General features: G+C 39.6%; 86 protein-coding genes, 1 tRNA gene and 1 riboswitch. Of the genes, 75 read left to right on the top strand and 12 right to left on the bottom strand.

What is annotated here, in order from left to right:
* The first annotated feature begins 54 nt into the window (after window positions 1-54).
* The 28 genes from ychF (at window position 55) to G585_RS0107600 (ending at window position 32,449) form a co-directional block, all read left to right on the top strand.
* Window positions 55-1,152, top strand: a complete 1,098-nt coding sequence (gene ychF, locus G585_RS0107735; protein WP_022774144.1) for a redox-regulated ATPase YchF — start codon at window positions 55-57, stop codon at window positions 1,150-1,152.
* 15 nt (window positions 1,153-1,167) lie between these two features.
* Window positions 1,168-2,034, top strand: coding sequence for a prolipoprotein diacylglyceryl transferase (gene lgt / locus G585_RS0107730; RefSeq protein WP_022774143.1), 867 nt, complete (start codon window positions 1,168-1,170; stop codon window positions 2,032-2,034).
* A gap of 170 nt (window positions 2,035-2,204) precedes the next feature.
* Window positions 2,205-2,645 carry a division/cell wall cluster transcriptional repressor MraZ gene (gene mraZ / locus G585_RS0107725; RefSeq protein ID WP_022774142.1) on the top strand — a complete coding sequence of 147 codons (441 nt, stop codon included), beginning with the start codon at window positions 2,205-2,207 and terminating at the stop codon, window positions 2,643-2,645.
* Between the two features lie 58 nt (window positions 2,646-2,703).
* On the top strand, window positions 2,704-3,642 hold the full coding sequence (gene rsmH, locus G585_RS0107720) for a 16S rRNA (cytosine(1402)-N(4))-methyltransferase RsmH (RefSeq protein ID WP_022774140.1): 939 nt from the start codon (window positions 2,704-2,706) through the stop codon (window positions 3,640-3,642).
* 38 nt (window positions 3,643-3,680) lie between these two features.
* Window positions 3,681-4,118, top strand: coding sequence for a hypothetical protein (locus G585_RS0107715; RefSeq protein WP_022774139.1), 438 nt, complete (start codon window positions 3,681-3,683; stop codon window positions 4,116-4,118).
* 77 nt (window positions 4,119-4,195) lie between these two features.
* Window positions 4,196-6,436, top strand: a complete 2,241-nt coding sequence (locus G585_RS0107710) for a penicillin-binding transpeptidase domain-containing protein (protein ID WP_022774138.1) — start codon at window positions 4,196-4,198, stop codon at window positions 6,434-6,436.
* A gap of 17 nt (window positions 6,437-6,453) precedes the next feature.
* Window positions 6,454-7,422, top strand: a complete 969-nt coding sequence (gene mraY / locus G585_RS0107705) for a phospho-N-acetylmuramoyl-pentapeptide-transferase (protein WP_022774137.1) — start codon at window positions 6,454-6,456, stop codon at window positions 7,420-7,422.
* Window positions 7,423-7,447: 25 nt separating this feature from the next.
* Window positions 7,448-8,818 (top strand): UDP-N-acetylmuramoyl-L-alanine--D-glutamate ligase, encoded by a 1,371-nt coding sequence (gene murD / locus G585_RS0107700; protein WP_022774135.1) that lies wholly within the window; start codon window positions 7,448-7,450, stop codon window positions 8,816-8,818.
* A gap of 41 nt (window positions 8,819-8,859) precedes the next feature.
* Window positions 8,860-10,005, top strand: a complete 1,146-nt coding sequence (locus tag G585_RS0107695) for an FtsW/RodA/SpoVE family cell cycle protein (protein ID WP_022774134.1) — start codon at window positions 8,860-8,862, stop codon at window positions 10,003-10,005.
* A gap of 5 nt (window positions 10,006-10,010) precedes the next feature.
* Window positions 10,011-10,829: a cell division protein FtsQ/DivIB gene (locus tag G585_RS0107690; protein WP_022774129.1), complete on the top strand. Its 819-nt coding sequence runs from the start codon at window positions 10,011-10,013 to the stop codon at window positions 10,827-10,829.
* A gap of 108 nt (window positions 10,830-10,937) precedes the next feature.
* Entirely contained in the window at window positions 10,938-12,170 is a 1,233-nt protein-coding gene (ftsZ, locus tag G585_RS0107685; RefSeq protein ID WP_026663850.1) for a cell division protein FtsZ, read from the top strand.
* A 150-nt stretch (window positions 12,171-12,320) separates the two neighbouring features.
* Entirely contained in the window at window positions 12,321-12,833 is a 513-nt protein-coding gene (gene nrdR / locus G585_RS0107680; RefSeq protein ID WP_022774126.1) for a transcriptional regulator NrdR, read from the top strand.
* A 155-nt stretch (window positions 12,834-12,988) separates the two neighbouring features.
* Window positions 12,989-14,578 carry an ABC transporter substrate-binding protein gene (locus G585_RS0107675; protein ID WP_026663849.1) on the top strand — a complete coding sequence of 530 codons (1,590 nt, stop codon included), beginning with the start codon at window positions 12,989-12,991 and terminating at the stop codon, window positions 14,576-14,578.
* A 30-nt stretch (window positions 14,579-14,608) separates the two neighbouring features.
* Complete coding sequence (locus G585_RS0107670) at window positions 14,609-15,553, top strand: ABC transporter permease (RefSeq protein WP_022774124.1); 945 nt, start codon at window positions 14,609-14,611, stop codon at window positions 15,551-15,553.
* Window positions 15,553-16,365 carry an ABC transporter permease gene (locus G585_RS0107665; protein WP_022774123.1) on the top strand — a complete coding sequence of 271 codons (813 nt, stop codon included), beginning with the start codon at window positions 15,553-15,555 and terminating at the stop codon, window positions 16,363-16,365. The genes G585_RS0107670 and G585_RS0107665 overlap by 1 nt, the downstream gene beginning before the upstream one ends.
* On the top strand, window positions 16,356-17,156 hold the full coding sequence (locus G585_RS17555; protein ID WP_051142971.1) for an ABC transporter ATP-binding protein: 801 nt from the start codon (window positions 16,356-16,358) through the stop codon (window positions 17,154-17,156). Before G585_RS0107665 ends, G585_RS17555 begins: the two co-directional genes overlap by 10 nt.
* Window positions 17,157-17,169: 13 nt before the next feature.
* Entirely contained in the window at window positions 17,170-17,925 is a 756-nt protein-coding gene (locus G585_RS0107655) for an ABC transporter ATP-binding protein (RefSeq protein ID WP_026663848.1), read from the top strand.
* A gap of 172 nt (window positions 17,926-18,097) precedes the next feature.
* Window positions 18,098-18,514 (top strand): hypothetical protein, encoded by a 417-nt coding sequence (locus G585_RS0107650; protein ID WP_022774121.1) that lies wholly within the window; start codon window positions 18,098-18,100, stop codon window positions 18,512-18,514.
* Between the two features lie 122 nt (window positions 18,515-18,636).
* Window positions 18,637-20,046 (top strand): shikimate dehydrogenase, encoded by a 1,410-nt coding sequence (gene aroE, locus G585_RS19355; protein ID WP_022774120.1) that lies wholly within the window; start codon window positions 18,637-18,639, stop codon window positions 20,044-20,046.
* 3 nt (window positions 20,047-20,049) lie between these two features.
* Entirely contained in the window at window positions 20,050-20,739 is a 690-nt protein-coding gene (locus G585_RS0107640) for an epoxyqueuosine reductase QueH (protein WP_022774119.1), read from the top strand.
* Window positions 20,739-21,290, top strand: coding sequence for a hypothetical protein (locus G585_RS0107635; protein WP_022774117.1), 552 nt, complete (start codon window positions 20,739-20,741; stop codon window positions 21,288-21,290). The genes G585_RS0107640 and G585_RS0107635 overlap by 1 nt, the downstream gene beginning before the upstream one ends.
* Before the next feature lie 89 nt (window positions 21,291-21,379).
* Window positions 21,380-23,149, top strand: coding sequence for an arginine--tRNA ligase (gene argS, locus G585_RS0107630; protein ID WP_022774116.1), 1,770 nt, complete (start codon window positions 21,380-21,382; stop codon window positions 23,147-23,149).
* A gap of 35 nt (window positions 23,150-23,184) precedes the next feature.
* Window positions 23,185-24,525 (top strand): MATE family efflux transporter, encoded by a 1,341-nt coding sequence (locus tag G585_RS0107625; protein ID WP_022774115.1) that lies wholly within the window; start codon window positions 23,185-23,187, stop codon window positions 24,523-24,525.
* A gap of 109 nt (window positions 24,526-24,634) precedes the next feature.
* Entirely contained in the window at window positions 24,635-27,133 is a 2,499-nt protein-coding gene (locus G585_RS0107620; protein WP_022774114.1) for a bifunctional diguanylate cyclase/phosphodiesterase, read from the top strand.
* Between the two features lie 79 nt (window positions 27,134-27,212).
* Window positions 27,213-28,076 (top strand): DegV family protein, encoded by an 864-nt coding sequence (locus tag G585_RS0107615; protein WP_022774112.1) that lies wholly within the window; start codon window positions 27,213-27,215, stop codon window positions 28,074-28,076.
* Window positions 28,077-28,126: 50 nt separating this feature from the next.
* Entirely contained in the window at window positions 28,127-30,172 is a 2,046-nt protein-coding gene (locus G585_RS18890; protein WP_022774111.1) for a SpoIIE family protein phosphatase, read from the top strand.
* A 167-nt stretch (window positions 30,173-30,339) separates the two neighbouring features.
* On the top strand, window positions 30,340-30,819 hold the full coding sequence (locus tag G585_RS0107605; protein ID WP_022774110.1) for a hypothetical protein: 480 nt from the start codon (window positions 30,340-30,342) through the stop codon (window positions 30,817-30,819).
* An 89-nt stretch (window positions 30,820-30,908) separates the two neighbouring features.
* Window positions 30,909-30,983, top strand: a riboswitch (cyclic di-GMP riboswitch).
* Between the two features lie 77 nt (window positions 30,984-31,060).
* Complete coding sequence (locus G585_RS0107600; RefSeq protein WP_022774108.1) at window positions 31,061-32,449, top strand: hypothetical protein; 1,389 nt, start codon at window positions 31,061-31,063, stop codon at window positions 32,447-32,449.
* 197 nt (window positions 32,450-32,646) lie between these two features.
* On the opposite strand, the gene G585_RS0107590 is transcribed toward G585_RS0107600, so the two are convergent.
* From G585_RS0107590 to G585_RS0107575, 4 genes are all read right to left on the bottom strand, one after another.
* On the bottom strand, window positions 32,647-32,871 hold the full coding sequence (locus tag G585_RS0107590; protein WP_022774103.1) for a DUF6718 family protein: 225 nt from the start codon (window positions 32,869-32,871) through the stop codon (window positions 32,647-32,649).
* Entirely contained in the window at window positions 32,852-33,466 is a 615-nt protein-coding gene (locus tag G585_RS0107585) for a hypothetical protein (RefSeq protein ID WP_022774102.1), read from the bottom strand. The genes G585_RS0107590 and G585_RS0107585 overlap by 20 nt, the downstream gene beginning before the upstream one ends.
* Entirely contained in the window at window positions 33,453-33,764 is a 312-nt protein-coding gene (locus G585_RS0107580; protein WP_022774100.1) for a nucleotidyltransferase family protein, read from the bottom strand. The genes G585_RS0107585 and G585_RS0107580 overlap by 14 nt, the downstream gene beginning before the upstream one ends.
* Before the next feature lie 246 nt (window positions 33,765-34,010).
* Window positions 34,011-34,084 (bottom strand) — tRNA-Met (locus tag G585_RS0107575).
* Window positions 34,085-34,317: 233 nt separating this feature from the next.
* On the opposite strand from G585_RS0107575, the gene G585_RS0107570 reads away from it, so the two are divergent.
* The 7 genes from G585_RS0107570 (at window position 34,318) to G585_RS0107540 (ending at window position 42,611) form a co-directional block, all read left to right on the top strand.
* Complete coding sequence (locus tag G585_RS0107570; protein ID WP_022774099.1) at window positions 34,318-35,256, top strand: phosphatase PAP2 family protein; 939 nt, start codon at window positions 34,318-34,320, stop codon at window positions 35,254-35,256.
* Window positions 35,257-35,260: 4 nt separating this feature from the next.
* Complete coding sequence (locus G585_RS0107565) at window positions 35,261-36,565, top strand: alpha-amylase family glycosyl hydrolase (protein ID WP_022774098.1); 1,305 nt, start codon at window positions 35,261-35,263, stop codon at window positions 36,563-36,565.
* Between the two features lie 118 nt (window positions 36,566-36,683).
* Entirely contained in the window at window positions 36,684-38,969 is a 2,286-nt protein-coding gene (locus G585_RS17545) for a hypothetical protein (RefSeq protein WP_022774097.1), read from the top strand.
* A gap of 326 nt (window positions 38,970-39,295) precedes the next feature.
* The gene (locus G585_RS0107555; RefSeq protein ID WP_196802895.1) at window positions 39,296-40,912 is read left to right on the top strand and encodes an EAL domain-containing protein; all 1,617 of its coding nucleotides are present in this window, start codon (window positions 39,296-39,298) and stop codon (window positions 40,910-40,912) included.
* A gap of 2 nt (window positions 40,913-40,914) precedes the next feature.
* Window positions 40,915-41,352 carry a hypothetical protein gene (locus tag G585_RS0107550; RefSeq protein WP_022774094.1) on the top strand — a complete coding sequence of 146 codons (438 nt, stop codon included), beginning with the start codon at window positions 40,915-40,917 and terminating at the stop codon, window positions 41,350-41,352.
* A gap of 1 nt (window position 41,353) precedes the next feature.
* Window positions 41,354-41,896, top strand: coding sequence for a GNAT family N-acetyltransferase (locus G585_RS0107545; protein WP_022774093.1), 543 nt, complete (start codon window positions 41,354-41,356; stop codon window positions 41,894-41,896).
* A gap of 196 nt (window positions 41,897-42,092) precedes the next feature.
* The gene (locus G585_RS0107540; protein ID WP_022774091.1) at window positions 42,093-42,611 is read left to right on the top strand and encodes a CarD family transcriptional regulator; all 519 of its coding nucleotides are present in this window, start codon (window positions 42,093-42,095) and stop codon (window positions 42,609-42,611) included.
* A 46-nt stretch (window positions 42,612-42,657) separates the two neighbouring features.
* On the opposite strand, the gene G585_RS0107535 is transcribed toward G585_RS0107540, so the two are convergent.
* Entirely contained in the window at window positions 42,658-43,914 is a 1,257-nt protein-coding gene (locus tag G585_RS0107535) for a hypothetical protein (protein WP_022774090.1), read from the bottom strand.
* A gap of 141 nt (window positions 43,915-44,055) precedes the next feature.
* On the opposite strand from G585_RS0107535, the gene G585_RS0107530 reads away from it, so the two are divergent.
* The 12 genes from G585_RS0107530 to prfA all read left to right on the top strand — a co-directional run bounded on the left by G585_RS0107530 (window position 44,056) and on the right by prfA (window position 53,529).
* Entirely contained in the window at window positions 44,056-45,297 is a 1,242-nt protein-coding gene (locus G585_RS0107530; RefSeq protein ID WP_022774089.1) for a serine-tRNA(Ala) deacylase AlaX, read from the top strand.
* A gap of 7 nt (window positions 45,298-45,304) precedes the next feature.
* Window positions 45,305-46,021 carry an AzlC family ABC transporter permease gene (locus G585_RS0107525; RefSeq protein ID WP_022774087.1) on the top strand — a complete coding sequence of 239 codons (717 nt, stop codon included), beginning with the start codon at window positions 45,305-45,307 and terminating at the stop codon, window positions 46,019-46,021.
* A complete protein-coding gene (locus G585_RS0107520; RefSeq protein ID WP_022774086.1) occupies window positions 46,014-46,319 on the top strand; it encodes an AzlD domain-containing protein in 306 nt (101 codons plus the stop codon). The genes G585_RS0107525 and G585_RS0107520 overlap by 8 nt, the downstream gene beginning before the upstream one ends.
* Before the next feature lie 43 nt (window positions 46,320-46,362).
* Window positions 46,363-46,905 (top strand): 2-C-methyl-D-erythritol 2,4-cyclodiphosphate synthase, encoded by a 543-nt coding sequence (ispF, locus tag G585_RS0107515; RefSeq protein ID WP_022774085.1) that lies wholly within the window; start codon window positions 46,363-46,365, stop codon window positions 46,903-46,905.
* 21 nt (window positions 46,906-46,926) lie between these two features.
* Complete coding sequence (cysS, locus tag G585_RS0107510) at window positions 46,927-48,354, top strand: cysteine--tRNA ligase (RefSeq protein ID WP_022774084.1); 1,428 nt, start codon at window positions 46,927-46,929, stop codon at window positions 48,352-48,354.
* Window positions 48,339-48,779 carry a Mini-ribonuclease 3 gene (locus G585_RS0107505; protein WP_022774082.1) on the top strand — a complete coding sequence of 147 codons (441 nt, stop codon included), beginning with the start codon at window positions 48,339-48,341 and terminating at the stop codon, window positions 48,777-48,779. Before cysS ends, G585_RS0107505 begins: the two co-directional genes overlap by 16 nt.
* Window positions 48,780-48,790: 11 nt before the next feature.
* A complete protein-coding gene (gene rlmB, locus G585_RS0107500; protein WP_022774081.1) occupies window positions 48,791-49,540 on the top strand; it encodes a 23S rRNA (guanosine(2251)-2'-O)-methyltransferase RlmB in 750 nt (249 codons plus the stop codon).
* Window positions 49,541-50,155 (top strand): RNA polymerase sporulation sigma factor SigH, encoded by a 615-nt coding sequence (gene sigH / locus G585_RS0107495; protein ID WP_022774080.1) that lies wholly within the window; start codon window positions 49,541-49,543, stop codon window positions 50,153-50,155.
* Between the two features lie 89 nt (window positions 50,156-50,244).
* Entirely contained in the window at window positions 50,245-50,451 is a 207-nt protein-coding gene (gene rpmE, locus G585_RS0107490) for a 50S ribosomal protein L31 (RefSeq protein WP_022774079.1), read from the top strand.
* Between the two features lie 93 nt (window positions 50,452-50,544).
* Window positions 50,545-51,552, top strand: coding sequence for a DUF1385 domain-containing protein (locus tag G585_RS17540; protein WP_022774077.1), 1,008 nt, complete (start codon window positions 50,545-50,547; stop codon window positions 51,550-51,552).
* A gap of 22 nt (window positions 51,553-51,574) precedes the next feature.
* Complete coding sequence (gene prmC / locus G585_RS0107480) at window positions 51,575-52,417, top strand: peptide chain release factor N(5)-glutamine methyltransferase (RefSeq protein WP_026663844.1); 843 nt, start codon at window positions 51,575-51,577, stop codon at window positions 52,415-52,417.
* A gap of 47 nt (window positions 52,418-52,464) precedes the next feature.
* Window positions 52,465-53,529 carry a peptide chain release factor 1 gene (prfA, locus tag G585_RS0107475; RefSeq protein ID WP_022774076.1) on the top strand — a complete coding sequence of 355 codons (1,065 nt, stop codon included), beginning with the start codon at window positions 52,465-52,467 and terminating at the stop codon, window positions 53,527-53,529.
* Between the two features lie 188 nt (window positions 53,530-53,717).
* Here prfA and G585_RS17535 read toward each other — a convergent pair whose 3' ends face one another.
* The 6 genes from G585_RS17535 to G585_RS0107445 form a co-directional block, all read right to left on the bottom strand.
* Window positions 53,718-54,077: an Hpt domain-containing protein gene (locus G585_RS17535; protein ID WP_022774075.1), complete on the bottom strand. Its 360-nt coding sequence runs from the start codon at window positions 54,075-54,077 to the stop codon at window positions 53,718-53,720.
* Window positions 54,078-54,219: 142 nt separating this feature from the next.
* Window positions 54,220-54,717, bottom strand: coding sequence for a DUF5721 family protein (locus tag G585_RS0107465; RefSeq protein ID WP_022774073.1), 498 nt, complete (start codon window positions 54,715-54,717; stop codon window positions 54,220-54,222).
* 35 nt (window positions 54,718-54,752) lie between these two features.
* A complete protein-coding gene (locus G585_RS0107460; protein WP_022774072.1) occupies window positions 54,753-55,589 on the bottom strand; it encodes a DegV family protein in 837 nt (278 codons plus the stop codon).
* Window positions 55,590-55,688: 99 nt separating this feature from the next.
* The gene (locus G585_RS0107455) at window positions 55,689-56,426 is read right to left on the bottom strand and encodes a response regulator (RefSeq protein ID WP_022774071.1); all 738 of its coding nucleotides are present in this window, start codon (window positions 56,424-56,426) and stop codon (window positions 55,689-55,691) included.
* A gap of 28 nt (window positions 56,427-56,454) precedes the next feature.
* Window positions 56,455-56,748: a DUF1294 domain-containing protein gene (locus G585_RS0107450; protein WP_022774070.1), complete on the bottom strand. Its 294-nt coding sequence runs from the start codon at window positions 56,746-56,748 to the stop codon at window positions 56,455-56,457.
* A complete protein-coding gene (locus G585_RS0107445; protein ID WP_022774068.1) occupies window positions 56,745-57,974 on the bottom strand; it encodes an argininosuccinate synthase in 1,230 nt (409 codons plus the stop codon). The genes G585_RS0107450 and G585_RS0107445 overlap by 4 nt, the downstream gene beginning before the upstream one ends.
* Window positions 57,975-58,170: 196 nt before the next feature.
* Between G585_RS0107445 and argC the strand changes: the two genes are divergently transcribed.
* From argC to glyA, 17 genes are all read left to right on the top strand, one after another.
* Entirely contained in the window at window positions 58,171-59,223 is a 1,053-nt protein-coding gene (gene argC, locus G585_RS0107440; protein ID WP_022774067.1) for an N-acetyl-gamma-glutamyl-phosphate reductase, read from the top strand.
* A 27-nt stretch (window positions 59,224-59,250) separates the two neighbouring features.
* On the top strand, window positions 59,251-59,694 hold the full coding sequence (locus G585_RS0107435; RefSeq protein ID WP_022774066.1) for a GNAT family N-acetyltransferase: 444 nt from the start codon (window positions 59,251-59,253) through the stop codon (window positions 59,692-59,694).
* An 8-nt stretch (window positions 59,695-59,702) separates the two neighbouring features.
* Complete coding sequence (argJ, locus tag G585_RS0107430; protein WP_022774064.1) at window positions 59,703-60,926, top strand: bifunctional ornithine acetyltransferase/N-acetylglutamate synthase; 1,224 nt, start codon at window positions 59,703-59,705, stop codon at window positions 60,924-60,926.
* Window positions 60,927-60,938: 12 nt separating this feature from the next.
* Complete coding sequence (gene argB / locus G585_RS0107425) at window positions 60,939-61,811, top strand: acetylglutamate kinase (RefSeq protein ID WP_022774063.1); 873 nt, start codon at window positions 60,939-60,941, stop codon at window positions 61,809-61,811.
* A gap of 44 nt (window positions 61,812-61,855) precedes the next feature.
* Window positions 61,856-63,055 (top strand): aspartate aminotransferase family protein, encoded by a 1,200-nt coding sequence (locus G585_RS0107420; RefSeq protein WP_022774062.1) that lies wholly within the window; start codon window positions 61,856-61,858, stop codon window positions 63,053-63,055.
* On the top strand, window positions 63,052-64,542 hold the full coding sequence (locus G585_RS0107415; RefSeq protein WP_022774060.1) for a sugar ABC transporter substrate-binding protein: 1,491 nt from the start codon (window positions 63,052-63,054) through the stop codon (window positions 64,540-64,542). Before G585_RS0107420 ends, G585_RS0107415 begins: the two co-directional genes overlap by 4 nt.
* Before the next feature lie 78 nt (window positions 64,543-64,620).
* Window positions 64,621-65,238 (top strand): helix-hairpin-helix domain-containing protein, encoded by a 618-nt coding sequence (locus G585_RS17530; protein WP_022774059.1) that lies wholly within the window; start codon window positions 64,621-64,623, stop codon window positions 65,236-65,238.
* A 23-nt stretch (window positions 65,239-65,261) separates the two neighbouring features.
* Window positions 65,262-65,942, top strand: coding sequence for a response regulator transcription factor (locus G585_RS0107405; RefSeq protein ID WP_022774058.1), 681 nt, complete (start codon window positions 65,262-65,264; stop codon window positions 65,940-65,942).
* A gap of 15 nt (window positions 65,943-65,957) precedes the next feature.
* Window positions 65,958-67,472: a sensor histidine kinase gene (locus tag G585_RS0107400; RefSeq protein ID WP_022774057.1), complete on the top strand. Its 1,515-nt coding sequence runs from the start codon at window positions 65,958-65,960 to the stop codon at window positions 67,470-67,472.
* Window positions 67,469-68,416 carry a GerMN domain-containing protein gene (locus tag G585_RS0107395; protein WP_022774055.1) on the top strand — a complete coding sequence of 316 codons (948 nt, stop codon included), beginning with the start codon at window positions 67,469-67,471 and terminating at the stop codon, window positions 68,414-68,416. The genes G585_RS0107400 and G585_RS0107395 overlap by 4 nt, the downstream gene beginning before the upstream one ends.
* 13 nt (window positions 68,417-68,429) lie before the next feature.
* Window positions 68,430-70,712, top strand: coding sequence for a DNA internalization-related competence protein ComEC/Rec2 (locus G585_RS0107390; RefSeq protein ID WP_022774054.1), 2,283 nt, complete (start codon window positions 68,430-68,432; stop codon window positions 70,710-70,712).
* 56 nt (window positions 70,713-70,768) lie between these two features.
* Window positions 70,769-71,785 (top strand): DNA polymerase III subunit delta, encoded by a 1,017-nt coding sequence (gene holA / locus G585_RS0107385; RefSeq protein ID WP_022774053.1) that lies wholly within the window; start codon window positions 70,769-70,771, stop codon window positions 71,783-71,785.
* Between the two features lie 104 nt (window positions 71,786-71,889).
* Complete coding sequence (locus G585_RS0107380) at window positions 71,890-72,543, top strand: DUF1653 domain-containing protein (RefSeq protein ID WP_022774051.1); 654 nt, start codon at window positions 71,890-71,892, stop codon at window positions 72,541-72,543.
* A gap of 4 nt (window positions 72,544-72,547) precedes the next feature.
* Entirely contained in the window at window positions 72,548-73,573 is a 1,026-nt protein-coding gene (locus G585_RS0107375; RefSeq protein WP_022774050.1) for a glycosyltransferase family 2 protein, read from the top strand.
* A gap of 106 nt (window positions 73,574-73,679) precedes the next feature.
* Complete coding sequence (locus tag G585_RS0107370; RefSeq protein ID WP_022774049.1) at window positions 73,680-74,399, top strand: phosphoesterase; 720 nt, start codon at window positions 73,680-73,682, stop codon at window positions 74,397-74,399.
* 80 nt (window positions 74,400-74,479) lie between these two features.
* A complete protein-coding gene (locus G585_RS0107365) occupies window positions 74,480-76,468 on the top strand; it encodes a glycoside hydrolase family 31 protein (protein ID WP_022774047.1) in 1,989 nt (662 codons plus the stop codon).
* A 164-nt stretch (window positions 76,469-76,632) separates the two neighbouring features.
* On the top strand, window positions 76,633-77,871 hold the full coding sequence (gene glyA / locus G585_RS0107360; protein WP_022774046.1) for a serine hydroxymethyltransferase: 1,239 nt from the start codon (window positions 76,633-76,635) through the stop codon (window positions 77,869-77,871).
* Window positions 77,872-77,915: 44 nt separating this feature from the next.
* Here glyA and G585_RS0107355 read toward each other — a convergent pair whose 3' ends face one another.
* Window positions 77,916-78,872, bottom strand: coding sequence for a diacylglycerol/lipid kinase family protein (locus G585_RS0107355; protein ID WP_022774045.1), 957 nt, complete (start codon window positions 78,870-78,872; stop codon window positions 77,916-77,918).
* A gap of 887 nt (window positions 78,873-79,759) precedes the next feature.
* Between G585_RS0107355 and G585_RS17525 the strand changes: the two genes are divergently transcribed.
* From G585_RS17525 to G585_RS0107300, 11 genes are all read left to right on the top strand, one after another.
* Complete coding sequence (locus G585_RS17525) at window positions 79,760-81,052, top strand: glycoside hydrolase family 3 N-terminal domain-containing protein (RefSeq protein ID WP_022774043.1); 1,293 nt, start codon at window positions 79,760-79,762, stop codon at window positions 81,050-81,052.
* A 47-nt stretch (window positions 81,053-81,099) separates the two neighbouring features.
* On the top strand, window positions 81,100-83,205 hold the full coding sequence (locus G585_RS0107345; RefSeq protein ID WP_022774042.1) for an NAD-dependent epimerase/dehydratase family protein: 2,106 nt from the start codon (window positions 81,100-81,102) through the stop codon (window positions 83,203-83,205).
* Window positions 83,202-84,095, top strand: a complete 894-nt coding sequence (locus G585_RS0107340; RefSeq protein ID WP_022774041.1) for a hypothetical protein — start codon at window positions 83,202-83,204, stop codon at window positions 84,093-84,095. Before G585_RS0107345 ends, G585_RS0107340 begins: the two co-directional genes overlap by 4 nt.
* Window positions 84,092-85,915, top strand: coding sequence for a DUF2194 domain-containing protein (locus tag G585_RS0107335; RefSeq protein WP_022774039.1), 1,824 nt, complete (start codon window positions 84,092-84,094; stop codon window positions 85,913-85,915). The genes G585_RS0107340 and G585_RS0107335 overlap by 4 nt, the downstream gene beginning before the upstream one ends.
* A gap of 3 nt (window positions 85,916-85,918) precedes the next feature.
* Entirely contained in the window at window positions 85,919-87,334 is a 1,416-nt protein-coding gene (gene pelF / locus G585_RS0107330; protein WP_022774038.1) for a GT4 family glycosyltransferase PelF, read from the top strand.
* Window positions 87,335-88,786 (top strand): exopolysaccharide Pel transporter PelG, encoded by a 1,452-nt coding sequence (pelG, locus tag G585_RS0107325; protein ID WP_022774037.1) that lies wholly within the window; start codon window positions 87,335-87,337, stop codon window positions 88,784-88,786.
* A gap of 13 nt (window positions 88,787-88,799) precedes the next feature.
* Window positions 88,800-90,599, top strand: a complete 1,800-nt coding sequence (locus G585_RS0107320; protein WP_022774035.1) for a CotH kinase family protein — start codon at window positions 88,800-88,802, stop codon at window positions 90,597-90,599.
* 28 nt (window positions 90,600-90,627) lie between these two features.
* Complete coding sequence (locus G585_RS0107315) at window positions 90,628-91,356, top strand: polyphosphate polymerase domain-containing protein (protein ID WP_022774034.1); 729 nt, start codon at window positions 90,628-90,630, stop codon at window positions 91,354-91,356.
* Window positions 91,353-92,024, top strand: a complete 672-nt coding sequence (locus G585_RS0107310; protein ID WP_022774032.1) for a DUF4956 domain-containing protein — start codon at window positions 91,353-91,355, stop codon at window positions 92,022-92,024. The genes G585_RS0107315 and G585_RS0107310 overlap by 4 nt, the downstream gene beginning before the upstream one ends.
* The gene (locus G585_RS17520; RefSeq protein WP_051142970.1) at window positions 92,017-93,390 is read left to right on the top strand and encodes a DUF4832 domain-containing protein; all 1,374 of its coding nucleotides are present in this window, start codon (window positions 92,017-92,019) and stop codon (window positions 93,388-93,390) included. The genes G585_RS0107310 and G585_RS17520 overlap by 8 nt, the downstream gene beginning before the upstream one ends.
* Before the next feature lie 126 nt (window positions 93,391-93,516).
* Window positions 93,517-93,720 (top strand): hypothetical protein, encoded by a 204-nt coding sequence (locus tag G585_RS0107300; protein WP_022774030.1) that lies wholly within the window; start codon window positions 93,517-93,519, stop codon window positions 93,718-93,720.
* Window positions 93,721-94,627: the final 907 nt, after the last annotated feature.

The raw sequence follows: 94,627 nt of genomic DNA, 5'->3' as shown, positions 1-94,627 counted from the left end.
AGCTGAGATAACAAATGGCTTAAATAAAGCATTTTTAGAAGGAGATATATAAAAATGAAACTAGGCATAGTAGGTTTACCAAACGTAGGTAAGTCAACACTTTTTAATTCACTTACAAATGCAGGAGCGCTTGCAGCTAATTATCCTTTTGCAACAATTGATCCTAACGTTGGAGTTGTTGCAGTTCCTGACAAGAGACTTAAGCTTTTGGGGGATCTTTATCATTCCAAGAAGGTTACACCTGCAACAATCGAGTTTGTTGATATAGCAGGACTTGTAAAGGGTGCATCAAAGGGTGAAGGACTTGGAAACCAGTTCCTTGCAAATATTCGTGAGACAGATGCTATCGTGCACGTTGTAAGATGCTTTGAGGACCCTAATGTGGTTCATGTAGATGGATCAGTTGATCCTGCAAGAGATATAGAGACGATTAACCTTGAGCTTATTTTTGCAGATCTTGAGGTTCTTGAGAGAAGAATAGCAAAGGTTGCTAAGACTGCACGTATGGATAAGACTGCAGCAAAAGAGCTGGATCTTTTAAATAAGATAAAGGCAACTCTTGAAGAAAATAAGATGGCAAGAGAACTTGAGATTGATGATGAAGACGAACTTGCACTTATGAATGGCTATGATCTTCTCACATGGAAGCCTGTTATCTATGCTGCAAATGTTAAAGATGAGGATCTCGCCGATGATGGAGCTTCTAATAAATATGTTGCAGCTGTAAGAGAACTTGCTTCAAAGTCAGGTAGCGAGGTATTTGTTATCAGTGCTCAGATCGAAGCTGAAATTTCAGAACTTGAAGCTGATGAGAAGGCAGAGTTCCTTGAGAGCATGGGACTTACAGAGTCTGGACTTGATAAGCTTATTGCAGCAAGCTACAAGACACTTGGTCTTATGAGCTTCCTTACATCAGGTGAAGATGAGACAAGAGCATGGACAATCAAGATTGGAACAAAGGCTCCTCAGGCAGCAGGTAAGATCCATACAGATTTTGAGAGAGGATTTATCAAGGCTGAAGTTATCAACTACGAGGATCTTCTTAGAGAGGGTTCACTTGCAGCAGCAAGAGAAAAAGGTCTTGTCCGCATGGAAGGAAAAGAGTACGTGGTTCAGGATGGAGATGTTATCCTGTTTAGGTTTAACGTATAAAAAGTGGAGGATGTTATGCCGGATATAATGGGGAAGATGGATATTGCGTTTCCACACTTAAATATCTATTTGGAGAATGTCCCAAAGAGTTTTACTGTTTTTGGCTTTAGTATTGCTTTATATGGAGTGATCATAGGATTGGGCTTTTTTCTGGCACTTATTCTTATTTCAAAAGTTGCCGGGGCAACAGGCCAGAATCCTGATACATACTGGGATGTGGCAACTTTTATAATTGCTTTTTCAATTATTGGAGCCAGAATATATTATGTGTTTTTTGCCTGGGATTACTATAAAGATAATCCTATCAGTGTGTTTAACATCAGAAATGGCGGCCTTGCAATATATGGTGGCGTGATAGCGGGATTCCTTACGGCGTTTATTTATTGCAGGATCAAAAAAGTTAATTTCTTTTTGCTCACAGATACTATCATGCCCGGGCTTTTACTTGGTCAGGTAATGGGAAGATGGGGCAATTTTACTAACAGAGAAGCTTTTGGTGAATATACAGATAATCTTTTTGCCATGAGACTTCCTGTGGAAGCTGTAAGAAGCGGAGAGATAACTGAGCTTATGAAGGCTCACATGGTGGAAGGAACAAACTATATTCAGGTGAGTCCGACATTTCTTTATGAAAGTATGTGGAACCTGTGCCTTCTTATGATAGTGCTTTTGTATATCAAACATAAGAAGTTCGATGGTGAGATAGTTCTTTTATATCTTGGTGGCTATGGCCTTGGAAGATTCTGGATAGAAGGACTTAGAACTGACCAGCTCATAATGCATACCACAGGACTTCCGGTGTCACAGATGCTTGCCCTATGTCTTGTTGTATTTTCAGTGACGGCTATGATCATTAAACGTCTTAAAATGCGCGAAAAGTAATAAACAGAATATTTTTTTCAATGAAAAATGTCTTCTTGAATTTTTGATTCAGGAGGGCATTTTTTTTCATGGATTTTTAATAGACAGTAAGAAAAAAGTGTTCTATAATGTGTTTAGGTGGTAAAAAGTGGCAAAAAGTGGTTAAAAGTGGTAGAAAAGTGGTAAATTAAGTGGGAGCAGCATTTAAAGGCGAATATAGTCATTCCATAGATGCTAAGGGAAGACTCATAATACCTGCTAAATTCCGCGAGCTTTTGGGTGATCAATTTGTGGTTACCAAGGGCTTTGACGGATGCCTTTTTGTGTTCGCAGAAGAGGGATGGAATCAGTTTGAAGAAAAACTACAGTCCCTGCCCATGGATAAACCTGAAGCCAGAATGCTTGGCCGTTTCTTCATCGCAGGAGCAATTGATGCGGAAGTCGACAAGCAGGGAAGAATTCTTTTGCCAGCGAATCTCCTGCAGCATGCGGGAATAGAAAAAGAAGCTGTTATAGCAGGTGTAGGTAATCGAGCTGAAATCTGGAGTAAGGCAGAATGGGAGAAGGCAAGCACCTTCGATGACATCAATGGAATTGCAGCTAAGATGAGTGAGTACGGTTTAAGCATTTAAGCTGAACTTAGAAGCTTTTCGAGTATGGTGCATGGCTCAACAATAGTAAGGAAAAAGTATGGAATTCAAACATTATTCAGTACTCCTTGATGAGTGCCTGGACAATTTGAATATTAAGCCTGATGGAATTTATCTTGATGGAACTCTTGGTGGTGCAGGACATTCTTCACATATTGCTGAGAGACTGACAGATGGAGGACATCTGTACGGCACGGATCAGGATGAAGACGCTATCTGTGCAGCAACAAAGAGGCTTGAACCTTATGAATCCAGAGTCACTATCATCAGAGATAACTATGAAAATGCTGTGGAGAGGCTGAAGGCTCTTGGAGTTACCGGAGTTGACGGCATCCTGCTTGATCTTGGAGTGTCATCTTACCAGCTTGATAACGCTGAAAGAGGTTTTACCTATAAAGAAGATGTTCCTCTCGATATGAGAATGGACCAGAGACAGACACTGACAGCCAGAGATATTATCAATGACTATTCTGAGATGGAACTTTTCCACATCATAAGAGATTTTGGAGAAGATAAATTTGCCAAGAATATTGCAAAGCATATCTGTATAGAAAGAGCTAAATCTCCAATAGAAACAACGGGACAGCTCAATGACATCATTAAGGCGGCTATACCTGCCAAGATGAGAGAAAAGGGAGGCCATCCTTCCAAGAGAACTTATCAGGCTATTAGAATAGCCCTTAACAGAGAGTTGGATGTTTTGCAGAACTCTTTGGATGGATTTATTGATTTCCTTAATCCCGGAGGAAGGCTCTGCGTTATTACTTTCCATTCATTGGAAGACAGAATAACCAAGAATAACTTCAGAAGAAATGAGAATCCTTGCACATGCCCGCCTAATTTCCCGGTCTGTGTATGTGGCAAGACATCAAAAGGTAAGGTAATAACTAGAAAGCCTATTTTACCAAGTGAAAAAGAACTTGCTGAGAATAAACGTTCTCAGAGTGCGAAACTTAGAGTGTTTGAAAAGATCAAGTAAATTATTGAACTGCAATAGCAGTAAGAAGGGAGGCTAACATGGCAAATGAATATATTCGCGGAAATACCGTAAAAAAGATCAATGAACAACCAAATGAGAAAAAAGACCGCTTCCATGTGCAGGAGCCTCAAAAGAAAAATAGAAGGCGCCACCACATGAGTCTTGGATACCTTGTGTTTTTATCAATGGCAATGGTGCTTATGGTGGGAACGCTTGCGTGGTACATCAATCTGCAGTCACAGATCAAGAACAGCGTTAAACATGTAGCTCAGCTTGAAAGCCAGCTCAATGCATTAAAACAGGATAACGATGAGGCTTACAACAGAGCTAACGGCAATGTTGACCTTGATGAGGTAAAAAGAATAGCGATTCAGGAATACGGAATGACGTATGCCAGTGAGGGACAGATCATAACATATTCTGATGGCGGTGGAAATGACTATGTACGCCAGATTGCGCCTATCCCGCATGAATAACTTCTTAAAATAATTTGCCCCTGGTACAAAATATGACTATAATTGAAAGGGTGTAATTGGAAGGATTTTATGTTTAGATGAAAAGGCGTAAGGAAAAAAATAAGCAGAAGTTTACTATAGGAATGAGAAAAAAGCTGGTGGTGCTATTTGTATTGGTACTACTGGCTTTCGTTGGGTTAGGGGTCAGACTTATCCTTATAACCAAGAATAACGGTGAGGAGTATCAGAAACAGGTTCTTTCTCAGCAGCAATATGATTCGACGACTATTCCTTTTAGAAGAGGCGAGATCCTGGATGCCAACAATACTATTCTTGCCTACAGTGAGAAAGTATACAATGTTATCCTTGATGCAAAGATTCTTTTAAGGGATTCCAAATATCTTGATCCTACGATAAAAGCGCTTGTAAGATGCTTTGGGCTTGATGGAGGCGATATAAGAAATTACCTTTCAGAGCATCCATCATCTCAGTATTATATTTTGGCCAAAAAACTTACTTACTCAGAGATAAGTGAGTTCCAGGGACTTATTACTCCCGGCTCTGAAACCTACGATGAAAATATTCAGGGCATATGGTTCGAGGAAAGCTACATTCGTAAATATCCAAACGGTTCTCTTGCCAGTGACATAATAGGCTTTACTTCAAGTGACAACACCGGTATGTATGGACTTGAGGAGTATTACAACAATACTCTTAGTGGAACCCCGGGAAGAGAATACGGATATCTTGACGATGATTCCAATCTTGAGAGAACAACTATTTCAGCTACAGACGGTGATAGCATCGTCACAACTATTGATGGTAATCTTCAAACAATAGTTGAGAAACATTTATACGAGTTCAATGAGCAGTATAAAAACAACGCCAGAGAAGGCAACGGAGCCAATAACGTAGGGTGTATCATCATGGATATCCATACTGGTGAGATCCTTGCTATGGCAAGTTATCCAAACTTTGACCTGAACAACCCCAGAGATACAGCGGCCCTTATCGGAATGCCTGCGGTTGATGAAAAGGGAAACAAAGTAAAGGGCGAATCAGTCTATGACTCCGGTGTGTACATCACTGAGGAAATGCTTCAAAACTTTACTGATGAACAGCTCTATCAGAACTACAATGCTTTGTGGAAAAATTTCTGCATTGCAGATACATACGAGCCCGGATCTGTTGCCAAGCCATTCACTGTAGCTACAGGACTTGAGAGCGGTTCTATAACAGGTAACGAAGTCTATAACTGCCTTGGTAAGCTTGAAGTCGGCGGTTGGGAAATCAAGTGTCATAATACCTATGGTGACGGAGCTGTTTCAGTATCAAGAGGAATTGAGATTTCCTGTAACGTGGCTATGATGTATGTAGCACAGGCTATTGGAGTAAATACTTTTACCAAATTCCAAAAAGATTTCGGATTTGGACTTAAGACTAATATCGATCTTGCAGGAGAAGCCAGAACTGAGGGCCTTACCTACAGCGCTTCCAATATGACGTCTACTGACCTTGCTACAAACTCTTTTGGACAGGGCTTTAACGTAGATATGATCGAAATGATAACAGCCTTTAGCTCACTGATAAATGGTGGTTATTACTATGAACCTCATGTTGTTAAAAAAGTTGTGAGTAGCAGCGGAGCTACAATTAAGAATATTGAACCGAGAATTTTAAGACAGACAATATCACAGAGCACATCTGATAAGATAATTGAGTATTGTAATCAGGTTGTTGCTGGCGCAGAAGGTACAGGTAAAACTGCAAGGCCTGCAGGATACATGATCGGCGGCAAGACCGGAACAGCTCAGACCCTTCCCCGTGGAAACCATCAGTACGTAGTTTCATTTATGGGATATGCACCTGCATCTGACCCTGATATAGCAATCTATGTTGTTGTGGACAGACCAAACGTGCTTTATCAGGATGATGCCAAGTTTGCGACCAGAATAGTAAGAGCTATTCTTACAGAGGCTCTTCCTTATCTCAACTATCCTATGACAGAGGAACTTTCTGAAAAAGAAAAAGCGGAACTTGAGACTCTTCGTGAGCAACTTGTTACAACAGCAGTTGCGGAAGAAGAGCAGGAGGAAAATCCGGAGGAAGTTACAGAAGAGGCAGGTGAAACTGAGGAGGAAACTACTGAGGCACCTGAGGAAAAAGAAAGAACTTCAATCTGGGAGTCATTTGACAAAGATCCTACTACGGGCTATTATGTAGACCCAAGTAACGGAAATCTTATAGATCCGGACAGCGGAAGCGTAGTTGGCGGAGATGAGCTTCCTGATTTTGAGGGAGTACCGGAAGAGGCCGCTTCGGCAAGCAGTAGTAATTAAAATTTGAGGATGTAATTATGGAAAACTATTTAACCAGAACACTGATACCTGTTCTTGTATCATTTCTTGTAGCAGTTATTATCGGACCTTCAGTAATAGGTATGTTAAAAAAGCTTAAGGCAGGTCAGACAGAGCGTGAAGAGGGACTTGAGTCCCATCAGAAAAAGACCGGAACTCCAACAATGGGAGGAATCATATTCCTTATTCCTTTCTTTATTATAGGAGTTTTGTACGGCGCAGCGCATAAGGAAGTTATTCCGGTGCTTATTCTCACCTTTGGTTTTGGACTTATTGGTTTTATTGATGATTATATCAAAGTAGTAAAAAAGCATAATCTGGGGCTTCGTGCATGGCAGAAGATTGTGGGACAGCTCATTATTGTAGTTGTATTTGCCCTCTATGTAGAGAAATTTACTGATCTTTCCCTTGCAATGAAGGTTCCATTCACAAATATAATGCTTGATTTTGGATTCTGGAATATTCCAATCCTATTCTTTATTGCACTTGGAACAGCCAACGGAACAAACTTTACAGACGGAGTTGATGGCCTTTGCGCATCGGTAACAGCAGTTGTAGCAGGATTTTTTGCGGTAGCTGGAATGGTGACAGGAGCAACAGGGGCTGAGGTTATGTCTTCAGCTATGATGGGAGCTCTTTTAGGCTATCTTGTATATAACGTATATCCCGGAAAAGTAATGATGGGAGATACAGGATCCCTTGCCATAGGCGGATTTGTTACCGGAATAGCGTACGTTATGCATATGCCTATATTCATTGTGATAGTGGGCTTTATTTACGCGTTGGAAGTTGTTTCGGTTATTATGCAGGTTTCATATTTTAAGATAACACACGGCAAAAGAATTTTCAGAATGGCCCCTATTCATCATCATTTTGAAAAAGGTGGCTGGTCTGAGACTAAGGTTGTGAATGTGTTTACTACAGTGACAATACTCATGTGCCTTATTGCTTATGCCGGTTTGAGATAACTAATGATATACGAAGGAATGTAAAATGAAAGCAGCAGATATTATTGGAAAAAAAGTACTAGTAATTGGTTCAGGTCTCTCCGGAGTCGGATCAGTAAGACTCCTTCATCAGGTTGGTGCAGTGCCGATCGTATTGGAAGAGAATACAAAGGTAACTGAAGAAGATATCAGAAAAAAACTCCACGAAGAGGATAGGGATAATACACAGATCATCATTGGAAATATTGAAGATGAAATATTGGATGAACTCTCTCTGACTGTTCCAAGTCCTGCAGTACCTCTTGATGCACCTACAGTTATGAGAATTAAAGAGAAAAATATACCTATCTGGAGTGAGATTGAGCTGGCTTACAATTTTTCTAAAGGTAAGCTGGTTGCAATAACAGGAACAAATGGTAAGACTACCACTACAACTCTTGTGGGCGATATTATGAAGGCTCATTTTGCAGATACATACGTAGTTGGAAATATAGGCGTATCCTACGCTGAAAGCGCACTTAAGATGACTGAAGACTCTGTTACTACAGGTGAGATCAGTTCTTTTCAGCTTGAGGCTGTTGATAATTTCCATGCAAATGTATCAGCAATCCTTAATATTACACCGGATCATCTCAACAGACATCATACAATGGAATGCTATGCTTCCATGAAGGAAAATATCACAAACAGACAGACAAAGGATGATACCTGTGTCCTTAATTATGACAACGAATATACAAGAGATTTTGGAAATAGATGTCCATCTAAGGTGATCTTTTTCTCAACAAAAGAAAAGCTCTCTGACGGATTCTTCCTTGATGGCGATGAGATCTTTATGAGTACAGCAGGCAATGCAACCAGGATTATGAACATTCATGATATGAATCTGGTTGGACTTTGTAATGTTGAAAATGTTATGGCAGCCATAGCAATAGCTCTTTCTATGGGTGTTCCGCTTGCTACAATTCTTAACGTTGTTCGTAACTTCAAGGCAGTAGAGCATAGAATTGAGTTTGTTGCTACAAAGAATGGCGTTGACTATTACAATGATTCCAAGGGAACCAATCCTGACGCAGCTATTCAGGGCATAAGGGCCATGAGCAAGCCAACAATCCTTATCGGCGGGGGCTATGATAAGGGCAGTGAATATGACGAGTGGATTGAGAACTTTGGAGATAAGGTAAAACTTCTGGTCCTTATTGGCCAGACCAGAGAAAAGATTGCAGAGTGCGCTAAAAAGCATGGATTTACCAATTACTGTTTTAAAGACAGTTTTGAAGAGGCACTTAAGTTCTGTACAGAAAGTGCTGATGAGGGTGATGCGGTTCTTTTATCACCTGCATGCGCAAGCTGGGATATGTTCCCAAATTATGAGACCAGGGGAAAGAAATTCAAGGAATACGTAAATGCGCTGTAATGTGCTCTTTTACGGTATTTGTTATGTTATGAGGGATTAAAGTGGAGAGAGTCAAGACACTTAGAAAGCCAAAAGTTGAATCATATATAGACTATAGTCTGGTTTTCATAGTTCTGTTTTTGCTGGCTTTTGGACTGGTTATGCTTTATTCAACAAGTTCCTACGAAGCCAATCTGGACTATGGAGACTCAGCCTATTACTTTAAACATCAGCTCGGACCAACGATCATTGGACTTGGAGCTATGATTTTCATGTCCTATTTTCCATACGGGATCCTGAAGAAATTTGCTTTTCCAATCTATGCGCTCGCAGCCGGATTATTGTTTCTTCTTATCCCTTTTGGAAAAACCATCAACGGCGCAAAGAGATGGATATATATTGCAGGTATCTCGATTCAGCCAGCCGAGATTGCCAAATTTGCCGTAATTGTTTTTTCTGCGACACTTGTTATTTCTCTAAAAAAGAAACTGCTTGATCCAAAAGGCTTTGGGACAATGCTTGCGTTTCCGGCGTTTCTTTCGCTTTTGGTATATGGAATCACCAAAAACCTAAGTTCTGCGATCATTATCATGGGCATTGCTGTAGTAATGCTTTTTGTGTCTACACCCGGATATAAGAGGTATGTTATCGCAGCTCTTTCTGTGTTGGCTTTGGCCACTGTAATTGTTCTTATTGTTGCTAATTCAGCAGATTCAAGTGGAATGAACTACAGATTCAAAAGAATACTTGTATGGCTTGATCCCGCTGCTTACGCCAGCGGTAAGGGATTCCAGACTATTCAGGCTCTTTATGCTATTGGCTCAGGCGGGATATTTGGTAAAGGTCTTGGCGAGAGCATGCAAAAAATGGGCTTTATCCCAGAGGCTCAGAACGATATGATCTTTTCCATTATCTGCGAAGAACTGGGACTTTTTGGAGCAATCGCGGTAATGCTCATGTTCCTTCTTCTTATCTGGAGATTGATGGTAATAGCCAATAATGCCCCTGATATGTTTGGAGCACTGCTTGTTATCGGCGTTATGGGTCATATTGCTATTCAGGTTATCCTTAATATCGCGGTTGTAACCAATACCATACCTAATACCGGGATCACACTTCCATTTATTAGTTACGGTGGTTCCGCGGTTATCGTTCAGCTTGCAGAAATTGGCATGGCGCTTAATGTGGCCAGAAATATAGGAAGATGATATAGATGGCAAAGAAAAAGCGTAGAAAACCCAGACCAAGAAAAAAGAATAATATAGATATCAGAAGTTTTTTTGAAAAGATCACAGACTCCTTAAGATATAACAGGAGTCTTTATATTATCATCAGTATAGTCGTAATTGTTTTGATCGTAGGACTTCTGGCATTCACTTACATAAGGGATAATTACACCATTACAAACGTTTATGTAACAGGCAATACACATTACACAAACGAAGAAGTTATCGATATGGTAATGACAGATAAACTCTGTCACAATTCACTGTATCTTTCACTAAAATACAGGAACAAGTCAATAGAAGGTGTCCCTTTTGTAGAAAAAATGAGTGTTGAGATAGTATCCCCTGACACTGTAAGAATAAATGTATACGAAAAAGCGGTTGCAGGATATATTTCGTATTTGGGCCATTATATTTATTTTGACAGAGATGGAATAGTGGTTGAAAGCTCATTGGAGGCCAGTGATGACGTTCCTGAGGTTTTAGGACTTAGCTTTTCATATGTTGTACTATACGAAAAACTGCCAATAGATAACGAGGAGGTTTTTGAGGAAATCCTTGATATCACACAGCTTTTGTCCAAGTACAACTTAAAGGCAAACAAGATCTTTTTTGACAGCGAGTATAATCTTTACCTGTATTTTGAGGGAATTGAAGTAAGTATAGGCACAAAAGACTATATAGATGAAAAAATAATACAACTTCAGTACATTTTACCTAAACTTGAAGGTAAAACAGGTTTGCTCGAAATGAAAGATTATGACGAAGATACAAAAAACGTGACTTTTCAGGAAAAAAAGCAGTAATTTGTTGTACAAAAACAATAATTTAAAGGAAAAAAACAGGTTGATAATTGAACAAAAAAATCGTATCATAGCTATTAGGAGTCTATGGATTATGAAGGAGGAGTTGTTTTGCTGGAGATAAAGTCAAACGAAGCAGAAAATGCCTGCAAGATAATTGTCGTTGGGGTCGGCGGTGCAGGAAATAATGCTGTAAATAGAATGGTAGACGAAAACATTACCGGTGTTGAGTTCATCGGTATAAATACAGATAAACAGGCACTTCAGTTATGCAAAGCCCCTAAGCTTTTACAGATCGGAGAGAAGCTTACAAAGGGTCTTGGTGCCGGTGCAAAGCCTGAGATTGGCCAGAAAGCTGCTGAGGAGAGCGCAGAAGAGATTTCTGCTGCACTTAAGGGCGCTGATATGGTATTCGTTACTTGTGGTATGGGTGGCGGAACAGGAACAGGTGCTGCTCCAGTTGTTGCAAAACTTGCCAAAGAGATGGGTATTCTTACTGTTGGTGTGGTTACAAAACCTTTCAGTTTCGAGGCTCGTGTTCGTATGCAGAACGCTATGCTCGGAATATCTAATATCAGGACTAATGTAGATACACTTATTGTTATCCCTAACGATAAACTTCTTCAGATTGTTGACAGACGTACAACTATGCCTGATGCCCTTAAGAAAGCTGATGAAGTACTTCAGCAGGCAGTTCAGGGTGTTACTGATCTTATCAATGTACCTGCAGTTATCAACCTCGATTTCGCAGATGTACAGACTGTTATGAAGGATAAAGGTATTGCTCATATCGGTATTGGTACTGGTAAGGGTGATGATAAGGCAGCGGATGCTGTTAAGATGGCGGTTGAGAGTCCACTTCTTGAGACTAAGGTTAACGGAGCTACAGATGTTATCATCAATATCTCTGGTGATATCAGTCTTACAGATGCTCAGGAGGCTTCTGATTATGTTCGTGGACTTGCCGGCGATGATGTAAATGTTATCTTTGGTGCAATGTATGATGAGAATAAGACTGATACTTGCACAGTTACAGTTATCGCTACAGGAATTGATGATAAGCTTGTGGCAGCTAAGCCAGCTGCAGCTAGACCGGTTCAGCAGGCAACACCTGTAACACCAGTTTCAATTCCACAGCCTACAGTTAACGTAGCACATGCTACAACTGTTACACCATCTTCAGTAGTAACTCCTATCCAGCCTTCAGTAGAGACAATTGGTATTTCTCGAGAGAACAGTGCTGCAGCTCCTAAGCCAAATCTTGGTATCAACAGACCTACAGATATCAAGAGCACAGTAGAGCCAAAGTCACTTAAAATTCCTGATTTCTTACAGAGAAAGTAAAAATTAACGAAATAGTATTAAAAAGCCTTTTGCAAATTATGCAAAAGGCTTTTATTTTTGCCTGAACAATGCTACAATAGTTTGTGTAGTTGTTTGATTTTTTCACCAATATGTAGTGGACATGTCAAATCGGAAAATGGAGGAAAAGTTATGAAGTGCCCATTCTGTGGGAAAGATGATACCAGAGTAATTGATTCAAGACCGGCTGACGATAATACGTCAATTAGGAGAAGAAGGGTCTGTGATTCCTGTAGCAAGCGTTTTACTACATATGAAAAAGTTGAGACAATACCTCTTATTGTTATCAAGAAGGGCGATGTGAGAGAACCATATGACAGAGCCAAGATAGAGGCAGGAGTATTCAGAGCGTGTCATAAGAGGCCTGTAAGTGCTGAGCAGATCACTAAAATGGTTGATGCGGTAGAGACAGAGATCTTTAATATGGAGCAGAAGGAAATCCCCAGCAGATCCATAGGTGAGATTGTTATGGATAAGATGAAAAATCTTGATCCTGTAGCTTATGTCAGATTTGCATCTGTTTATAGAGAGTTTAAGGATGTGAACACATTTATGGATGAATTGAAGTCAGTCCTCAAGAAGGAAGCAGAGGGGACTATAACAGACAGCACAGACAAGAACACACCTCTTTTAAAGAAAGAATAAAAAGTAGAATAAAAAGTACAAGTAATAGCCTTGACAACTTATTGTCAAGGCTATATATTTACATACGTATTGCTGCGTTGCTTTATAACATGCGCATACGTGGCGAAAAAACAATTTCATAGGAGGAAGATTTTAGCATGATTAGAGGAGATGTTATGAGAAAGGGAGTATCATCACTTCTGATGATCGTGTTAACAACACTGACTGTTGCATTGAGTGGATGCTCAAGTGACAAGGCAGGGGAATCTGCTTCTTTGGACCAGAGCGCAGGGGCGAGCACTGAAACAGTGACTGGCACAGCTGATACAGCGTCTGAAGCGGTTGCAGATGATCTTTCTAAGCTTATCGTAGGTATACCTCAGGATATAAGCGATCTTGACCCTCATTACGCAACGGGGGCTGGAATCAAAGAGGTATTATTTAACGTCTTTGAAGGCCTTGTAAAGCCTGACGCTAGCGGTAATCTTATCCCAGCTGTAGCAAGTGAAGTTAACATTTCTGATGACAACAAGGTTTACACATTTACACTTCGCGATGGAATCAAGTTCCATGATGGAAGTCTGGTTACAGTGGAGGATATCAAGTATTCTATCGACCGCAACAGGGGCGCTGATGGAAGCGAGCCACTTGTTTCTTCATTTTCCAATATTGAAAGTGTAAATATTATTGATGACAGCCATGTAGAGATTGTTCTTACAACTCCAAACTCAGAGTTTTTACCACTTCTTACAGTGGCTATCATTCCAGAGAGCAATACAGATCCTGCTACTAATCCAATTGGTACAGGCCCTTACAAGTATGTTTCAAGCTCACCACAGGAGAACTTCATCGTTACAAGATTTGATGACTATTGGGGCGATAAGGCATACATTAAGGATGTAGTATTCAAAGTTGAGGCTAACTCAGATGCGATCGTACTTGATCTTGAAGGCGGATCACTTGATATGGTTGCCCGTCTTACAAGCGCTCAGGTAGCTCAGCTTTCAGATAAGTTTGATATTTACGAAGGCACAATGAACCTGGTTCAGGCTATGTACCTTAACAACGCAGTAAAGCCTTTTGATGATGTTAAGGTAAGACAGGCTCTGTGCTATGCAATAAGCCCTCAGGAGATTATGGATTTTGTTTCTGATGGCGCCGGAACAGAGATCGGTAGTGCTATGTATCCTTCATTTACAAAGTACTATGATCCAGCTCTTAATGATACTTATAATCAGGATGTAGAGAAAGCGAAAGCTCTTTTGGCTGAGGCTGGTTACCCTGATGGATTTACATTTACAATTACAGTTCCATCAAACTATGCGCAGCACGTTGATACTGCACAGGTTATTGCTGAGGAACTTAAGGCTATTGGTGTTACAGCCAATATTCAGGAAGTTGAATGGAATACATGGCTCAGTGATGTTTATTCTGACAAGAACTATGAGGCAACAGTTGTAGGCTTTGATGCTTCTACTCTTTCTGCTTCAGCTCTTCTTGCAAGATATTGCTCAGATTCAAGCAAGAACATGTTCAACTTCAAGAGCGATGCATATGATGCAGCTTATGCAAATGCAGTAGCAACTTCTGATGATGCTGAAAAGACCAAGTACTATAAAGAGTGCCTTAAGATTCTTTCAGAAGAAGCAGCTAATGTATATATTCAGGACCTTCCTGAGTTTGTTGCTCTTAATAAGAAATTCACAGGATATGAATTTTATCCTCTTTATGTACAGGATATAGCTAAAATCAGACCTGCACAGTAAAGAAAAGTAAGATATAGCGAGGAATGCGATATGAAATATATCATCAAAAAGTTTTTTTCAATGATTGTGACTTTGGTGGTGGTTTCGTTTTGCGTATTCCTCGCTTTTAACGTTATTCCGGGTGATCCGGCCCTTAGAAAACTGGGAACAGAAGCCTCACAGGAGCTTATTGAACAGACGAGACAACAGATGGGACTTAATGATCCACTTCTGGTCAGGTACGCCAGATGGTTTACCTCCTTTCTTCATGGAGATATGGGAACTTCCTATAACTACAATGTTCCGGTTGCGGGTATGATCATTGATAAGATCCCGATTACTCTGACAATGGCTATTATGTCATTTCTGCTTACGATTTTGGTTTCAATTCCTCTTGGAATCGCAACAGCTAAACATGAAAATGGTCTTTTGGACAAGACGATTACCATAACAAATCAGATAATTATGGCTATTCCACCTTTCTTTTCCGGAATCCTGATCACTTTCATATTTGGAATGATCTTTAAGCTGTTTACTCCGGGTGGATTCGTATCTTATACAGAAAATACGTCTAAATTTATCAGGTATCTGATTTTCCCTTCAGTTGCCATCGCACTTCCTAAGATCGCAATGACAGTTAAGATGCTGAGGTCGAGCCTTCTTGATGAGGCTGAAAAAGATTATACGAGAACGGCTTATAGCAGAGGAAATAATACAAGTGGTGTGCTTTACAGGCATGTACTTAAAAATGCCATGATACCGGTTATCACATTCTTTGGAATGCTTCTTGCAGACATGGTGGCAGGCAGTATCGTTATTGAACAGGTATTTAGCATTCCCGGAATCAGCAGGATTTTGCTGGCAAGTATCAGCAACAGGGATTATCCCGTTGTACAGGCGATCATTATGGGAATTTCAGCCATAGTTATCGTGATAAATCTTTTTGTAGATATAATTTACAGAATAATCGATCCAAGAATTGAGATAGCAGAGTGATGAAGGATTTCTTAAAAAAGCTGAAAAAAAATCCCTACATGATAGCGGGATTAATAATAACAGGGCTAATAGTACTCCTTGTAGTAGTGGGAATATTCTGGATGCCCTATGAACCTACCAAGATGAGTGCAACAGAAAAGCTTCAGGGTATTTCTTTTAAGCACCTTATGGGAACTGATAACATGGGACGTGATGTGTTCAGCAGAGTTATGTATGGAAGCAGGATCACGCTCCTTATAGCAATTGGAACCGTTTTGATAGGTGCAGGTGTGGGAACCATAATAGGCGCACTTACAGGATACTACGGAGGAGCCTTCGATGAAGTTATCATGAGGGTTATAGATGCTCTTTTTGCCTTCCCAAGTATTCTCCTTGCACTTGTTATTGTCAGTGTATTTGGAACCGGATGGTCACAGCTTCTTTTATCCCTTGGAATTGCCTTTGTACCTAGCTTTGCAAGGATAGTAAGAGGCGAGGTCTTAAGAGTAAAGAGCATGGACTACATAGAGAGTGCCAAGCTTCAGGGAGTGTCAGATATCAGAATGATATTTGTTCACATACTTCCTAATATTAAAAATGTTTTAGCTTCTTCAATCCTTATTGGATTTAACAATGCAGTTCTTGCCGAAGCAGGTCTTAGCTACCTTGGAGTAGGCTCACAGCCTCCTTTTGCAAGCCTTGGTAAAATGCTTTCAGATGCGCAGCAGTACATGTTTACAGTGCCCAGCATATGCTTATGCCCGGGAATTGTAATTGTACTTATGGTTTTAGGATTTTCCTTTTTGGGAGAAGGTATCAGAAGATGGAAATAATACTGGATGTAACAGATCTTCATATAGAATTTCATGATCATGAGCTTCCTGAAACAGTAGTAGAGGACTTTGATCTGATGCTTGGCAAAGGGGAAATTGTGGGCATTGTAGGTGAGTCAGGTTCGGGAAAAAGCATGAGTGCCCTGGCAATTGCAGGTCTTTTGAACAGGCATTCCATGGAAAAAACAGGAAAGATAATGTTTAACGGCGACAATCTTCTTACCTGTAACAGAAATAGGCTAAGGACCTATCAGGGCGATGAGATTTCAATCATTTTCCAGGAGCCGATGACTTCTCTCAATCCGGTTAAAAAAATTGGTTGGCAGGTGGAGGAACCTCTTTTTATCCATCATCCCAAGATAAGTAAGGCTGATAGGAAAAAGAGAGCTATTGCGATGCTTGAATCTGTTGGACTGGAAAATGCAAGCGAGGTTTACAATATGTATCCTCATGAGCTCTCAGGCGGAATGAGACAGAGAGTTATGATCGCAGCTGCAATGATAGGCAATCCGCAGATCCTGATTGCTGATGAGCCGACTACAGCGCTGGATGTCACTGTGCAGGCTCAGATTGTAGAGCTCCTCAAAAAGCTTAACAGAGAAATGGGAACATCGATTATTTTTATTTCTCATGATCTTAGTCTTGTCAGACAGCTTTGTCAGCGAGTTATTGTTATGCAGAAGGGCGTGATCGTGGAAACAGGAAATACAGAAAATGTATTTAGAAACCCCAGGGACCCATATACTAAAAAACTCATAGCTGCCATACCCAAAATTGATCTTGGAGATTGAAAGGTCTGCGAATATGGAAGAATCAAAGGTACTTAAGGTAGAAAACCTTAATGTATATTATAAAAACAGAAAAAGAAAGCCTTTTTCAGGGCAGAGGAAGATTCATACTCTCTATGATGTCAGTTTTGAGATGGAAGAGGGTGAGGTTCTTGCTATAGCAGGTGAGAGCGGTTGCGGAAAATCAACTCTTGCAAGGGCGATAGTAGGTATCAATAAGGATTATACCGGCACTTTGTGGCAGAAATATGATGGACCTCAGATGGTGTTTCAGGATCCATACAGCTCGCTTAATCCGGCCAAAAAGATAGGATGGCTTTTGGAAGAACCGTTAAAGGTAGATAAAAAGCGCAAGTGGACGAGTGAGGAGCGCAAAAAGAGAGTCGAAGAAATCATGGGGGAGATAGAGCTTCCTTTGGAGATGCTTGACAGGTACCCTTCTCAATTGTCAGGGGGACAAAGACAGAGAATATGTATCGGGATAGCGCTTATGAGATCGCCGAGGCTGTTGATTGCTGATGAGCCTGTATCGGCTCTTGATGTTACGATCCAGGCCCAGATAATGGAACTATTGCAGAACCTTCATAAGAGGCTCGGAATTTCCATTATATTCATTTCCCACGATCTTAGAGTCGTATATCAGATAAGTGATCATGTGATGATCATGAAATCAGGAAGAGTCGTGGAATATGGAAAGACCCGCGATGTTTATAAGAATCCTCAGGATGAATATACTGTCCAGCTTCTTAAAGCTGCAGGAATCCGTCAGTAAGTGGCAATTTATTTATAAAATATAAAAAGGATTAAATTAATCTTAAATAACGTTCTGACCGTCTAAAATGTTATTTTATTCCCATATAATGGTATTAAGAGATTCAGAAAAGTATCCGATATTCTTTTTGAAGTGATTGTGGGAATAATTACAGGAAAGGAGGCAGGACGTTATGGCATTAAATAGATTAGGAAATGGCCTTTCAGGTTACAATGCATATAATATCCCGCCAGCCAGCGACAGGAGCGCGCAGATTGCTCCGGTAAAAGAAGCACAGGATACCAGCGTAGATCTCGGCGAACCTAAACAGCAAGAGAAAAAGATGGATCTTACTGTTGAGGTACCTAAAAGAGATAATGCATCTATTGAAAATGTTGCTATTTCTTTAGGAGTGTATGATGGCATTTCAGTTGATCTCTTTGGCGGAGACGGAATTGCATCAAATGATATGAAACAGGCAATTTCAGGAATGAAAAAAGATCATATCCTTCATGAGTATCAGTATTTTGTAGGAAACAAGGATATGACCGGCAAGGCTGCCAATGTTATTTCAGGAACAGAGGATGGACTTGTTATTAAACTTAACTGATATATTGGGAATGTTGAAGCTACCGCTTGCGGTAGCTTTTTTTCGTTACTCTGATTCTCTTGCGTTACAGGTGAATTAAAGGTAAAATTTACTGAATAAGATAACCACGCGGGGTGAGAGTTATGAACTACACAGATGGATATACAAGAACATGCGGACTCATTGGTAATCCTGTAAAACATACAATGTCACCGCTGATACATAATTCACTTGCTTCTATGACAGGGATAAACATGGTCTATGTTCCCTTTGAGGTAAAGGAAAAAGAGCTTAAGAATGCCATAAAAGGAGCTGTGGCTCTTGATATTCAGGGCATGAATGTCACTATACCTTATAAGACGGATGTTATTCCATTTCTTGAAGATGTTGATCCGCTTGCAAAGGCCATTGGAGCAGTTAATACTCTTGTAAGGACGGAAAATGGCGGCTTTAAGGGATATAACACAGACATGACGGGTCTTTATCATGCAATGCAGGATGAAGGAATAGAGCTAAAGGATCAGACAGTGGTTATTCTTGGCGCCGGTGGTGTCGCCAGACCGACAGCTTTTTTATGTGCCAATAAAGGGGCAAAAAAGGTATATATACTAAACAGAACCTTTGAAAAGGCTGTAGATGTGGCAGATGAAGTAAACCTTGCACTTGAGCTTAATGATAGCGATGAGAAGGTAGTACCGATGCTTCTTGGAGATTATCGTAAGGTTTTGGAATCAGAAGATAGCTTTATTGCTATCCAGTGTACTTCAGTAGGTCTTTTCCCGGATGTTAACAGCGCTGTAATAGAGGATGAAGAGTTTTATAAGAAGGTATCTTCAGCAATGGATCTTGTGTATAGACCCCTTCAGACAAAGTTCTTGAAGCTTGCAAAAGAGGCGGGAGCCAGGACATTTTCGGGGCTTAAAATGCTTCTTTACCAGGGAATTGATGCTTATGAACTCTGGAATGAGGATAAGGGTATTAAGATAACAAAAGATCAGGCGGATGAGATCTACAGATCTATGATGCTTGAAGTTGTTGGAGCGTCCAATATTGTGCTTGAAGGCTTTATGGGAAGCGGAAAGAGCACTGTTTCCGAGCTTTTGTCTGAAGAACTGATGCTGGAGCTCATTGATACAGATGAAGTCATTGAAGACACTGAGGGAAGAACTATAAACGAGATCTTTGAGACAGAAGGTGAGGCTTCTTTTAGAGAAATGGAGACTGATCTTTTGGAGGCTATAGATTCTGATCACTGGAGAGAGTTTGTTATCTCCCTGGGAGGCGGAATGCCTGTAAAAGAGGAAAACAGAGAGCTTTTAAGGAAAATTGGAAAGGTTGTATACTTAAGGGCAAAGCCTGAAACAATTTTTGAGAGAGTAAAGGATGATGATAAAAGACCTCTTTTAAAAACCGAGGATCCTCTAGCAAAGATAAAAGATCTTTTAGAAGAGCGTGCAGCATTCTATGAAGATGTTGCTGATATGATAATTGATACAGATGGTAAGACTCCTTTAGAGATTACAAAAGAGATAATAGATAAACTGGGTTTATAAGGAATGAACAAAAGAAATTATTCAAAAGAGCTTGAGGGAAAGATAGAGTATTTTCAGAAAAACGGTGAATATCCAAAGCTCTTATTACACGCCTGCTGTGCTCCGTGTTCTTCATATTGCCTTGAGTATTTGAGGGAGTATTTTGACATAACTGTTTTTTTCTACAATCCCAATATTACTTCTGAGAATGAGTACTCGAAGCGCGTTATTGAGGAAAAGAGACTTATAGCCGAATACAACAGACAGGTTGAGGAAAAAGACTTTGATGGGATGAATTCTGATGAGAAAGCCCGAAAGATTAAGATTCTGGAAGGCTTTTACGACCCAAAAGAGTTTTATGAAGTTACAAAAGGTATGGAGCATTTAAAAGAGGGCGGAGAAAGGTGCAGAAAGTGCTTTGAACTGCGACTTGATGAAACAGCGAGAGTGGCAAAAGAAAAAGGCTTTGATTATTTTACTACTACACTTACGATCAGTCCTTTGAAAAATGCGGAAGTTTTGAATGAAGTGGGAGAAAATGCGGCGCAAAAGGCCGGAAGCAGATTTTTGCCATCGGATTTTAAAAAGAAAAACGGATACAAGCGTTCAATTGAGCTATCCCATAAATTTGATCTGTACAGACAGGATTTTTGTGGATGCAGTTATTCAAAGGCTCAAAGGGAGCAGGAAAAACGGGAAAGAGATGGGGAGTAATGGATACAGGTATAAATGAAAATGATTTACCGGATTCACTGGTGCTTCACGATCCGATAACTGGAGAACCTATTCAAAAACAATATGATGATAGTCAGATTGTACTTGACCCGCTAACGGAACAGCAGCTTGCCAATCAGGAGCGATTGTACCAAAACAGGCAAATGCAGAAATGGCAGCAGACTTATGGAAAGTACTATGATTATCCTGCTGCAAAGAACTCTGCTGATAATCATGAAGTACCTATGGAGTCAGGCTATAAAATACTGTGCTTTCTGTCTCTTTTGGGATTTATAATCTCCAGGTTTGGCGGCTTTGGCTTGCTGACGAGTCTGGGCTTTTTTGGTGTCCTGAATATTATCATGGTTCCATTGCTTCTATGGTTTGTAGGAGTTATTGGATTCATCTTGATGATAGTTGCAAGAGTCAAAAACAAAAAAAGCATATTTGGTAAGATCGTCATGTGGTTATACATCATTGACTTTGTTTTGAAGGGACTCTTTGTACTCCTTATGGTTTTGGATGCAGCGGGATTTTTTTGGCTTTTTTAACCATTGATAGAACAGCTTTATTCTGTTAAAATTCATTAGTCTGATTTTAAATTATGATTATTTTTTTATTATAGAAAGAAGGGTAAGTTTTGGAAAAAGTACTTGAACTCATATCAAAAGAAGTTTCTGATGCTTTTGAAGCAGCAGGATATGACAGGGAACTTGGAAAGGTAACTATTTCTAATAGACCTGATCTGTGCGAATACCAGTGTAATGGTGCAATGGCCGGTGCCAAAAAATATGGCAAGGCTCCTTTTGTGATCTCTGATGCTGTAGCCGAAAAGCTCCAGGGAAATGAAATGTTTGAAAAAGTAGAGTCTGTTAAACCGGGCTTTCTTAACATCACTGTAAGCGGAGATTTTGTAAGAGGCTACATTGTAAGAATGCTCCATGAGAAGCACATGGGAGTAACTCTTCCGGGACATGAGCCTACATTTATGCTTGATTACGGCGGACCAAACGTTGCAAAGCCTCTTCATGTAGGACACCTTCGCTCAGCAGTTATTGGTGAGAGTATTAAGAGAATTTTGAAATACAACGGTTACAAGGTAATAGGCGATATTCACCTTGGTGACTGGGGACTTCAGATGGGACTTGTTATCACAGGTCTCAAGGAGAGAAAACCTGATCTTTGCTATTTTGATCCTGATTATGAAGGTGCATATCCTAAGGAAGCTCCTTTCACTGTCAGTGAACTTGAAGAGATATATCCTGCAGCCAGCAAGAAGTCAAAAGAGGATGAGGCATTTAAGGCCGCAGCTATGGAGGCTACAAAGCTTTTACAGGATGGTTACAAGCCATACAGAGCTCTTTGGCACCATATTTTGAACGTATCTGTTGCCGATCTTAAACAGAACTATAAAAAACTTAATGTAAACTTTGATCTCTGGAGAGGTGAGTCTGACGTTCATGATGTTATTCCGGGAATGGTAGACTACATGAAGCAGCACGAGTATGCATACCTCAGCCAGGGAGCACTTGTTGTTGATGTTGCAAAAGAGACTGATACTAAAGAGGTTCCTCCATGCATGATCCTTAAGTCTGATGGAGCTTCTCTTTACAATACAACTGATCTTGCTACTATCAAGCAGCGTATGGAAGAGTTCCATCCACAGGGACTTATCTATGTGGTTGATAAAAGACAGGAGCTTTATTTTGAGCAGGTATTCCGCTGCGCAAGAAAGACAAAACTTGTTATGCCTGAGACAGAGCTTCATTTTGTAGGCTTTGGTACAATGAATGGAAGCGATGGCAAGCCATTTAAGACAAGAGATGGCGGAGTTATGCGTCTTGAAAATCTCATAGCTGAGATTGATGAGAAGATGTACACAAGGATCAAGGAAGGAAACCTGGATATTTCTGATGAAGAAGCTCGTGATACAGCTCACAAGGTTGCTCTTTCAGCGATCAAGTATGGCGATCTTTCTAACCAGCCATCCAAGGATTATATCTTCGATGTTGAGAAGTTTACTTCATTTGAGGGAGATACAGGCCCATATATCCTTTACACTATCGTCCGTATCAAGTCTATTCTTAAAAAGTACGAGGCAGAAGGAAAGAGTGCTAAGGAAGCTAAGCTTGATAAGCCTGACAGCGATGATATGAAGAACCTTATGCTTCAGCTTACAAGATTTGCAGATGCAGCAGAAAGTGCTGCAAGAGACCTTGCTCCAAATAGGATCTGTGCATATATTTATGACCTTTCAAATGCATTTAACAGTTTCTATCATGGAACAAAGATCCTTGCTGAAACAGATGAGAACAAGAAGGAAAGCTACATTGCACTCCTTGTCATCACTCTTAAGGTCCTCGAAACAGGTATCGATCTTTTAGGCTTCGACGCACCTGAGCGCATGTGAGCGATATAAGGATTGCGTTTTTTTAGAGGAATAACATGAATAATAACCATATGTTCAGCAACAGAAAGCTTCTTCTGTTGCTGATTCCTATTATAGCTGAACAATTCTTAAACTCCCTTATGGGAATGGCTGATTCCATGATGGTCAGTAACGTTGGAGCAGCAGCTCTTTCGGGAGTTTCACTTGTAGACTCCATCAATAACCTTGTGGTGCAGGCTTTTAATGCCATGGCTACAGGTGGCGTCATTATCTGCTCCACATATATTGGACAGAAGGACATAAAAAGAGCTTCAGAAGCTGCAAGGCAGGTTATCTTAGTATCTACATTTATTTCTGTTCTTTTGATGATCCTTGGTCTTATCTTCAGAATGCCATTGTTAAAGCTCATATTTGGAACTGTTGAGGCTGATGTAATGGAAGCGGCAGGTGTTTATTTCTTCCTTACAATTCTGTCTTACCCCGGAGTTGCGTTGGCAGCTGCTGGTAGTGCGATATTCAGGGCACAGGCCAATACAAGGCTTCCAATGAATGTAGCTATAGTATCCAACATCCTTAACGTAACAGGTAATGCACTTTTAATCTGGGGCTTTGGACTTGGCGTATATGGCGCAGCTCTTGCGACTATGTTGTCCAGAATTTTTTCAGCGGTAGTTCTTTTGATATTTCTAAGAAATAAAGACTTGGAGATCAGCATAAGAGATTATCTGTCGATCAGGCCTGATAAAGACAAGATTCACAGAGTTCTTGCCATGGGCATTCCTAATGGCATAGAGAATTCTATGTTCCAGTTTGGTAAGCTGGCAATACAGTCTTCCGTATCTATTTTGGGAACAACAGCTATTGCTGCTCAGTCTATGACCAATATATTTGAAAATGTAAATGGCGTTGCCGGAATAGGCGTAGGAATAGGACTTATGACGATAGTTGGTCAGTGCCTTGGTGCAGGCAGGAAGGATGAGGCTATTTACTATACCAAGAAGATGATCCTTTGGGGCTACATAGCTATTTTGAGCAGCTGTCTTTTTGCTTATGCGATCGCAAGACCAGTGACTTACCTTGCGGGAATGACTCCTGAAAGTGCAAGCCTATGTATATACATGCTTGGATGGATCACGATCGCCAAGCCTGTTTTGTGGTCACCATCCTTTGTTATCCCATATGCTTTAAGAGCTGCGGGAGATGTTAAGTTTTCGATGATAGTAGCAACACTTACCATGTGGCTTTGCAGAGTTACACTTGCTACATTCCTTATCAGGGTTGTGGGAGTTGGTGCTATTGGTGTATGGATTGGAATGTTTGCTGACTGGGCTATAAGAGGTGTTATTTTTACCATAAGATTCAGGCGTGGAAACTGGATACACAAGGTTGTTGCATGATCCGAGAATTATGTATTCAAGATTTTATACAATTTTAATTCTATTTGATAATGAATAGAAATATAATTAAGATAGTCACTTTTTCGATAGCAATTTTGGGTAAAATCGCATGAAGAGAAAGAACTATCTTTTTTATTTGAGGTATATATTAGCTGCAATGGGTGTGGTTTGCCTTATTGCAGCTTTTGGCATGCTTGGACAACATATGCAGCAAAATGCATTCAGGCGTCTGCCGCAGATTCCTTCAGAAGTAAAGCATAAGGTGTTAGTTCTTAGTTCTTACGAACCTACGTATTTTACATTTGAAGATCAGGAAATGGGCCTTAAAGAGGGATTATATCCCAACGGAATAGAATTTGACACGGTTTATATGAATACAAAGAAATTTGGTACCGAGCAAGACATTGAAACTTTTCATGATTACTTCAAGGATAGGTTCCTCAGGGATAAAACATATGAGGGTGTTCTTGTTGGTGATGATGATGCCCTTAAATTTGCGCTAAAGTATCAAACGGAACTCTTTAAAGGAATGCCCCTTGTATTTTATGGAATAAATGATCTGCAGTTTGCCGAGGAGGCAAGCCACAATCCTATGGCAGCTGGATTTTATGAAAAAGACTATCTGCAGGAGACTATGGAAACTGCAATGGAAAGCCTCCCTGACAGAAAAACTCTCGTTGCTCTTCATGATGAATCTGCGGCGGGAGTAGCAGATATGAATATTTTTTATTCATTAGCAGATAAGTATCCTGATTATACATTTATAGATATAGACAGTTCCGCCCTTTCTCAGGAGGAGCTCATACGAAGTCTCCAGAATCTGCCTAAAAACTCAATATTGTTTTATATGACTTGTTATAGTGACAAGTACGGAAACAATTATTCTATGCTCAACAGAACAAGAACTGTTGTCAACAATGTGACTGTTCCTATATTCAGAAATTATTCCGGCGGCAGAGATGCGGGAGTTTTGGGTGGAACCTTTATGGATTTTAGGGTTCAGACAAAAAATGCTGCGCAGATCATGTGTGATGTTTTAAATCATGATGTAGAGATTTCGGAGTATAGTTTGATCATGGATACTCCAAGCAGGACTGAATACAATTATCCTCTTGTTATGGAGTATGGAATCCATATAGATAATCTGCCAAAAGACACAATATATATAGACAGGCCTACGACTTTTTTTGATAACTATAGTGAAATACTTCCGGTAGCATTGCTGATGATCTCATCAATGGTACTATTTATCGCTGCAATGTATGCGGCTCTTAAAAATGAGAAAAAAGTAAATGAGGCGCTTAGAGATTCAAAAGAAGAAATAGAAAATTCTCATTACAAATTGCAATATCAGGCCCAGCACGACGAGTTCCTTGATGTATTTAACAGGCGAGCTATGGTTGAGTACCTCAATGACAACGTGACAATGAATCAGGTCTATTCGATAATAATGCTTGATATAGATGGCTTTAAAGATGTTAATGAAAACTATGGACATGAAGCAGGAGACAAAATTCTTAAAACTATAGCTGATCATCTGCAGAGTTTTTGTCACTCCAACGGAATGACTCTGGGAAGGTATGGCGGTGATGAATTTTTGATCTATTGTCCTTCAGAAAGGCTTGATGAGAATTCTAAGAAGATATGTGATCTGAAAAAGCTCTTTTCACAGTCTTTTACCTCAAACGGGATAAATATTGCTCTTTCTGCCAGCATGGGTATTTCCAATTCGGATGGCCTTTCATATCCCGAGCAGCATATTATAAATGCTGAGATTGCAATGTATGAAGCAAAAGAACGCGGAAGAGGCATGATATTTGTCTATGCCGACGTGATGAAAGATAAGGTAAATAACGAGGAGAAGATAAAGACGCAGTTTATAAAAGCCTTTGAAAAAGACGGCTTTTATATGAAATATCAGCCAAAGGTTTCGGCTGATACAAAGGAACTTGTGGGATTTGAAGCGCTCATCAGAATGAAAGATGGCTCCTATGAACCAAATCTTTTTATCCCTGTTGTCGAAAAGAGCGGGTGGATCACGAGACTTGGCAGACATGTGACGTTAATGGTTGTTAAACAGTTGTCTGAATGGATGGCACAGGGGAGAAAGCTATATCCTATATCAATTAACTTCTCGAGTAAGCAGATACATGATATTGGATATGTTTCTTTCTTAAAAGAACTCTTGGATATCTATGATGTAGATCCAAAGTACCTCCAGATTGAGATTACCGAGAGTCTTCTTTTGGAAAACTCAATACAGACTGACGACCTGTTCGAAGGTCTGAAGAGACTGGGAATTAAAACTCTTCTCGATGATTTCGGAACCGGCTATTCATCACTTGCTTATCTTATCTATGTCCCTGTAGATGACATAAAGCTTGATAAATCATTGGTAGACGCTTATTTGATTGATGGCAAGGATAGCTTTATTGAGGATGTTATAAAGCTTGTTCACGATATGGGCAAGACTATAACTATAGAGGGAGTGGAGTATGAGTGGCAGTATGAGAAACTTCGCAAGTATGGAGCTGATACTATACAAGGGTATTATTTCAGTAAGCCACTTGATCCGAATGAGGCAATTTCTTTTGAAGTAAAGAGATAGAAATGTGAGAAAAACGCGCATTTATGCCATATTCATGGTATAATAAAGTTTACAATAATTTTTTTTACGAGGAGCTAGTATGTCTTTTGTTGTATTTACGGATGGGTCGGCAAACCTTCCGGGGAAAATGTCTGAGGGGATAACTATATTGCCGTGTAGTTATATGTTAAACGGAACTGAGGTTGTGTATGAGGGAGATGTTGAGGAATTTGATGCTCATTCTTTTTATGAGGGGCTTAAGAATGGCGATAAAGTGAAAACATCACTTTTAAATACACATCTTTTTATGGAACATTTCAGACCTGTACTGGAGAATGGGCAGGATATTGTATATATAGCAATGGCAGCAGGTATAAGCGGAACTTACAATGCTGCTATTAATGCCGCTGATGAACTTATGGAAGAATTTCCTGACAGATTTATCCATATAGTTGATTCGAAGGGTTGCGGATTTGGAAGCGGTATTTTAGCAATTAAGGCTGCAAAGCTTTCAAAAGAGGGTAAGAGCTGCAAAGAGGCAGCACAGATCTTAGATGATGCTGTGCCTCATGCATGCCAGTATTTTACAGTTGATGATCTTAACTTCCTTAAGAATACAGGCCGAGTAAGCGGGGTAACCGCGAGCATCGGAACAATTCTTAATATCAAGCCGATTCTTTTTGGAGACAGTACAGGTCACATTATTTCCTGCAGCAAAGTAAGAGGCAGGAAAAATGCTATAAGTGCTATAGCTGCTAAGTACTCTGAAAAGAGAATGGAAACTGATGACAACATCGTGTGCATTTCTCACGGCGATTGCTACGATGATGCCGTTAAGCTTTCCGAGATGGTAAAAGAGATAAATCCAAAGGCTGAGGTCACGATCTGTCAGCATGAACCTTTTTCAGGAGCCCATGTGGGACCTGGAATGCTTGGACTATTTTTCTGGGGGAAAGAAAGATAAAATAATCCTTGTTGATCATGTATGTATTATCTATGAGGGGATTTGCTTATATGATTCTTATGTTGATGAAAATGTCAGGAATAACGGCACTTTATGTTGCATTGACGGTGTTCCTGTGGAAACTTCTAAAGGACAGGAGACAGACTTTTGTCATAAAGCTGTCTCTTGGGCTTATCTATGGTATGTGTTCTGTACTATCTACGCATTGCGCTGTGGATTACGGAGACATGCTTCTTAATCTCAGAGATGTCGCTCCACTTGCAGCGGGACTTTTTTTTTACCCTGCTTCAGGTATCATTGCAGGTCTTATCGGCGGAATAGAAAGATATATTGCCGGAACATATTTCGGTGTTGGCTCATACACCCGAATAGCCTGTAGCGTATCTACCTGCCTTGCCGGTTTTGTTGCCTGGCTTATGCATTCAAAAGTATTTGAAGGAAAAAAGCCTTCTCCTGTATATGCTCTGTTCATGGGTGCTGTTATGGAAGTTTTCCATATGTACGTGGTTTTCATAACTCACAGAGATGATATGAGAATGGCATTTCATGTAGTAAGCCTCTGTGCCGGACCGATGATAGTATTCGCAGGAATATCTCTTTCACTTATGTCAATTATTCTTCAGATTCGATCCGGTGAGTGGAATAATCCTTTTAAGGATATGACAGGAGAGAAAGTATCTGTATCCCAGAGATTTCAGCGCTGGCTCTTTTTGATAACCACAATTGTTATTGCCGGCAATTTTGCCTTTTCTTACATTATCCAGACTCAGTCTGCTTCTCAAAATGGCAGAAATAGCATAATAGAGACTTCTCAGAGCGTAAAGAGCAGATATCTTGAAGTATCAAAAAGACTTACCGCAGAAGGAAATGAATTCTTTGAGATCATAGATGCAGACGGCGATATCATTGCCGGAAAGCATAAAGAAGGTAAGCTTAGCGAAGACGTTCTTAATGCTCTTTTAGAAAAAAAGGATGCGGAACTCTTTGAAGGACAGTTCTTTGAAGAGGTGTCACTTAATAAGGTTGATGGCATTGGCGTTGATATGCTTCTTTTGACATATATACCTTACAGTGAGCTCTATTGGTATAGAAATGCCCAGGCCTACGAAGCTGCCCTTGCAGATATTCTTTTGTTTACTGTTATTTATGTACTGATTGCATTTTTGGTAAAGCAGATAGTTATCAGCAATATCGATCTTATCAATGCTTCGCTTGATAAGATAACAAATGGCGATCTTGATGAAGTTGTTCAGGTAAGAAACTCATCAGAGTTTGCTTCACTTTCAGACGATATCAATCAAACAGTTGAAACCCTTAAAGGATACATAGCTGCTGCGGAAAAGAGGATAGAACAGGAGCTTATCTTTGCAAGGACGATACAGGAATCGTCTTTGCCAAGGAACTTCCAGTTTGCTACTTTGAAGGATAATATCGAGATATTTGCTTCTATGAAGGCGGCAAAAGAGGTTGGTGGTGACTTCTATGATTTCTTTTTTGCTGGTCCCGGGAAACTTGCTTTTGTAATTGCTGACGTTTCAGGAAAAGGAATTCCTGCGGCTTTGTTTATGATGAGAAGTAAGACTGCTATCAGAAGCTTTGCGGAACTTGGGAAGAGTCCTGCTGAGATTATTTTTAAGACCAATAATACACTTTGTGATGGAAACGATGCAGAGATGTTTGTGACCGTGTGGATTGGAATTTTGGATGTGGCGACAGGTGTTATGAAGTGCGCCAACGCCGGTCATGAGTATCCTCTTATCAAACACGCTGGTGGTGATTATGAGCTGTTTAAGGATAAACACAGCCTTGCTCTTGCAGCAATGGAAAACCTGCAGGCAAGGGAATATGAGATAACACTGGTGCCCGGAGATAAGATATTTGTTTATACAGACGGTATTCCTGAGGCAATCAATGAAAATATTGTCCAGTATGGCACTGACAGGCTTCTTGCTACTATCAATTCTGTAAAAGACAAACCGTTTACAGAAGTTTTACCGGCAATTTCTCAGGATATTGCAAACTTTAGAGGAAAAGCTGAGCAATTTGATGATATTACAATGCTTGGCTTTGAGTTAAAGAGTTTGCGCAATCACTAGATATAGTATTTCTACTTTATAAATATAATTAAATATTTACTTTATTTTATAGATTCTTAATCGTTTTCGTACGAAATCCTGTCTATACTAAATATAGATTTTTGCTTTTCTTAAGTTTGATTCGTATAAATAATAGAAGACTAAACTTAAGAGAACGGGAGGTTTGTATGAAAAAGATTGTTCGTATTAAAGAGATAAATGATATTACTTTGGCTTTTATGATGCTTGGACTTGCTGAGACTATATTTGGAGCAGCAATGCTGGGCGCAGGCCTTTGGAGTTATAGCAGAGAGATATTTTTGACAAATATAATGGTAGATGCTCTTATTCACGGAAGCGCACTTGTTTTAAACGGAAGCCTTCTCGTAACACTCTGCTTGATGTCAACATTATTTGCAGTAAGTAAGGCTAAAGTAAATATACTTTTTTCATTATCATCATTATCTATGGCAATAGTTCTTATCGGGATCATTCGTGAGCTTTGCATTGGAGGAAATGGTTTTGGACTTATCTTTTCTGTGATAGAGCTTGTGATCTGCGGAATCGTTCAGTTTGTACTGTTTACCACAAAGCGTTACCTAGGAAGAAGATCGAACACGGAGAATTATTCCTGGTCAAATGAAATGGTGCTTAAGAAGGTTGGATAAACCAAAAGCGAAAGTTGTTTTATCCATTTTTTATATATAATTTCTTTACAACAGGGAAATAATCTGTTATTAATGAGTATCAGTTAAAGTTAATATATCAGCAAAGCCGGAGCAATCCGGTGACGCAAAGCTATAGGGTCTTTATGAGACAGCCAGTTGCATTTTTTTAGTCGGGAAACTGCTTGTCTTTATGGTAAGCAGTTTTTTTATATTCATTTTTATTTCATGGAGGTGGATTTTAATGAAAGGACATTTAGTAGCTGCCAAAGTTTTGAGTGGGCTTGTTGCAGCAAGTCTCATCGGTTCTCCGATAATTGCTTATGCTGGAACATCAGGATATGTTGGTGAAGAATCCAATGCATTTAATGATGAGACTGAAAGCGGCGAAGGGTTTACCTGGAATTCTGGCGACAGCATACTTACTTTGACAGACGATGTTGATGGTGATGTCGTGGCTGATAATGATATTACTGTTACAACAAACAATGACCCTGTTACAGTTTCCGGAAATATCGAAGTAAGTACATCCGATTCTTCAACCAATGCTGATCTTACAATTAATAGTGCCAACATTACTGCAGGAGGTTCCATTTCTGCTGATGGAGATTTGAGGATAACAGAATCAACTGTATCTGCTGATGGCATAAACGGTGGAAAAGACGGTAAAGGAACAGATGGAGATGTTATTATCACTGATTCAAATGTAACAAGTACAGGCAGTATTGAAGCTGGAAGACAAGACCAGATGTCTTCTCATGCTCAGGGCGAATACGGAAACCATAATGTTGTTATCAACAACTCAAATGTTGCTGCTGAAAATTCTGGACAGTTTCCTATTGCTGCAGTAGGTGGCACGATTACTCTTAATGATAGCTATATATCTTCTCCTTCTGATGGGTCAATTCTTAATCAAGGTTATTATGGAACGGATATTCATGCAGGCGAAATCGGAAGAATCATAACTTCATCTGAAGACTATGCATACAAAGGAAACGTCACTATTACAGCCGGTACAAAGCCTTCATCAGAGTCTTCATCAGATTCAGACGCTTCTGGTACAGATAGTGGAAGCAGTGCATCTTCAGATGACAATAATTCATCAGGATCAAATATAACAACCACGTCAGACTACGCTAATGTATACACATCTGATATATCAAATGGTAATTTTGCAGCTGTATCAAATAATTCAGGTGCGGCTACTGTAGCAGTAAAAGATTCAAATGGAAAGTCAGTGAACGTTGTTGTTGACCTTAGTTCTGCAAGTGCTTCTGCGGGCAATTCATCAAAGATAACAGCAACAATTGTTCCTGCTCTTGATAGAAACGGAAATGAAAACAACGGACTTGATAAAAACGCACAGGCCCTCAATACAGCAATAACAGAGTCCGGAAAGACTCCGATTGAAGGCGCTCTCTTTATCAGAGCTTATGCAGCAGGAGTAAGCCTTACAAAGCTTGAAGCACCAGCAAAATACACATTTACTCTCGATAAAGCTTATGAAGGAAAGACCATAACAGTATATGTTAGAACTGTTACAGGTGAGGTTCATTCCTATGATGCAGTAGTAACAAACGGTAAAGTTCAGATAAACACGGAATTTTTAGGGACAGTTGCTTTTGCGATGTGAGATTGGATGGCCCTACAACCCCGTCCCTGGGGGCCACTTTGGGGCACAAAAAAAGGAAAGCATGAATGCTTTCCTTTTTTTAGTAGCGAGAGGGGGATTTCACCCTTTAACGAAGTCCTAGAAACCACAAGAAAGGAGGATTCCAGGACTGCCAATCATCAAAGTAACCAATGAAAAAATAAAAAGTAACCAAACAATTACATATTTAGCACAGCTTCTTTGAGTTCTGATTCAGTCTTTACAAAGCTGTATGGCTCATATTCACCATAAGCAGAAGGTCTGCTGATAGTCACAAGCTGTATTCTATCAAGTCCTACTTTTGAAATGAGTTCTTTTTTGAGTGCAACAAGTTCAGGACCGTGCTTAGTCTTTAATGCTACACAACCTCTTTTGTTTATATCTTTAGCTACGAGATAGCACATCTTTTAACACCTCCTCAAAATCTATATCGGATTTTATATTTCCACGTTCATACTCTGTTCGCATTATTTTACCAATTGAATTGTCATACCCTTTTTTATACAGGAATGAATGTAGCCAGTTATTTAATTGTCTATCATAATATGTGTTGTACTGAATTTCAATAGGGTAATGGTAGTGGTCTATCTGGAAGTATACGTGAATTCCTCTGTATCCATCATCATTTGATTTACCCATAGACATATCTGCAACTCTGAAGTTCTTTTCTTTGCTTAATGCCAGTATATCTGAGTATGAATCACAAAGAGACCTAAAACCTAGTAAATCATTAAATACTTTTTCTGCAAGGGTATCTGGGTAGTATCTTTCATATTTGTGATGAGCAGACTGTTCTGACTTAATTCTGTAGTCTACAGCTATGCTATCAAGGATATCACCCTGAGTGTCATAGAAGCTGATTGCATTATCTACATCTTTTAGTATTGATTCTTTATCAAAATGATGAAGATTCTTTTTCAGGCTTATATCTAGTTCTGATTTATATGAAAGTATGCTAAGTATCTCAGTTGAGAGACCATCTTTTTCAAGTAGATTCAATCCAAATACCATCCTTCAATATGTTTTTATAAAACTCAGAAGATTTATCAATTTCTCGCTCTTCATAGACATCCACATCCTTACCAGACAAGTCATATAGCTCATCAGCTATGCAAAAAACATCCGTAGGGTCAAAGTCTTTGCCTCCCAATACCACAATATCGATATCAGATTCTTCAGTAGCTTCTCCTCTGGCATAAGAACCAAACAGGATAGCTCCTTTGGCTGAATACTTTTTAAGGAGAGGTTTGACTAGCTCTTTGATATCATCAACTGTATATTTTTCTAATACAACCATCCTAAAATCCTCTTATCTAATAACAAGGAAACATAATCTTTACAAGCCTATTATAGCATTTCTACGGGTTTATGTCTTTTTTGAATTCAGCAATCAAGGAGAGGGAATTTTTGCTTCAAAGAAAGTAGAAAGAAGTGATTGAAAGGAATCTCTTTTAAGAATCATAAAAATGGACCACAAACCCCGTCCCTGGGGGCCACTTTGGGGCACAAAAAAAGGAAAGCATGAATGCTTTCCTTTTTTTAGTAGCGAGAGGGGGATTCGAACCCTCGACACCGCGGGTATGAACCGCGTGCTCTAGCCAACTGAGCTATCTCGCCATATGGGCTTTGTCGTTCTGTCTGTCGCAGCCGACTCGTATAATATACCTCAGACTAACCGGTGTTGTCAACACAATTTTTTAAAAAAACTTGGAAAAATATCTCTTAAATTTCTAATTTGTGCTAATTCAAGCATAAGTTACCCAAACACCGATTTTGAATTGTGTTAAGATATAGTAAAGTGCTATGTTTGCACTTTAGACATCATTTGGGAATGAGCGAGGAAAATTTTTATGAATTTAGTTGTTGGGAGATCATTTTATTTTGACTTTGAAGTGATATTTATGCAGTGGCTCCAGAGTGTTTTGGGAGAAAAAGGAGCAGAAATAATATCGCATTTCTCTGCTTTTGGCGAAGAAATGCTGCTTATAGGTATACTGGGATTTATATTCTGGTGCTATGACAAGAAATATGGAACTTATATTGGAATAAATGTTATTGTTGGACTTGTTCTTAATCCTCTTATCAAGAACATTTTCTGGAGGAGAAGACCATATTTTGATCATGGGGCCATAAAGTGTTTCAGACCTGTGGAAAAAGATGCTGATCTTTATGATATTGCAGCGCAAGGATTTTCTTTTCCCAGTGGCCATTCTACAAACTCAGTTACAGCGTATAGCTCGATAGCTATGTATAAAAAGAAAATGGCTTTTACTGTACTTGCTTTTGTTATTCCGCTACTGGTTGGCTTTTCAAGAGTGGCAGTTGGTGTACATTACCCAACTGATGTTATTTGCGGATGGCTCTCAGGTCTTTTGATAGTTCTTTTGATCCCATTTATCTTCAGCAAGGTAAATGAAAAGAAACACTGGATTGTTTATATTGTGATCTTTTTGATTTCATGCCTTGGACTATTTTATTGTAAGACAAGCGACTATTTCACTTCTTTAGGTCTTATGGGTGGATTTTTTGTTTCTGTCGAATTTGAAAAGAAATTTGTGAATTTTGAAAATACCAGAAATCCGCTTTTTTGTGTAACAAGGATAATTGGCGGCTTTGTGATCTATTTTGCAGTGAATACTCTTTTAAAACTCCCATTTAGCAAGGAGTTTTTGGATTCCGGAGTTTTTCTTGCAGGACTTGTAAGAAGTATTAGATATTTTTTAGTTTCCTTTGCTGCTATTGGCTTATACCCTTATGTTTTTAGATTGGAAAAGAAGTTTAGGAGGTAAACTCATGTGGGCTTATGAAACATCTTTTTATCAGATCTATCCCCTTGGATTTTGCGGGGCACCTTTTGAAAATGACGGTGTGCTGGAGCACAGGATATTAAAGGTCATAGATTGGATTCCTCATTTGAAAAAGCTTGGCGTGGGCGCAGTTATTTTTAACCCGGTGTTTGAGTCGGATACTCACGGCTACAATACAAGGGATTATAAAAAGATCGATGTGCGCCTGGGGACAAATGCTGATTTTAAGAAGGTTTGCAAAGCTCTGCATAAGGAAAATATAAGAGTTGTGCTTGATGGTGTGTTTAACCATGCAGGCAGAGGCTTCTTTGGCTTTGAAGATGTTAAGGAAAAGAAGTGGGATTCTTCCTATAAAGACTGGTTTAACATAAGCTTTGACGGAAATAGCAATTATAACGACGGATTTTGGTATGAAGGCTGGGAAGGCAACTACGATCTGGTAAAGCTCAATCTGAAAAATCCTGCCGTTACGGATTATCTTTTGGAGAGCATTAAATTCTGGATCGATGAGTTTGGAATAGACGGCCTTAGACTCGATGTAGCTTATTGTGTGGATACTGACTTTTTAAGAAGGCTCCGCCATGATACTAGTGAGTGGAAAGAAGACTTCTTTTTAATGGGTGAGATGATAGGCGGCGACTATAACCGCATCATGTCTGATGAACTCTGCCACAGTGCCACTAATTATGAGTGTTATAAAGGAATGTTTTCTTCCTTTAACAGCATGAATATGTTTGAAATAGTCCATTCACTTCTTAGGCAGTTTGGACCTGAGAATTGGACGCTTTATAAGGGAAAGCACCTTCTCTCTTTTGTGGACAATCACGATGTGAGCAGGATAGCAAGCACGCTTTCTAGGCCGGAGCATTTAAAACTTATCTATACATTGATGTTCGGAATGCCAGGTATTCCCACGATCTACTATGGAAGTGAATGGGGCGAAAAAGCTGATAAATCCCAGGGAGATCCGGCTTTGAGGCCATGTTTTGACAGGCCGGACTGGACAGATCTTACAGATGTGATTGCAGCGCTGTGTAAGGCAAGAGAAGGCTCTAAGGCACTTAGTTACGGCGGCTTTTCATCGCTTCTTTTAACTAACAGGCAGTGCATATTTGAAAGAGAGGCAGATGGAGACAGGATGATAGTTGTGATAAATGCTGACGAGAATAGCTTCCATGCTGATTTCAATGCAAGAGCCGGCAAGGGGAAAGATATGATAACGGGAAAAGACATTGATTTTGGCGGAGGACTGGATATACCTCCTTACACCGGATATCTTATTCAGGTTTAAATAGACACAAGAATAATATTTTGAGTCTCCATGTCACAAGCAAAAATACTTTTTTAGAGTGCTTATAAGATAATATTTATGTAGTACAACAAAAGAGTATATGGAGGATGCTTAGAACATGAAAATACATTTTGACAAGCTTTATAAGGATGATAGAAAAAAAGAACTGTGCGGGCTTGGTATTCCATTTCCAAAGGGCGAAGTTTCCTTGGAAAAGTATGAGTCTTTGTGCGTTATGGATAAAGATAAAGCGATTCCTTCCCAGTTTAAGATAACTTCTACCTGGGAGGATGGGACTGTAAAATATGTTTTTTCAAGGTTTTTAGCTGATCTTCCGGGCAATGCAGATAAGGATTTTGACCTTGAGTTTTCAGGCAAAAAAGCTGATCTGGATGCGAAGATCGATATAAGTAAAGATGGAGACTTTATATCTGTTTCCAATGGAGTTATAAGCTTCAAGGTAAAAAATAATACAGATGGTATTTTTGAAGAATTTTTTTATCAGGGTAAAAAAATAGACAGAGAGAGGTTTGCAGGCCCTGTTTTATGTGCAGCAGGTGAAGAGTTTGAAACAGTTTTTGATGATTTCAAAGTAGTTGAAGAGGGCAAAATATATGCTGCTCTTGAGGCAAATGGAAGATTTATAGAAAAAGAAAAACACCTTTCGGGAGAGGGTATAAAGTTTACCTTCAGGTTTTATGTAACTGCCGGAAAGCCATGGATTGAGTGCGCTGTAAGACTCTTTAACTGCACTGATGGTGATTTTGAGCCCCAGTCTCTTACGTTTGAAATAAAAAACAGTTCAGAAGATAAAAAAGACAAGATCAGAACAATGGTTGCAAGATCTAATTACAAGACTGTCATTACCACTGGCAATGAGGGCGAAGAGGTCTCTTTACAGATTATGGCTGAGATGCTTGAAAAGGAAGCTAATGAGCATTTTGCAGAAGTGTTCTATGGTACTTTTTTTGCTGACTGTACAAGCTACGATTCAGGAATGGGAATATGTGCAACTGTATTTCAGGCACAGCAGAACTTTCCAAAAGCAGTAAAGGCGTCAGCTGACGGAATATGCATTTCTCTTATTCCTGATCAGGAAGAGACTAAAGTAAAGTCGCAGAGTGAACCTGTGGTATTTAGCTCAGGAATGGCAAGAGAGCAAAAGATTCTACTTCATTTTCACGAAGCTGATCTTGATGTATATGAGATAAATAACAGAAGTCTTATTTATCAGATGCCTGATACACCTTTGCTTGCTCCTGAGGTCTTTGAACAGGCAGGAATCATGCCGGATATCTTTTTACCTGAAGAAAAAAAGGTAGATGACTATGAACTGGCGCTTATCGACAAGGCAGATAATCATGTGCGCTGCTATGGAATGCTGAACTGGGGGGATGGACCTGATCCGGGATATACCAGCCAGGGCCGCGGAGGCGGAAGGCTTGTCTGGACCAATAACGAGTACGATTATCCTCATGCAATGTATATGATGTACGCAAGGAGTGGAATAAGGAGATTTCTGGGCTACGCCAATGTGGCAGCTATGCACTGGATGGATGTGGATGTTTGTCATTACAGCAAAGACGATCTCCAGATCGGCGGGCAGTGGGAACACATAAATGGCCATACCGGTGGCTCAAAAGATGGGAATGGATGCACCGGAGTTCTGGCCTGCAGCCATGAGTGGGTCGAAGGCCTCTTGGACTATTATCATTTTACCGGGGATGAAAGAGCTCTTGAAACAGCTATAGGAATAGGCAAAAACGTTCAAAAACTTCTTGATACTCCTATGTTCAAGACTCCGGGAGAGAGCAGTGCCAGAGAGACCGGCTGGGCCCTTAGAAGCCTGTCTGCGCTATACGTTGAAACCCATGATGAGAGCTGGATAGAAAAGTGTGAGTGGATCGTTTCTCAGTTTGATGAGTGGAACAAAAAGTACGGACACTGGCTTGCACCATATACTGACAATACAACCATCAGAGTTGGATTTATGATCTCTGTGGCTGTCGGCTCGCTTATGCGCTACTACAGAGTTTTTCCTTCGGATAAGTTAAAAGAGATGATCCTGGGCGCTATAGATGATATAGTCAAGAATCAGATGAATCCTTACGGACTTTTCTATTACAAAGAACTTCCGAGCCTTGCCAGAAATGGAAATAATCCGCTGCTTCTTGAAGCTATGGCTATTGCCTATGAGCTTACAGGGGATGCTTCATATCTGGATAAGGGAATAAAGACATTCAAAAAACATATGGCATCTGCCGGATACAGTCTGGGGCAGAAAAAAATTATTGAAGATACTGTAGTTGTTGGCAGTGGAGCACCTAAGGCTTTCGCACAGGGATTTTTGCCACTTGCCTTGTTCTATACCAAGGTTGTAAAAGCAAATAAGTTGTTGTTGTAAAGAAACTATATTATAATTAATTTATGGAAATACGTACACCTATTGTTGCAATTATAGTACTTTCTATATTGATCATCATTTACCTGCGCAAGACAAAACCGCAGCTTAGTTCATCGCGTGTTTTTTTCGTCTTTCTCGTGATGGCATTTATAAATATTCTCTCTGAAATAACAGAATGCTATGTATTTGTGTATCTTGGAGGATCTTATAATGTCTTAAGGCGCGGTGTTCAGAATTTTTATATAGGATCTCTTTTGATATGTACATATGTGATGACATTATACATCTGTTCGAAAGTAACTATCAGAAGAGGCATATCTGCAAGGATGAGCGCAATACCTTCTATCCCGCTTGTGGTCGGATTGATTTCGATACTTATTGGAAAAGCAAGGTATGGAAGGACTCAGACAGGCTTTTATTACAACTATGGAACTATGGTAATAGTTTGTTATTCCATAGGCTTCTTTTACCTACTTGCCATGGTGGTAGGTCTTGTGGTTCATAGAAAACGTCTTAGGCGAGAAGAGTTTATAACTCTTTTTTCAGGAGCATTAGCATGGCTTTTCCTTGCGGCATACCAGTATTATACAAAGGGAATTCAGGTGTCTTCCATAGCCATGATGATCATGGCTCTTGTGGTATTTTTAGTCATTGAGAATCCTAAGGAACTGTTTGAGAGGGCGCTTCCTAATGTAAAAAATAAGGATGCCTTCACAATGTATCTTTTGGAGAAGTATGGACTCGAGAAGCCGTTTTTCATTATCTCTGTCATTTTTACCGGAAAGACAAGTGTTCAGACTGCAGCCAACAGAGACGAACTATATAAACTTCAGGCCAATGTGGCTGAGCTTGTTCAGGATAAACTTGATATAGACAGTTATCTTTCAAATTGGAATACACTTAGTTTTGTTGTTGCTTCTCCTGAAAAGATAGAAGAGTTTATGAACATCATAAACAATTACAAAGTGGATGGTGGTAATTATAAACTTACCTTTGCTGTAATAGATGCTCTTAAGTGTGCAAAAGACGCCAATGAGGCTCTTCAGATCCTGACATATGTTTCCGGAGAATATATCTACAAACAGTCAGCACCGAATTTGGTGATTGATGAGAGCGTTATCGACAAGATGAGGTACAGAAACACTATCGAGGATGTGGTAAGAGAGTCAGTGAGGAATAATGCTTTTGAAGTTTATTACCAGCCAATCCTTTCGGTTAAAGACGGAGCTTTTTCATCATCAGAAGCGCTGGTAAGACTTAAAAGACCTGATTCGGCGAATTATATTTCTCCTGAAGATTTCATTCCGATAGCTGAGAAATGCGGTCTTATCCAGCAGATTGATGATCTGGTGTTTGAAAAAGTATGCTCTTTCATCGCAAAAGAAAATATTTCAAGCTTTGGAGTAAAGACTATCGAGGTCAACCTTTCAGGCAATGAAGTTGTTGATCATCAGGCGTTTGAAAGACTTAGCCGGAAAATGGAAAAGTACCACATCCCACCTAAGTTTATCAATTTTGAAATAACAGAGACGGCCTACATAAATAATGATGAGGCTTTCAGAGAAAATGTCAGAAGGCTCAAGGAAATGGGAAGCACCTTCTCAATGGATGACTTTGGATCGGGGTACTCTAATCTCCTTGAAATACTCAAGATGGATTATATCCTGGTCAAAATGGATAAGGAATTCATATGGAACTGCCTTGATAAGGAAAGGCCTGAAAACCTGAAAATGCTTCAGTATACCATAAATTTCCTGAAGGAGTACGGGCTTCATATTCTGGCGGAAGGTGTTGAGACAATGGAGCAGGCGAAGATCCTTATAGATAACGGAGTTGAGTATTTGCAGGGATTTTATTATTCAAGGCCTATTCCTGAAAAAGAATACATAGAGTTTTTGAACACACAAAAAGGGCTTTTTGAGCCAAGCATGAAAGGAGAATGATTATGAACGAGGCGTTATATGATGCGGTTTTTTGTTATGGTGAGAACAGGATAGATCCTTTTGAATACACTAATGTTGATTTTCACAGGATCATTTCTGACATGCGTCTTGTGGGCTATGAAATCTCAGCCCTGAATATTGTTCATCAGATCATGCTGGAACAGCTTGATAATCTTCTTAAGATAAAATCCAATATTATCGAAGCTACAATGGATATGGAAAATAAGGATGATTACTGCAAAGAAAAGTATGGTCTTTCTTTTAAGGATATAGATGCGCTTGATCCTCAGCATGATATTGAGTGGGATATAAAGAGTGGAAAAGTTATCTTTTTCCTTTCTCATGATGCACAGTATAAGGAGGAAGCTTATTTTATCCTGTTCAAGAAAGCGTTTGATGTGTTCATTGAAAAAACCGGTTTCAGTTACATGAGTCAGTAAAATGGGAATAATACTTGAGACAAACAGGCTGATACTTAGAGGCTGGCAGGATAGTGACGCTGCCAGCCTTTTTAGGCTTGCAAGTGACGAGAGAATAGGCCTTTCTGCCGGTTGGCTGCCCCATGAAAGTGTGGGCTATAGCAGGGCAGTGATAAGGACTATTTTTAATAAAAAAGAAGTGTATGCCATTTGCCTTAAAGGTGGCAACGATGAACCTGTTGGAAGCATAGGTCTTACGCTTACGGGAAGTAAGGAGAGACCTCTTTTGGAAGGAGATGCTGAGCTTGGATACTGGGTCGGTGTCCCTTTCTGGGGAAGAGGAATAGCTCCGGAAGCGGCAAAAGAGATAATAAGACATGGTTTTGAAGATATAAAACTAAGACGCATTTTTTGCTGCTATTTTGATGGAAATGAACAGTCAAAAAGAGTTCAGGAAAAGTGCGGATTTGTGCCCTATACAATAAACGATAAAACGTACATTCCGATGCTCAAGGAAACTAGAAAAGAGTACGTGAATGTGATGTGCGCAGCTGAGCGCATGTAGCATAGATACTGAGAATCGCACATAAAAAAGACACAAAATTATCAAAAATTTTAAACGATTAACTATTACAAAATTTGTAATAATATGTTATAATTTAGTCACGTTCGAAAAGTGCCAAAGGCACTTTAAAAAAGTCCATAGATGAAAGCGCTTTCAGACAATACAGCAGGTTGTTTTTTTCAGAAGGAGGAACAATATGTTAAATGTAGGAGAGTGCGTTATTTACGGTAGTCATGGTTTATGTAAGGTTCGAGAGATTCTCGTACCGTCGTTTCTTGAGAGGGGAAATGAAAAAGAATATTACATGATGATTTCTGCTGTAGATGCGGGCAGTGTCCTTTATGTTCCGGTTGACGGAGCTGAGGATAAGGTTCGAGATGTTATGAGCGCTGATGAAGCTATGGGACTTATAGATGATATCGAGGATACACCGGAGATTGAACTACTTGAAGGAAAAAAGGCTGAACCGGCCATCACCAGTGTCATCAAGCGTAACGTTGTGGAAGAGATGATGAGCCTTGTAAAGACACTTCACAAGATCAAGGCGATGCGTGAGGCAGAGGGCAAGAAATTCGCTGCCCTTAACGAAAAGTACCTTAATATCGCTGAGAAACTTCTTTTTACAGAAATGGCTTTTGCACTGGAGACAGAAAAGGATGTCGTAAAGAGCCGCGTAATCGAGGAACTATCACATTTACCACTAGAGACTGCATAAAGCAGTCTCTTTTTTCGTACATAAATGCTTTGCGCTTAGGGGAATTTTACTGCTTAAAAAGATCGCTTATATCTAAGTACTCTGTCGAGAAGTCGTATGAAGGGTTCTCTTTACAAGATACTGAAAGTGTGAAGAAAACTTTTTTGCCGGTCAGATCTTCGATAGTATTATCGTCTGAATGGATAAGGCGTGATACATACAGGTAATTGGATGGCAGGTAGTCTTTGTAGAGTCCGTAAGAGGATGTGATTTCTCCATCAATATTAAGATCTACTTTTTCCAAATATAATCCGCTTTCGCTTTTGTTCTTGATGTACAGATAGAAGCCGTCTTTGTCATCTTCCTTGGTATAGGCGTAGATATCTGCCTGCTCATTTGAGTAGACGAGAGTCGAAGCATTTATTTCTTCGTCTGTAGGATTGCTGAGTCTTTTTGCGTCTGCTGTGGTGCTTATGGTAACCGGCTGCGACATGATCTTTCTGTAATTATAGTCCTCAGATCTTACAGCGATATCATTAAATACCATTTCTGTTATGAGGCTGTCTGTAATATAGTACATATCCTCATATATCTGGGTGGTGCTTTTTTTCTTAAAAGAATCATACATATAAATGTAATCGTTTGATGTGGCGATGCCATTTATGGAATTACAGGAAAGGCTGAGCTTTATAGCCTTATCCAAAGTGTTTTCTACTAAAAGTCCTACTTTAACAATTTCAGATCCATCCTCTGTATAGTAAAAGCCATTAACTGTTACCTTAACTTTTCCATCATCATAGATAATTCCGTCGCCGCAGGCCGCATAGTCAGCAGGAACAAATTCATAATAGGGTTTGTCATTCAGTTCTTCATTTTTGCGATAGCGGGAATGGGTGTCTGCTATAGTTATGGCGACACCAAGTATAATTATGCCTGCAAGTGCTCCTGCCAGTAAAAATATCGTCTTTTTAATCTTTTTCAGAACTTTTTTACTTTCTATATCAGCTTTTTTTTCTCTTTGGGAAATAACTTTTGCAGTACTTTTTTCGATAAACTGTTCACTGACATTAAATCTTGCAGACCATTCATCGTCTTTATCATAGGGCGCGCCGCAGTGAGGGCAGACCTTATTCTTTCGTGTGTCTACAGCACAGCCACAGTAGTCGCAGGATATTACAGGCTCTTTATATTTTATTTTTTTAGCCTGTTCCTGGGCAGCTTTTCTGACCTCTTCTTCGCTGAATGCGTTGGCCTTAAGCTTGTTATATTTGACTATAAGTACAATGATGTATATAAGAATTCCAAAGAATATTAACCCCAACATTATTATCACCTTTCAAAACACATTTTTGGAAAAACAATGATTATTGTATACGTCTTTATTTGTATGTTCAAGATAAAACTGGCAGGGCTACAGCAGCCATTTCTCTTTATTTCTACACTTTAATGTGCTAAAATTGGGGCTATGGAAAAAATAGTGGAAATTTATTATGAAAGTGCATATATAAAGGAGTTTGATGCAGTTGTCATCTCCTGTAAGGAGAGAAAAGATGGGAAATACGATGTTATCCTTGACAGAACAGCTTTTTTCCCTGAGCAGGGTGGACAGAGCTCTGATGTGGGCACAATAGTTGATGAAAATGGAGTAGAGCACAAGGTGACCCACGTATCCATAAAAAATGAGCCTCTTGCAGATTCCTGCAAAAACCTGGAGGGAGCTGCAAAAGAATCCGTAGCTGTGATAAGGCATGTGGCAGATACACCGTTAGCTGAAGGTGAAAATGTCCATGGCGTTATTGATTGGACTCACAGATTTTCCAATATGCAGCAGCATACGGGAGAGCATATTTTTTCAGGAATCGTGTCATCAGAATATGGTTATGACAATGTGGGATTTCATCTAAGCGACACTGAAGTTACCATGGATTACAATGGTCTTCTTACTCTTGATAATATCAGAGACATAGAATTAAAGGTAAACAGGGCAATCTGGGAGAATGTTCCTGTTATATGCGAGTTTCCGGATGAACAGACTCTTAAGTCATTAAATTATAGGAGTAAAAAAGAACTATCAGGTGATGTCAGAATTGTTACAGTGGAAGGTTATGATGTATGTGCCTGTTGTGCGCCTCACGTTGAGTGCACCGGCCAGATCGGGATTTTGAAAGTTACCGGCCTTCAGAATTACAAGGGCGGTGTCAGAGTCAATATTTTGTGTGGAAATCGTGCGTTTGAGTATGTAACAAGCCAGCAGCAGATCGTGGACGAGCTCTCAAGGCGGTTTACGACGTCTTTTGATAACATAATTCCTTCTGTAAAAAAACTTTTATCTGAAAATGCAGATCTTAAAGGGGAGCTTTCGGCTACAAAGGAAAAACTTATTGAGTATGAGCTTAAAGAGATTCCTTCTGATAAAGAGAATGTCATTTTGGTAAAAGATGAAACAACAGATGGGAATTCCATGAGAAAGATTGTCAACTTGCTTTCGCAGAGCCATGATGGATTCTGCGGAGTTTTTGCAGGATCTGATGAGAAGGGGTATAAGTTTGTCTTTTCATCCGGCCAAAAGAAAAAAGATTTAAATGAAGTGATAAAAGTCCTAAGAGAAGACTTCGGGGCAAAGGGCGGAGGAAATGCCCAGATGATCCAGGGAAGTATATCGGGAACAGGAATTTCAGATGTTTTAGAAAAAATAGAGGAGTTGTAATGAAAAAATGAGTGCTGGAACAATAAAGGATTTCAGGGATGGATGCAGGGATGCTATTCCAATCTGTCTTGGTTATATTGCAGTTTCTTTTGCCTTTGGAATAGAGAGTTCCAAAATTGGAATGTCTGTTCTTGAGGCAGTTATGACATCACTTTTGAATGTCACAAGCGCAGGGCAGTTTTCAGCCCTTGATGTTATCGCCAGAAATGGCAGTTACATCGAGCTTATCATGCTTCAGATTGTTATCAATCTGCGTTACAGCCTTATGTCTACAGCTCTTTCCCAAAAACTTGATACCCATATTGGCACGCTCCATAGAATGGGAATATCCTATGGAGTAACTGATGAGATATTTGGCGTCAGCATATTGAAACAGGGGACGCTTTATCCTATGTATTCCTACGGCCTTATTGTCACTTCTGTTTTTGGATGGGTGCTTGGAACTGGGCTTGGTGCTACAGCAGGAGCAATAATGCCTGCCAGAATAATCAGTTGTCTTGGACTTGCCATATATGGCATGTTTGTTGCGATCATCATTCCGGATACCAGGACCAGCAAGGCTGTTATGTATGTTGTAATATCAGCGATGACACTAAGTACAGTATTTACATATGCCCCTTTGGTAAAAGAAATTTCATCAGGCTTTAGAATAATAATCGTAACTGTTGTTGTTGCCGCTTTAGCTGCAATCATCGCGCCGGTAAAGGAGGAAAGCCATGAATAATGTTTTTTCCTATATCATAGTTATGGCGCTTGTGACATATCTTATAAGAGCGCTGCCTTTGACTCTTATAAGAAAAGAGATAAAGAGTAACTTTGTTAAGTCTTTTTTACACTACGTGCCCTATGCAACACTTGCAGCTATGACTTTTCCTGCAATACTTCATGCCACAGACTATGTGTTATCGTCGGTAATAGGCTTTGCAGTAGCACTTGTACTGGCTCTTAATAAAAAGAGCCTTCTTACAGTTGCAGGTGCAGCCTGCGCTGTTGCATTTATAGTGGAAATATTTCTTCATTGAGATTATTATATAGTTCATAGATAGAAAGAATGAGGTAATAAACATGCGAGTTGGAATGGGATATGACGTCCATCGCCTGGTTGAAGATAGAGATCTGATCATCGGTGGAGTAAAGATTCCTTATGTTAAAGGGCTTCTTGGTCATTCAGATGCGGATGTACTTTTACATGCAATCATGGATGCACTTCTTGGAGCGGCAGCTCTTGGAGATATCGGCAAGCACTTCCCTGACACAGACCCCAAATACAAGGGAGCTGATTCATTATTTCTTTTAAAGACAGTCGGAGAAATGCTTTCGGAAAAGTGCTTTATGATTGAGAACATTGATGCTACAATCATAGCTCAGGCTCCCAAAATGAGACCACATATAGATACTATGAGAGAAAATATTGCAAATGCGCTTGGAATTGATGTCTCTCAGGTCAATGTCAAAGCTACAACAGAGGAAGGACTGGGATTTACCGGAAACGGTGAAGGAATATCCTCTCAGGCAGTCTGTATGATCAGTAGCTTTTTTGAAAAAGGAGCTACTGTATATGATAGTGAGGCAAAGTGTGCAGGTTGCGCCGGATGCCCTAAAAATTGAGAGAATAATTGGAGAGAGAAAATGGCACATTCATTTACTTTTTATAATACTTTATCAAGAAAAGTCGAAGATTTCATACCAAGAGAGGAAGGCAAGGTGTCAATGTATACCTGCGGACCTACTGTATATCATTACGCTCATATTGGTAATATCAGAACATACATCATGCAGGACGTGCTCATAAAAGCACTTGAATATGCAGGCTATGATGTAAAAAGGGTCATGAACATCACAGATGTAGGACACCTTTCTTCGGATGCTGATACAGGCGAAGACAAGATGCTTGCAGGAGCAAAAAGAGAGCACAAGACAGTAATGGAAATTGCAAAGTACTATACAGATGCTTTCTTTAAAGATTTTGACGCTGTCGGCAACAAGCGTCCTGATGTTGTGGAACCTGCAACAAACTGCATTCCCGAGTTTATTCATATGGTTGAAGTTCTCCTTGAGAAGGGCTTTGCATATGTAGCAGGTGGAAACGTATACTTTGATACCAGCAAGTTAAATGACTATTATGTATTCTCTTCAGATATTGAGAAAGAGCAGCTTCAGGTCGGCGTTCGTGATGATGTAGAAGAGGACGTTAATAAGAAGAACAAAACTGACTTTGTTCTCTGGTTTACAAAATCAAAGTTTGAAGATCAGGCTCTTAAATGGGAGAGTCCATGGGGCGTTGGATATCCTGGATGGCATATTGAGTGCTCATGCATTTCCATGAAGCACCTTGGAGAATATATTGACATTCACTGCGGCGGTGTGGATAATATCTTCCCACACCACACAAATGAAATTGCCCAGTCAGAAAGCTATCTTGGCCATGAGTGGTGCAAGTACTGGTTCCATAGCAATCACTTGAATGACAGAGCAGGTAAGATGAGTAAGTCAAAGGGTGCAGTGCTCACTGTTTCCGTATTAAAAGAAAAAGGTTATGATCCTTTGGTTTACAGATTCTTCTGCCTCCAGTCACATTACCGTAAGCCTTTAGAGTTCTCTTTTGATGTACTTGATAGTACAGCTGTTGCTTTTGACAAGCTGGTTAAGAGAATTGCTGAGCTTAAGGAAGATGGAGCAGTTGACGAAAGCGTACTTAAGAAGTTTGAGGACAGCTTTGCAGATGCGATCTGCGGAGACCTTAATACTTCAATGGCTATAACAGTTCTTTATGACGCATTGAAGGCTGACACCAACGATGCTACCAAGCTTGCTATCATAAAGAGCTTTGATAAAGTTCTTTCTCTTGATCTTATTGGTCATGCTAAAAATGTGAAGGAATCAGCTACAAGCGTTGATCCTGAGCTTGAGGCCTATGTTCTTGATGCCATCGAGCGCCGTAGCCAGGCTAAAAAAGAAAAGAATTTTGAACTTGCAGATGCTATCAGAAATGAACTGCTTGAAAAGGGTGTTGAGATCAAAGATACCAGGGAAGGTGTTAAATGGCAGCTTCGTTAAATGATTATTTTAATGAACAATTTGGAATAAAAGAGCAGGATATAAGAACTTTTTCTCCTCTGACACTGGCCTATATAGGAGATGCTATTTTTGATGTGATAGTGCGTTCTATACTGGTCAATAAGGGCAATACAGCTGTAAATAAGCTTCATTCCAGAGCAAGCTCCATAGTTAAGGCGGGAACTCAGTCACTTATTGTAAGGGCTATAATGGATGATCTTACAGAAGAGGAAAAAGAAATCTATAGAAGAGGACGCAATTCCAAACCACATACCAAGGCCAAAAATGCGTCAACTATAGAGTATCTTGATGCCACAGGCTTTGAAGCTGTGATGGGATTTCTTTATCTCAAAGGAGATATGGACAGAGCCTGCGAAATTGTTAGATTGGCGATTGAAAAAGCTGATCTTGATATCTTGAAATAAAGAGGAAAAATATGGAAGAAAATTTAGAGAGCAGAATCGTTGAGGGCCGAAACGCCGTTCTTGAGGCTTTTAGATCCGGTAAAGTAATAGACAGACTGTTTGTACTTGACGGATGCAAGGATGGTCCGGTTCAGAGCATTTTGCGTGAAGCAAAAAAACACAAGGATACAGTTATTTCTTTTGTCAAAAAAGAAAGACTGGATCAGTTGTCAGAAACAGGCAAACATCAGGGTGTGATCGCTTACGCGGCAGCCTATGAGTATGCTGAAGTTGATGATATTTTAGATGCAGCCAAAAAGAAGGGTGAAGATCCTTTTATCATCATTTTGGACAATATTGAGGATCCACACAATCTTGGAGCTATTATAAGAACTGCTAACCTTTCCGGAGCACATGGAGTTATCATCCCAAAGCACAGAGCAGCATCACTTACAGCAACTGTTGCAAAGGCTTCTGCAGGTGCTATCAATTACACACCTGTTGCCAAGGTTACTAATATAGCCCAGACCATTGAAGAGCTTAAAGATAAGGGACTTTGGTTTGTGTGCGCAGATATGGGCGGTACAACCATGTACGACCTTAATCTTAAGGGACCTATCGGACTTGTGATAGGTAATGAAGGCAGCGGCGTATCAAGACTTGTAAGGGAAAAATGCGATATGATCGCATCTATTCCTATGAAGGGCGATATTGATTCCCTTAATGCTTCAGTTGCAACCGGAGTACTTGCTTTTGAGATAGTGAGACAGAGACTTAAGTAAATGAAGAATTATAAAGACTACACTGATGAGCAGTTAGTACTGAAAATTCATGATGACAACGAATCTGATGCCATAGACTATGTCATGAACAAATATAAAAACCTTGTCAGAAAAAAAGCCGGATCAATGTATATTCTCGGCGCTGACAGGGATGATCTTATTCAGGAGGGAATGATAGGTCTTTTTAAGGCAATCAGGGACTATGATATTGGGAGAGATGCCAGTTTTATGACCTTTGCCGATCTGTGCATATCAAGACAGATGTACTCGGCAATTGCATCCTCTGCCAGAAAAAAGCATGCACCGCTTAATTCCTATATTTCCATCTATACCAGCAGGGAAGATGATGAAAGCAGTGCGACGGCTATAGAAAGTATTATGGAGTCTGATTCAAGCTCAATCCCTGAGCAGCTCATAATAGAGCAGGAAAATATCAAAGCGCTTGAAGATGTTATCGATAAAGAGTTAAGTAATCTTGAACGACAGATACTTGATCTGTACATAACCGGAATGAGTATAAGGCAGATTTCTGCTGTGCTTGGCAGGGATCTTAAGTCTACAGACAACGCAATGCAGCGCATTAGAAAGAAATTAAAAAAATACTTGCGAAAGTAACTTTATTATGTTATATTGATATAGCTGTGCAAGCAGCGGTAACTATAGTTAATTATGAAGATTTTTTGTATATAGAGAGGTGAGAAGAGATGAGACAGGACATTCAGCCAGAATTCCATCAGGCAACTGTTACTTGCAACTGCGGTAACACATTTACAGTTGGATCAACAAAGAGTGAGATTCACGTAGAAATCTGCTCAAAGTGCCATCCATTCTATACTGGTCAGCAGAAGGCTACAACTGCTCGTGGACGTATTGATAAGTTCAACAAGAAATACGGCATGAACAATCAGTAATTCATAAAAGTGTAGAGTTAAGAGGTTGAGGCTTTTGGCCTCAACCTCTTTTTTCCGTAATAAGCATTATCATGGCTTAAGCGCGAGGTGAGTATGAAGAAAAGAAAAGTTAAACACTATTCAGGTATTGGCGGACAGGCTGTTCTTGAAGGTGTAATGATGAGAAATAAAGATATGTATGCTGTTGCGGTCAGAAAGCCCGACGGTGATATAGCTGTTGAGGTGGATGAGTTCCATGGCATTGCATATGGCAGTAAGCTCTTAAACATCCCATTTGTCAGAGGTGTGTTTGTTTTTATTGACTCTCTTATTTTGGGCCTTAAATCTTTGAATTATTCTTCTACATTTTATGAAGAGGAAAAAGAAAAACCATCAAAGCTTGATGAGGGTATTGATCAGGTGTCAGGAGGCCATGAGGATACATTTCTTATGATCCTTACAACGGCTTTATCTTTTATTTTTGCCATAGGTCTTTTCATGATCCTCCCATATGCACTTTCGGAAGTTATCAGTAAGTACATCAGAAATACCTCTCTCGTCGCTATTATAGAGGGTGTACTCAGGATCCTTATCTTTATCCTGTATATTCTTTTGATCTCTCAGATGAAAGATATTAAGCGCTTATTTATGTATCATGGCGCTGAGCATAAATGCATCAATTGCATTGAAAAGGGGAGACCTCTTACAGTTAAAAATGTAAGAAAAAGCTCAAGACTTCACAGAAGATGTGGCAGCAGCTTTATATTATTTGTAATGCTCGTAAGCATTATTCTGTTTTTCTTTATAAGAGTTGATTCTTATTTATGGAGAATTGTAGTAAGGATTCTTCTTATTCCTGTGATTTCAGGAATATCCTATGAGCTTATAAGATTGGCAGGAAGATATAATTTCTTCCTTGTAAGAATGATCTCAGCTCCAGGACTTTGGCTTCAGAAACTGACAACTAAGGAACCTGACGATAGCATGATTGAAGTTGCAATAAAGTCTGTTGAGGCAGTGTTTGATTGGAAGGCTTATCTTAAAGATTCTTTTGGATATGAGATAGATGACAGTTGGCTCAATGATGAAGAGGAAACTGAGGATCTGGAATCTGCTAACTGATATTCTTATTTGGTGATACTTTATGAATTATAAAGAGGCTTTTGAAAACGGAATAAATGAACTTTCCAGAGTCGGAATTCCAGACGCAGGTCTGGATGCACGGCTCCTTTTGGAATATATATGTAGTACTGATCACAGCACCTTATACGCCCATCCTGATAAGGAACTTACCGAGGAAGAAGAGAAAGGTTACAAGGCTCTTATAGCAAGGAGAGTAAGCCGAGAACCTGTAGCTTATATTCTTGGAAATCAGGATTTTATGGGGCTTACTTTCATAGTTAATGAAAATGTCCTTATTCCGGAACAGGATACAGAAACTCTTGTAGAAGAAGCCTTGAGGTTCTGTGAGGACGGCATGAGGATCCTTGATCTGTGCACAGGTTCAGGATGCATAGCTTTAAGTATACTTCATTTTACCAATGATACTAAAGCGGTATGTACAGATATTTCAGATAAGGCTTTAGAGGTTGCCGCCGAAAATAGTGAGAAGTTAGGCCTTGGGGAAAGAGCTGAATTCGTTCATGCAGATCTTTTTCCTAAAAAAGATGGAAGCAAATATGATCTTGTAGTATCCAATCCTCCTTATATAGCAAGTAGTGTAATTGAGACTCTCGCACCTGAAGTTAAGGATTACGAGCCAAGGCTTGCACTTGATGGTGATGAGGATGGGCTGTCTTTTTACAGAAGAATTATAAATGAAGTTCCGGAGTATCTTTATTCTAACGGATATCTTATCATGGAAATAGGATATGATCAGGGACAGGTTGTAAAAGAGCTGCTCGAGCAGGATGAGAGATATCACGACATAGATGTAATAAAGGACTATTCAGGTAATGACAGGGTGGTAAGGGCGTGCTTTTATTAGCTGTGTATTTCTTTTTACCATGAGACTTTGTAGGAATAGAGGAAGCTATGTTTGATAAGATAGAAGATATATTAAGGCGATATGAAGATATAACAATGGAACTTAATGATCCTTATGTTGTATCTGATCAGAATAAATTCAGGAACCTGATGAAGGAGCAAAAGAGCCTTGAGGCTTTGGTTGGGTGTTATCAGGAGTACAAAAAGTGTAAACAGACAATAGATGACAGTTTGCAGCTTTTGGATGAGGAGTCAGATCCTGATATGAAGGAAATGCTTCGTGAAGAGCTTTCAGAAGCCAAGGACAGGATACCGGAGCTTGAGAACCAGCTCAAGATACTTCTTTTGCCTAAGGACCCTAATGATGAAAAGAACGTTATTGTTGAGATACGTGCAGGTGTAGGCGGAGAAGAGGCAGCTCTTTTTGCTGCAGATATGTACAGGCTCTATACAAGGTATGCTGAGAGGCAGAACTGGCGTGTTGAGACTATGAGTGTCGAGGACACAGGCATAGGCGGCATCAAGGATGTCAGCTTTATGATAAAGGGTGCCGGGGCATACTCAAGACTTAAATTTGAGGGTGGAGTTCACAGAGTTCAGAGAATTCCTGCAACAGAATCAGGTGGAAGAATACATACTTCAGCTATCACGGTAGCGATAATGCCGGAGGTTGAGGATGTTGAAGTTGAGATCGACATGAACGACTGCAAATTTGATGTGTTCAGAGCGTCAGGTAACGGTGGACAGTGCGTTAATACAACTGACTCTGCAGTAAGACTTACCCACCTTCCTACAGGAATCGTTATTTCCTGCCAGGATGAGAAGAGTCAGCAGCAGAATAAGGCAAAGGCACTTAAGGTTTTAAGAGCCAAGCTTTATGAGCTTGAAGAGCAAAAGAAGCACAACAGTGAAGCAGCACTAAGAAAATCTCAGGTTGGAAGCGGAGACCGTTCTGACAAGATAAGAACATACAATTTCCATCAGGGAAGAGTTACAGATCACAGAATCAATCTTACCCTTTACAAGATTGACCAGATTATGGACGGAGATCTTGATGAGATCATTGATTCACTGATAGCTGCAGATCAGGCGGAAAAGCTTGCAGCTGACTAACCATACTTTCTTGCGAGTGGCATAAAATCCAAAAGTGCCCATACCTTCGGATAGATCTCGGAGTATTCGCAAAGACACAGTAAATATAAAATAATGCGCCCTGTTTTCTTTCATGCTTATTCAGAACAGAAAACAGAGCTATGCCTATACTACAAGCTCGTCTGCGTCCGTTTACAAGAAAGTATGGGTTATACGTTGTATTTGGTGAGGATGGAGATAAGTTCGTCGTATTTGGGCTTTATCTGGTTATATTTCTCCTCGTATCCGTCCATGGAACCGGCTCTTAGGATCTCAGTGAGTTCGCATACGGGGGTTAAAAAACCTTTAAGCCCAAGATTGGCTCCTACACCTTTTAGCGTATGAACAGCCTTAAAAGCTTCTGATATGTTTTCTTCAGCAAGATACTTAGTCAGATCATTCATGCTCTGATCATTCAAAAATTTAAACATAAATTTTGCGATAAGATCTTCGTTGCCCATGAATCGGTCTAATATTTCGTCCCAATCCACGCCCCATTCAATTAGTTCTGCTTTAAATCCAGCGTCCATAGCTCTCCATTCCGTAATAATGGTTTCATGAAACCTGCAGAATACGCGGGTTTCTGAAAAAATATGATCAGGATACCTACGATTTTGAAAATATAAATCAACTATATAAAATAATTGTACACCATTTGACTCAGCCCTTCAATCATAAGAGTTCGTATTCAATATTGTTTTTGCCAAGAAAGCTTGGGATATAGGAATCCCAGGCTTTTTCTATTTCTTTATCAAGAGTAAAAATATTGAAGGCAGTTCCTGTGGTTAGAACCATTTCACCACCTGAGTATTTAATATTAAGTCCAAGGTTTACCTGCTCAGGAAGAATATCACATCCGTTTGCAGCTATCAGTTCTTTTCTGGAAGAATCATCAAGGTAGAAGATGAATTTAAATCCAAGAGGAGTTCTTTTCCCTTTTATAAGATCAAGACAAATGGGGCGAAGTTCCTTCCAGGAGGAAAATTCATTTACAGGAATATCATCGGATTGGGCATTGGATTTATAAAAATCTTTGTGTATCTTCCCATCGATATGGAAAGTGTTGAAAGTTTCTATAGTAGCTTCATTAACAAGAAAAGCATCAAATACTTCACTTGTAAGAAACTTGCCCATAAAATCTTTTTGATGTTGTATCTTTATAGCTATCATTTATTACTGTTTCCTTTGGTTATATGCAGCTGTATTTAGCATGTTACTACGATTCCGCCGTCTCCTGCATATGTTGTGGCTACGCCTGCTGCATCAACAATAAGAGTCTCTTTAAACGGAACCTTTTTAAGAATAAGGTCACGAACTACGCAGGCTCTTTCATAGCAGTTTACATGTGTGATCATTAGTCGCTTTTCTTCGGGATTTTCAATCTCTGAAGCAACTATTTCTGTCATTTTTACAAGAGCTTTTCTAATGCCGATTCCCTGGCTCTTTTGCATTATCTCACCCCTTGCGCCGATGCATACAGGTTTGATATTGAGTGTTGTAGCAACAAGGGCTTTCATTCCGGTTAAACGGCCATTTTTTCTGAGAGTATCTAGAGAGTCCAAAACAAAGTATGTAGCCATCTCATCTCTGTATTTTTCAACTTCAATAACAACTTCGTTAAACGAAAGGCCTGATTCAGCAAGTTCCATGGCCTTAAGTGCTATATTTGCTTCTCCGCAGCATGCAGAAAGTGAATCTATGATGTGGATATTCTTGTTACCTTTTTCTTCGTGAAAAAGATCTTTGCCTAAAAGCGCACTGTTGTAGCTTCCGCTGAGCTTGGATGAGAGGGTTACAACGTAAACATCATCTGCATCGCAGTCATATGCGCTCATATAAAGCTCAGGTGATGGGCAGGCTGTCTTTGCACAGTTTTCAGATGCTGCAACCTTGGCAAGGTAATCTGCCTGGTCAAAGGTATCATCATCAACTATAACGTTACCGTCTATCTCAAGAATAAGAGGTACTACCTCAAACTTGGGATTTTTCCTATATTCAACCGGCAGGTCGCAACAACTGTCTACTACAATTTTATAACTCATAGATCCTCCAAATAATATACATAATGCAAAATGTAGTATCAATTACTACATCATGATGATACCACGTGCACAACTGCCAGTAAACAAACGGATTATAGGTCACTTTTCTTTTGCTATGCGATCACAAATCTCTCGGGCCTGCTTGATCGAGTTTCTGTAGGTCAGGGTGACCTGATAGGTACTATTATTGTCCATAGTAACTCTCATAAAAGCAGTCTTTGATATATGATTTATGTTGATCAGTGTGGTATCGGAAACAGGGCAGATCTGTGGGAAAATCGCGCACTGGTCATAGAAATTATAGATATCATCCATAATGACCTGAATTCGTCCATCAGCAAGGTGGATGCAAAGCTCTGCGCCTTTTTTTATGACGCATATTATGTCATCGCCCTTGGCATAGATTGTCCCGTGCTGTCCTCTAAGTTCCAAAGTCTGAATGGGATCACCCATCCATCTTCTTATTTCGTCCATTGTAGCTGTAAGATCAGCTACTTTTATTGGTTTGTCCAGAAAAAAGATATTTGGTTCATTTATACCTTCATCTGCAATTCTTTTTCTATAGTCAATAGAAGAAGAGCAGAGTACGATTGGGTTAGTAACACCGTCAGCAAGCAGCATCTTTGCCACCTGACAGCCGTCTACATCACTATTCACCATGTCAACAAACAGACCGTGATACATCTGCGGGTGCTGCATAAAAGCGTCAATGTTGCCATAGGAGTCGATATAGATCCTTTCCCCAAGATCCTTAAAAAACCTGTCTGATTGTCTTCCCAGAAGCCTTTCAGTCTGCTTTCTGTCTGCAATGTTGTCGTCACATACTGCTATATGCATTTTTCCTCCCCATTCCCCAAAAAAACAATTAAATGAAATCAATACTGATCGGAGCTATAAATAATAATACACCAACCAATATCTGAAGCAAAAGAATAACAGGCATCCAAATCTTAAAAGACAAGTGCGCTGTCTTGTGCCTGAATAGCTGCATACCTATGATGGCCCCCAAACTTCCACCTATTATTGCAACTGAAAAAAGGGTTGCCTCTGGAATGCGAAAGGCGTTTTTACGCGCCCTTCGCTTGTCTATTCCCATTAAGGCAAACCCAATAATATTCACTAAAATGAAGTAACCTATTAAATAAGTGAGTGAATTCATTTACAGCAGTTCTTTTCGGCTTCCTGCATCTTCATAGCACGTACCTTTGAAGAAAGGCCAAACAGATTTATGAATCCTTCTGCATCATGGTGATCGTAAAGGTCACCTGTCTTGAATGATGCGATGCTCTCGTTGTAGAGAGAGTATGGAGAAGTTGTGCCTGCTTTAATGATGTTGCCCTTGTAAAGCTTAAATGTAACTTCGCCTGTCACATATTTCTGTGTGGACTCGATAAATGCCTGTTCTGCTTCACGAAGAGGAGTAAACCATTTCCCTTCATATACTATATCAGCAAACTTGTTGCCCATATCTTTCTTCATTGTATAGGTATCGCGGTCTAAAATCAACTCCTCAAGCTGCTGGTGCGCTTCGTAAAGAATTGTTCCGCCCGGTGTCTCATATACGCCACGGGACTTCATTCCAACTACGCGGTTCTCAACTATGTCAACGATTCCGATACCGTTTTCGCCTCCAAGCTTGTTGAGTGTACGGATGATGTCTGAAACCTTCATTTCTTTTCCGTTAACAGACTTTGGAACACCTGCTTCAAATGTCATTGTTACAGTTGTTGGTGTGTCAGGAGCCTCTTCAGGAGTTTTGCCGAGTACTAAGAGATGCTTGTAGTTTGGCTCTAGAGAAGGATCTTCGAGCTCAAGACCTTCGTGTGAGATGTGCCAGAGGTTTCTGTCACGGCTGTAGCTTGAATCTGCAGAGAATGGAAGATTGATGCCATGAGCTTTGCAGTATTCAATCTCAGATTCACGTGAATCCATTGTCCACTTATCATTTCTCCAGGCTGCGATAATCTTTATATCAGGAGCAAGAGCCTTGATACCAAGTTCGAAACGGATCTGGTCATTTCCTTTACCTGTTGCTCCGTGGCAGATAGCTACAGCGCCTTCTTTTCTTGCTACCTCAACAAGCTTTTTAGCAATAAGAGGACGAGCCATTGAAGTGCCAAGAAGGTACTTATTCTCATAAACTGCGTGAGCCATTACACATGGAACTATGTACTCATCACAGAATTCATCAACAACATCTAATATATAGAGTTTGCTTGCCCCGCAACTTAAAGCTCTTTCATTCAGGCCATCAAGTTCCTCTTCCTGACCGCAATCTATGCAGACGCATACAACTTCATAATCGAAGTTTTCCTTAAGCCAGGGTATGATAGCAGTAGTGTCCAAACCGCCTGAATATGCAAGAATAACCTTTTCTTTTGCCATTTTTCTCTCCTCGTCTTTCTTTTATGTTTTCACGAATTTGTTTTATCATAATATAAACCCTTTATGCACAAAATGCAACCAAAAATGTATAAATATTTAAAAATAATTAAAAACATGCATAAATATTTATATTTTCTGTTGCATATTTTTTTTATAGGTCGTATACTGAAAAAAGTTTATAGGAGGTTTCAAGAAGATGATAAAAGTAGGAATCATTGGTGCAACCGGATATGCAGGCGCAGAAATTGTGAGATTACTGCAGGGACATCCTGAAGCAGAAGTTGTTTGGTATGGGTCCAGAAGCTACATAGATGAGAAGTACAGTAGTATATATGGAAACCTTTTTAAATTGGTAGATGCAAAATGCATGGACGACAACATGGATAAGCTTTCAGATGAGGTAGATGTTATTTTCACAGCAACTCCTCAGGGACTTTGTGCATCACTGATCAATGAAACTATATTAAATAAGGTGAAGGTAATAGATCTGTCAGCTGATTTCAGGTTAAAAGATGTATCTATATATGAGAAATGGTACAAGATAGAACATAAAGCTCCTGAATATATAAATGAAGCTGTATATGGTCTGTGCGAAATAAATCGAGATAAGATAAAGAATGCAAGGATCATTGCAAATCCGGGATGCTATACGACCTGTTCGATCCTTACAGCATATCCTCTTATTAAAGAAGAACTTATTGATCCTGATTCTCTGATAATTGATGCCTTAAGTGGTGTTTCCGGAGCTGGAAGAGGTGCTAAGGTTGCAAATCTCTACTGTGAAGTCAATGAGAGCTGCAAACCATATGGAGTAGCTACACACAGACATACTCCTGAGATAGAAGAACAGCTGGGCTACGCTGCGGGAAAAGAGCTTGTGTTAAACTTCACACCTCACCTTGTTCCTATGAACAGAGGAATACTTGCAACAGAGTACGCATCTCTTATAAAGAAGGATGGCAAGCTTCCAAGCGCTATGGATATAAGAGCTGCATATGAAAAATATTACAAGAATGAGTATTTTATAAGACTTCTTGAGGATGGCGTTTATCCTGAAACAAGATGGGTAGAATGCAGTAATTTTGTAGATATTGGATTTAAGATCGATGAGCGTACCGGAAGAATAATCATGATGGGTGCCATCGACAACCTTGTAAAGGGTGCTGCGGGACAGGCGGTTCAGAATATGAATATTGCCTTTGGTCTTAAAGAGAGTATGGGACTTGAGATTGTTCCCTGCTTCCCCTAATAAATAAAAAGAAAAGCTGGTGAAACTATGGTTCGTACAATGACGATTGATGATTATGATGAAGTATACGCGCTCTGGATGTCGATACATGGTTTTGGAATCCGTTCAATTGACGATACTAAAGAAGGCGTAGAGATGTTTTTAAAAAGAAATCCCACCACAAGCGCAGTTGATGTGGAGGATGGAAAGATAGTCGGTGCTATTTTATGTGGACATGATGGACGAAGGGCCTGTCTTTATCATGTATGCGTAAGTGAAAAGTACAGAATGCATGGAATCGGCAAAAAAATGGTTGAGTTTTGCTGTGAGCAGCTAAAAAAAGAAAAGATCAATAAGGTCTGCCTGAATGCTTTTGTTACAAATACAGTTGGCAATAAGTTCTGGCAGAAAATGGGATGGACATTAAGAACTGATCTCAATTATTACGATTTTGCTTTAAATGAAGGTAATCTGACTATATTTAATAAATGAGGTGATATATGAAAGAGATAACAGGTGGTATTACAGCAGCAAAAGGATTTAAGGCGGCAAGCTGCGAAGCAGGTATCAAGTATAAAGACAGGACTGATATGGCACTTATATATTCCACAGAGCCCTGTGTGTGCGCAGGAACCTTTACTTCCAATGTGGTAAAGGCTGCATGTGTCCAGTGGGATAAAAAAATAGTTGAATCCGGTAGTACTATGCAGGCAGTTGTGATCAATTCAGGAATTGCCAATGCATGTACAGGGAAAGAGGGATTTGACGCATGCGAGGCGGTGGCAAAGGCAGTTGAAAAGAGCCTTGGAGTTGAATATTTATCAGTTGGCGTCGCATCTACCGGTGTAATTGGAATGCAGCTTCCTGTAGATAAGATGACACTTGGCGTATCTAAGATGAGCGAAAGTCTTGATGACAGTATTGAAGCAGGAACTGCAGCTTCAAAGGCCATAATGACAACTGATACGGTTAACAAAGAGATTGCCGTGACCTTTGATATTGATGGTAAGGAGATCACTCTTGGAGGCATGAGCAAGGGATCAGGAATGATCCATCCCAATATGTGCACCATGCTTGCATTTTTATCTACCGATCTTAAGATTGAGAAATCACTGCTTCAGGAAGCGGTAAAAGACGTAGTAGCAGACTCTTTTAATATGATAACAGTTGATGGTGATACCTCAACCAACGATACTCTCTTGTGTATGGCAAATGGACTTGCAGGAAATGACTGCATCAGCGAGAAAAATGATAATTATAAAAAGTTTAAAGAAGCTCTTTCCTATGTCTGCACATTTCTTGCAAAGAAGATGGCTTCTGATGGTGAGGGAGCAACAAAGCTCTTTGAAGCAAAAGTTGTAAATGCAAAAAGTAAAGCAGACGCAAGAACTCTTTCAAGAGCAATTGTTGGATCAAATCTTTCAAAAGCAGCTATCTACGGCTGTGATGCCAATTTTGGAAGATTTCTTTGTGCCATGGGATATTCAGGCGCTATCTTTGATCAGAACGATGTGGAACTTTTCTTTGAGAGCGCAAATGGCAAGATAGAAGTATTTCATATGGGAACACCACTTGATTTTGATGAAGATAAGGCACTTCAGATCATGAAGGCTGATGCTGTAACAGTACTTGTGGATATGCATGAAGGTAACGAGTCGGCAACAGCATGGGGATGTGATCTCACATATGATTATGTGAAGATCAATGCCGATTACAGGTCATAAGGAGGACTTACTATGGATAAGGATATGGAAAGTGTATTAAAAAAAGCAGAAGTACTGGTTGAGGCCCTTCCATATATTCAGAAATTCAATAAGAAGATCATCGTTGTCAAGTATGGCGGTAGTGCCATGAGCAACGAGGAACTTCAAAAGAGTGTAATAACAGACGTTACTCTTTTAAAGCTTGTAGGACTTAAACCGATCATTGTACATGGCGGTGGAAAGGCCATCAGTTCCTGGGTTTCAAAAGTGGGAAAAGAGGCCCAGTTCGTAAACGGACTTAGAGTGACTGATGCAGAGACTATGGAAATAGCCGAGATGGTCCTTGGCAGAGTAAATAAGCAGCTGGTTACGATGGTTCAGGAGCTTGGAGTAAAGGCCATAGGTATAAGCGGAAAAGACTCAGGTCTTTTGCATGTTAAAAAGAAATATTCAGATGGCAAGGATATTGGCTATGTTGGTGAGATCGACAAGGTTGATCCGAAGGTCTTATTTGACCTTATTGATAATGAGTATCTCCCTGTCATTGCACCTATTGGATTTGATGATAATTTTGATACCTACAATATCAATGCAGATGATGCGGCATGTGCCATCGCTAAGGCTGTTGGGGCAGACAAACTCGCATTTTTGACTGATATAGAAGGTGTTTATAAAGATATAAACGATCCATCATCATTCCTGTCAAGACTTACATGTTCGGAGGCAGATGCCCTTATTGCTGGTGGAAATATAGGCGGAGGAATGCTTCCAAAACTCAACAACTGCACAGATGCCATAAGACAGGGCGTTAACAGCGTTCATATCCTGGATGGAAGAATAGCACATTGCCTGCTTTTGGAAATATTTACCAACAAGGGTGTTGGAACAATGTTTACAGCTGACTAAGAAGTAGCAGCAAAAAAACATAATAATAAGGGAGAACTTAAGCTATGAGCGAAAAGATGAAATCATATATCGAAGAGGCTGAGAAAGCGCTGCTTCATACATATAACAGATATCAGATTGTCCTTGAAAAGGGCGATGGAGTGTACCTATATGATATCGATGGAAAAAAGTACCTTGACTTTGTGGCAGGTATTGCTGTTTTTGCCCTTGGTTACAATAACAAGGAATACAATGACGCCTTAAAAGCTCAGATCGATAAGGTTCTCCATACATCAAATTATTATTATAATGTGCCGGCTATAGAAGCAGCTAAGAAGTTAAAAGAAGTGTCAAAAATGGACAGAGTCTTTTTTACAAACAGCGGCGCGGAAGCAGTCGAAGGCGCACTTAAGGCTGCCAGAAAGTATGCGTTTTTAAAGGATGGAAAAACTGATCATGAGATAATCGCCATGAACCATTCTTTCCACGGCAGGACCTTCGGAGCGCTTTCAGTAACAGGAAATCCTCACTACAGAGAGGCTTTTGAGCCTATGATCGGAAATATAAAGTTTGCTGATCTAAATGACTTTGAAAGCGTTCTTTCACAGGTGAATGATAAGACCTGCGCTATAATTCTTGAGACGGTACAGGGAGAAGGCGGAATTTATCCGGCAACAGAGGAATTCCTTACAAAGATAAGAAAGCTCTGCGATGAAAGAGATATCCTTCTTATCCTTGATGAGATACAGTGCGGTATGGGCAGGACAGGATATATGTTTGCATGGCAGAAATATGGAGTAAAACCTGATATCATGACAACGGCCAAGGCCCTTGGATGTGGAGTACCTGTAGGAGCATTCCTTATGACTGAAAAAGTAGGGGCTAATTCTCTCGTTGCAGGTGACCATGGTACTACTTACGGCGGCAATCCTTTTGCATGTGCAGCAGTGGGCAAAGTACTTGATTTATTTAAACAGGACAATATAATAGAGAATGTGAATGAGGTGGCTCCATATCTTGAAGAGCGCTTGGATGAGCTTGCTGGACGCTATGACTTCATTACGTGCAGAAGAGGAATGGGACTTATGCAGGGACTTGTATTTGACAGACCTGTGGCTGATGTTATCAATAAGGCACTTGAAAATGGCCTTATTCTGATAAATGCAGGGCCTAATATCATCCGTTTTGTACCTCCTCTTGTGATAACCAAGGAAAATGTGGATGACATGATAGGTATACTTGATTCATGTCTGAGGAGTTTATGAGATTAAGAGTTAAGGTTTTTTCTATTGTTTTAATACTTTGTATGTTATCTGGTACGATTCTTTACGCGCAGTCCAAACAGAGCGTGTTTGAGGATCATTCTCTTTTTAATCTGAACAAGACAACTGTAAGAATATGGTACACGGACGATGCGCTTACTCCATACCTTCAGAATAAAGCGGTTGCTTATTCTGAATCGCGTAGCAGAGTGCGTATCGAGCCTGTACTTGTATCAGGTCTTGAATATCTTGAAGCTATCAATAAGGCTTCTCTTGAAGATGATAATTATCCTGATCTTTATATAATAACAAATGATTCCCTTGAAAAGGCTTATTTGGCAGGACTTGCTCTTGAGATTGACAATGGAGCTGACTTCCTTGATGAGGAGACTTTCCCTACATCTGCAGTTAATTCTGTTACTTATAATGGAAGACTTATAGCCTATCCTTTCTATTATGAGACAAGTTCACTAGTCTATAACAAGACATACCTTGAGAATATGGTAAGAGAAGAACTGCAGGCTGAGGCTGACATGGCAGAGGGCGAGGAAGCAGAAGAGGAAGCATCAGAGGACAGCTCTGCAGAAGCTGTGGCTGAGGCTGATGGAGATGAGGACTCTGCTATTTCAGACAAAGAGGTTCAGGCTAGAGTTGAGGAAAAGATTCCTCATACTATTGCAGATATTTTGAAATTTGCTCAGAGCTATAACGCGCCTGATCAGGTTGAAGCTGTGTTTAAATGGGATGTTACAGATATTTTCTATAATTATTTCTTTGTTGGAAACTACATGAATGTAGGCGGTAAGGCAGGAGATGATGTAAGTCTTATCGATATTTACAATTCAGATACCATCAGTTGCATGAAGATATATCAGCAGCTTAACCAGTTCTTTGCCATTGATGCAAAAGAAATTGATTATGACCAGATCGTTCAGGACTTTATTGATGGCAAGATCGTATTTACTGTTGCTACAACAGATATCCTGTCTAAGATTGAAGCGGCTAAGGCTTCCGGAGAATGTGAATATGATTTTGAAGTTGCTGACATTCCCGATATAACTTCAGATTACAAGACAAGAACCATGTCAGTTACAGACTGCATTGTTGTTAACGGATACTCTGAGCACCCTACAGAAGCTAATTCTTTTGCAAGATATCTCTTAAATGATAATTCAGGTGATATTTATAAGCTTGGAGGAAAGCCGGCGGCTCACTTTGGCGTAAACTATGAGGATAAAAACCTTGATACCTTTACTGAAGTTTATGCAGATTCAGTACCTATGCCAAAAACTATAGAGACAAGTAACCTCTGGATGGAACTTGAAATCGCATTTACCAAGATCTGGAATGGAGATGATTGTAATTCTACTTTGAAAAATGTATCTGAGAATATCATGACTCAGGTTACAGGTACAGCTTTTGAAGAAGAAACTCTTCCTGATCCTACAGATCTTGATGTTACAGACGGTCTTACAGAAGAGAGCGATTAATTTTTGTTTGTGCTTGCGTAATTTTTTTTAATCGACTAGAATAAAAAAGCATGGCGGGGTTCCTCTTAGGAGGAAAACATGCGTAGGTTTATATTTATATTTTATTGCACTATGGCTTTTACTTTGGCTGGGTGTACAAATGCCGGATATGATTCGGATATAGTTCTTAGTGATACTATGAATGATGAGGGGTCTGAAGATATTTCTGATGGGAATTGCAGCACGGGGGATTGCGCTACAGTTGCTCTGATAGAGCAGGAAAATATTGTGGTGTATGTTTGTGGTGCAGTTGTTTGTCCTGGTGTTTATGAATTACCTCCTGCTTCGAGAGCAGATGATGCAGTAAAAGCGGCAGGTGGTTTCGTCGATGGCGCAGATGATACTTATGTTAATCTTGCTGCCGTAGTCGAGGATGGCACCAAACTCATGATTCCAACTAAAGACGAAGTTAAAAATGGCCTTGTTGCAGAAAATACTGACAGCACTGATAGTTTTAGCAGCAATGGACTTATAAATATTAACAAAGCCACAAAGGAGGAACTTAAGACTATTCCTGGAATTGGGGAGAAGGTTGCCGGTAAGATAGTCGATTACCGGGAGCAGAATGGGAATTTTACCTGCATTGAAGATATTATGAAAGTGTCAGGCATTAAGGATAAACTTTTTTCTAAAATAAAGGAATATATTACAGTTTAACAGTTTTAGAAAGCGGAGAAGTAATGAGTAAGAAAGCACTTGTAGTAGATGATGAAAAAGCAATAGTTAAAGGTATTAAGTTTAGCCTGGAGCAGGATGATATAGTCTGTGACTGTGCCTATGATGGTCAGACAGCGCTTGAAATGGCCAGAACTAACAATTATGACATTATTCTACTGGATGTGATGCTTCCCGGACTTACAGGCTTTGAAGTATGTCAGCAGATCAGAGAGTTTTCTAATGTTCCTATTATCATGCTTACAGCAAAGGGTGATGATATGGACAAGATACTTGGTCTTGAATATGGCGCAGATGATTATATGACTAAGCCTTTCAATATTCTTGAAGTTAAGGCAAGGATCAAGGCAATCATAAGAAGGACCAGCAGATCACAGGCACCTGAGAAAACCTTGACATTTGGTGATCTTAAGCTTAATGAGGCTTACAGAAGAGTCTTTGTAAAAGACAGAGAGATAAATGTTACCAGCAGAGAGTATGAGCTTTTAGAGCATCTTGCTTCTAATGCAGGAAGGGTGTACTCAAGAGAAGAACTTTTGCACACTATATGGGGAACAGAATACCCGGGGGATGAGAGAACTGTTGATGTTCATATCAGAAGACTTCGTGAGAAACTTGAGAGTAACCCAAGTGAACCTAGATATGTACGTACAAAATGGGGCAGTGGTTACTATTTTCAAGGATGATTTTAATATAAAAATATGAATCTTTTTTTATCAAAAGTAAAAGATATAGCTATTCAGCTCAAAATAAGAAATATTTTCAAGAGTCTAAGAGTGCGATTTTTCATAGTGGTTTCTATTACGGGATTGCTTTCTTGTTTGGTTATGCATGCCCTGATATTACAGAGCTATGAAGATCGTGCTGTCAACGTTAAATCAACGGAAGTTCAGACACAGCTTCGCATACTTGCGAACCATCTTATTACATATAATTATTTGCAGGATACTTCTTCAGAGGTTATAAATGCGGAACTTGATATGCTTGCAAACCTTTACGATGGCCGTGTAATGGTTATCAATGACGATCTTAAGGTTGTGAAGGATACCTACAATATAAGCCAGGGAAAGACTATTATTTCTGAAGAGGTTGTTAACTGCCTTAAGACAGGATCCAAGGGTACATTGTCAAAATATGACAGCGCAAATGGTTATATTGAGATGATCACTCCTATAGTAACAACTGAACTTATTGAAGAGGGCGATATAGCTGTAGCAGGGAATTCCAATGAGGTTGTACGAGGAGTTCTTTTGACAAGCGTATCTACTGAGACTATTGCCAATACGCTTGAAATCTTAAGCAGACGTGCCACAACCCTTGAAACTCTTATCGTAACAATTATCCTTGTATTTTCTGCACTGGTTTCATATGCACTGCTTAAGCCTTTCGACAGGATTACAGCTGCTATCAATGATGTTAAAGCCGGTTATACAGATAAGCCTGTTGTTGGACCAAACTACCTGGAGACAGAGCAGATCATCAATGCTTTTAATGCCATGTTAAGGCGCATGAAGGTGCTTGATGACTCAAGACAGGAATTTGTTTCCAACGTGTCACATGAGCTTAAGACCCCGATAACTTCTATCAAGGTTTTGGCAGATTCTCTTTTATCTCAGGAAGATGTACCCAATGAAGTATATAGGGAATTTATGACTGATATAGGTGAAGAGATTGATAGGGAAGATAAGATAATCAATGACCTTCTTGCACTTGTTAAGATGGACAAAAAAGCATCAGGTCTTTCTATCACATCAGTTGATGTTGTAAGTCTTACAGAAGTAGTGCTTAAAAGAATGCGTCCTATAGCAAGAAAACACAATATAGACCTCACACTTGAGAGTAACAGGGCTATCACAGCTGAGATTGATGAAGTTAAAATATCACTTGTGATCATGAACCTGGTTGAGAATGCTATAAAGTACAACAAAGAAAACGGTACTGTTAAGGTTGAGCTTGATGCAGATCATCAGTATTTTTCAATAAAGGTAATAGATACCGGAATAGGTATTCCTGAAGATAGCCTTGACCATATTTATGAGAGATTCTACAGAGTTGACAAGTCACGCTCAAGAGAGATCGGTGGTACCGGCCTTGGACTGGCAATCGCTAGAAATGCAGTCCTTATGCACAGAGGATCAATTGATGTTCAGAGTACTTTAGGAGAAGGAACAACCTTTACTGTGAGAATTCCGCTTATTTGCGTAGGTTCAAAATGATTAAGACTATGAATAAAAGACAATTATTATACAAAAGAATAATGCCTGTTTTCATTGGAATGCTCATCATGGTTACATCTGTTTCCTGTGAGAGAAAAAGTCGTGATGATTCCGGTGCTTTTAAAGTTTATTATGTAAACAGCAGCGAGACTGGGATTGTTTCGGAAAACTATGAGATACAATCTGATAAGTCGGATTCCAAAGCAGTTATAAATGAACTTGTTACGGCACTTGAAACCATGCCTGACAGGCTTCAATACGAGGCACCCATTGCAGGCGATATCAAGCTTATAAACTATTCTCTGAAGGATAAGCTCCTTACACTTAATTTTGACCGCAAGTACAATGAGCTTGGGAGAACTATAGAGATACTTGACAGAGCTGCGATCGTCAGGACTTTTTGCCAGCTTGATGATGTAGAATACGTTACATTCCAGGTGGAGGGGACACCTCTTACAGATCATTATGGAAGCGTAATCGGAAATATGTCCGCTGATACCTTCATCTATAATGTGGGAAAAGAAATAAGTACCTATGAGAAGATTGAGCTGAAGCTGTATTTTGCCGATGAAACAGGGACTAAACTGGTTCCTGTCTACAGATCTGTTGTCTACAACAGTAATATTTCAATGGAAAGGCTTGCTGTAGAACAGGTCATAAGCGGACCTAACACAGATGTGGCATTTCCTACAGTGAATAAGGACAGCAAGATAAAAAGTGTAAATATAAAAGACGGAGTCTGCTATATAGACTTTGATTCAACATTTTTGACACAGACACAGAATATATCTGCTGAAGTTGCACTTTATTCAATAGTGAACACTGTTACAGAGTTTTCTGATGTCAACAAGGTAGTTCTTTCCGTAAACGGAGAACCATCATTTACCTTTATGGATTTTGTGATTTCAGGTCCTTATGAGAGAAATCTTGATATTGTCGAATAATTAGGAGTTTTATATGAAAAGGCCGCTTTGCGCAGTTGCGCTTTTAATGGCGGCGATTGTCTATATTTATCTGGAATTTTCTATTTCTAAACTGACTGTATATGAGCCGGAAGAGAGTTTTACTGAGACTACCAAAGTTGTTGGAGTAGTGATCCAAAAGGAACAAAAGAAAAACTCTCTTGGCGATATATACACAGCTCTTTATCTGGTTCCAAGAAAACCTTTAAAAGGAAAATTTGAATATATCGAATGTTATTTATCTGCGGACTCCTATGAGCCCTCTATTGGAGAGACAGTTCTTGTCTCAGGTAAGGTAAATGAATTTGCACCGCCGCGAAATCCCGGTGAATTTGACTCTCGCCTCTATTATTCAACTTTAAAAATTGCATATCGGATCAAAAATGCTTACATAGACAAAGCCAATGGCAAAAAGGATCTCTTCAAAGAAAGTCTGTATAAACTAAGGCTTGTATTTGAAAGTAATCTTGATAAGACTCTTGATGAAGAAGATGCAGCCATCATGAAGGCAATGCTTCTTGGAGATAAATCTTTTATGGATGAGGATATAAAAAATCTGTATAAAGACTCCGGGATCATGCATATTCTGGCGGTGAGTGGGCTTCATATATCAATAATCGGAATGGAAATTTACCGCTTATTAAGGAAAATAAAGGCTCCCGGGGGATTATCTGTGGCAATAGCGCTGACCATCATGTTCTGTTATGGGGCAATGTGCGGAATGAATACATCTGCTTTTAGAGCTATTCTTATGTTTTCACTGCGGCTTTTGGCACCACTTTTAGGAAGAACGTATGATATTTTTACAAGCCTTTCATTGGCTTTTATGCTCTTACTCTTAGAGCAACCTTTATATTTATATAGCAGCGGATTTTTGTTTTCTTTTGGAGCAATCATAGGAATTGCTCTTGTAAAGCCCCTTTTAAAACCTGAAGTTTTAACATATGCGCCATTTACCATGAAGTTTGCTGATGATACTGAGGAAAGTCTGAGCAAAAAGGTACTAAATAAGTGTCTTGACTGTGTCTCTACATGTCTTGCGATAATGCTTGTTACGCTTCCTGTGTATACATCCTTTTATTACACATATCCAATAGGATCGATTGTCTTAAACCTGGTAGTTTTGCCACTTATGGGCGTGCTTATGGTAATTGGAATAATCTGCATGAGTGTCGGAGTTCTTATTATTTTTGTTGGAAAAGCATTTGGTTTTGGCGCTCATATTATCCTTTTATTTTATAAAGTGTCCTGCAATATAAGTAAGGTAAATGGAGGGCTTACCTGGTACGTAGGGCACTCCTCAAAAATACAGGTTGTTATTTATGTGCTTCTCATCACCGTATTTATAGCGTTTTTGTATTTTGAAAGGGATAACCATGCTGGTAAAAAGTATGCTCGCAGGGAGCTTATTAAGTTTGATGCATTCAAATTTTTATTTATACTTTTTTCTGTAACAGTACTTACCTTTAGTATTCATCCGGATCTTGAAATAAATATGATAGATGTGGGGCAGGGGGATGGAATACTGATATCCTCAGACGGGAAAAATATCCTGATCGATGGAGGAAGTACCAGTAAGAAGAACGTTGGAAAGTATCAGATCATACCTTTCCTAAAGTATAAGGGCGTCGGGAAACTTGATGGGGCTATTGTAACTCATGAGGATGAGGACCATATAAGCGGACTTTTGGAGATAATGGATGATATGGAAAAGGGAGGGGTATGCATTAAAAAACTTATTCTTCCTGAAGTGTCAGTAAAATCCAGGGGTGAGAACTACAACCATCTTGAAACGAGGGCTAAGGAGCTTGGCATTCCGATCTTTTATATAAACACGGGTGAGAGTTTTAATATGTCAGATATATCGTTTTTATGTCTGAATCCTCAGAAGGATATGGTAACAGAAGGAGCAAATGCCTATTCTACAGTGCTTTACATGAAGTATGGGGATTTCACAGCTCTTTTTACAGGAGATATGGAAAAAGAGGGACTTGATAATGTTAAGGAAAAACTCAGGTTGAGCAGGAAAGATGTAACTCTTCTTAAGGTTGCCCATCACGGTTCAATGTATACCACAGACGAGGAGTTTCTTGAGCTGACGAAGCCTGAGCTGGCTCTTATTTCCTGCGGAGAGGGCAATAAATACGGCCATCCCCACAAAGAAACTCTTGAGAGACTAAAGAGTATAGGAGCTGCAATCTACAGAACGGATGAAGAGGGATGCATAACAGTTGAGGTTGAAGATGGTCATATAAAACTAAGGAGTTTTTTGGAATGAGCATTATTGGCTTTTTATACATCCTTCTGCTAGAATAGTCTACGGAGTGTGATTTTATGGCAGCTAAAACAACAGATTTTCCTGTTAAACAGAGACAACTTAATGAAGATATAAAAAACGGGGTGTTTAAGAAATGCTATCTTATCTATGGCGAGGAAGCATATCTTAGACTCCAGAACAGAGATAAACTTGTGAAGGCTTTGGGGGGCGGAGCTTCTTCCATGAATTTCACAAAGTATGAAGGAGACCAGATAAATCCGGCCCAGGTCATAGACATGGCTGAGACTATGCCTTTTTTATCTGATAAGAGAGTGATCCTTGTAGAAAACAGCGGCTTTTTTAAGAGCGGATGCCCTGAACTTGCTGATTATCTGAAATCGCCCTCAGAGACTACTTATTTCATATTCATAGAAAAAGAGGTCGATAAAAGAAAAGATATTTTTAAGGCTGTCAGCAAGATCGGCCTTGAAATGAACTGCGACACTCAGGATGAAGATACCTTGAAAAGGTGGATAGCAGGGAAGTTTGCTTCAGAAGGGAAAAATATATCTCCAAGGGCAGCAGCTTTTTTCCTTGAGAGAGTTGGAACGGATATGTCCAATATCAGTACAGAGATAGAAAAGCTTGTTTGCTACTGCATTGATAGAAACGAGATAACTGTTGAGGATATAAATGCTGTGTGTGCAGGATGGCTTACAAGCAGGATATTTTCAATGACTGATGCAATAGCCTCCCAGGATCAGAAAAAAGCCATCGACCTTTACTATGATCTTTTGGCTTTGAAAGAACCGCCGGCTAAAATACTTGCGCTTATTACAAGGCAGTTTAATATTATGCTCCAGGTAAAGGAGATGAGTGTAAACCGCAAGGACAGATCACAGATAGCTTCAGGAGCAGGAATAGCTCCATTCCTTGTTGGAAAATATGAGAGCTGGGCAAGAGCGTATACTTTTGAGGAACTTAGAAGTGCCCTTGAACTTTGCGCTTCCAATGATGAAGCTGTAAAAACAGGCAAGCTTGATTACATAATAAGTGTAGAAATGGTCATTATAAGTGCAACACGTAAGCACTAATTTGAAAATATAGTATTTTAGGGTTATACTATACAACATATTGGCTAAATAGTTTGTAATTAAAACTATATTTAGAGGATTGATTTTTATTAATGGAGAGACGTATGGAGAGAAAAAGACCTGTACCTTATGAACTGTTCAGGCATTTTAAGGGGAATATGTATCAGATCGTTTCTATTGCGATCCATTCCGAGACAAGAGAAGAGATGGTTGTTTATCAGGCTCTTTATGGTGATTACAAAGTATATGTAAGACCGCTGGATATGTTTATGTCTGAAGTTGATCACGTTAAATACCCTGATGTAAAACAGAAATATCGTTTTGAGAGGATAGAGAGAAATTCAGAGAATGCAGAAAGGCTTGATAATGTTGAAGCTTCATCTGAAAAGATCGGATCAAATGTTATAAGTCCTGAAAAAACAGTAGAAAATAATAGTACCGACAGGGAAGAAATAAGAAAGCAGTTTAGGAGCGAACCCTATAAGCATTCTGAAGTTATGGATAAGTCTATTGACACAGAGGCTAAGGAACTGAATCTGAATCCACTTGTTATAGAGTTTATGGATGCAGATCTTGCTGTAGATAAAAACGATATTTTAACCAAGCTTCGTCCTATAATAACAAATGATATGATAGATATTATGGCCATGTCACTTGGCGTTGTTGTTAACGAAGGAGATGTGTACGACAGATACAATGATCTTAGGACCTGTCTTACAACAATGGAAAAATTTGAGAGTACCAGATTAAGGAGTTAAGAAAATGAAATTACTTTCTGTTGCAATCCCTTGCTACAATTCAGAAGGATATATGTCAAAATGTATCGAGTCCCTTCTTGTAGGCGGCGAGGATGTAGAAATTCTTATAGTAGATGACGGATCAAAGGATAAGACAGCTGAGATCGCTGATGAGTATGCTAAAAAGTATCCTACAATCTGTAAAGCTATCCACAAGCCAAATGGTGGACACGGCAGCGCTGTAAATGCAGGCCTTGAAGCTGCTACAGGTTTGTTCTTTAAAGTAGTTGACTCAGATGACTGGGTAAAAGAAATAGCTTACAGAAAAATCCTTTCTACTCTTGAAGAGCTTGCAGGAGGAGAGAAACAGCTTGATCTTCTTATCAGTAACTTTGTTTACAACAAGGTTGGCGAGAAGAGACATAAAGTTATGCGCTACAATTCAATGTTCCCGATCGAGGAACTCTTCACATGGAAAGATATCAAGAGAACTCCAAAGGGACATTATCTTTTGATGCATTCTGTTATCTTCAGAACAAAACTTTTGAAGGATTGTGGACTCAAGCTCCCTGAGCACACATTTTATGTGGATAACATTTATGTATTTAATCCACTTCCTTTTGTTAAGACTATGTACTACCTTGATGTCAATTTCTATTATTACTACATTGGCCGTGAGGATCAGTCAGTTAATCAGAAGATCATGCTTTCACGTATTGACCAGCAGCTTCGTGTAAATAAGCTCATGGTTGATTACTATGTAGAGAATTATGGAATGATCCGCTCTCAGAGAGAGAGACATAAATATATGTTCAATTATCTTGAGATCATTACAGCTATTTCATCAGTTCTTTTGATCACGGAGGATACTCCGGAGAACCTGAAAAAGAGAAAAGAGCTGCTTGAATATATTAAGGACAAGAACTACTGGCTCTATCTTAAAATCAGATACAGTATTGAAGGAACATATATCTACCTTCCTGGAAAAGGGGGACGAAAGATCACACTTGCAGGATACAAGCTCCTTCAGAAGATATTCCACTTCAATTAAAAATCTGAGTTAACAGATTCTTTATAATTTGTTCGGCTTGTATTACTAAAATTAAGTGATAAAATAATACGAAGTTGATATGTGTTCTTTCTAAATTGAGGAGTTTATGAAAAACATGAAAGTAAAAATTGAAGAGTGGATAGGAAGGCCGCTAAACAGGGACTATTGGCATGATATGCTAAAACTTTCAACACCTATTTTAGTGTATGGACCTATTTATCTGATGTGGTTTATCTGGATCGAGAAACACAGATTTTCACATTATGCAGTTATCCATACTGTTATCGATGATATGATCCCTTTTGTAGAAGCCTTTGTTATTCCGTATTATATGTGGTTTTTGTATGTTTCACTTACGCTTTTGTTTTTTATGTTTTCCTGCGATGTAGAGGATTATTACAAAAACTTCGCGTTTTTAGCAACAGGTATGACAATTTTTCTCATTATCTCGACTTTGTTTCCAAACATGCATCAGCTAAGACCTGCTGTTATGCCTAGAGATAATATATTTACTCATCTGGTTGCGATTATTTATAAAAGTGATACGGCTGCAAATTTATGGCCAAGCATTCATGTATATAATTCGATTGGATCCATGATAGCAATCCATCGCAGTAGACGCTTTAGTAAAACAGGTAAGATAGTAAGTGATATCATAGGAACATCGATTATTCTTTCTACATTGTTTATTAAGCAGCATTCCATGTATGATGTGATCACAGCATTTATCATGGCGATCATTCTTTATCTTGTTGTGTATCATACTTCCATACTGGAGGCTTTCTGCAAGAGAAGAGAGGAAGAACTGGCTGTTCGTTATAATTAAAAATATGACCTCAATTTCCAAAAAGTATTGGTAATTGAGGTCTTTTTTAAAACTATATATATGTGTTAGGGGAGGCAGCAATGGTTTTTACTGATGAAAATGGGGCATTAGTAGCAAAAAGACAGGGTGAGACCCTTAGGATCGAAGGATGGGGCGAAGATTCGTTCAGGGTCAGAAGTACTATGTATCCGGATTTTACGGGGAATAACTGGGCTCTTGAAAAGAAAAGTGCCAGGCCTGAAGTTATTGTTTCTCAAAGGGAAGATGGACCTTTTGCAACTATTATTAACGGTCGCATTAAGGCAACTGTCAATTTCGCAGGAGTCATTTCTTTTTACAAGGACGACTCCATGATCCTTAGGGAGTACTTTAGATGCTATGGCGGCACAGAGTCTAAGGAGTCGAGATGTCTGAAATACATCAACCGTGATTACAAGCCACATGTAGGCGGCGATTACAGGATAACTGTTAAGTTTGAGAGTAATGACGGGGAAAAAATCTTTGGTATGGGTCAGTACCAGCATCCATATAGCAATTTAAAAGGCTGTATTCTGGATCTTGAACAGCGCAATTCTCAGGTGTCGGTTCCATTTGAGGTATCAAGTCTGGGATATGGATTTTTGTGGAATAATCCTGCTGTTGGAAGAACAACATTTGGCATGAATTATACTGAATGGGTGGCAGAGGCCACAAAGGAGATGGACTATTGGATCACTGTGTCTGATACTCCTAAAGGTCTTTTGGAAAACTATACTGCTGTAACCGGAAGAACTCCACAAATGCCGGAGGATCTGATGGGGCTTTGGCAGTGCAAGCTTCGTTACCGCACCCAAAAGGAAGTACTTGAAGTTGCGCATAAGTGCAAGGACGAGGGAATACCTATCGACTGCATTGTTATCGATTTCTTTCACTGGACGGTGCAGGGGGACTGGAAATTTGATGAGACCTACTGGCCTGATCCAAAAGCTATGGTAGATGAACTTCACAGCATGGGAATAAAAGTGGTTGTTTCCGTATGGCCCAGTGTTGATAAGAGAAGCGAACATTTCTATGATATGCTTGAGAAAGGCCTTTTGGTAAAAAATGAACGCGGCGGCTTGCAGAATTATGACTATCAGGGCGACTGCACTATTCTTGATGCGACCAATCCGGAGACAAGAGAGTATGTGTGGAATGTCTGCAAAAAGAATTATTATGACCTTGGAATAGATATGTTCTGGCTTGATAATTCAGAGCCGGATCTTGTTAAGTATGATTTTGATGCGCTTAGATACTATCTTGGACCGGGACTTGAAGTCAGTAATATCTATCCACAGTATTATAGCAGGCTCTTTTACGAGAATATGAAAAAAGAGACTGATAAACCTGTGGTCAATCTTTTAAGATCTGCCTGGGCAGGAAGTCAGAAATATGGAAACGTTGTGTGGTCAGGGGATGTTCCAAGTACCTTTGAGTCCCTAAAGGACCAGATCGCAGCGGGACTTAATATGGGACTTTGTGGCATTTCATGGTGGACTACTGATGTTGGCGGCTTTATGACTGACGATGTAAATGATCCTGACTTTAAGCAGCTTCTTGTCAGATGGTTTGAATTTGCGGTATTTTCTCCTGTACTTAGGATGCATGGTGATAGAGGCCCTTATGATATTGCACCTCTTGATAACAGGGATTTTGGAGGCGGCTACCTTCACACAGGACAGCCTAACGAGCTTTGGAGCTATGGAGAAGAAGTCTACGAGATTCTGAAAAAGCAGCTGCAGCTTCGTTTGGAGCTAAAGCCGTATATCAAGAGCTTGTTTGAGGAAAGCAGCCAAAATGGTTCTCCTCTTTTGAGAACTCTTTTCTATGAGTTCCCTGAAGATGAAAAGTGCTGGGAAACTTTTGATGAGTACATGTTTGGCCATTCATATCTTGTTGCTCCTGTCACTGACCTTAACTGCTTTGAGAGAAAGGTATACCTTCCGAAGGGAAAGTGGAAGGATATCCGCGATGAAAAAATTTATGAGGGCGGACAGACAATAACAGCAAAGGCGCCACTTGAATCAATTCCTGTGTTCTGTAAAATTTGATATTGTATTTAAGATTAAAAACTCTCTGTATGCAGTTAAAAATAGCATATTGGGAGTTTTTTGTTTAGAAAAACACCTAGATTTTTTAGGGGTTATATGTTACGATATGCCATGTGTGTAACTTTAACACATTAAATTGTAAAAATGTTTAGGAGGAGCGAAAAATGTATTCACTGGAAGAAGTCAGGAAAGTGGACCCCGAGATTGCATCTCTCATCGAAAAAGAGGTTGCAAGACAGAATGATCACATTGAACTTATTGCGTCAGAAAACTGGACAAGTAAAGCTGTTATGGCAGCTATGGGGAGTCCGTTAACTAACAAATATGCAGAGGGTCTTCCTGGAAAAAGATACTATGGTGGATGTTTTGTAGTCGATGAAGTTGAAAAGCTTGCAATCGAGAGAGCAAAAGAGCTTTTTGGCTGTGACTATGCAAATGTTCAGCCTCATTCAGGCGCACAGGCAAACCTCGCTGTTCAGTTTGCTTTGCTTCAGCCCGGAGATACCATTATGGGTATGAACCTTAATCAGGGCGGACATCTTACACATGGTAGCCCGGCTAATATTTCAGGAACATATTTTAACGTAGTTCCTTATGGTGTTGATGAAAACGGCTTCCTTGACTACGACCAAATGTACAAACTTGCTGTAGAGCATAAACCTAAACTTATCATTGCCGGTGCATCAGCATACTGCAGAACAATTGACTTTAAGAAGTTCAGAGAAGCTGCAGATGCATGTGGAGCAATACTTATGGTGGATATGGCGCATATAGCAGGACTTGTTGCTGCAGGCGTTCATCCAAGCCCATTCCCATATGCAGATGTTGTAACTACAACAACTCATAAGACACTTCGCGGACCAAGAGGCGGACTCATTCTTTGGAATCAGTCAGCTCAGGATAAGTTTAAGATCAACAAGGCGGTATTCCCTGGAATTCAGGGTGGCCCGCTTGAGCATGTTATTGCAGCTAAGGCAGTATGTTTTAAAGAAGCTCTTTCTCCTGAATTTAAGAAATATGCAACAGATGTAGTAGAAAACTGTAAAGCTCTTTGCGATGGACTTATGCAGAGAGGAATCAAGATTGTTTCAGGCGGAACAGACAATCATCTTATGCTTGTTGACCTGACAAACTTTGGTCTTACAGGAAAAGAAGTTGAGGCTTGGCTTGATGATGCACATATCACAGCTAATAAAAATACTATTCCTAATGAGCAGCAGTCACCATTTGTAACAAGTGGAATCCGTCTTGGAACAGCTGCTGTTACAACAAGAGGAATGAACAAAGCAGATATGGATCAGATAGCAGAAGCTATATCAATTGTTATTAAGAACAAGGGCGAAAAGAATGATGAAGCAAGGGCCATCATCAAGAGCCTTACAGACAAGTATCCGCTTGACTGATAAATATAAAAAGCTTTGGGCTGTATTAACAGTCCAAAGCTTTTTTAGCACATAAGCTGAAGTTTTTCCTGTAAGCATTCAAGCGTAATGTTGTCGGATTTTACTGAGACTTCGCCATCGGTGTGGACCCACATGGGGAGCAGAGGTTTGATGGTGACTTTTTTAACTGTATGATGTCCGATTCCCTTTATCCAATAGTAGTTGCCAAAGAATGAGAAAGGAAGTGCAAACATCATTCGTAGTGGTGGCATGTCGCCTGCATAAACCAGATCGAACTTGCCGTCGGTTAAGTCTGCCTTTGGAGCGAAATTAAAACCACCGCCTTCGTAGTGATGAATCATGGCCGCAATGAATATAAAACGTTTTAAATGAATGACTTCACCGCTATCAAGCTCGATGTCACAAGGAATTTTATCGGCCTTTAGAAGCTGCCTGATAGCTATAAGACCATAGGTGAGCTTCCCGAGTCCTATTTTGTTTAGAAAGTTCTTTGTACCTGATGCAAGTGCTTCTTCGCAGACCGCAGCATCAAATCCGATTCCGGAACTTACGTCAAATATTCTTGTTTTTGAGATTTCTTTTTCATGCAGCCTGGACATTGGAGCTGTCATAGAATTATAAGTCAGCTTTCCAAGATCAAGCTTTCGCAGAACTTTTCCTTCAAGAATGGCATCCAAAAGAGTATCTATATTCTGGGGATAGGAGAGATCTCTTGCAAAATCATTGGATGAACCAATTGGAATATAGCCGACTATAGTTTTGTCAAAGTCGGTGATACCATTCATTACTTCGTTAAGAGTACCGTCTCCGCCAAGGACAACTATTTTTGTATCAGTGTTTGAAGATGTTATGCTTTGGGCCAGGACTGTTCCGTCTCCGGGACCTTTAGTCATATAAGCTGTGTAATCAATTCCTTTTTCGTGGAACTTAAGTTCTAACTTTTTCCAGATATCCTTTCCTTTTCCTGAGCGTGCTGATGGGTTCACAATGCAGTGGTACATGTCACATCTTCCTTCGTGTATTATTGGGCTATATAAAGAAACCCTTTTATTATCATAATTATTTTATCTGATTATGTACAGAGACTTTATGTTCAAAATTTTAGAAGAAAAAATGATCCAATAATCATAAAATTCAGAGAATAATACAGATGTTTGGGTGCTTTGATATGAAAGTGTATGAGAATTGATCACTATGGAATAACACAATATATAGGCATCTTTTTGTAAGGTGAAGTAATATGCAGAATTGTGTATAATGAATATACAATTAGAATAATATGCAGAATATTCAACAATAACATGCAAGATGTCAAAATAAATAAAAGAAATTAATAAAATGTGTTGACAAATTGGATGGATATAAATATAATAAAACCATCAAGTAAGAGTTACAAAAATACTTCTCCAATCAATATATAGTGAGATCGTAAATTGGAGAAAGAAAGGGAGGTACGGTCCAAAGGGATAGTTAATTAAAATATTCAGAGAAAGGATGGTACGGTCCACCAGCATACTAAGTTTAGTTTTATAAAAAAGTTTTAAGTTCGAAGTTCAAAGAAGTATCAGAATTACAGCAATTCAAGTACATGAGAAGTGGTTAGGGCATATTTAAATCTTGCAACCACAGCATATGAATGCAAATGTAAATGGAACGATGAGCTGAGAATCGGAGGAAAAGTCCATTGGACGCAGAAAATTTTAATTTAGATGATGAGTACTCGGTATAAGGGCAGAAGCAGGTAATACGATGAAGCTTCTGCCCTTGATTTTTATTTATCTGAATTTTTTGTGAATAGTGTGGAAAGTGTACGGATTGGTTCTTCATTGGGTGCACAAATTATGATAAAATAAGGAATAGAAAAAGTTTTGCATTTAATGGGGATTTTATGAGTAGATTGGAAGAACAGGATTTTGATGAGAAGCGAATGGCTCGCAGGAACAAAAGAAAAAGGAGCCAGCTCATTGCATATATATCACTGGCAGTTGTAGTCATTCTGATTGTTTTAGCTATAGTTTTTGGAGTTGTTTTCATAAAGAGCTTACTTGGCGGAGGAAAAACTGCTGCTTCTTCGGAAGAGGCTGGAGATGAAGCTGCATCTTTGGAGAGCAGTCAGGAAATAGTTATAGAAACTCCGGAAGCGGTTAGTGAACCCGAGGAAATGTCTGAAGAGGACATAATGGATGAGGTTGTATCAGATGTAATAGATACAATGCCTATTGAGGATAAGGTTGCAGGTCTTTTTATAGTTACACCTGAACAGCTTACAGGTGTTGCTACTGCAGTCAAGGCAGGAAGCGGAACACAGGATGCTCTTTCCCAATATGCTGTAGGCGGAATAGTTTACTCCGCCAAAAACATCAAGTCAGAGGATCAGATAACTGAGATGCTTTCGACCACAACTTCCATGAGTAAGTATCCACTCTTCACTATGGTAAGCGAGTGGGGAAAGGGAGCTATCAGCTCATCAATCGGTATTGATGAAATAGTGGATTATACAGATGCAGAGGCTGCTTCAGAAAATGGGGCAATAGTTGCAGCTTCTATGTATAAATATGGTTTTAATTTTGACCTTTCACCGAATATGGATATTACAGAAAGTGGAGTATTTGGCACGGATGCTGAAACTGTCAAGGCTTTGACAGCATCATTGTCACAGGCGCTTAGAAGTGAGGGAATATGGTCTTGTGCATATTCTTTCCCTAAACAGGGAGATACTTCTTCTAAGATGGAGCAGATCGATGATTCCACTGAAATGCTTGCAACCGGTGAATATTCATTGTTTAAAAATGTTATAGACGATGGAAATGTTACAGCGATCATGATCTCAAACTCATCATTCCCAAATGTGGTTGGAGATAACACTCCGGCTTCACTTTCATCAGTGATCATAGAAGATGAACTCAGGGGAGTTCTTGGGTTTGATGGCATAGTAATAACAGGTGCTCTGGATGATGGGGCCATCACAGAGTATTACACTTCAGATCAGGCTGCGGTCATGGCAATAAAGGCCGGAGCAGATATGATCTACCTTCCTGAAGATTTTGAGACAGCTTACAATGGACTTTTAGAAGCTGTCAATAATGGGGAAATATCTGAGGAAAGGATTACAGAATCTCTTAGCAGGATATACAGAATTAAGTATGCTGACAGGGTGGAGGAGATAACTAAGGAAAGCTAAGGCGAATGTAAGTGGGGAAGAAAAGTATTTAGGGAGAATAAACCGTAATGGATACCCTTGTAGTAGGTAGTAATGGTTATTTTTCGAAGGAATCCCTCGAAACTGCATTTGGGACAGACAATATAATACTATGCGGACCTAAGCTTGAAAGCCAGAAAGAAGGTAATATCAGGTGGTTTAAAAAGTCTATCATGGGTGATGACTTTAAAACTTTATTTTTTACTTATGGCTTCGAGCGAGTTGTATTTGTGTCGCATTTTATAAATAAGGACAGCTATGAGGTGGGTGAGATTGAGCAGCTTCGTAATGTCCTTTCACTTTGCAGAAAGACAAAAGTAAAGCAATTTGTTTATGTGACATCTGATGAGGCACTTCTTGATGTAGAAAATAGTGACTCTCTAATATACAGTTCTGTGGAATCTATCTGCAGATATTACGCTGAGCAATACCAGATTTCAGTAAAAATAATATACTCTCCTCATTTGATAAGTGGGCACTATAAAGATGATTTTTGGTGCCGTATTTTTGATGCTCTTGAAAAAGGGGAAAAAGTTGAGATCAAAGCAAGAGGTGATGAAATAGCAGATTTTCTGTCAATCGAAGACCTCTCGGATTTTTTGAGCAGACTCTTCGATGTGTGGGGAGAAGATGAAAGTGACAATGGTATCTATGAAACTATTTATCTTCGAAGCGGTGCAAACACTACCTATGAAGAGGCATTTTCATCAATTAAAAAGATATACAAGAATGCAGATGTGGTTTTTTCAGGGTCATCGATTAGAGGCAGACTTGAATATGGACAGGATGTTGCAAGGCATTTTTATGGATGGTTTGCTCAAAAAGATGCTGTTTCTGAAATTGATGAGTATGTAAAACAGTATCGTGAATTGTACCATGTTAAAAGGAAGATTGCCGAAATTCTTAGAGAAAAACTAAGGATAAACGGAAAGATAATGATGTTCCTTGAACTGATCCTGGGTGCTTTTCTTGTTGAGGTTTACAATTATTATTCCGGCGGCAGTGTGCAGTTTAGAATGATTGATGTAAGACTCTTATTTGTTGTGCTTATGTCCCTGGTCTATGGTACTCGTATTGGAGGAATTACTGCTATATTGGAGATCGTGTCTTTGGTACTTGCATATTACAGGCAGGGAACTAATGGCATTTTGCTTTTCTATGATCCAAGCAACTGGATACCATTTATTCTCCTTTTAGTCACGGCAGCGGTCTGCGGATATATCAAACAGAGAAAAGATGAGGACCTCGCTTTTATATCTGATGAGAATAAGCTGTTAAAAGAAGAAAAAGGCTTTGTTAACAGGCTTTATGAAGAAGCCATGGAATATAAGAACCAGTATAAGCAGGATCTTATAGGAAGCAGGGATGGATTTGGCAGAATTTTCGATGTAGTCCAGAAACTCAGTACCACTGTACCAGAAGAGATTTTTGCTGAGTCAATTCCTGTTATGGAAGATGTTCTTGATAACAGGTCCATAGCAATATACACGATCAATGACAAAGGTGCAAGATTTGCAAGACTTAGCGTTGCGTCAGAGCAGATCAGTTCCAATCTGAAAAAATCCATAAATCTTGATGATTACAGAACGGTTATAGATGAGGTTTCCAAGGGGGAGATCTGGTTTAACAGAGATGTTAGAGAAGGATTTCCAACTTACGTTGCCGGAATAAAATCTGAAGGTGCATTAAGTGTTTTGATAATGATCTACCATGTTGAGTATATTCAGATCAGCACGTATTATACAAACCTTATCAGGATTTTAAGCGGACTTATGGAGAACTTTATTATCAAGGCATGGGAGTATCAGAAAGCTGTTGCTGATAAAACATATGTTGAGGGAACTCAGATCACTCAGTATGAGTATTTTGTACAGCAGTTTAATATACAGAAAGAAATGGCTGATAATAAGCTTACAGATTTTAGACTCTTTAGGATCATGAGAGAGAACAGGACTCTTACGGAAATTGATGAAATGCTTCAGACTAAGATACGTAACAACGATATTGTGGGACTTGGCAGTGATAACAATATATATCTTTTGGCATCGCAGGTGGATGACAGCAGTGAAACTATTGTATTAAAGAGGTTCCAGAATATGGGGCTTAAGTGTGATGTAGTGGAGAGTGTAGGATGATAGTATTCATTTTTCTGCTCATACATTTTGTGCTATGCCTTGCTGTATTCGTACTTATGAAGCTTGGCGTATTAAAAATTGATAGTCTCATGATGGTCATGGTAATATGCATTCCTTTTTGGGGTGCTCTTTGTGCTGTGATCATAACCATTATGATAAAGCTTGGCAGGGATGGAAATAAAAATGGCGACCTTGAGCTCATGAGAAGCAATCTTATAGATCAGTCTCTTTTACCAAGGCAGGAAGCAGAATCTGATGACATTGTACCCCTTGAAGATGCTCTTATTATGAATGATCCAACTGTGAGACGATCAGTCATGATGGACGTTCTTATGACTGATGTAAAAAAATATATTCCCGTTATCAATCAGGCCAGGATGAATGATGATGTTGAAGTAGTCCATTACGCTACAACAGCCATGGTGGAGCTTTCAAAAGAATATGAATTAAAGCTTCAGGAATATAGCAGTGAGTATGCCAATAATCCGGGGCGAGAGGGACTTCTTGATGAATATATATCTTTTCTTGCCCAATATATATCAAGCGGTATGGTTCAGGGACAGCTCCTTGAGATCCAGAGAAATACCTACCATCAGCTTCTTATTACCAAGCTTACCCTAAGTCCCAATATTGATGACTATGAAAAACTTGCTAAGAGTCTTTTAGATTCAAAGTTATATATCAGGGCTGACGTAGCTCTTTCTACGATGGAGCAGAGTTGGCCTTTGGATGAGAGAAACTGGCTTTTAAGGTTTAGATACTATTATGAGACAGGTGCCAGTACCAAGTTAAAAGAGATGATAAAAAATACAGCACAGAGCGGCAATTACTATTCAAGAGAGATAAGAGAAATAGTGAAACTGTGGGAAAAAGAGGAGATGGGAGCATGAAGAAAAGACATTTTTATGTTTTGATAAATGTGGCCATCGGTTTTTTTGCCATATTCTTGCTTCTCCTTGTTGAGAGGATCGGAATCCTTTACAAGGGAAATGCTGAAAAAGTGACTCTTTTGCCAAGCGATAATGTTGTGCATATGAAGGAAACTTCAGGAGAAAAGAAATGTCTTTTGATGATAAACACAAACGATGCCACAAGTAACCTTATCTATCCTCAGTATGAGCAGATCCTTAAGGATATGAGAGTGAGCTACGATACACTTGATCTTGCTGACACCAAGATGAGTGAAGGCATGTTTTTTAGTGGTGGTAGAGAATATGAAACGGTTGTTGCAGCTATTAGTGACTATTCTGTCATGCAGGAAGATATTTTTATCTTGACCGACTGGGTAAAAGATGGTGGGAGACTTCTTTTTGGAATAACGCCTTTGAGGTCAGAGAACTTCGATATCATAAGTCCTAAGCTTGGAATAGTAGAAATGGGCAACAATTTTTCGACAGTTTCCGATTTTGTCTCAGAAAAAGACTATATGATTGGAGCAGATAAAACGTACTATGTAGACGATGCCTATGAGTCTGCGCTTGTTGTTCAGCTTGAGTTATCGGCCAAAGTTTATGCCCATACCTCAGATGGTAAGCCACTTATATGGAGCTATAAATATGGAGATGGGAAATTTGTTGTATGTAACTTCAGCTATGTTTCAAAGGCATACAGAGGCATATATTCAAGTGCTTATACTCTTTTGGAGGATGTCTTTGTCTACCCTGTTATAAATGCTTCTACATTTTATCTGGATGATTTCCCGTCACCAACTCCTTCAGGTGATGGCGAGTATATCAGAAGAGACTATGGGATGGGAATTGCTCAGTTTTATTCAGCTGTGTGGTGGCCCAAAGTCCTTGCACTTGGAGATAAACACAATATTCCATATACAGGACTGATCATTGAGACTTATGAAGATGATACCGGCGAAGAACTTCCTACCAATAAGAGCACTGCAGATTATTATTACTACGGAAACATGCTTTTGAACAAGGGCGGTGAAGTAGGATATCATGGCTATAATCATCAGCCTTTGTGCGGACCTGACTATGTATATGAAGATGACATCGGATATAAGGTGTGGGAGAGCTATGATGCCATGTACAACTCTCTTGATGAACTCACAAAGTTCTCTACCGGCATTTTTCCGGGATCTGAACTGAGTGTATACGTTCCACCTTCTGATGTTTTATCTCTTGAGGGAAGACAACTTATCAGTGATGAGTTTCCAAATATCAAGACTATAGCAAGTATTTATTTTGAGGGACCTGATGCATACTCTCAGGAATATGAAGTCTCGGAGGATGGAATTGTAGAGACTCCAAGAATAGTCTCTAGCTGTATTATCGATGACTACATGAAGCTGGCGGCATTTTCGGAACTCAATTTTCATTTTGTTACGTCCCACTTTATGCACCCTGATGATCTTCTTGATGAAGACAGAGGAGCTGCCATCGGGTGGAAACAGCTTAGTCAGAATCTTGATGATTATATGACCTGGATAGATGAATCAGCTCCTGATATAAGACACCTGACGGGCTCTGGGATGGCAGGCGCTGTCCAGCGCTATGTCAATGTAATCCCGGATACGGAGCTTGATGACAAAAATCTTACGATTAAGACAGAAGGACTTATAGATGATGCTTTTTACCTTATTAGAGTTTCAGAAGGGGAACTAGTAAGCGCAGAAGGCGGATCTTTAAAGAAACTAAATGGCACTTTGTATCTTCTTGATGCAAAGCAGGAAACTGTAACTGTAACAAGGAAATAGACTATGAAAATATGCCTTATTTTGGAGGGAAGTTATCCCTATACATATGGTGGCGTTGCGTCCTGGATGCACGGTTATATCCAGGCGCTTCCTGAGCATACTTTTATTTTATGGGTGATTGGTGCTCATGCCAGGGATAGAGGCAGATACAAATATGAGCTTCCGCCAAATGTTAAGGAGGTTCACGAGATCTTTTTGGACGACGCTTTAAAGGTAAGAGCGGGTAAAAAGGACAGATTCAAACTATCAAATGAGGAAAAAGAAGCCGTAGAAAAACTTATAGATTGCGAAAGCCCTGACTGGAATCTGCTTTATAACATGTATCAGGATAGACATTATAATCCTGCAAGTTTTCTTATGAGTGAGGAATTTCTTGAAATATTGACAAGGCTCTGCAAAGAAAAATATCCATATGTGGCTTTTGCGGAGACTTTCCACACGATCAGATCCATGCTTCTTCCTGTACTTTATCTTCTTGGAAGTAAGGTCCCGGAAGCAGACATATACCACACAATATGTACGGGATATGGTGGACTGTTGGCTTCACTTGCCAATTATAAAACAGGAAGGCCCATAATTCTTTCTGAGCATGGAATCTATTCAAGAGAAAGAGAAGAAGAGATAATAAGAGCCCAATGGGTAATACCTGCTTTTAAAAAGCAATGGATCAAGTTCTTTTACATGCTGTCTGATGCAGTATATAAAAGAGCTACATATGTCACCTGCCTGTTTGAAAATGCCAATAAGATACAGGTTGAGCTTGGGGCTGATCCGGAGAAATGCAGGGTTATTCCAAATGGAATAAGATACGAGAGATTTTGCAACATCCCTTACAAGGAAGATGATGGCTTTGTGGATATCGGGGCAGTTATCAGAATTGCTCAGATAAAAGATGTAAAGACTTTAATATACGCTTTCCATGAACTTTCGGGAATGAGAGATAATGTCCGTCTTCATATTCTTGGTGGAGTTGATGATGAGGAATATGCAGAGGAATGCTATCAGCTGGTGGAGAGCCTTGAACTAAAAAATATCAAATTTGTTGGACAGGTTGATGTGGTGAAATACATGGAGAAGCTGGATTTTACTGTGCTTACTAGTATTTCGGAAGGACAGCCTCTTTCGGTTCTTGAATCCTTTGCTGCAGGAAGGCCTGTTGTTACAACAGATGTTGGATGCTGTCGTGAACTTATAGAAGGGGCAAGCGGAGACTTTTTCGGAACTGCGGGCTTCATTGCACCGCCTATGCACAGAGAGGGGCTTGCAAAGGCTATGGACAGAATGTGCAGCGACAGAAATAAGCGAATTGAGATGGGACAAAACGGAAAGAGGAGAGTTGAAAAGTATTTTCAACATCCGCAGATGATGTCCAGGTACAATAAATTGTACAATATGATCGAATATGGAGTTAATTTATAAATGGCAGGTATAGGATTTGAGTTAAAAAAGCTCTTTAGAGCCACAGGTGTCCTGTCGATGCTGAAAGCCTACGGCTATACGGGGATGGTCACAGCAGGTCCAATGCTGCTGGGGGTTCTTTTCCTTCTTAGCATCAACTATATTGGAAGGGCAGCAGGGCTGCAAAAGCCTGAACAGGACCTTCTGGTATGCATGATAACATATTGTCTTTTGGCATCTATGGCAATCAGCAGCATCTTTTCTATGGTAATGACCAGGTATGTTGCAGATCTTTTGTATGAGGAAAAAGAAAAGGATGTAATACCTTCAATGGAGGGAATACTTGGATTTGAGATGCCTTTTGGCGGCATTTTATGGATTATATTTTTGTTAAATGCAGGAATTGACCTTATGCTGTGCATTCTCAATTTTGTCTTATTTATGGAGCTTATAGTGGCCTGGACACAGATGAACTATCTGACTGCAGTCAAGGATTATAAAGGTATTCTTATGTCCTACGTTTATGCCATTATTTTTTCTGTTCTTACTGCGATGTTTGGCTGTGCTTTTTTAGGAGTATCCCTACATATCCTGATGCTCAGCGTAAGCGTCGGATATGGCGTTATGATCGTATATGACATGATCCTTTTGTATGGATACTTTCCAAATTCCATGGAAAATCATTTCGCTTTTCTTCCTTGGTTTGACGAGTACAAAGACCTTATGCTTGTTGGCTTTTTTACAAACTTAGGGCTATTTTCTCATCTTGTCATAGCCTGGATGAGTGATGTGGGAATACAGATAAAAGGCCTTTATTATGGAGCGCCTCAGCATGATGTGGCTGCACTTTTTGCCTTTATCACGATTCTTATTACCACAATTAATTTTGTGGCATCGGTTGAAGTTAATTTTTATCCAAAGTACAGGAGATATTACGATCTTTTTAATGGAACAGGATCGATTGTTGAAATAGAACAGGCTGAAAATGAAATGATAACTGTTTTGGAACACGAGCTTGTTTACACAGCCAGAAGGCAGTTTTATGCCACAGCACTTATTCTTTCCGTGGGACTTGTGTTTTTGGAAAGACTCCCCCTTGGATTTGATTCTCTGATGGAAGGGTACTTTAGGGTGCTGAGCGTTGGCTATGGAGCTTACGCAGTAGGTAATGTTCTCATGCTTATCCTTATGTATTTTACGGATTATGAGGACGCGAGAAATTCAGCGATTCTTTTTGGAGTTTCATCTACTGTTCTCAGTGCATTATCACTGCTTCTTGAATCCAAATATTATGGATTTGGATTTGCCCTAAGCTGCATAATCTATTTCGTTTTTGCACTTTTTAAACTTATCAGTTATACCAAAAAGCTTCCATATCATATCCTGAGTTCACAGCCTATTGTGGCTGAAAGGCATTATGGCTTCGGAAGTAAACTCTATGCGTTTATAAGCAGGAATCAAAAAGCTGCATAAGAAAGGCACTTTTATGAAAAAGAAAAAGAGAAAAAGTATAGGAATAGTATTTGGATTTATTGTGGTAGCGGCAGCTATTGCCGGAAGCAATATATATAACTACTATTTTAATACGGACAATCAGTCACAGGCAGAAACAGAGACTTTTTTGCAGGTGATAGATAATAAGAATATCAGTACGGATGAAAGTGGTGTCAGTCACATTCGGGATGTTGATGCTCTGTATGAGGATGATGGAATGGATGTAGTTACTATGTATCTGACTGTCAGACAGGGCAATGAGATTGAAGGAACGAACCATACCTGGGAAGAGGTCAACTCACATTCTGCCTATTATTACGATGAACTGGGTATTCCAAGGTATAAGGTGGAAGCTCTTTTGCAGGTTGGAACAGAAGAGGGAATTCCGGCGGGAAATCTTGGATTTGGCAGGACAGCTCCCAATGCGACTGTTCAGATAAGAGGTCAGAGTTCCAGTAAGAATGTTCAAAAGAACTATAAGATCAAGCTCAAAGAGAATCAGGGAAATTGGAATGGACAGACTACTATAGACTTAAACAAGCACCAGACTGACGGACTTAGATTTAGGAATAAACTGGGATTTGATATTTTGAAAAATGTGGAACAGCTAATGAGCCTGAGAACTCAATTTGTTCATCTTTATGTCAATGACCTCACAGATGGAAGTGATGACGGATTTGAAGATTATGGCTTGTATACGCAGGTTGAACAGCTCAACAAGACAGCTCTTAGGGCCCATGGACTTGACAGATATGGTCAGCTCTATAAGGTGAACTTTTTTGAATTTTTCAGATATGAGGATGCTATAAAACTCGAGACAGATCCTGGATATGATGTAAGTAAATTCGAACAGTACCTCGAGATAAAGGGGGATAGTGACCATACAAAGCTCATTGATATGCTTGATGATCTTAATGATTATTCAATTTCCATAGATGAAGTGCTGGATAAGCACTTTGACAGAGAGAATCTTGCATATTGGCTTGCGTTTAATATTTTGACCGGAAATGTTGATACACAGAGCAGAAACTGTTATCTTTATAGCCCTAAGAATGAAAATGTGTGGTATTTTATTAGCTGGGATTTAGATGGTGCATTCAGGATCAAAGAAAATGAAATCCTTACAAGAACAGATTATGGAAGCTGGGAAAAAGGTGTAAGTAACTACTGGGGTAATGTACTGTTTAACAGGTGCTTAAAATCTGATAGCTTTAGAGAAGAGCTCGATAGAGCAATCCTTGATCTAAAAGAAAATGTTATTACTCCAAACAGGATCAGCGAGATGATAACAGATTACAGGGCAGTCGTAGAACAGTATTTATGGAACGCTCCTGATATCACTTATGAACAGCTGACTCCCAAGCAGTATGATGAGGTAGCACTGGAACTGCCGAATCAGATTGAGGAAAACTATGAGCACTATCTTGCATCTTTGGAAAAACCATTACCTTTCTATGTCGGAGAACCGGTTATCGAGGATGGAAAGCTTCTTATGAACTGGGATACTGCCTATGATTTTCAGCAGGATGAAATTACTTACAAGGCAGTTTTATCCAGAAACAATGATGGTACAGACGTAGTTGCTACTTATGAGGGTGTATGGACAAAGATTAGCTGCGATGTTCCGGAGCCTGGTGAATACTTCCTTTCTGTCAGGGCCTATGATGAAAAAGGCAATTCTCAGGAGTGTTTTGATTACTACGAAGAAGCCGAAGTTGGAAAAACATTTGGAGTACTATGTTTTTATATAAATGAAGATGGTACAATAGACAGGTATACGGTCGTTGAGTAACCATTATAATTAGTAAAGCGGTGTATATATGGATAAAACCTTTAGACATGAGTGGAAATATCTTATCAGCTATGGGGAGTTTGAAGCCTTAAAACCAAGGCTTGCGCCCTACTTTAAGCTGGATCCTAATGCAATAAACGGAGAATATCTTATAAGGAGCCTGTATTTTGATGACTTTTTTAACAGTGCTTACGAAGAAAAAGACATGGGCGTATTCTTCAGAAAAAAATACAGGATCAGGATTTATAATTTTTCTGATAAAGGTATTAAGCTTGAAAGAAAAATCAAAAACGATAAATATATTTATAAAGAAGCAGCAAGCCTCACAAAAGATGAGGTATACAGGATAATTGAAGGAGATTACGGATTTCTTTTGCAAAAGGACAATAACCTTTTAAAAGAGTTCTATGTTGAATGTGTGAGCAATGTTCTAAGGCCAAGGGTTATTGTGGATTATGACAGGGCTCCATATATTCATGATGGAGGGACTGTCAGGATAACCTTTGATAAAAAGGTCAGGGCAGCAATCGGAAGCTACGATATATTTGATCCTACCCTTCCGACTCTTAATGCACTTCCGTCAGATAAACTTATTATGGAAGTGAAATACACAGAGTTTTTACCGCAGCTTGTAAGGGATCTGTGCCCGCCAGCGTCAAGCGAATTTACGGCTGCATCCAAATTTGTTTTGTGCTGTGATAAGACCGCATACCTTTATGGTAGCGATAGTTTTGTAGATGAGAGGAATATTATATGAGCGTTAAAGATATGATCAAAAAATCAATTTTAAATTCTGATGCATATTCAACTTATGATGTTGGAAGCATTGCAATTGCACTTTTAATTGCACTTTTGTTAGGAATTTTGATCTACCTTGTATACAGAAGATTCTATGCAGGTGTCATTTTTTCAAAAAGCTTTGCAGTAACACTTATTGGTATGTGTGTTCTTACATGCATGGTTACTCTGGCAATCAGTACCAACGTTGTTATTTCCCTTGGTATGGTAGGTGCCCTTTCTATTGTCAGATTCAGAACTGCAGTCAAGGATCCCCTTGATCTTTTGTACCTGTTCTGGTCTATAACAACCGGTATTACTGCAGGCGCCGGAATGTATGCACTTACACTTGTGGCAGCAGTTATCATGATAATCATGATTGCTATTTTCTATTCAAGATCATCAAATGGCAAGATTTATATCGCTGTTATCCATTATGAGGGAACAGAGGCCGGAGATGAGATCTTAAGAGCATTTGGTAAAAAGAAATACTTTGTTAAGTCCAAGACTATGCGCGGTGATGTTACAGAGCTTGCCGTAGAAGTTAATGTTAAAGGCGATGACTTCTTCTTCGAAGAGAAGATAAGAAACATTGATAAGGTAAAAGATGTAACACTCATTCAGTATAATGGGGAGTACAATGCGTAAAAATAAGCTGATGCTGCTGTTTATATTTACTCTTCTTGCAGCGGCTTTGGTCGGAGCATTCTATATGTTCTTTAATTTCAGAAAAGAAAAAGTATTTTACTATAAGGCAGATGATGGCATTTATCCCAATCCATATATGGGATTTGCGCCTGATTGTGACAGCGTGGATCTATGTCAGACAAGTACTCTTGTTTATATGAATCTTAAATGGAGAGAGCTTGAACCTGAAGAAGGCGTTTATGCCTGGGATAACATAGAAGCTGACAATCATCTGGATGAATGGAGAAAAGAGGGCAAGCATCTTGTCCTTAGATTTGTTTGCGATTATCCAAAGAGTGAAGAACATATGGATATTCCGGACTGGCTCTATGAAAAAACAAAAGATGGTGAGTTTTATACAATAGAGTATGGATGCGGATATTGCCCGGATTACAATAATCAGGTATTTATCAGCGAACATGAAAAAGTTATAAATGAGATCGGAAGGCATTTTTCAGAAGATGGGTTCCTTGCTTATGTTGAGCTTGGAAGCCTTGGTCACTGGGGAGAATGGCACACATATTATCCCGCAGGAATTCCTAAAATGCCTCTGACAGAGATAAGAAGCATTTACGTACAGCACTATGTAAATGCTTTTCCTTATGCGCGTCTTTTGATGAGAAGGCCTTTTGCAGAGATGCCTGAAGACTTTGGAGTTTTCAATGATATGACAGGAGCAGAAGAGGATACTTTGGAGTGGCTTGACTGGATAGAAAACGGCGGTGCTTATAGTGCGACCAAAGAAGAAAACGGTCTTAGGTGTGCTCCTGAAGTATGGAATATTGCACCTGTGGGCGGAGAGTTTACAAGTTCAATACCTATGAGTACCATGCTTGGAAATAATCTTGATAAAACCTTGTCTTTACTTGAAGATTCTCATATGACATTTATCGGGCCAATGGTTCCAGAATGCCCACGAGGGGATGAAGGTATTTCGGAGGCTATCTGTGATGTCTTAAGGACTGTTGGTTATAGGTACAGGGTCAGCTCGCTTAGCATGAAAAATACAGTTAATAATATTACAGAAATTGGAATAACAATGACAAATGATGGCGTTGCGCCGGTGTATTTTGATCTTTTACCATACATATATGTTGAAGATCAATACGGCAAGTTGTTAGACAAATGCCTGATTTCAATTGATCTGAAAAAACTCTGCCAGGACCAGGAAATGCAGAGCACAATAAGGATTTCAAGTGATCTGTTAAAAGAAGACGGAACAAAGATCTACGTGGGGATAGAAGAACCGGGGAAGAATGAGCCATCAGTATATCTAAATATGCAGGCAGAAAGAGCGGGGACAAAATCTTTTTTGTGGGAGAAATGAGAGTTTTTTAATTGAAAACACGCGGAGAAACTATTACTTACGAGGAAAAAATGGCTATCGTGGAAGAATACTATCCGTGAAAGACAGTAATTGCTTTCGGTGGAGATTGCGTGGAATTATCCGGCGATGAAAGAAAATACATCAAATATAAATGCGAATGGCGGTTCACATGTCCATAAGATGGTCATTGAGGCACTTTCAGAGAGACCTGATGTAACAGTTGAAATCAGTTTTCATGATGAAGGTCACAAAGGAAATCGCTGCAAGAGTATTGGGATGGATGTAATTAGCATCCATCCCAATATTTTATCTTTGTATATGCGTAAGTAATTGGCAGCGTCCGCCACCATTGACTGAGCCTGAGGAAAACGCCTTGGTCTGCGAGCCGACGGTGAGGATGATGGGAACAGTAGATTTTCTCTCACCGTCGGAATTAGCATTGTAGCGTTTTCCTCAGAACCCATCAATGGCAAGCACCTTCGGTGTGGCTGGGTACAAGGGCCTCAGGCTCTGACTCCGAGAACAGTAGGAGTGGCTACTTTCAATAATGTGTAGGGCTATATTTTCATTTTACTGTGACATTTTATTTATTATAACCTGCACGGATAACGTGCTATTACAAAAAACATGACCTATTTTTTTCACTTGCCTAGGTCATGCTTTTTGTCATGATATGCCTTGTTATTACAGAATTCATGACCTAAATAGCTTTTTTCACCTGTCTAGGTCATGTTTTTTGGCGTGATATTGCTAAACTACTACAAAATTCATGACCTATTCTGTATTTTTCTTTTATTTAGGTCATATTTTTTATCGTGATAATGATTAAACTGTTTTTCGGGTTTTATCCCACAACTCTGAAAATCGGCTTGGATAGAATGGGATAAATATTACAGTTTTTTCAGTCTTATCCTACAGCTCAACTAATCCCATATTGTTAATATCACAATTACCAAATTTAAATCTTCCATAAGCAACTATTCTCGCTTCCGCATCAGAATTGTACTACAATCTCCCCCGCTGAAATTGATCTTTTGGGCATATAGCGCTTTGGAAAGCTTCCAGCCACCTCTGATTTTTACTATTTTGGGCATATAGCAACTTTTTACGAGGCAGCCACCCCTCACGAAGTTAAAATGGGCATATAGGCCGATTTCAAGACTCGAGCCACCCGTCAAAATGGTGGCTGTGGACAGATAAATGCTGTATATGCCCATTTGTCTTCTATAAAAACTAT

Source organism: Butyrivibrio sp. AE2015, assembly GCF_000420825.1.
In the GTDB taxonomy this organism is placed as follows: Bacteria; Bacillota; Clostridia; order Lachnospirales; family Lachnospiraceae; genus Butyrivibrio.
This window is presented reverse-complemented; position numbering and strand designations above follow the sequence as displayed.

Coding starts and splice junctions, on each gene's coding strand:
- G585_RS0107625 (WP_022774115.1), top strand. CDS start 23,185: ATGAATAATAACCATATGTTCAGCAACAGAAAGCTTCTTCTGTTGCTG.
- G585_RS0107460 (WP_022774072.1), bottom strand. CDS start 55,589: ATGAGTTATAAAATTGTAGTAGACAGTTGTTGCGACCTGCCGGTTGAA.
- G585_RS0107600 (WP_022774108.1), top strand. CDS start 31,061: ATGAAAGGACATTTAGTAGCTGCCAAAGTTTTGAGTGGGCTTGTTGCA.
- mraY (WP_022774137.1), top strand. CDS start 6,454: ATGGAAAACTATTTAACCAGAACACTGATACCTGTTCTTGTATCATTT.
- G585_RS0107365 (WP_022774047.1), top strand. CDS start 74,480: ATGGTTTTTACTGATGAAAATGGGGCATTAGTAGCAAAAAGACAGGGT.
- G585_RS0107375 (WP_022774050.1), top strand. CDS start 72,548: ATGAAATTACTTTCTGTTGCAATCCCTTGCTACAATTCAGAAGGATAT.
- G585_RS17525 (WP_022774043.1), top strand. CDS start 79,760: ATGAGTAGATTGGAAGAACAGGATTTTGATGAGAAGCGAATGGCTCGC.
- G585_RS0107530 (WP_022774089.1), top strand. CDS start 44,056: ATGGAAAAAATAGTGGAAATTTATTATGAAAGTGCATATATAAAGGAG.
- G585_RS0107310 (WP_022774032.1), top strand. CDS start 91,353: ATGAGCGTTAAAGATATGATCAAAAAATCAATTTTAAATTCTGATGCA.
- G585_RS0107445 (WP_022774068.1), bottom strand. CDS start 57,974: ATGGCAAAAGAAAAGGTTATTCTTGCATATTCAGGCGGTTTGGACACT.
- prfA (WP_022774076.1), top strand. CDS start 52,465: ATGTTTGATAAGATAGAAGATATATTAAGGCGATATGAAGATATAACA.
- pelF (WP_022774038.1), top strand. CDS start 85,919: ATGAAAATATGCCTTATTTTGGAGGGAAGTTATCCCTATACATATGGT.
- G585_RS17545 (WP_022774097.1), top strand. CDS start 36,684: ATGAAAATACATTTTGACAAGCTTTATAAGGATGATAGAAAAAAAGAA.
- holA (WP_022774053.1), top strand. CDS start 70,769: ATGGCAGCTAAAACAACAGATTTTCCTGTTAAACAGAGACAACTTAAT.
- G585_RS17530 (WP_022774059.1), top strand. CDS start 64,621: ATGCGTAGGTTTATATTTATATTTTATTGCACTATGGCTTTTACTTTG.
- G585_RS0107540 (WP_022774091.1), top strand. CDS start 42,093: ATGTTAAATGTAGGAGAGTGCGTTATTTACGGTAGTCATGGTTTATGT.
- G585_RS0107505 (WP_022774082.1), top strand. CDS start 48,339: ATGGCAGCTTCGTTAAATGATTATTTTAATGAACAATTTGGAATAAAA.
- G585_RS0107465 (WP_022774073.1), bottom strand. CDS start 54,717: ATGATAGCTATAAAGATACAACATCAAAAAGATTTTATGGGCAAGTTT.
- G585_RS0107520 (WP_022774086.1), top strand. CDS start 46,014: ATGAATAATGTTTTTTCCTATATCATAGTTATGGCGCTTGTGACATAT.
- rlmB (WP_022774081.1), top strand. CDS start 48,791: ATGGAAGAAAATTTAGAGAGCAGAATCGTTGAGGGCCGAAACGCCGTT.
- G585_RS0107620 (WP_022774114.1), top strand. CDS start 24,635: ATGAAGAGAAAGAACTATCTTTTTTATTTGAGGTATATATTAGCTGCA.
- G585_RS0107570 (WP_022774099.1), top strand. CDS start 34,318: ATGAATTTAGTTGTTGGGAGATCATTTTATTTTGACTTTGAAGTGATA.
- ispF (WP_022774085.1), top strand. CDS start 46,363: ATGCGAGTTGGAATGGGATATGACGTCCATCGCCTGGTTGAAGATAGA.
- G585_RS0107450 (WP_022774070.1), bottom strand. CDS start 56,748: ATGAATTCACTCACTTATTTAATAGGTTACTTCATTTTAGTGAATATT.
- lgt (WP_022774143.1), top strand. CDS start 1,168: ATGCCGGATATAATGGGGAAGATGGATATTGCGTTTCCACACTTAAAT.
- G585_RS0107605 (WP_022774110.1), top strand. CDS start 30,340: ATGAAAAAGATTGTTCGTATTAAAGAGATAAATGATATTACTTTGGCT.
- G585_RS0107380 (WP_022774051.1), top strand. CDS start 71,890: ATGGAGAGAAAAAGACCTGTACCTTATGAACTGTTCAGGCATTTTAAG.
- G585_RS0107345 (WP_022774042.1), top strand. CDS start 81,100: ATGGATACCCTTGTAGTAGGTAGTAATGGTTATTTTTCGAAGGAATCC.
- G585_RS0107405 (WP_022774058.1), top strand. CDS start 65,262: ATGAGTAAGAAAGCACTTGTAGTAGATGATGAAAAAGCAATAGTTAAA.
- G585_RS0107400 (WP_022774057.1), top strand. CDS start 65,958: ATGAATCTTTTTTTATCAAAAGTAAAAGATATAGCTATTCAGCTCAAA.
- ychF (WP_022774144.1), top strand. CDS start 55: ATGAAACTAGGCATAGTAGGTTTACCAAACGTAGGTAAGTCAACACTT.
- rsmH (WP_022774140.1), top strand. CDS start 2,704: ATGGAATTCAAACATTATTCAGTACTCCTTGATGAGTGCCTGGACAAT.
- prmC (WP_026663844.1), top strand. CDS start 51,575: ATGAATTATAAAGAGGCTTTTGAAAACGGAATAAATGAACTTTCCAGA.
- G585_RS18890 (WP_022774111.1), top strand. CDS start 28,127: ATGATTCTTATGTTGATGAAAATGTCAGGAATAACGGCACTTTATGTT.
- G585_RS0107435 (WP_022774066.1), top strand. CDS start 59,251: ATGGTTCGTACAATGACGATTGATGATTATGATGAAGTATACGCGCTC.
- G585_RS0107420 (WP_022774062.1), top strand. CDS start 61,856: ATGAGCGAAAAGATGAAATCATATATCGAAGAGGCTGAGAAAGCGCTG.
- G585_RS0107550 (WP_022774094.1), top strand. CDS start 40,915: ATGAACGAGGCGTTATATGATGCGGTTTTTTGTTATGGTGAGAACAGG.
- G585_RS0107675 (WP_026663849.1), top strand. CDS start 12,989: ATGAGAAAGGGAGTATCATCACTTCTGATGATCGTGTTAACAACACTG.
- G585_RS0107615 (WP_022774112.1), top strand. CDS start 27,213: ATGTCTTTTGTTGTATTTACGGATGGGTCGGCAAACCTTCCGGGGAAA.
- sigH (WP_022774080.1), top strand. CDS start 49,541: ATGAAGAATTATAAAGACTACACTGATGAGCAGTTAGTACTGAAAATT.
- argB (WP_022774063.1), top strand. CDS start 60,939: ATGGATAAGGATATGGAAAGTGTATTAAAAAAAGCAGAAGTACTGGTT.
- G585_RS0107670 (WP_022774124.1), top strand. CDS start 14,609: ATGAAATATATCATCAAAAAGTTTTTTTCAATGATTGTGACTTTGGTG.
- glyA (WP_022774046.1), top strand. CDS start 76,633: ATGTATTCACTGGAAGAAGTCAGGAAAGTGGACCCCGAGATTGCATCT.
- nrdR (WP_022774126.1), top strand. CDS start 12,321: ATGAAGTGCCCATTCTGTGGGAAAGATGATACCAGAGTAATTGATTCA.
- G585_RS0107710 (WP_022774138.1), top strand. CDS start 4,196: ATGAAAAGGCGTAAGGAAAAAAATAAGCAGAAGTTTACTATAGGAATG.
- G585_RS0107555 (WP_196802895.1), top strand. CDS start 39,296: ATGAGCGCAATACCTTCTATCCCGCTTGTGGTCGGATTGATTTCGATA.
- murD (WP_022774135.1), top strand. CDS start 7,448: ATGAAAGCAGCAGATATTATTGGAAAAAAAGTACTAGTAATTGGTTCA.
- G585_RS0107565 (WP_022774098.1), top strand. CDS start 35,261: ATGTGGGCTTATGAAACATCTTTTTATCAGATCTATCCCCTTGGATTT.
- G585_RS17520 (WP_051142970.1), top strand. CDS start 92,017: ATGCGTAAAAATAAGCTGATGCTGCTGTTTATATTTACTCTTCTTGCA.
- G585_RS0107390 (WP_022774054.1), top strand. CDS start 68,430: ATGAAAAGGCCGCTTTGCGCAGTTGCGCTTTTAATGGCGGCGATTGTC.
- G585_RS0107370 (WP_022774049.1), top strand. CDS start 73,680: ATGAAAAACATGAAAGTAAAAATTGAAGAGTGGATAGGAAGGCCGCTA.
- cysS (WP_022774084.1), top strand. CDS start 46,927: ATGGCACATTCATTTACTTTTTATAATACTTTATCAAGAAAAGTCGAA.
- G585_RS0107355 (WP_022774045.1), bottom strand. CDS start 78,872: ATGTACCACTGCATTGTGAACCCATCAGCACGCTCAGGAAAAGGAAAG.
- G585_RS0107690 (WP_022774129.1), top strand. CDS start 10,011: ATGGCAAAGAAAAAGCGTAGAAAACCCAGACCAAGAAAAAAGAATAAT.
- pelG (WP_022774037.1), top strand. CDS start 87,335: ATGGCAGGTATAGGATTTGAGTTAAAAAAGCTCTTTAGAGCCACAGGT.
- G585_RS0107335 (WP_022774039.1), top strand. CDS start 84,092: ATGAAGAAAAGACATTTTTATGTTTTGATAAATGTGGCCATCGGTTTT.
- G585_RS0107320 (WP_022774035.1), top strand. CDS start 88,800: ATGAAAAAGAAAAAGAGAAAAAGTATAGGAATAGTATTTGGATTTATT.
- G585_RS0107455 (WP_022774071.1), bottom strand. CDS start 56,426: ATGCATATAGCAGTATGTGACGACAACATTGCAGACAGAAAGCAGACT.
- G585_RS0107525 (WP_022774087.1), top strand. CDS start 45,305: ATGAGTGCTGGAACAATAAAGGATTTCAGGGATGGATGCAGGGATGCT.
- G585_RS0107315 (WP_022774034.1), top strand. CDS start 90,628: ATGGATAAAACCTTTAGACATGAGTGGAAATATCTTATCAGCTATGGG.
- G585_RS0107580 (WP_022774100.1), bottom strand. CDS start 33,764: ATGGTTGTATTAGAAAAATATACAGTTGATGATATCAAAGAGCTAGTC.
- G585_RS0107415 (WP_022774060.1), top strand. CDS start 63,052: ATGAGATTAAGAGTTAAGGTTTTTTCTATTGTTTTAATACTTTGTATG.
- G585_RS17535 (WP_022774075.1), bottom strand. CDS start 54,077: ATGGACGCTGGATTTAAAGCAGAACTAATTGAATGGGGCGTGGATTGG.
- G585_RS0107640 (WP_022774119.1), top strand. CDS start 20,050: ATGAACAAAAGAAATTATTCAAAAGAGCTTGAGGGAAAGATAGAGTAT.
- G585_RS0107535 (WP_022774090.1), bottom strand. CDS start 43,914: ATGTTGGGGTTAATATTCTTTGGAATTCTTATATACATCATTGTACTT.
- G585_RS0107665 (WP_022774123.1), top strand. CDS start 15,553: ATGAAGGATTTCTTAAAAAAGCTGAAAAAAAATCCCTACATGATAGCG.
- aroE (WP_022774120.1), top strand. CDS start 18,637: ATGAACTACACAGATGGATATACAAGAACATGCGGACTCATTGGTAAT.
- G585_RS0107545 (WP_022774093.1), top strand. CDS start 41,354: ATGGGAATAATACTTGAGACAAACAGGCTGATACTTAGAGGCTGGCAG.
- argJ (WP_022774064.1), top strand. CDS start 59,703: ATGAAAGAGATAACAGGTGGTATTACAGCAGCAAAAGGATTTAAGGCG.
- G585_RS0107300 (WP_022774030.1), top strand. CDS start 93,517: ATGAAAGAAAATACATCAAATATAAATGCGAATGGCGGTTCACATGTC.
- rpmE (WP_022774079.1), top strand. CDS start 50,245: ATGAGACAGGACATTCAGCCAGAATTCCATCAGGCAACTGTTACTTGC.
- G585_RS17540 (WP_022774077.1), top strand. CDS start 50,545: ATGAAGAAAAGAAAAGTTAAACACTATTCAGGTATTGGCGGACAGGCT.
- G585_RS0107635 (WP_022774117.1), top strand. CDS start 20,739: ATGGATACAGGTATAAATGAAAATGATTTACCGGATTCACTGGTGCTT.
- G585_RS0107395 (WP_022774055.1), top strand. CDS start 67,469: ATGATTAAGACTATGAATAAAAGACAATTATTATACAAAAGAATAATG.
- G585_RS0107650 (WP_022774121.1), top strand. CDS start 18,098: ATGGCATTAAATAGATTAGGAAATGGCCTTTCAGGTTACAATGCATAT.
- G585_RS0107655 (WP_026663848.1), top strand. CDS start 17,170: ATGGAAGAATCAAAGGTACTTAAGGTAGAAAACCTTAATGTATATTAT.
- argC (WP_022774067.1), top strand. CDS start 58,171: ATGATAAAAGTAGGAATCATTGGTGCAACCGGATATGCAGGCGCAGAA.
- G585_RS17555 (WP_051142971.1), top strand. CDS start 16,356: ATGGAAATAATACTGGATGTAACAGATCTTCATATAGAATTTCATGAT.
- G585_RS0107590 (WP_022774103.1), bottom strand. CDS start 32,871: ATGTGCTATCTCGTAGCTAAAGATATAAACAAAAGAGGTTGTGTAGCA.
- G585_RS0107340 (WP_022774041.1), top strand. CDS start 83,202: ATGATAGTATTCATTTTTCTGCTCATACATTTTGTGCTATGCCTTGCT.
- G585_RS0107715 (WP_022774139.1), top strand. CDS start 3,681: ATGGCAAATGAATATATTCGCGGAAATACCGTAAAAAAGATCAATGAA.